General features: G+C 68.8%; 94 protein-coding genes, 1 tRNA gene and 2 pseudogenes (2 of these 97 running past the window's edge). 39 read left to right on the top strand and 58 right to left on the bottom strand.

Annotated elements, in window-relative coordinates:
* The 14 genes from alaS to AB5T46_RS07080 all read right to left on the bottom strand — a co-directional run.
* A protein-coding gene (alaS, locus tag AB5T46_RS07015) for an alanine--tRNA ligase (protein WP_370563175.1) crosses the window boundary here: on the bottom strand, positions 1 to 728 show its 5' end (the start). Its footprint begins 1903 nt before the window's first position; only the first 728 of its 2631 coding nucleotides appear in the window; the start codon lies at positions 726 to 728; the stop codon falls past the left edge of the window.
* Between the two features lie 154 nt (positions 729 to 882).
* Positions 883 to 1380: a regulatory protein RecX gene (locus tag AB5T46_RS07020; RefSeq protein WP_370563176.1), complete on the bottom strand. Its 498-nt coding sequence runs from the start codon at positions 1378 to 1380 to the stop codon at positions 883 to 885.
* A 79-nt stretch (positions 1381 to 1459) separates the two neighbouring features.
* Positions 1460 to 2509 carry a recombinase RecA gene (gene recA / locus AB5T46_RS07025; RefSeq protein ID WP_370563177.1) on the bottom strand — a complete coding sequence of 350 codons (1050 nt, stop codon included), beginning with the start codon at positions 2507 to 2509 and terminating at the stop codon, positions 1460 to 1462.
* 202 nt (positions 2510 to 2711) lie between these two features.
* Positions 2712 to 3362, bottom strand: coding sequence for a transcriptional repressor LexA (gene lexA, locus AB5T46_RS07030; RefSeq protein WP_370563178.1), 651 nt, complete (start codon positions 3360 to 3362; stop codon positions 2712 to 2714).
* 25 nt (positions 3363 to 3387) lie between these two features.
* Positions 3388 to 3885 carry a CinA family protein gene (locus AB5T46_RS07035; RefSeq protein WP_370563179.1) on the bottom strand — a complete coding sequence of 166 codons (498 nt, stop codon included), beginning with the start codon at positions 3883 to 3885 and terminating at the stop codon, positions 3388 to 3390.
* A gap of 121 nt (positions 3886 to 4006) precedes the next feature.
* Positions 4007 to 6646 carry a TonB-dependent receptor gene (locus AB5T46_RS07040; protein ID WP_370563180.1) on the bottom strand — a complete coding sequence of 880 codons (2640 nt, stop codon included), beginning with the start codon at positions 6644 to 6646 and terminating at the stop codon, positions 4007 to 4009.
* A 233-nt stretch (positions 6647 to 6879) separates the two neighbouring features.
* Positions 6880 to 7218, bottom strand: a complete 339-nt coding sequence (locus AB5T46_RS07045; RefSeq protein WP_370563182.1) for a DUF3325 family protein — start codon at positions 7216 to 7218, stop codon at positions 6880 to 6882.
* Positions 7215 to 8717 (bottom strand): PepSY-associated TM helix domain-containing protein, encoded by a 1503-nt coding sequence (locus tag AB5T46_RS07050; RefSeq protein WP_370563184.1) that lies wholly within the window; start codon positions 8715 to 8717, stop codon positions 7215 to 7217. Before AB5T46_RS07050 ends, AB5T46_RS07045 begins: the two co-directional genes overlap by 4 nt.
* Positions 8718 to 8898: 181 nt before the next feature.
* Positions 8899 to 9225, bottom strand: a complete 327-nt coding sequence (locus tag AB5T46_RS07055) for a DUF3649 domain-containing protein (protein ID WP_370563185.1) — start codon at positions 9223 to 9225, stop codon at positions 8899 to 8901.
* A gap of 17 nt (positions 9226 to 9242) precedes the next feature.
* On the bottom strand, positions 9243 to 11450 hold the full coding sequence (locus tag AB5T46_RS07060) for a TonB-dependent siderophore receptor (protein WP_370563186.1): 2208 nt from the start codon (positions 11448 to 11450) through the stop codon (positions 9243 to 9245).
* Between the two features lie 179 nt (positions 11451 to 11629).
* Positions 11630 to 12877 (bottom strand): organoarsenical effux MFS transporter ArsJ, encoded by a 1248-nt coding sequence (arsJ, locus tag AB5T46_RS07065; RefSeq protein ID WP_370563188.1) that lies wholly within the window; start codon positions 12875 to 12877, stop codon positions 11630 to 11632.
* 157 nt (positions 12878 to 13034) lie between these two features.
* The gene (locus tag AB5T46_RS07070; RefSeq protein WP_370563190.1) at positions 13035 to 14078 is read right to left on the bottom strand and encodes an ArsJ-associated glyceraldehyde-3-phosphate dehydrogenase; all 1044 of its coding nucleotides are present in this window, start codon (positions 14076 to 14078) and stop codon (positions 13035 to 13037) included.
* Between the two features lie 218 nt (positions 14079 to 14296).
* Entirely contained in the window at positions 14297 to 14617 is a 321-nt protein-coding gene (locus AB5T46_RS07075; RefSeq protein WP_370563191.1) for an ArsR/SmtB family transcription factor, read from the bottom strand.
* Between the two features lie 175 nt (positions 14618 to 14792).
* The gene (locus AB5T46_RS07080) at positions 14793 to 15425 is read right to left on the bottom strand and encodes a cation transporter (RefSeq protein ID WP_370563192.1); all 633 of its coding nucleotides are present in this window, start codon (positions 15423 to 15425) and stop codon (positions 14793 to 14795) included.
* Between the two features lie 163 nt (positions 15426 to 15588).
* Between AB5T46_RS07080 and mutS the strand changes: the two genes are divergently transcribed.
* The 3 genes from mutS to katG all read left to right on the top strand — a co-directional run bounded on the left by mutS (position 15589) and on the right by katG (position 21598).
* Positions 15589 to 18183, top strand: a complete 2595-nt coding sequence (mutS, locus tag AB5T46_RS07085) for a DNA mismatch repair protein MutS (protein WP_370563194.1) — start codon at positions 15589 to 15591, stop codon at positions 18181 to 18183.
* A 283-nt stretch (positions 18184 to 18466) separates the two neighbouring features.
* Positions 18467 to 19096 (top strand): DUF937 domain-containing protein, encoded by a 630-nt coding sequence (locus AB5T46_RS07090; RefSeq protein ID WP_370563195.1) that lies wholly within the window; start codon positions 18467 to 18469, stop codon positions 19094 to 19096.
* Positions 19097 to 19303: 207 nt separating this feature from the next.
* A complete protein-coding gene (gene katG / locus AB5T46_RS07095) occupies positions 19304 to 21598 on the top strand; it encodes a catalase/peroxidase HPI (RefSeq protein ID WP_370563196.1) in 2295 nt (764 codons plus the stop codon).
* Positions 21599 to 21741: 143 nt separating this feature from the next.
* On the opposite strand, the gene AB5T46_RS07100 is transcribed toward katG, so the two are convergent.
* From AB5T46_RS07100 to ffh, 8 genes are all read right to left on the bottom strand, one after another.
* Positions 21742 to 22140, bottom strand: a complete 399-nt coding sequence (locus AB5T46_RS07100; protein WP_370563197.1) for an RNA-binding S4 domain-containing protein — start codon at positions 22138 to 22140, stop codon at positions 21742 to 21744.
* A 170-nt stretch (positions 22141 to 22310) separates the two neighbouring features.
* Positions 22311 to 22595, bottom strand: coding sequence for a hypothetical protein (locus AB5T46_RS07105; protein ID WP_370563198.1), 285 nt, complete (start codon positions 22593 to 22595; stop codon positions 22311 to 22313).
* 170 nt (positions 22596 to 22765) lie between these two features.
* A complete protein-coding gene (gene rplS / locus AB5T46_RS07110) occupies positions 22766 to 23221 on the bottom strand; it encodes a 50S ribosomal protein L19 (RefSeq protein ID WP_370563200.1) in 456 nt (151 codons plus the stop codon).
* Positions 23222 to 23438: 217 nt separating this feature from the next.
* A complete protein-coding gene (trmD, locus tag AB5T46_RS07115; RefSeq protein ID WP_370563201.1) occupies positions 23439 to 24188 on the bottom strand; it encodes a tRNA (guanosine(37)-N1)-methyltransferase TrmD in 750 nt (249 codons plus the stop codon).
* Positions 24189 to 24308: 120 nt separating this feature from the next.
* A complete protein-coding gene (rimM, locus tag AB5T46_RS07120; protein WP_370563202.1) occupies positions 24309 to 24824 on the bottom strand; it encodes a ribosome maturation factor RimM in 516 nt (171 codons plus the stop codon).
* Between the two features lie 37 nt (positions 24825 to 24861).
* The gene (gene rpsP / locus AB5T46_RS07125; RefSeq protein ID WP_149196152.1) at positions 24862 to 25128 is read right to left on the bottom strand and encodes a 30S ribosomal protein S16; all 267 of its coding nucleotides are present in this window, start codon (positions 25126 to 25128) and stop codon (positions 24862 to 24864) included.
* 215 nt (positions 25129 to 25343) lie between these two features.
* Positions 25344 to 26141, bottom strand: a complete 798-nt coding sequence (locus AB5T46_RS07130) for an aminotransferase class IV family protein (RefSeq protein ID WP_370563203.1) — start codon at positions 26139 to 26141, stop codon at positions 25344 to 25346.
* A gap of 19 nt (positions 26142 to 26160) precedes the next feature.
* Positions 26161 to 27528: a signal recognition particle protein gene (gene ffh, locus AB5T46_RS07135; protein ID WP_370563204.1), complete on the bottom strand. Its 1368-nt coding sequence runs from the start codon at positions 27526 to 27528 to the stop codon at positions 26161 to 26163.
* Between the two features lie 112 nt (positions 27529 to 27640).
* Here ffh and AB5T46_RS07140 point away from each other — a divergent pair, with 112 nt between their 5' ends.
* Positions 27641 to 28429: a cytochrome C assembly family protein gene (locus AB5T46_RS07140; RefSeq protein ID WP_370563206.1), complete on the top strand. Its 789-nt coding sequence runs from the start codon at positions 27641 to 27643 to the stop codon at positions 28427 to 28429.
* 45 nt (positions 28430 to 28474) lie between these two features.
* Here the strand turns inward: AB5T46_RS07140 and AB5T46_RS07145 are convergent, their stop codons facing one another.
* Positions 28475 to 29488 (bottom strand): aldose epimerase family protein, encoded by a 1014-nt coding sequence (locus AB5T46_RS07145; RefSeq protein WP_370563207.1) that lies wholly within the window; start codon positions 29486 to 29488, stop codon positions 28475 to 28477.
* Positions 29489 to 30011: 523 nt separating this feature from the next.
* Between AB5T46_RS07145 and AB5T46_RS07150 the strand changes: the two genes are divergently transcribed.
* On the top strand, positions 30012 to 30689 hold the full coding sequence (locus tag AB5T46_RS07150) for a hypothetical protein (protein ID WP_370563208.1): 678 nt from the start codon (positions 30012 to 30014) through the stop codon (positions 30687 to 30689).
* Positions 30680 to 32242 carry an alpha-N-arabinofuranosidase gene (locus AB5T46_RS07155; protein ID WP_370563209.1) on the top strand — a complete coding sequence of 521 codons (1563 nt, stop codon included), beginning with the start codon at positions 30680 to 30682 and terminating at the stop codon, positions 32240 to 32242. Before AB5T46_RS07150 ends, AB5T46_RS07155 begins: the two co-directional genes overlap by 10 nt.
* 405 nt (positions 32243 to 32647) lie before the next feature.
* On the opposite strand, the gene AB5T46_RS07160 is transcribed toward AB5T46_RS07155, so the two are convergent.
* Positions 32648 to 33370 (bottom strand): substrate-binding domain-containing protein, encoded by a 723-nt coding sequence (locus AB5T46_RS07160; protein WP_370563413.1) that lies wholly within the window; start codon positions 33368 to 33370, stop codon positions 32648 to 32650.
* Between AB5T46_RS07160 and AB5T46_RS07165 the strand changes: the two genes are divergently transcribed.
* Positions 33335 to 33502: a hypothetical protein gene (locus tag AB5T46_RS07165; protein WP_370563428.1), complete on the top strand. Its 168-nt coding sequence runs from the start codon at positions 33335 to 33337 to the stop codon at positions 33500 to 33502. The two genes, AB5T46_RS07160 and AB5T46_RS07165, sit on opposite strands and share 36 nt — an antisense overlap.
* Positions 33503 to 33767: 265 nt before the next feature.
* Positions 33768 to 35219 (top strand): MFS transporter, encoded by a 1452-nt coding sequence (locus AB5T46_RS07170; RefSeq protein ID WP_370563210.1) that lies wholly within the window; start codon positions 33768 to 33770, stop codon positions 35217 to 35219.
* Positions 35220 to 35449: 230 nt separating this feature from the next.
* Here the strand turns inward: AB5T46_RS07170 and AB5T46_RS07175 are convergent, their stop codons facing one another.
* The 9 genes from AB5T46_RS07175 to araD1 all read right to left on the bottom strand — a co-directional run bounded on the left by AB5T46_RS07175 (position 35450) and on the right by araD1 (position 45951).
* A complete protein-coding gene (locus AB5T46_RS07175; protein WP_370563211.1) occupies positions 35450 to 35821 on the bottom strand; it encodes a family 43 glycosylhydrolase in 372 nt (123 codons plus the stop codon).
* Between the two features lie 147 nt (positions 35822 to 35968).
* Complete coding sequence (locus AB5T46_RS07180) at positions 35969 to 38083, bottom strand: glycoside hydrolase family 97 protein (protein WP_370563212.1); 2115 nt, start codon at positions 38081 to 38083, stop codon at positions 35969 to 35971.
* A 35-nt stretch (positions 38084 to 38118) separates the two neighbouring features.
* A complete protein-coding gene (locus tag AB5T46_RS07185) occupies positions 38119 to 38550 on the bottom strand; it encodes a twin-arginine translocation signal domain-containing protein (RefSeq protein ID WP_370563213.1) in 432 nt (143 codons plus the stop codon).
* Entirely contained in the window at positions 38547 to 39575 is a 1029-nt protein-coding gene (gene yjfF / locus AB5T46_RS07190; protein WP_370563214.1) for a galactofuranose ABC transporter, permease protein YjfF, read from the bottom strand. The genes AB5T46_RS07185 and yjfF overlap by 4 nt, the downstream gene beginning before the upstream one ends.
* Positions 39572 to 40633 carry an ABC transporter permease gene (locus AB5T46_RS07195; RefSeq protein WP_370563215.1) on the bottom strand — a complete coding sequence of 354 codons (1062 nt, stop codon included), beginning with the start codon at positions 40631 to 40633 and terminating at the stop codon, positions 39572 to 39574. The genes yjfF and AB5T46_RS07195 overlap by 4 nt, the downstream gene beginning before the upstream one ends.
* Complete coding sequence (locus AB5T46_RS07200; RefSeq protein ID WP_370563216.1) at positions 40633 to 42141, bottom strand: sugar ABC transporter ATP-binding protein; 1509 nt, start codon at positions 42139 to 42141, stop codon at positions 40633 to 40635. The genes AB5T46_RS07195 and AB5T46_RS07200 overlap by 1 nt, the downstream gene beginning before the upstream one ends.
* Before the next feature lie 14 nt (positions 42142 to 42155).
* Positions 42156 to 43133 carry an ABC transporter substrate-binding protein gene (locus AB5T46_RS07205; protein WP_370563217.1) on the bottom strand — a complete coding sequence of 326 codons (978 nt, stop codon included), beginning with the start codon at positions 43131 to 43133 and terminating at the stop codon, positions 42156 to 42158.
* Positions 43134 to 43489: 356 nt separating this feature from the next.
* Positions 43490 to 44926: an aldehyde dehydrogenase family protein gene (locus AB5T46_RS07210; protein ID WP_370563218.1), complete on the bottom strand. Its 1437-nt coding sequence runs from the start codon at positions 44924 to 44926 to the stop codon at positions 43490 to 43492.
* Between the two features lie 17 nt (positions 44927 to 44943).
* Positions 44944 to 45951: an AraD1 family protein gene (gene araD1, locus AB5T46_RS07215; RefSeq protein WP_370563219.1), complete on the bottom strand. Its 1008-nt coding sequence runs from the start codon at positions 45949 to 45951 to the stop codon at positions 44944 to 44946.
* A 154-nt stretch (positions 45952 to 46105) separates the two neighbouring features.
* Between araD1 and AB5T46_RS07220 the strand changes: the two genes are divergently transcribed.
* Positions 46106 to 47113, top strand: a complete 1008-nt coding sequence (locus AB5T46_RS07220; protein WP_370563220.1) for a LysR family transcriptional regulator — start codon at positions 46106 to 46108, stop codon at positions 47111 to 47113.
* 164 nt (positions 47114 to 47277) lie between these two features.
* Here AB5T46_RS07220 and AB5T46_RS07225 read toward each other — a convergent pair whose 3' ends face one another.
* Positions 47278 to 48084 (bottom strand): SDR family NAD(P)-dependent oxidoreductase, encoded by an 807-nt coding sequence (locus AB5T46_RS07225; protein WP_370563221.1) that lies wholly within the window; start codon positions 48082 to 48084, stop codon positions 47278 to 47280.
* A 169-nt stretch (positions 48085 to 48253) separates the two neighbouring features.
* Between AB5T46_RS07225 and AB5T46_RS07230 the strand changes: the two genes are divergently transcribed.
* Both AB5T46_RS07230 and AB5T46_RS07235 read left to right on the top strand, forming a co-directional pair.
* Entirely contained in the window at positions 48254 to 49978 is a 1725-nt protein-coding gene (locus AB5T46_RS07230; protein WP_370563222.1) for an IlvD/Edd family dehydratase, read from the top strand.
* Positions 49979 to 50512: 534 nt separating this feature from the next.
* Complete coding sequence (locus tag AB5T46_RS07235; protein ID WP_370563223.1) at positions 50513 to 51406, top strand: SMP-30/gluconolactonase/LRE family protein; 894 nt, start codon at positions 50513 to 50515, stop codon at positions 51404 to 51406.
* 376 nt (positions 51407 to 51782) lie between these two features.
* Here AB5T46_RS07235 and AB5T46_RS07240 read toward each other — a convergent pair whose 3' ends face one another.
* The 10 genes from AB5T46_RS07240 to murJ form a co-directional block, all read right to left on the bottom strand.
* Positions 51783 to 55292 (bottom strand): autotransporter family protein, encoded by a 3510-nt coding sequence (locus tag AB5T46_RS07240; protein ID WP_370563224.1) that lies wholly within the window; start codon positions 55290 to 55292, stop codon positions 51783 to 51785.
* A 122-nt stretch (positions 55293 to 55414) separates the two neighbouring features.
* Entirely contained in the window at positions 55415 to 56821 is a 1407-nt protein-coding gene (radA, locus tag AB5T46_RS07245; protein ID WP_370563225.1) for a DNA repair protein RadA, read from the bottom strand.
* A gap of 139 nt (positions 56822 to 56960) precedes the next feature.
* Positions 56961 to 57257 carry a hypothetical protein gene (locus tag AB5T46_RS07250; protein WP_370563226.1) on the bottom strand — a complete coding sequence of 99 codons (297 nt, stop codon included), beginning with the start codon at positions 57255 to 57257 and terminating at the stop codon, positions 56961 to 56963.
* Between the two features lie 210 nt (positions 57258 to 57467).
* Positions 57468 to 57749 carry a hypothetical protein gene (locus tag AB5T46_RS07255; protein WP_370563227.1) on the bottom strand — a complete coding sequence of 94 codons (282 nt, stop codon included), beginning with the start codon at positions 57747 to 57749 and terminating at the stop codon, positions 57468 to 57470.
* A 60-nt stretch (positions 57750 to 57809) separates the two neighbouring features.
* Positions 57810 to 57885: transfer RNA gene (locus AB5T46_RS07260), tRNA-Thr, on the bottom strand.
* Positions 57886 to 57963: 78 nt separating this feature from the next.
* Positions 57964 to 58914, bottom strand: a complete 951-nt coding sequence (gene ispH, locus AB5T46_RS07265; protein WP_370563228.1) for a 4-hydroxy-3-methylbut-2-enyl diphosphate reductase — start codon at positions 58912 to 58914, stop codon at positions 57964 to 57966.
* Between the two features lie 108 nt (positions 58915 to 59022).
* Positions 59023 to 59535, bottom strand: a complete 513-nt coding sequence (gene lspA / locus AB5T46_RS07270) for a signal peptidase II (RefSeq protein ID WP_370563229.1) — start codon at positions 59533 to 59535, stop codon at positions 59023 to 59025.
* A 177-nt stretch (positions 59536 to 59712) separates the two neighbouring features.
* On the bottom strand, positions 59713 to 62523 hold the full coding sequence (ileS, locus tag AB5T46_RS07275; protein WP_370563414.1) for an isoleucine--tRNA ligase: 2811 nt from the start codon (positions 62521 to 62523) through the stop codon (positions 59713 to 59715).
* A gap of 268 nt (positions 62524 to 62791) precedes the next feature.
* Entirely contained in the window at positions 62792 to 63805 is a 1014-nt protein-coding gene (locus AB5T46_RS07280) for a bifunctional riboflavin kinase/FAD synthetase (protein WP_370563230.1), read from the bottom strand.
* A gap of 243 nt (positions 63806 to 64048) precedes the next feature.
* Complete coding sequence (gene murJ / locus AB5T46_RS07285; protein WP_370563415.1) at positions 64049 to 65653, bottom strand: murein biosynthesis integral membrane protein MurJ; 1605 nt, start codon at positions 65651 to 65653, stop codon at positions 64049 to 64051.
* Positions 65654 to 65847: 194 nt separating this feature from the next.
* Between murJ and rpsT the strand changes: the two genes are divergently transcribed.
* Positions 65848 to 66117, top strand: a complete 270-nt coding sequence (gene rpsT / locus AB5T46_RS07290; RefSeq protein ID WP_149196183.1) for a 30S ribosomal protein S20 — start codon at positions 65848 to 65850, stop codon at positions 66115 to 66117.
* Between the two features lie 109 nt (positions 66118 to 66226).
* On the opposite strand, the gene cgtA is transcribed toward rpsT, so the two are convergent.
* The 3 genes from cgtA to rplU form a co-directional block, all read right to left on the bottom strand.
* On the bottom strand, positions 66227 to 67267 hold the full coding sequence (cgtA, locus tag AB5T46_RS07295) for an Obg family GTPase CgtA (protein ID WP_370563231.1): 1041 nt from the start codon (positions 67265 to 67267) through the stop codon (positions 66227 to 66229).
* Positions 67268 to 67537: 270 nt separating this feature from the next.
* Complete coding sequence (rpmA, locus tag AB5T46_RS07300; RefSeq protein ID WP_370563232.1) at positions 67538 to 67798, bottom strand: 50S ribosomal protein L27; 261 nt, start codon at positions 67796 to 67798, stop codon at positions 67538 to 67540.
* Positions 67799 to 67810: 12 nt separating this feature from the next.
* Positions 67811 to 68131, bottom strand: coding sequence for a 50S ribosomal protein L21 (gene rplU / locus AB5T46_RS07305; protein WP_370563233.1), 321 nt, complete (start codon positions 68129 to 68131; stop codon positions 67811 to 67813).
* Positions 68132 to 68515: 384 nt separating this feature from the next.
* On the opposite strand from rplU, the gene uvrA reads away from it, so the two are divergent.
* The 3 genes from uvrA to AB5T46_RS07320 all read left to right on the top strand — a co-directional run bounded on the left by uvrA (position 68516) and on the right by AB5T46_RS07320 (position 73087).
* Positions 68516 to 71434 carry an excinuclease ABC subunit UvrA gene (uvrA, locus tag AB5T46_RS07310; RefSeq protein ID WP_370563234.1) on the top strand — a complete coding sequence of 973 codons (2919 nt, stop codon included), beginning with the start codon at positions 68516 to 68518 and terminating at the stop codon, positions 71432 to 71434.
* 123 nt (positions 71435 to 71557) lie between these two features.
* Positions 71558 to 71968: an acyl-CoA thioesterase gene (locus AB5T46_RS07315; RefSeq protein WP_370563235.1), complete on the top strand. Its 411-nt coding sequence runs from the start codon at positions 71558 to 71560 to the stop codon at positions 71966 to 71968.
* 354 nt (positions 71969 to 72322) lie between these two features.
* Positions 72323 to 73087, top strand: a complete 765-nt coding sequence (locus tag AB5T46_RS07320; RefSeq protein ID WP_370563236.1) for an enoyl-CoA hydratase/isomerase family protein — start codon at positions 72323 to 72325, stop codon at positions 73085 to 73087.
* 141 nt (positions 73088 to 73228) lie between these two features.
* Here the strand turns inward: AB5T46_RS07320 and AB5T46_RS07325 are convergent, their stop codons facing one another.
* From AB5T46_RS07325 to AB5T46_RS07335, 3 genes and pseudogenes are all read right to left on the bottom strand, one after another.
* Entirely contained in the window at positions 73229 to 74089 is an 861-nt protein-coding gene (locus AB5T46_RS07325) for a sulfurtransferase (RefSeq protein ID WP_370563237.1), read from the bottom strand.
* A pseudogene (locus AB5T46_RS07330) lies at positions 74086 to 74909 on the bottom strand (NUDIX hydrolase). The gene AB5T46_RS07325 and the pseudogene AB5T46_RS07330 overlap by 4 nt, the downstream one beginning before the upstream one ends.
* 147 nt (positions 74910 to 75056) lie before the next feature.
* Positions 75057 to 75758 carry an FKBP-type peptidyl-prolyl cis-trans isomerase N-terminal domain-containing protein gene (locus AB5T46_RS07335; protein WP_370563238.1) on the bottom strand — a complete coding sequence of 234 codons (702 nt, stop codon included), beginning with the start codon at positions 75756 to 75758 and terminating at the stop codon, positions 75057 to 75059.
* 189 nt (positions 75759 to 75947) lie between these two features.
* Between AB5T46_RS07335 and AB5T46_RS07340 the strand changes: the two genes are divergently transcribed.
* The 3 genes from AB5T46_RS07340 (at position 75948) to nth (ending at position 77805) form a co-directional block, all read left to right on the top strand.
* Positions 75948 to 76730, top strand: coding sequence for an enoyl-CoA hydratase/isomerase family protein (locus AB5T46_RS07340; protein ID WP_370563239.1), 783 nt, complete (start codon positions 75948 to 75950; stop codon positions 76728 to 76730).
* 5 nt (positions 76731 to 76735) lie between these two features.
* Positions 76736 to 77101 carry a hypothetical protein gene (locus AB5T46_RS07345; protein ID WP_370563240.1) on the top strand — a complete coding sequence of 122 codons (366 nt, stop codon included), beginning with the start codon at positions 76736 to 76738 and terminating at the stop codon, positions 77099 to 77101.
* 86 nt (positions 77102 to 77187) lie between these two features.
* Positions 77188 to 77805, top strand: a complete 618-nt coding sequence (nth, locus tag AB5T46_RS07350; protein WP_370563241.1) for an endonuclease III — start codon at positions 77188 to 77190, stop codon at positions 77803 to 77805.
* A 106-nt stretch (positions 77806 to 77911) separates the two neighbouring features.
* On the opposite strand, the gene AB5T46_RS07355 is transcribed toward nth, so the two are convergent.
* The 4 genes from AB5T46_RS07355 to AB5T46_RS07370 form a co-directional block, all read right to left on the bottom strand.
* Positions 77912 to 78274: a hypothetical protein gene (locus AB5T46_RS07355; protein WP_370563242.1), complete on the bottom strand. Its 363-nt coding sequence runs from the start codon at positions 78272 to 78274 to the stop codon at positions 77912 to 77914.
* 862 nt (positions 78275 to 79136) lie between these two features.
* Positions 79137 to 79604, bottom strand: a complete 468-nt coding sequence (locus AB5T46_RS07360; RefSeq protein WP_370563243.1) for a hypothetical protein — start codon at positions 79602 to 79604, stop codon at positions 79137 to 79139.
* Complete coding sequence (locus AB5T46_RS07365; protein ID WP_370563244.1) at positions 79604 to 83572, bottom strand: RHS repeat-associated core domain-containing protein; 3969 nt, start codon at positions 83570 to 83572, stop codon at positions 79604 to 79606. Before AB5T46_RS07365 ends, AB5T46_RS07360 begins: the two co-directional genes overlap by 1 nt.
* Positions 83573 to 83819: 247 nt before the next feature.
* Complete coding sequence (locus tag AB5T46_RS07370) at positions 83820 to 84872, bottom strand: Fic family protein (RefSeq protein WP_370563245.1); 1053 nt, start codon at positions 84870 to 84872, stop codon at positions 83820 to 83822.
* 331 nt (positions 84873 to 85203) lie between these two features.
* On the opposite strand from AB5T46_RS07370, the pseudogene AB5T46_RS07375 reads away from it, so the two are divergent.
* Positions 85204 to 85407: pseudogene (locus AB5T46_RS07375) on the top strand (endonuclease III); the annotation flags it as partial.
* Between the two features lie 59 nt (positions 85408 to 85466).
* On the opposite strand, the gene AB5T46_RS07380 reads toward AB5T46_RS07375, so the two are convergent.
* A complete protein-coding gene (locus tag AB5T46_RS07380; RefSeq protein ID WP_370563246.1) occupies positions 85467 to 86321 on the bottom strand; it encodes a 2OG-Fe(II) oxygenase in 855 nt (284 codons plus the stop codon).
* A 317-nt stretch (positions 86322 to 86638) separates the two neighbouring features.
* Between AB5T46_RS07380 and AB5T46_RS07385 the strand changes: the two genes are divergently transcribed.
* The 17 genes from AB5T46_RS07385 to AB5T46_RS07465 all read left to right on the top strand — a co-directional run bounded on the left by AB5T46_RS07385 (position 86639) and on the right by AB5T46_RS07465 (position 106182).
* Complete coding sequence (locus AB5T46_RS07385; protein WP_370563247.1) at positions 86639 to 88102, top strand: hypothetical protein; 1464 nt, start codon at positions 86639 to 86641, stop codon at positions 88100 to 88102.
* 91 nt (positions 88103 to 88193) lie between these two features.
* Positions 88194 to 90833, top strand: coding sequence for a TonB-dependent receptor domain-containing protein (locus AB5T46_RS07390; RefSeq protein WP_370563248.1), 2640 nt, complete (start codon positions 88194 to 88196; stop codon positions 90831 to 90833).
* A gap of 249 nt (positions 90834 to 91082) precedes the next feature.
* Positions 91083 to 91901, top strand: coding sequence for a type II secretion system protein N (locus AB5T46_RS07395; RefSeq protein WP_370563249.1), 819 nt, complete (start codon positions 91083 to 91085; stop codon positions 91899 to 91901).
* Positions 91892 to 94021: a type II secretion system secretin GspD gene (gspD, locus tag AB5T46_RS07400; protein WP_370563416.1), complete on the top strand. Its 2130-nt coding sequence runs from the start codon at positions 91892 to 91894 to the stop codon at positions 94019 to 94021. The genes AB5T46_RS07395 and gspD overlap by 10 nt, the downstream gene beginning before the upstream one ends.
* Before the next feature lie 50 nt (positions 94022 to 94071).
* Positions 94072 to 95517, top strand: coding sequence for a type II secretion system ATPase GspE (gspE, locus tag AB5T46_RS07405; RefSeq protein WP_370563417.1), 1446 nt, complete (start codon positions 94072 to 94074; stop codon positions 95515 to 95517).
* Entirely contained in the window at positions 95504 to 96706 is a 1203-nt protein-coding gene (gspF, locus tag AB5T46_RS07410) for a type II secretion system inner membrane protein GspF (RefSeq protein WP_370563250.1), read from the top strand. Before gspE ends, gspF begins: the two co-directional genes overlap by 14 nt.
* A gap of 103 nt (positions 96707 to 96809) precedes the next feature.
* The gene (gene gspG / locus AB5T46_RS07415; RefSeq protein WP_370563251.1) at positions 96810 to 97277 is read left to right on the top strand and encodes a type II secretion system major pseudopilin GspG; all 468 of its coding nucleotides are present in this window, start codon (positions 96810 to 96812) and stop codon (positions 97275 to 97277) included.
* Positions 97278 to 97547: 270 nt separating this feature from the next.
* On the top strand, positions 97548 to 98051 hold the full coding sequence (locus AB5T46_RS07420; RefSeq protein WP_370563252.1) for a GspH/FimT family pseudopilin: 504 nt from the start codon (positions 97548 to 97550) through the stop codon (positions 98049 to 98051).
* Positions 98051 to 98677, top strand: coding sequence for a type II secretion system minor pseudopilin GspI (gspI, locus tag AB5T46_RS07425; protein ID WP_370563253.1), 627 nt, complete (start codon positions 98051 to 98053; stop codon positions 98675 to 98677). The genes AB5T46_RS07420 and gspI overlap by 1 nt, the downstream gene beginning before the upstream one ends.
* A gap of 131 nt (positions 98678 to 98808) precedes the next feature.
* Positions 98809 to 99405, top strand: a complete 597-nt coding sequence (gspJ, locus tag AB5T46_RS07430; protein ID WP_370563254.1) for a type II secretion system minor pseudopilin GspJ — start codon at positions 98809 to 98811, stop codon at positions 99403 to 99405.
* Entirely contained in the window at positions 99402 to 100376 is a 975-nt protein-coding gene (gene gspK / locus AB5T46_RS07435) for a type II secretion system minor pseudopilin GspK (RefSeq protein ID WP_370563255.1), read from the top strand. The genes gspJ and gspK overlap by 4 nt, the downstream gene beginning before the upstream one ends.
* Positions 100373 to 101500 carry a type II secretion system protein GspL gene (gene gspL / locus AB5T46_RS07440; RefSeq protein ID WP_370563256.1) on the top strand — a complete coding sequence of 376 codons (1128 nt, stop codon included), beginning with the start codon at positions 100373 to 100375 and terminating at the stop codon, positions 101498 to 101500. The genes gspK and gspL overlap by 4 nt, the downstream gene beginning before the upstream one ends.
* Entirely contained in the window at positions 101497 to 101994 is a 498-nt protein-coding gene (gspM, locus tag AB5T46_RS07445; RefSeq protein WP_370563257.1) for a type II secretion system protein GspM, read from the top strand. The genes gspL and gspM overlap by 4 nt, the downstream gene beginning before the upstream one ends.
* Positions 101991 to 102707 (top strand): type II secretion system protein N, encoded by a 717-nt coding sequence (gene gspN / locus AB5T46_RS07450; RefSeq protein WP_370563258.1) that lies wholly within the window; start codon positions 101991 to 101993, stop codon positions 102705 to 102707. Before gspM ends, gspN begins: the two co-directional genes overlap by 4 nt.
* A 357-nt stretch (positions 102708 to 103064) precedes the next feature.
* Positions 103065 to 104282 carry an OprO/OprP family phosphate-selective porin gene (locus AB5T46_RS07455; RefSeq protein ID WP_370563259.1) on the top strand — a complete coding sequence of 406 codons (1218 nt, stop codon included), beginning with the start codon at positions 103065 to 103067 and terminating at the stop codon, positions 104280 to 104282.
* Positions 104283 to 104510: 228 nt separating this feature from the next.
* Positions 104511 to 105653: a glycosyltransferase family 4 protein gene (locus AB5T46_RS07460; protein WP_370563260.1), complete on the top strand. Its 1143-nt coding sequence runs from the start codon at positions 104511 to 104513 to the stop codon at positions 105651 to 105653.
* Positions 105631 to 106182 carry a phosphatase PAP2 family protein gene (locus tag AB5T46_RS07465; protein WP_370563261.1) on the top strand — a complete coding sequence of 184 codons (552 nt, stop codon included), beginning with the start codon at positions 105631 to 105633 and terminating at the stop codon, positions 106180 to 106182. The genes AB5T46_RS07460 and AB5T46_RS07465 overlap by 23 nt, the downstream gene beginning before the upstream one ends.
* 51 nt (positions 106183 to 106233) lie before the next feature.
* Here the strand turns inward: AB5T46_RS07465 and creD are convergent, their stop codons facing one another.
* The 3 genes from creD to creB all read right to left on the bottom strand — a co-directional run bounded on the left by creD (position 106234) and on the right by creB (position 110039).
* The gene (gene creD / locus AB5T46_RS07470) at positions 106234 to 107595 is read right to left on the bottom strand and encodes a cell envelope integrity protein CreD (RefSeq protein WP_370563262.1); all 1362 of its coding nucleotides are present in this window, start codon (positions 107593 to 107595) and stop codon (positions 106234 to 106236) included.
* 335 nt (positions 107596 to 107930) lie between these two features.
* Positions 107931 to 109355 carry a two-component system sensor histidine kinase CreC gene (gene creC, locus AB5T46_RS07475; RefSeq protein ID WP_370563263.1) on the bottom strand — a complete coding sequence of 475 codons (1425 nt, stop codon included), beginning with the start codon at positions 109353 to 109355 and terminating at the stop codon, positions 107931 to 107933.
* 3 nt (positions 109356 to 109358) lie between these two features.
* Positions 109359 to 110039, bottom strand: a complete 681-nt coding sequence (gene creB / locus AB5T46_RS07480; protein ID WP_370563264.1) for a two-component system response regulator CreB — start codon at positions 110037 to 110039, stop codon at positions 109359 to 109361.
* 766 nt (positions 110040 to 110805) lie between these two features.
* On the opposite strand from creB, the gene AB5T46_RS07485 reads away from it, so the two are divergent.
* The 3 genes from AB5T46_RS07485 to mfd all read left to right on the top strand — a co-directional run.
* Positions 110806 to 111663 (top strand): 23S rRNA (adenine(2030)-N(6))-methyltransferase RlmJ, encoded by an 858-nt coding sequence (locus AB5T46_RS07485; protein ID WP_370563265.1) that lies wholly within the window; start codon positions 110806 to 110808, stop codon positions 111661 to 111663.
* Between the two features lie 362 nt (positions 111664 to 112025).
* Complete coding sequence (locus tag AB5T46_RS07490) at positions 112026 to 112559, top strand: GNAT family N-acetyltransferase (RefSeq protein ID WP_370563266.1); 534 nt, start codon at positions 112026 to 112028, stop codon at positions 112557 to 112559.
* Positions 112560 to 113167: 608 nt separating this feature from the next.
* A protein-coding gene (mfd, locus tag AB5T46_RS07495) for a transcription-repair coupling factor (protein WP_370563418.1) crosses the window boundary here: on the top strand, positions 113168 to 115343 show its 5' portion. It continues 1004 nt past the right edge of the window; 2176 of the gene's 3180 nt are visible here — the first part of the coding sequence; it begins with the start codon at positions 113168 to 113170; its stop codon lies off the right edge, out of view.

Here is a 115343-nt window from a genome sequence, read left to right on the forward strand (position 1 = left end):
GCCGCCAGCCGCTCCAGGCCCATGCCGGTGTCCACGCACGGCGCCGGCAGCGGCAGCAGGCTGCCGTCGGGCTGACGGTCGAACTGCATGAAGACCAGGTTCCAGATCTCGATAAAACGGTCGCCGTCCTCGCCCGGCGAGCCGGGCGGTCCGCCGGGCACGCCGGGGCCGTGGTCATAGAAGATCTCGGAACTCGGACCGCAGGGGCCGGTATCGGCCATCTGCCAGAAATTGTCCGAGGCGTACGGCGCGCCCTTGTTGTCGCCGATCCGGATGATCCGCTCCGGCGGCAGGCCGATGTCCTCGCACCAGATGCGGTAGGCCTCCTCGTCGGTGTGATAGATGGTGACCAGCAGGCGCTCGGCGGGCAGTTTCCAACCTTCTGTCAGCAGCTCCCACGACCAGGCGATGGCTTCCTTCTTGAAATAGTCGCCGAACGACCAGTTGCCCAGCATCTCGAAGAAGGTGTGGTGGCGCGCGGTGTAGCCGACCGAATCGAGGTCGTTATGCTTGCCGCCGGCGCGCAGGCAACGCTGGACGTCGGTCGCGCGCACGTAGCTGCGCTTCTCCGCGCCCAGGAACACGTCCTTGAACTGCACCATGCCGGAGTTGGTGAACAGCAGGGTCGGATCGTTGCCCGGCACCAGCGAGGCCGAGGGGACGACGGCATGGTTCCTGTCGCGGAAAAACTCGAGGAATTCGCGACGGATATCGGAGGTGGTCTTCATCGTGGGCGTGACAATACGTGAAGGGCGCCGGTCCGGCGCCCGACCGCAATGCGGCCACGACGTGGAGCTGACAACCCGATAGGGGAAGGTTAACAGGACGCGGCGCGCCTGGCTGCGCCCGGCCCGCGAGTGGCGGACCGCACCGCCCCTGCGTTCAGTCGTCGGGGGCGAACCCGGTCGCGCGTCGCACGACGCCGATGTCGAAGCCCCGTCGGATCAGGAACTCGGCGGCCTTACGCCGGCGGTCCTGGTCGGCGGCGCGGAGATCGCCGAAACGGCGCTCGAGCAGCGCCTGGGCGCGCTCGCGCCAGTCGTCCTCGCCATCCTCGGCCAGCGCCGCGAAGGCAGCCTCGACCACGGCGTCGTCGAGTCCGTGGGACTCGAGTTCAACCCGGATCCGCTGCGGGCCGTAGCCACCGCAGGCGCGCGAGCGCGCCAGGCTGATCGCAAACCGGGTGTCGTCCTGCCAGCCTTCGGTGGCCATGCGCTCGACCGCTCGGGCCGCCTCGTCCGCCTCGACGCCGCGCGCGGTCAGCTTGCGCTCGAGCTCCCGGCGCGAGTGTTCGCGCCGGACCAAAAGCCCCAGCGCGCGCTGCGCCGGGGTCGGTTCGGGCCGGGACCTGCGCCGGCCGTCGGAGCCTGAATCCTGCATCGTTCTCCCGTCAGTCGGGCCTCGGCGCCCGCTCTACCCGGTGCCTGCGCGGCTGTCCGCAGGCTCCCGGGACGCCGCCTCAGGCCTCGGCGTCTTCCTGCTCGACCTCTTCCTTCTGCTCCCCGGGCTTCACCACGACCGGTATCAGCTGGGCGCGCACCGCCGCCTCCAGCTTGGCGGCGACCTCGGGGTTCTCCTTCAGGTACTGGCGCGCGTTCTCCTTGCCCTGGCCGATGCGCTCCTTGCCGTAGCTGTACCAGGCACCGGCCTTGTCGACCAGCTTGGCTTCCACGCCCATGTCGATCAGCTCGCCCTCGCGGCTGATGCCCTCGCCGTACAGGATCTCGGTGATGACCTGCTTGAACGGCGGCGCCATCTTGTTCTTGACCACCTTGATCTTGGTCTGGTTGCCGATGATCTCCTCGCCCTTCTTGATCGCGCCGATGCGGCGGATGTCCAGGCGCACCGAGGCGTAGAACTTGAGCGCGTTGCCGCCGGTGGTGGTTTCCGGGCTCTGCCCCGGCATCATGATGCCGATCTTGTGGCGCAGCTGGTTGATGAAGAACACCATGCAGTTGCTGCGCTTGATGTTGCCGGTCAGCTTGCGCAGCGCCTGGCTCATCAGGCGGGCCTGCAGGCCGGGCAGCTGGTCGCCCATTTCGCCCTCGATCTCGGCCCTGGGCGTCAGCGCGGCGACCGAATCGATGACCACCATGTCGACCGCGTTGGAGCGCACCAGCATGTCGGCGATCTCCAGCGCCTGCTCGCCGGTATCCGGCTGCGAGACCAGCAGGTCGTCGATGTTGACGCCCAGCTTGGTGGCGTAGCCGGGATCGAGCGCGTGCTCGGCGTCGATGAAGGCGGCGGTGCCGCCGAGCTTCTGGCACTGCGCGATGGTCTGCAGGGTCAGCGTGGTCTTGCCGGACGACTCGGGGCCGTAGATCTCGACCACGCGGCCCTTGGGCAGGCCGCCGATGCCGAGCGCGATGTCGAGCTGCAGCGAGCCGGTGGGGATCGACTCCACCGCCTGCGCGGTGCCGTCGCCCATGCGCATCACCGAGCCCTTGCCGAACTGCTTCTCGATCTGGGTCAGGGCGGCGGACAGCGCGCGCTTCTTGTTCTCGTCCATCGTGGTGATCCTCTGCGGTGATTGATTCTGGTTGGCGGGCAATCTAGCGGTGGCAGGTCGCACGGGCTGCGACGACCTCGCCCTCATGAACGATTATCGGGATCGGCAGCTGCGATTCCAGCCGCGGACGCCGCCCCGCCCTGTCGGAAAACGCCGCGCCAGGATGCCGGAAAACGATGGCGCGGAAACGCGTCACGACGACTCACCGGTTCGGCCGCACCAGGCCGCAGTACAGGCCCTCGATGGCGAAGTCCTGGTCCGGCAGCACCTCGATCGGCGCGTAGTCGGGGTTGCGGGGCAGCAGGCGGATTCTGTCGCGACCGAGCTTGAGCAGCTTGACGGTGATCTCTTCGTCGATGCGGGCGACGACGATCTGCCCGGAACGGGCATCGGGCGTGCGATGCACGCCGATCAGGTCGCCGTCGAAGATGCCCTCGTCGCGCATCGAGTCGCCCTTCACCTTCAACAGGTAATCCGGCGACGGCGAGAACAGCACACGGTCGAGCACCACGTAATCGTCGGACCCGATGTCGGCCCCGATCGGCGCGCCCGCGGCAACCCGGCCCAGCACCGGCAACCGCAGCGCATCGCCGTCTGCCGCACCGGCCGGATCGAATGGAAGCCTCCGCTGCGGGGCTTCCGGGGTCACCCGCAACCGGATCCCCCGAGCGCGGCCCGGCACGCGCTCGATGGCGCCCGCGGCCTCCAGCGCCTCCAGGTGGTACTGCGCCGCGCGCACGCCGGCGAAGCCGAAGGCGCGGGCGATCTCGGCCTGCGACGGCGGCACGCCCTCGGCCTCGATGCGCTCGGCGATCAGCGCCAGGATGTCGCGTTGAGTGTCGGTCAGCTGCATGGTTAGTAGTAATACTACTAATCGATCAGCCGAGCAAGCCCTCCAGTTCGCGCAGCGCCGCCTCCACGGTCCGCCGGCGCACCTGGTCGCGGTCGCCGTCGAAATGGAATATCTCGGCCCTGGGATAGCGCCCGCGGCGCTTCCAGGCGATCCATACGGTGCCGACCGGCTTGTCCACGGTGCCGCCGCCGGGACCGGCGATCCCGGTCACCGCCACTGCGATGCTGGCGCCCGAGTTCGCCAGCGCGCCGGAGACCATCTCGATCGCGGTCTCACGGCTGACCGCGCCGTGTTCGTCCAGGGTCTGCGGGCGCACGCCGAGCAGCGCCTGCTTGGCCTCGTAGCTGTAGGCGACCATGCCGCAATCGAACCATTCCGACGAACCGGCGATGTCGGTCATCACCTTGGCGATCCAGCCGCCGGTGCAGCTCTCGGCGGTGACCAGCGTGTGGTGGCCGGCGCGCAGTTGCTCGCCGAGTGCCTGCGCCTGCGCGCGCAGCGCGTCTTCGGGGGGTCCGTGCATCGTGCGGCTTCGAGTCGGGGGAACGCCTTTGTAGCCGATTTCGGCGTCGGCGTGGCCGCACAAGGAAAAGCCCGCGCATCACGGGGATGCGCGGGCGGCTTGTGGCTCGCGCGATCGCAACCTAGTAGCGCAGCCGGAAGGTCACCCCGTAGGTCGCCGGCGCGCCGAGGAACGCGTTGTAGGTATTGAGCGGATCGCCCGGCTGCGGCGAGCCGACCGCCTGCAGCGGGCCGTCGAAGCCGACCTGCACGTAGTCCTCGTCGAAGATGTTCTGCCCCCACAGCTCGACCATCCAGCGCCGGTCGCGGGCGCCGAAGCCCAGGCGTGCGTTGACCACGGTGAACGCATCCTGATGCTTCTCGGCATCGAGGTCGGAGCCGGTGTTGAACTCGGACATGTACTTGGCGCCGATGTTGAAGCGCGCCAGCAGCCGGTCGCCGACATCCCATTCGTAGGTCGCCGAGCCCGAACCCGACCAGTACGGCGCGAACGGCATGCGCGCGCCCGGCAGCTTGTAGAGCGCGCCGGCCGGCGCCTCGAAGTCCGCCCCGGGGATGTCGTCGCCGAAGCGCGTGTCCGCATACATCAGCCCGCCCTGCAGCGTCAGCCCGCGCACCGCGGCCGGCTGCCACAGGACTTCGGTGTCGATGCCCTGCGACACGACCTCGGGGATCGAGCGCACCACGAAGCTGGTGCCGAGGAAGCTGTTGAGCTGGAAGTCGTCGTAGGTCTGGTGGAACAGCGTGGCGTTGACCAGCAGGTTGCCCCCGGCCCAGGTGGTGCGGACGCCGAGCTCGTAACTGTCGACGAACTCGCCCGGGAACGAAGTGTCGTCGACCGGAACGATCCCGGGACCGCCGCTGGACAGCCCATTGGACGACTGCACGCGGTCGAGATTGAAGCCGCCGCCCTTGTAGCCGCGGGCGGCCGAGAGGTAGGTCATCAGCGTCTCGTTCCAGCGATACGCCGCCTTGAGCGTGCCGGACCATTCCTTCTCCTCGCGTTCCTGCCTGGTCATGCGGCCGTGGTGCAGGGCATTCGCCCATGGCAGACACATGAAGCCCGCCACCTGCGGCGCCACGGCGCCCAGGATCTGCGCCTGCACCTCCGGCGGCAGCGCGGCGATCGGCACGCCGCGCGCGGTCAGCGCCGCCGCGACCCGGCCGGCCGGGTTCGCCAGCACGCTGCCGCAGCCGATGCTGCCGTTGGGATTGCTGTAGACCGAGGTCAGCTCCTTCTTCTCGCGCGTGTAGCGCAGGCCGAGGGTGAGGTCGAGCGCGTCGGTCGCGTGCCAGGTGTTGTTGGTGAAGATCGCCTGGCTCTTCGCGCTCTGCTCGTGGCGGTCGAGCGCGCCGAGCCCGGTGAAATTCGTGCCGAACGGCTGTCCGCTCACCTGCGACATGAAGGTCGCGGGGTTCGCGGTATCCACCACGATGCCCAGCGGCGCCAGCTGCGCCGCCAGCCCGCCCAACACCTGGTTGCCGACCAGGGTGGACAGGTACGGCTCGTAGTGGGCGCCGATGCGATACGAGTCGTTGCGGTCCAGGTCCTCGTCGGAATAGAAGAAGCCGACCATCCAGTCCACGCGGTCGGTGGCGCCGGTCAGGCGGAATTCCTGGCTGAAGGTGTCGAAGCCGCTGAACGACTCGTTCGGATCGGCGTTGCGGTAGATCAGGTCCGCGGTGGTGAAGTCGAAGTCCAGGCCGTTGATCGCCTGCCACTCGCGTTGCGCGGTGATCGAGGTCAGGGTGGCGCCGCCGAACCACGGCGTTTCCCAATCGACCTGGGCCGAGACGCCCTTGTCCTTGATGTCCTGCGAGGTCGAGCGGTTGCTGTAGGCGATCCGTGCGTACGGGTCCGCCGGCATCGCGATCGCATTGCCGCCGCCGAGCGCATCGATGATCGGCGCGGTGCCGCCGGTCACCAGTTGCACGGCGGTGCAGCAGTTCTCCTCGCGGCTGGTGTAGTCGGCCGAGAACTGGATGTCGAGCGTCTCGGTCGGCTCGAACAGCAGTTTGCCGCGCAGGGTGTGGTAGTTCTGGTCGTAGTCCTCGGTGTCGGTGCGCGGACCGGCGCCGGTGCGCACGTCCATCCAGCCGTCGCGCTTGCGCTTGGCCGCGTAGACGCTGAAGGCTGCGTTGTCGCTGAGGGCATCGTTGTAGGATCCCGATACGCCGAGCGCGCCGTAGTTGCCGGCAGTGACCTCGCCCTCGACGCTCTGGGTGTAGCTGGGGCGCCGGGTCACCACGTTGATGACGCCGGCCGAGGTGTTCTTGCCGAACACCGTGCCCTGCGGGCCCTTGAGCACCTCGATGCGCTCGATCTCGCCGAGGTCGCCGAAGCCGACGCTGTTGCGCGGCCGGTAGACGCCGTCGATCACCACGCCCACCGACGACTCCAGGCCGACGTTGTCGCCGACGGTGCCAATGCCGCGGATGCGGGCGGTGGTGATCGCCTCGTTCTGGGTGCTGGTCACGGTCAGGCCGGGCACCAGCACCTGCATGTCCTTGATGTCGCGCACGCCGGTATCGCGCACCAGCTGCTCGTCCATCACCGTGACCGAGATCGGCACATCCTGCAGCGCTTCCTCGCGCTTCTGCGCGGTCACGACCATCGTGGCCAGGGTGGTCGGTTCGTCGTCGCGCGTCTCGCCGGCAGGTGACGCCTCCTGCGCCTGTGCGACCGGGACCTGCGACATCGACACCAGGGCCGCCAGGACCGCGGCGGCGAGGAGCTTGTATTGCGGATGCTGTGAACTCATGGCGTCCCCCTAACCGTAGATGATCGTTGAACCACGAAGGCCTTGACCCGTCGAAGCAACGGCATGCAGGTACCGGGCGAGTGGATCGTCCGGAGGCGGCGGAGACCGGTGTGGGGGACTGGTCGTGCCCGCCGCCATCACCTGCATTGACGGAAACCTAACATAGTTCCGGATGTCCGCGTACGTGCCCGACGGCCCGGAGGAATGCGCCGTCGCGGCGCCGTCGTGCCGCCTCAGATCAGGGCGAAGGCGGGCAGACCGAGCACCCCCAGCAGCAGCGCGGCAGCCGCCAGCCAGCGCGCCGCGCGCGGCCGCCAGGCGTGCGCCGTCACCCAGCCCAGCGCCGTCAGCGAAAGCAACACGGCCCAGAGCACCGGTCCGAACTCGGTCTCCGCCCCATGCATCGCCACCGCCAACGCGGCCGCCAGCAGCAGCCAGCCGGCGACGGCGAACGCGCGGCGACGGCCGCGCGTGCCCTCGCTGCCGAAACCCGACGCATGCTGCCGCGCCTGTCCGTAGCACAGGCCGGCCCAGGCGGCGACCAGCAGGGCGGCGCAGACCGCCGCGGTCATGCCTGGCGCTCCACGCCCCGGCCCGTCCGCCGGGCCAGCCACGCGAACGCCGCCGCCAGTCCCAGTATCGTCAGGTCGACCGTCGCCATAGCGAGATCGCCGCCACCGAGCGTGACCGGCAGCGACGCGGCCGGCGCCGCGAACAGCGACAGCACCGGTACCGCGAACAGCAGCACCGCGGTGGCGGCGAACAGGTCGCGCCAGGGGCGACCGCGCGCCAGGCGCAGCCCGGCCCACAGCGCCGCACCGATCCAGGCGCCGCAGAAGATCCCGATCTCCCAGGCACGGCGGCCCTCCAGCGTCGCCGGCAGCAGGCGATTGGCCCACAGCATCGCGGCGATCGCCAGCGGCATGCCGGCGATCACGCCGGCATTGAGCCAGCGCACCAGGCCGTAGCCGGAGCGCACCCCGGCCTCGGCGACGCGGCGCGCGCGCTTTTCCACCCACACCTGCATGCCACAGGCCAGCATCACGCAGCCGGCCAGGCCGAGCACGAAGTACAGCCAGCGGTACAGCGCGCCGCCGAACTGCACCATGTGCAGGCCGCCGAGGAACATGTAGGTGTGATACGCCCCGCCCGGCTCGGGCCCGTCGCCCAGGTGCCGGCCGGTGACGCCGTCGTAATAGGCGGTGCGGTGGTTCCAGGCGACGTGGCGGCTGTGGTCGAGGCCGACGCTGACCACCTGCGAGGCGTCGTTGGGATGCTCCACGCCGACCAGCCACGGCGCGCCGCCCAGGCGCTCGCGGGCATCCGCGATCATCGCGTCCAGCGGCGCGCGCGCCGGCGGCGGTCGATGCACCTCCTCCCGGTGCGGGTGCGGCGCGAGCTCGTCGAACAGCTTCTCCACATCGCCGCCGTAGGCGGCCTGCAGTCCGGCGAACATGTACGAGGAGACGAAGATCGCCACCCCGGTGTAGGCGATCATCAGGTGGAACGGCAGCGCCACCACGCCGGTGAGGTTATGGCCGTCGAGCCAGGCGCGCTGGCCTCCGCCACGGAAGCGGAACAGGAACAGGTCCTTGAAGATGCGCCGGTGGATGATCACTCCAGACACGATCGCCACCAGCATCAGCATGCCGGCCAAGCCGACTAGGTACATGCCGAGGGTTCCGGCATGCAGGTTGTAGTGCAGGGTGAAGAAGAAATCGCCGCCGGCGGTGTCCTGCAGCGGTGCGCCGTTGGCGGCATCGTAGGCGTGCACGTCGTAAGTGCCGTCGAGGTACCAGGCGCCGGCCTTGATCGCCGGGAAGCGCGGGTGCGGCAGGTACAGGAACCAGGCATGCGCGTCGGGATCGCTCTCCAGCATGCTCGCCGCCACCGCGTCCATCGCCGGCTCGGCGGGTGCCGCGGCCGGGATCCCGGGCCGCATCCAGCGGTCGAGCTCGGCATCGAAGCAGGCGATGGTGCCGCCGACGAAGATCACGAACAGCAGCCAGCCGGTCACCAGACCGGCCCAGGTATGCAGCCACGCCATGCTTTGCGACAGGCTTGCCTTCATACCGCTTTCCTGCGGCAATCGGTAACGGCGCCGGCCCCGGGCCGGCGCAGCACTTCGCTGCGCAAAGCGCTGCTTGCGCCATGCTTCCACGACCCCCGCATCGGTGCTGCGCACCGATGCCGCCCCCTTGACTCAGGGAGGCTATCAGGTGGGCTTTTCGGGCTCCTGTGCATATGGGTCGTCATGGCCGTGCGGTGAAATCCGGGAACAGCAACGCTGGCGCGTACAGGGCGGCGCCGGCGAGCAGCAGGACGCACCAGGCGCGCCAGGTGCTCTTGGCCGCGAATGCGTACAGCGCCGCCGTCGTCCACACCGCGAAGCACAGTAGGCTGGCGGCGGTGACGCGGCCGGGACGGTCGAACGGCAGTGCCAGGGTCAGGAACGCGGTCGCACCCCAGGCCGTCCAGTAGCCGGCGAACAGCGCCGCCAGGATGCGCGACACGGCGGTCCATGCGGGAACGCCATTGCGCTTGCGGCGGGCGGGCTTCGCTGGCATGTCGGCGGGCATGGCGGGCTCGGCGACGCTCACCAGCGGTAGCGCACGGTGAAGTCGACGCGGCGCCCATAGCCGCGGTAGCAACTGAGCTCGGTGCAGCCGATGTCGTATTCGCGGTCGGCCAGGTTGCTGCCGGTCAGCGAGAACGTCCACGCCTGCCACGGGTAGTGGATCGCGGCGTCGAACACCGTGTAGGACGGGGTATCGACGTCGAGCCGCTCGCCGGTGGTCAGCGAAGCGGTGGTGGCGATGGTCGACTCGCCGACATGGCGCACGCCGGCACCGATGTTCAACCCGTCCAGCGCGCCGCCGGAAAAGGTGTAGTCGAGGTAGGTGGCCAGGGAGTACTCCGGGATCCGCGGCAGCGGCGCGCCGGTCGGCTGCGCGGCGTCGCCCCGCAGGGTGTCGGTGTCGAGCAGCGTGGCCGCCAGCACCAGGCGCGTGTCCGGCGCGATCATGGTGTTGGCCTCGGCCTCGAAGCCGCGCGAGCGCACCTCGCCCACCTGGCTGCGCACGGCCGGATTGTCCGGATCGCCGATCACCATGTTCTGCTTGCGCAGGTCGAACACCGCCGCGCTGAGCAGCACGTCGGCGCCGACCGGCTGCCAGCGTGCACCGATCTCGAACTGGCGACCGGTCTCCGGCTCGAAGGCGCGGCCGCTGACCGGGTCGCTGCTGTTGACCGGCTGGAAGCTCTCGCTCCAGCCGATGTACGGCGCGAACCCGCCCTCGCCCATGTAGACCAGGCCGGCGCGGCCGGAGAAGGCTTCGTCGTCGAAGCCGGAGCCGCCGAACGCACTGGCCGAGTCGGTCTTCGCGAAGTCGTAGCGCCCGCCCAGCAACAACACCCAGCGCTCGTCGAAGCGGATGTGATCCTGCAGGTAGAAGCCGAGCTGGCGGGCGGTGACTTCGGTCAGGGACTGGACCGGCGTTGCGGTCGGCCGTCCGTACACCGGGTCGACCACATCGAGATTCGGCACCAGCCCATCGCCGTAGCCGGCATAGCCGCTGTTCTCGTGGTTCTCCACCTTGCGGTAGTCGATGCCGGCCAGCACGGTGTGCCGGACTCGCCCGTCGCCGAGTTTCGCCTGCAACGCGGTATCGACCACCACGCCCTTCGAGGTCTCGTCGACCGCGAGGTTGGCACGGGTCACCTCCCGGGGATTGGCGGCATCGATGCCGAGCAGGTAATGCGAGCGGTACTCGAGATCGGTGCGGTTGTAGCGCGCGTTCTGCCGCAGCGTGAACATGTCGTTGAAACGGTGCTCGAAACTCCAGCCGAAGGTGCGGTACTCGGGATCGAAGCGGTCGAAGTCCGGCTCACCGATGAAGCGCGAGCGCGGAATGTCGACGCTGACGCCCTGCTCCGCCAGCAGGCCGCGCAGATAAGGCGCGATCGTCACCGAATTGCCCTCGCGCGAGCGCACCTTCTGCCAGGTCGCCTGCAGGTCGAGGGTGCTGCGCTCGCCCTGCCAGCGCAGCGACGGCATCAGCAGCCACTTGTCGGTGAAGTTGTAGTCCACCTCGGTCTCGCTCTCGCCGGACAGGGCGACCAGGCGGTAGCGCCAGCCGCTGTCCGTGCCGCCGAGTGCGCCGTTGAGGTCGGTGCGCAGCTCGCGGCGGTCGTGCATGCCCACGGAGGCGGCGATCTCGTTGCCGGCGTCCGGGTCCGGGCGCTTGCTGACCAGATTGATCAGGCCGCCCGGGCTACCGGCGCCGTACATCACCCCAGCCGGACCCTTGAGCACCTCGATGCGCTGGAATGCGTACGGGTCGATGCGCGGAACGGCGAAGGTCGCGCCCTGCTGCGACAGGCCGTCGCGGTACAGGTCGTACACGGTCTGGAAGCCGCGCACGTCGATCCAGTCGTAGCGCTGGTCGTAGCCGTACGGCAGGCTGGTGCCGGCCGAGTAGCGCAGCGCCTCCTCGACCGTCTGCGCACCGCGGCGCTCCATCTGGTCGCGGGTCACCACGCTCACCGACTGCGGCGTCTCGCGCAGCGGCACGTCCATCTTCGTGCCGACGCGGCCGCCCTCAGCGTCGTCGATGCGGGTGGCCTTGACCTCGAGCCGGTCGAGATCGGTGACCTGCAACGCGGCCTCACCCGCAGCCGCGGTCTCCGCCAGCGCAGGACCGGCCACCAGCAGCGCCGGAATGATCACCAGCGTCAGCGGCGCGACGGAAGCAAGGATGTGCCAATGGCGACGGGCGGAAACGGTTGCGACAGGCTCGGGCATGGCGATCCAGACATGGTGGGGAGATCAGGACCTGTCTGGCTGGCGATGCGCGCGGCTGAGGTCAGAGGTGCCATATTGTATCGAGACTAATTCGCATTTGAAAACAGTTCCCATCTTCCCCCGCGGGGCGGAAGCTCATGCGATGTCGGATCGCAGCGCCTACGGGCCGCCGGACCGGTTCATGCGCCCTGCCCCGTCGTGCGCGCAGGCGGCGGCAGCGCCAGCGCGATCAGCGCCGCCGCGGTCACGAACAATGCCGATATCCACAGGCAGGCAACCAGCCCGGCCGCCTGGTACACCCAGCCCGACAGCACCGTGCCGACCAGCCGTCCCATGGCATTGGCCATGTAGTAGAAACCGACGTCGAGCGACACGCCGTCCTCGCGCGCGTAGCTGACGATCAGGTAGCTGTGCAGCGCCGAGTTGACTGCGAACAGCACGCCGAACAGCGCCAGGCCCGCGACCAGCACCGTCTGCGGCGGCCAGCCGGACAGCAGCAGCGCGATCCCGGCCGGCACCACCGCCAGCGCCGCCGCCCAGCCGAACGCGGCGCCACGCCCCGGCAGCTGCCGCGGATCGCGCCCGGTGAAGCGCGGCGCCGACGCCTGCACGATGCCGTAGCCGATCACCCAGGTCGCGAGGAAGGCGCCGACCTGCCAGTGGTCCCAGTCCAGCACGCTGGCCAGGAACACCGGCAGCGCCACCACGAACCAGACGTCGCGCGCGCCGAACAGGAACAGCCGCGCCGCCGACAGCACGTTGATCGCGCGGCTCTTGGAGAACACCTGGCGGAACTTCGGCACCGCCCTGGCCCGGCCCAGGTCGCGCCGCAGCAGCGCCAGGCTGGCGATCCACACCAGCGCCAGCGCGGCCGCCATCGCCAGCACCGAGCCGCGGAAGCCGAGCCAGGTCAGCAGACCGCCGCCGAGGAAGAAGCCGACGCCCTTGAGCGCGTTCTTGGAGCCGGTCAGCGCCGCCACCCAGCGGTACAGGGTGCCCTGCGCGCCGTCGGCGACCAGCAGCTTGACGCTGCTCTTGGCGCTCATCTTGTTGAGGTCCTTGGCGATGCCCGACAGCGCCTGCGTGGCCATCACCAGCGGCACCGTCAGCCATGCGGTCGGCACCGCCAGCACCGCCAGCGCGACGACCTGCAGGGCGAGGCCGATGTTCATCGTGCGGTTCAAGCCGATGCGCGCGCCCAGCCAGCCGCCGACCAGGTTCGTCACCACGCCGAAGATCTCGTAGAACAGGAACAGCAGCGCGATCTGCAGCGGCTCGTAGCCGAGCTGGTGGAAATGCAGCACCACCAGCATGCGCAGCGCGCCGTCGGTCAGGGTGAAGGCCCAGTAGTTGCCGGTGACCAGTGCGTACTGGCGGAGGTTGGGCGGCGGCGTTCCGGGCAGCGATGGCGATTGCGTCTGCATCATTCGAACTCCGGAAATATTTTTGGGCGGATCGCTTGCCGGCGGCTATTGCTCCGCTGATTTGGTCCCGGAGCCCGCACCCCGTAGAGCGGAGCTTGCTCCGCTGCTCTCGGCTCGGGAGCCTGCATAGCCGAGCAAGCTCGGCTCTACGGTCCGGTGATCAGGATTCCGCCGCCGGGCCAGGCACGTCGGCCCGCCCCACCTTGAGCGCCAGCTCGGCGGTGCGATTCACGTAGCCCCATTCGTTGTCGTACCAGGCATACACCTTGACCTGGGTGCCGTCGATCACCCGCGTCGAGAGCGCATCGACGATCGACGAGCGCGGATCGGTGCGGTAGTCGATCGACACCAGCGGGCGCTCCTCGTAGCCGAGGATTCCGGCCAGCGGCGCGGACGCCGCGGCATCGCGGAACAGCGCATTGACCTCCTCCACCGTGGTGGCGCGCGCCACCTCGAATACGCAGTCGGTCAGCGAGGCATTGGTCAGCGGCACCCGCACGGCGATGCCGTCCAGGCGCCCGCGCAGCTCCGGGAAGATCTCGGCGATCGCTGTGGCCGAACCGGTGGAAGTCGGGATCAGGCTGCTGCCGCAGGCGCGCGCGCGGCGCGGATCCTTGTGCGCGGCATCGACGATCGTCTGGGTGTTGGTCAGCGAGTGGATGGTGGTGATGCTGCCGTGGCGGATGCCGAGGCCTTCATGCAAGACCTTGACCACCGGCGCCAGGCAGTTGGTGGTGCACGAGGCGGCGGTGACGATGCGGTGCACGACCGGATCGAACAGGTGGTCGTTGACCCCGACCACGGTGTCGAGCACGCCGGCCTCCTTGACCGGCGCGGTCACCACCACCCGCGCCACGCCCTGGTCGAGGTAGGGCTGCAGCGCGGCCTTTTTCCTGAACCTGCCGGAGGCCTCGATCACCACGTCGCAGCCGGACCAGTCGCCGTCGGCGATCTCGCGGTTGCGGCCGACCGGGATGCGGCGGTCGTCGACGATCAGGGCGTCGCCGTCGTGCCGCACGTCGCGGTGCCAGCGGCCGTGCACCGAGTCGAACGCCAGCAGGTGCGCGAACTGCGCCGCGTCGGCGGCCGGGTCGTTGATGCGCACGAACTCGAGCGCCTGTGCGAGGTCGTCGCGCTCCAGCGCCGCGCGCAGGGTCAGCCGGCCCATGCGGCCGAATCCGTTGATGCCGATCTTGAGGGTCATTCGCGGGAGCTCCGGTCAGGAATGCGGGAATTGCAGAGCTGGTGTTCTTCCCTGTGGGAGTGGCGGCGGCACGCCGCCGCCGGGAAGTCGCGACATCGCGTGAATCGGATGCTCCGCAGGCATCGCGACCTCCCGGCGGCGGCGTGCCGCCGCCACTCCCACAGGGAGTCGTCCCCGCCGCTGGCCAAAAAGGGATTCGCCGCCCGGGCCCGCGATCGTCACCGCCGCTCCTGCCTCGGCGCGCACAACTCCGGGTCGCCGCCGCAACAGTTCTCGGTGAGATAGCCGACCAGGCCCTGCATCGCCGCGAAATCGGCGCGGTAGGTGATGCTGCGGCCGTTCTGCTCGGCCTCGATCAGTCGGGCCTGCGCCAGGGTCCTGAGGTGGAACGACAGCGTGGTCGCGGCGATGCCGACCCCCTCGGCAAGTTCGCCGGGCGTGGCCCCGTCGGGGCCGAGCTCGACCAGACGGCGGAACACGGCCAACCGCGACTTCTGCGCCAGCGCGGACAGGGCATCGAGGGCGGCATCGGTCTTCATATTTCGATGATACTGGAATTATAGATATGAATGAAGTCGCAGGCGCGGCCTCGAACCGGGCTCGGCCGTTCGGCTTTCAAGGTAACGAGAGCAACCCGCCGCGATGCGGCCGCAAGCGGGGAAATACCGTGATCCGGACGCAATGTCGCCGCAGTCGAACTCGGCCTGGAATCAATCAGGTGCCGCCCTGGCCGCGTACGGTGGCCAGTTCGCGCCGGGCGCTAGCCAGCACGCGCAACGCCGAACGCAGGAACAGCAGCAGCAGGGCACCGGCGACCACCAGGTCCGGCCAGCCGCTGCCGAACAGCCACACGCCCGCTGCGGCGGCGAACACCGCCACGCCTTCCCAGACATCGTTGCGCGAGCACTCCCACACCGAGGCCATGTTGACATCGCCGTGCCGGTACGGCGACAGCAGCCACAGGCACGTCGCGTTGGCGGCGAGGTTGAGCAGCGCGGCCACGCCCATGGCCTCGAACAGCGGCACCGCCGGATGCGCCAGGCGCCAGGCGATCTGCACGCCGACCGCGACCGCCGCCGCCAGGATCAGCAGCCCCTTGAACACCGCCACGCGCGCCTTCGCCCGGAGGCTCGCGCCGACCACCGCCAGGCTCAGCCCATAGGTCAGCGCGTCGCCGAGATTGTCCAGCCCGCCCGACAGCAGCGACGACGAGCGCGCCAGGATCGCCGCCGTCACCATCATCAGGAAGGTCGCCGCGTTGATCGCGAGCACTGTGATCAGCACCCGCTTCTGCCGCGCCTCCAGGGCCCGGACCTCGATCGTCTTGCCGCAGCAGGAATCGGCCATCTCACATCGCAGGATACGCGGTGCGCACCTGCGATGCCCTCCACGGCCGGGTGCCGGCAGCGCGGTCGTGCTGGCGCCGCAGATGAAAGCCGCGGCGAGGGCACCCGATTCCCCACCGAGAGCGCCCGCTACAATGTCCGCCGCCCCGAGACGCCCCCTGCAGATGCCCAAGAGCGCCGTACAGACGCCCGAACAGACGCCACTCATGCGCCAGTTCTTCGCCGCCAAGGCGGAGCACCCGGACGTGCTGCTGTTCTTCCGCATGGGCGACTTCTACGAGCTGTTCTACGACGACGCGCGCAAGGCGGCGCGGCTGCTCGACATCACCCTGACCCAGCGCGGCGCCTCGGGCGGGCAGCCGATCCCGATGGCAGGCGTGCCGCACCACGCGGCGGAAGGCTACCTGGCGCGGCTGGTGGCGCTGGGCGAGTCGGTGGCGATCTGCGAGCAGATCGGCGACCCGGCCGCCAGCAAGGGCCTGGTCGAGCGCAAGGTGGTGCGCATCGTCACCCCCGGCACGGTGACCGACGAGGCGTTGCTGGACGAACGCCGCGACACCCTGCTGCTGGCGCTGGCGCGGTCCGGCACGTCGTCCAAAGGCCGGGGCTACGGCCTGGCCTGGGCCGACCTGGCCGGCGGCCGTTTCCTGGTCAACGAGGTCGCCAACGACGACCAGCTCGAGGCCGAACTCTCGCGCCTGGATCCGGCCGAACTGCTGTTGCCCGACGAAGAAGGCTGGCCGTCGTTCCTGGCCGCGCGCAAGGGCGTGCGCCGGCGCGCGCCGTGGCTGTTCGACGCCGACAGCGGCCGCCGCCAGCTGCTGCAGTTCTTCGGGCTGCACGACCTGACCGGTTTCGGCCTGGAGGACCGGCCGCGCGCCATCGCCGCCGCCGGCGCCCTGCTCGGCTACGTCGAGGAGACGCAGAAGCAGCGCCTGCCGCACCTGACCGCGATCGCGGTCGAGACCGGCGACGGCGCGATCGCGATGAACGCCGCCACCCGCCGCCATCTCGAGCTCGACACCCGCGTCGACGGCGAGCACCGCCATACCCTGCTCGGCGTGCTCGACAGCACGGTCACGCCGATGGCCGGACGCCTGCTGCGGCGCTGGCTGCACCGGCCGCTGCGCGACCGCGGTGTGCTCGGCGAGCGCCATCATGCCGTCGCCACGCTGATCGACAACCGCGCCGACGACGACCTGCGTGAACGTTTCCGCGCCCTGGGCGACCTCGAGCGCATCCTCTCGCGCATCGCCCTGCGCTCGGCGCGGCCGCGCGACCTGTCCACCCTGCGCGACGGCCTGGCGATGCTGCCGGAACTGCGTTCATTGCTGGCGCCGCTCGATTCGCCGCGCCTGCAGGTCCTGGCCGAAAGCCTGGGCGAGCACGCCGCCGAAGCGCACTTGCTGGCGACTGCGCTGGTCGAGCATCCGCCGGTGCTGGCCCGCGACGGCGGCGTCTTCGCCGCCGGCCATGACGTCGAACTGGACGAGCTGCGCGCGCTCAGCGGCAACGCCGACCAGTTCCTGGTCGACCTGGAGGCGCGCGAGCGCGCGGCCAGCGGCATCCCGACCCTGAAGCTCGGCTACAACCGCGTCCACGGCTACTACATCGAGATCAGCAAGGCGCAGGCCGGCAGGGCGCCGACGCACTATACCCGCCGCCAGACGCTGACCAATGCCGAACGCTACATCACCGAGGAACTGAAACAGTTCGAGGACAAGGTGCTGTCGGCGCGCGAGCGCGCACTGGCGCGCGAACGGCTGCTGTACGAACAGCTGCTCGACGCCCTCAACGCACGGCTCGACGCGCTGAAGCAGTGTGCCGCGGCGCTGAGCGAACTCGATGTGCTGGTCGCCTTCGCCGAACGCGCGCAGGCGCTGGACTGGTCGCGGCCGCAGCTGACCGCCGAGCCCGGCCTGCGCATCGAGCGCGGACGCCACCCGGTGGTGGAGGCGGTGCGCGACGAGCCGTTCGAACCCAACGACCTGATCCTCGACGACGACCGCCGCATGCTGGTGATCACCGGCCCGAACATGGGTGGCAAGAGCACCTACATGCGGCAGAACGCGCTGATCGTGCTGCTGGCGCACATCGGCAGCTTCGTCCCGGCGGCGCGCGCGGCGATCGGTCCGATCGACCGCATCCTGACGCGGATCGGTGCGGGCGACGACCTCGCCCGCGGCCAGTCGACCTTCATGGTCGAGATGAGCGAGACCAGCTACATCCTGCACCACGCCACCGACCAGTCGCTGGTGCTGATGGACGAGATCGGCCGCGGCACCTCGACCTACGACGGCCTGGCGCTGGCCGAGGCCTGCGCGCGGCACCTGGCGAGCGCGAACCGCAGCTACACCCTGTTCGCCACCCACTACTTCGAACTCACCGCGCTCGCCGCGCCAGGCAGCGGCGTGGCCAACGTGCACCTCGACGCGGTCGAGCACGGGGACTCGCTGGTGTTCATGCATGCGGTCAAGGAAGGACCCGCAGACCGCAGCTTCGGCCTGCAGGTCGCCGCGCTGGCGGGGCTGCCGAAATCGGTCGTCGGCGACGCCCGCGGCCGCCTGGCCGAACTGGAGCAGCGCGGCCACGAAACCCAGGCCGCCGCGATGCGGCCGCAGGCGCTGGACGGCCCGCAACAGATCGGCCTGTTCGCACCGTCGTCCGCGGCGCTGGAAGCGCTGGCCGCGCTGGATCCCGACGAACTGACACCGAAGCAGGCGCTGGAAGCGCTGTACCGCCTGAAATCCCTGACCTGACGCGGCCGACGTTTGCCGTCCACCGTTCTCGTAGAGCGGAGCTTGCTCCGCTGCTCCCGGCTCCGGAGCCCGCGCAGCCGAGCAAGCTCGGCTCTACGACGTCGGCTCCGGAGCCAGCGCAGCCGAGCAAGCTCGGCTCTACGACGTCGGCTTCGGAAACGGATAGCGGAGCAAGCTCCGCTCTACGGGTCTGCGGGGCGGTGGGCCGCGAACGGATGCGCGGAGAGGCGCTACAGTAGCCGTGCGCAACAACGCGCTCCACTGCAGACAAGGACCCGCCGTCATGACCGACTCCCTGACCGACCAACTCCTCAGCCAGCTCGACGGCGCGCCGCTGCAGCAGATCGCGCAGCAACTCGGCGTCGGCCAGGCACAGGCCGCGGGCGCGGTCGGCACCGCCCTGCCGCTGCTGATGGGGGCGCTGGGCCGCAACGCCAGCCAGCCGCAGGGCGCGGAAGCGCTGTTCGGCGCGCTGCAGAAGAACCACGCCGGCGGCGACATCGGCAGCGTGCTCGGCGCGGTGCTCGGCGGCGCCTCCTCGCCGCAGGCCGACGGCGCCGGCATTCTCGGCCATGTCTTCGGCGGCAGGCAGCAGCGCGCCGAGGCCGGGCTCGGCCAGGCCACCGGCCTCGGCGGCGACCGCGCCGGGCAGCTGTTGAAGATCCTCGCGCCGATCGTGCTGGCGTTCCTGGCCAAACAGACGTTCCAGCAGGGCCAGGGCGGCGACGCCAGCCCGGCGCCGGCGACCCCGGAGGGGCTCGGCGCGATCCTGGGCCAGGAGCAACGGCAGGTCGCACGCCAGGGCGGTGCCGCGGACCTGCTCGGAGCGGTGCTGGACCAGGACGGCGACGGCGAACTCGGACTCGGCGACCTGCTCAAGATCGGCGGCGGACTGCTGGGCAGCAAGCGCTGAAGGTCGATGGGATACGGCGTGGGGGGCGGCGATTCGTCGGTCCGTCGCGCGCACGTCATGCCGGCGCGCGCCACGATGACGACCTCTCGCTGTCGGTGCCGGGCGCGGATAGCCTTTGACTATCGATCCGTTCGCATCAATCGACTTCATATTTTCACGCTCCGGCAGTAGCGTTGGCTGACCGTTCATTTCTCCCTGGAGCCCGCCATGAGCACCGTGATCAAAGATCCCCCGAAGCAGATCGATCCGGCGCAGGCGACCATCGCCGGCAAATGCCCCTTCAAGCACACGGCCGGCGGCGGCACGTCGAACCGGGACTGGTGGCCGAACCGGTTGCCGATCGACCTCCTCCACCAGCACTCCTCCAAGTCCGACCCGATGGGCGAGGGCTTCGACTACGCCGAGGCGTTCAAGCGCCTGGACTACGACGCCCTGAAGCAGGACCTCCGCGCACTGATGACCGATTCGCAGGACTGGTGGCCCGCGGACTTCGGCCACTATGGCGGCCTGATGATCCGGATGGCCTGGCACAGCACCGGCACCTACCGCATCGGCGACGGCCGCGGCGGCGGCGGCCGGGGCCAGCAGCGCTTCGCACCGCTCAACAGCTGGCCGGACAACGTCAGCCTGGACAAGGCGCGCCGCCTGCTGTGGCCGATCAAGCAGAAGTACGGCCGCGAGATCTCCTGGGCCGACCTGATGATCCTCGCCGGCAACGTCGCCCTGGAGTCGATGGGCTTCAGGACCCTCGGTTTCGCCGGCGGCCGCCCCGACACCTGGGAGCCGGACCAGGACGTGTATTGGGGCCGCGAGACCACCTGGCTGGGAGGCGACGAGCGTTACGCGCACGGCTCGGAAGGCGTGGAGAAGGCGGGCGGCGTGCTGGTGTCGGAGGACGACGCCGACGGCGACGTGCACACGCGCAAGCTGGAGAACCCGCTGGCCGCCGTGCAGATGGGCCTGATCTACGTCAATCCGGAAGGTCCCGACGGCAATCCCGACCCGCTCGCCGCGGCCGGCGACATCCGCGACACCTTCGGCCGCATGGCGATGAACGACGAGGAGACCGTCGCCCTGATCGCCGGCGGCCACAGCTTCGGCAAGACCCACGGCGCCGGCCCGGCCTCGCACGTGGCGGCCGAGCCGGAAGCGGCGGGTCTCGACGCCCAGGGCTTCGGCTGGCGCAACGGCTTCGGCAGCGGCAAGGGCGCCGATACCATCACCAGCGGCCTGGAGGTCACCTGGACCACCACCCCCACGCAGTGGAGCCACAACTTCTTCGAGAACCTGTTCGGGTTCGAATGGGAGTTGGAGAAGAGTCCCGCCGGCGCGCACCAGTGGGTCGCCAAGGGCGCGGACGCCGTCATTCCCGACGCGCACGACCCGTCGAAGAAACGCCGGCCGACCATGCTGACCACCGACCTGTCGCTGCGCCTCGACCCGGTCTACGAGAAGATCTCCCGGCGCTTCCTGGAGAACCCCGAGCAGTTCGCCGACGCCTTCGCCAAGGCGTGGTTCAAGCTGACCCACCGCGACATGGGGCCGCGCGCCCGCTACCTCGGCCCGGAAGTGCCCGCCGAAGCGTTCCTCTGGCAGGATCCGATCCCCGCTGTCGACCATCCCTTGATCGACGACAACGACATCGCCGCGCTCAAGGCCAAGGTGCTGGCATCAAACCTATCGGTGTCCGAACTGGTGTCGACCGCATGGGCCTCGGCCTCCACCTTCCGCGGCAGCGACAAGCGTGGCGGCGCCAACGGTGCGCGCATCCGCCTGGCCCCGCAGAAGGACTGGGAGGTCAACCAGCCCGCGCAGCTGGCGAACGTGCTGAAGACCCTGGAGGGCATCCAGGCTGAATTCAACGGCGCCGCATCCGGCGGCAAGCGGGTCTCGCTCGCCGACCTGATCGTGCTGGCCGGTTGCGCCGGCGTCGAGCAGGCGGCGAAGGATGCCGGCGTCGATGTCACGGTTCCGTTCTCGCCGGGCCGCATGGACGCCGCGCAGGAACAGACCGACGTGGACGCTTCCGCCGTGCTCGAACCGGTCGCCGACGGCTTCCGCAACTACCTCAAGGGCAGGTACAGCGTGCCGGCCGAAGCGCTGCTGATCGACAAGGCGCAGCTGCTGACGCTGACCGCGCCCGAGCTGACGGTCCTCGTCGGCGGCTTGCGCGTGCTCGGCGCCAACGTCGGCCAGACCCGGCACGGCGTGTTCACCGACAGGCCGGGCGCGCTGAGCAACGACTTCTTCACCTCCCTGCTCGACATGGGCACGCAGTGGAAGCCGGTGTCGGACGAGGCGGACGCGTTCGAAGGGCGCGACCGCAAGACCGGCGAACTCAAGTGGACCGGCACCCGCGTCGATCTCGTCTTCGGCTCGAACTCCCAGCTCCGTGCCCTGGCTGAAGTCTATGCAAGCTCGGACGCGCAGGAGAAGTTCGTCCACGCGTTCGTGGCGGCCTGGAACAAGGTGATGAACCTGGATCGCTTCGACCTGGCGTGATCCCGGGCGGCAGGCGTGAAAGGTCCTGCGCCGGGCAGCCTTGGCCTGGGTCGCAAGCACGTAGAGCCGAGCTTGCTCGGCTGCGCAGGCTCCGGAGCCAAGAGCAGCGGAGCAAGCTCCGCTCTACGGCGCTCTACGGCGCTCTACGAGGCGTCGATATCGCCCAGCGCACGGATCAGCCGGCGCGCACGCTTGTCCGGCTTGCCTTCCGGCGGGTGATAACCCGCGCGCGCCGCACGCAGGTCCGCCAGCCGCGTCTCGCGCGCCTTGCGCGAGTCCTCGGATTCCCGGTACAGGGTCTGCGCCACCTTCGCCGGTCCGCGGCTGGTGGACAGGCGCAGCACCTCGATCTCGAACGTTTCCTCGCCGCGCACGATCCGCAACAGGTCGCCGGCGCGCACGCCGCGCGCGGGCTTGGCCCGCTGTCCGCCGACGTCCACCTTTCCGCTTTCCACCGCCTGTTTCGCCAGGCTGCGGGTCTTGAAGAAACGCGCGGCCCACAACCAGAGATCGAGGCGTACGTTGTCGGGAGCATCGGTCATGGCGTCGTCACGAGATGGATGGATCTGCCGGCGCGCATGGTCCGGAGCGCGAATTCCCGATCACGCCGTCGAACCGGCCGCGTGCGCCGGCGCTGGTTGCAAGCGCGCCGGCCACGCGCGCGAAAGCGGCCGCAGCCATGTGCGCGTCACCGCCGTCCGCTCCTCGTTTTTCACTCCTCGCCCTCGCCGGACCTGCCGCTGAAATCAGGGACCTCGCTGTCCCGCCCGCGTTCCGGATTCCACAACTCCACGTGATCGTTCGGGCGGCAACGTGGATCGATCGGCTGGCCGCTCGAGGACGGCGACCATCGCGCCGCCTCGATCGCCGTGCCGGTGTTGCACGCGGCCAGATCGGCGCTGCGCACCTCGGTGTCACCGGGACGCGCCGGCGTCGCGCATCCGCCCAAGCCCAGGCAGGCGGCGGCGACGGCCAGCAGACAGAAGGACTTCGACATCGTCGTGCTCCTCTTGCGGGTGACCGGTCCATTCTAGGCCTGGCCGGGGATCCGCATGGTCCGGTCGCGTCCCATCGATCCGCCAGCGCCGGACGGCGACGGACGAACCGTTCCCGCAAACGCAAACGGCCACCTCGCGGTGGCCGTGCGTGAAGCCGGTCGTCGCCAGCCTACTCGGCGGCGGGGGCGGCCGTTTCGGCGGCAGCGGCAGCGGCTTCGGCCTTGTCGGCGCTGGCCTTGGCGTTCTTGGCCTTGGCCTGGATCGACAGGTCTTCCCTGATGCGCGCCTTCTTGCCCCGCAGGTCGCGCAGGTAGTACAGCTTGCCGGCGCGCACCGCACCGCGGCGCTTGACCTCGACCGACTCGATCGCGGCACTGTGACTCTGGAACACGCGCTCGACACCGAAGCCGTGCGAGATCTTGCGCACGGTGAACGCGGAGTTCAGGCCGGCGTTCTTCTTGGCGATGACCACGCCTTCGTAGGCCTGCACGCGCTCGCGATTGCCTTCCTTGACCTTGACGTTGACGACGACGGTGTCGCCCGGGCCGAAGTCCGGCAGTGCGCGCTGGACCTGTTCTTTCTCGAAGTCCTGCAGGAGGGTGCTGAGGGATGGCTTGGTGGTCATGGTCTTGGCCTGTTGGTGTCGTTGTCGGCGTGGTGCACGTGGACGCACGCTCATGGCATGGGCGGAACAGCAAGCCGCGTATTGTAACGACAATTTCCCTTGCGTGGCTAGGGCTTAGCCTCGAAGCGAGGAACGAGGGGAGAGGAACGGGAAACGAGTGGGCGAGGCCGGGTTTGGGCTCCCGGGCCGGACAAATCCGGGCTTTCCACCTGCCGCTTCAGCCCCGGCCATCCCGATCCCGCCGGTAGTCCGCCAAAAGCGCGCGGTCGGCCGGGGACAGGTTCTGCTCGTCGAGCAGGTCCGGCCGCCGCTCCCAGGTGCGTCCCAGCGCCTGCTGCCGGCGCCAGCGGGAGATCTCGGCATGGTTGCCGGACAGCAGCACCTCCGGCACGTCGCCCAGCGGATGGCTGACCGGCCGGGTGTAGTGCGGGCAATCCAGCAGCCCGTCGTCCTCGAAGCTGTCCTGCGCCGCCGATTCGGCGTCGTTGAGGGCGCCGGCCTGCAGCCGGGCCACCGCATCCACCACCACCGCCGCCGCCAGTTCGCCGCCGGACAGCACGTAATCGCCGATCGACAGCTCCTCGTCGACCTCGGCCCGGACCAGGCGCTCGTCGACACCTTCGTAGCGGCCGCAGAGCAGCAACATGCGCTCGCGGCCGGCCAGCTCCCGCACCCTGGCCTGGTTCAGGCGCCGCCCCTGCGGGCTCAGGTACACGACCCGCGCCGGCGCCGGATCGGCGGCGCGCGCCGCGGCAATGGCGGCACGCAGCGGATCGATCAGCATCACCATGCCGGGGCCGCCGCCGAACGGACGGTCGTCGACCCGGCGGTAGTTGCCCTCGGCGTAGTCGCGCGGATTCCAGCCGTGGAGCGACAGCAGTCCACGCTCCTGCGCGCGCCCGACCACGCCGAAGCCCGCGCAGGCGGCGACGAATTCCGGGAACAGGCTGACGATATCGATGCGCATGGGCGAGGAACGAGTGGAGAGGAACGAGAAACGAGTGAGAGCGATCAGAACAATCGAGACTACCGAAACGCACAGAGGCCCGCAGACCCTCTCTCGTTTCTCGTTTCTCGTTCCTAGCTCTTAGAATTCCGGGTCCCAGTCGACCACGACCACGCCGGCGTCGAAATCGACCGAGCGCACGTAGTCCGGGGTGACGAACGGAATCATGCGCTCGCGGGCGTCGTCGCGGGCCACCAGCACGTCGTTGGCACCGGTCTCGAACAGGTAGGCGACGCGGCCGAGCGGCGCGCCCTCCACGGTTTCCACGCGCAGGCCTTCCAGGTCGACCCAGTAGTACTCGCCCGGGCCGGGCGGCGGCAGCACCGAACGCGGCACCCACAGTTCGGCGCCGCGCAGGGCATCGGCGGCGTCGCGGTCGTCGACGTCCGGGAAGCGGGCGACGATGCCCTTGGCGGTCTCGCGCCCGTGCGCGCCGGAAAGCTCGCGCTCGCGGCCCTGCGCATCGCGCAGCAGCCAGGGCTGGTAGCGGAAGATCCGTTCGGGCGGATCGGCGAAGGACTCCAGCTTGAGTTCGCCGCGCACGCCGAAGGCCCCGTGGATCCTGCCCAGCAGGATGCGGCGTCCTGGATCGTTCATGACCGGAGGGCCGCGCCCGGGGCGCGGCCGGCACGGATCAGGCCGAAGCCTGGTCCTGCTGCGACTTCGCCGCTTCCCTGTACAGGTTGCGGACCTTGTCGGTCATCTGCGCGCCCTGCCCCACCCAATGATCGACGCGGGCGGTATCGAGCACCACGCGCTGCTCGGCGCCGGCGGCGACGGGGTTGTAATAGCCCACGCGCTCGATGTTGCGACCGTCGCGCGCGCTGCGCGAGTCGGTGACGATGATGTGGTAGAACGGACGCTTCTTGGCGCCGCCACGGGTCAGGCGGATCTTGACCATTTCGGGAGTTTCCTGTGTTGCCCAGTCGCCAGGACGGCGAGGTAAGCCGGGCATTGTAAGCCATTGAACCGCGGCGGGAAACCCCGCCTGCCCCGCCTGCCCCGCCGGCGCCCTGGCTCACAGCGCGCCAGGATGTCGCCCCCGGCGTACCGGCGCCGCTCCGTTCGCATGCCGCGTCTTCACGGCTTTTGCCGTTGCGGCGCGGATCCGCAGGCTCAGATCGGCTGCCAGGGCCGTCCGGACAACGCGTCGGCGAGCATGCGCATGAACGCCGGCTCCACTGCATAGCGTTCGGCATCGATGCCGGCGATCGCCTGCACGCCGCGCGAATTGGCCGCGAAGGCCGCGACGAACCCGTCCAGTTCCCGCAACGCGACCGGCCGTACGACCTGCGGCACGCCGGCGTCCGCAAGCCCCGCCTGCAGCAGGCGCTCGGTGACGCCCCGGAGGGCCGGCGCGTCGGGCCAGACCACGTTGCTGCCGTCGTGGAAGCCGATGTTCCAGACCGAGCCTTCCAGGACGCGACCGTCCCCGTCCACGAACAGCGCATCGTCGTAACCGCCATGCGCCGCGAGCCGGCGGTGGTGGAACAGCGGGAACGTGCCGACGTGCTTGATGTGCGGGGCCGCGCGCCGGTAGCGGAATGATTTCACCCGGAGCGCGGCATCCGGAGGCCGCGACGGCGGCAGGATCGCGATCAGGACGCACAGCTCCGCCGGTGCCGCACCCGACGCGATGTCGTATCCGGGCGCGAACACGGTCGTCCGCAGCGTGCAGTCGGCGGCATCCGCCGCCTGCAGCGCATGCCGGCATCCCGTTCGCACCCGCTCCGGTTCGAGCTCGCAGCCGAACAGTTCCCGCGTCGCGTCGCGCAGCCGCCGCAGGTGCAGGTCGAATCCCTGCACCGCGCCGCCGCGCACCTGCATCGTGCTGAAATGCCCGTAGTTGGACAGCGCCAGCGCGCGCAGCGCTTCGGCCGGTGCCGGGCGTCCGTCGATCCAGGCCGAGGTCATCGCGCCGGCCGTCGGCGTGTCAGCGGAACGGCATGCCGCCGCGGCCGCCCATCATGCCCTGCAGGCCGCGCATCATGCCCTTCATGCCGCCGCGGGCCATCTTGCCCATCATTTTTTCCATCTGCTGGTACTGTTTCATCAGCTTGTTGACGTCGGCGGGCGTGGTGCCCGAGCCCCTGGCGATGCGGGCGCGACGCGAACCGTTGAGCAGGGCCGGGTTGCGGCGTTCCTTCTTCGTCATCGAATCGATGATCGCGACCATGCGCGGTACCTCCTTGCCGATGGCCTGCTGCTTGAGGTGATCCGGCACCTGGCCGATGCCCGGCAGCTTGTCCATCAGGCCGGCGATGCCGCCCATGTCCTGCATCTGGCCCAACTGGTCGCGCATGTCGTTGAGGTCGAACTTCTTGCCCTTGGCGACCTTCTGCGCCAGCTTCGCGGCCTTGTCCTTGTCGACCTGCTGCTCGACCTGTTCGACCAGGCCGAGCACGTCGCCCATGTCGAGGATGCGGCTGGCGACGCGATCGGGATGGAACACGTCGAGACCGTCGATCTTCTCGCCGGTGCCGATGAACTTGATCGGCCGGCCGGTGATGTAGCGCACCGACAGCGCCGCGCCGCCGCGGGCGTCGCCATCGGTCTTGGTCAGCACCACGCCGGTCAGCGGCAGCGCCTCGGCGAACGCCTTGGCGGTGTTGGCCGCATCCTGGCCGGTCATGGCGTCGACCACGAACAGGGTCTCGACCGGATCGACCGCGGCGTGCAGCGCCTTGATCTCGGCCATCATCGCCTCGTCGATGGCGAGACGGCCGGCGGTATCAACGATCAGCACGTCGGCGTAGGACTTGCGTGCGTCGTCGATCGCCGCGCGCACGATCGCCTCCGGCTTCTGTCCGGCGTCGGACGGATGGAACTGCACGCCGGCCTGCGCGGCCAGCGTCTTCAGCTGCTCGATCGCGGCCGGGCGGTAGACGTCGGCGCTGACCACCATCACCTTCTTCTTGCGTCGGTCCTTCAGGTGCTTGGCCAGCTTGCCGACGGTGGTGGTCTTGCCGGCGCCCTGCAGGCCGGCCATCAGGATCACCGCCGGCGCCGGCACGTTGAAGTCGAGCTCGCTGGCGGACGCGCCCATCACCGTGGTCAGCTCGTCACGGACGATCCTGATCAGCGCCTGGCCCGGGGTGAGCGACTTCAGTACCTCCTGGCCGACCGCGCGCACCTTGATCCGCTCGATCAGGGCCTGCACCACCGGCAGCGCCACGTCGGCCTCGAGCAGCGCGATGCGCACCTCGCGGGTCGCCTCGCGGATGTTCTCCTCGCTCAGGCGGCCGCGGCCGCGCAGGCGTTCCATGGTGCCGGACAGGCGCTGGGTCAGGGATTCGAACATGGGGGAAACGCGGGGTGTGGACGGCCGCGAATTATACCGCCCGACCGACGTCCTCCGTAGGCATGCGTAATACCCCCGTGTGTGCGGACACGGCATGTGCGACACTTCCGCGATGACAATCGTTCTCATCGCCGCCCTGCTCTACGTCGCCGCCGCCGCCCTGCTGGTACGGAAGGTCGTGCGCGACGAGCGGCCCGGCACCGCGGTCTGGGCGATCCCCGCATTCGTCGCCGTGCTGGCGCATGCCGGCTTCCACCTGCTGGCGTGGCGCGATGTCGGCGGAGCCGACCTGCACTTCTTCGCCGCGCTGTCGCTGGTCGGCCTGGGCATGGCCGGCCTCACCCTGCTCTACGGCACCCGCGGCCGCATGGCGGCGCTGGGCGTGATCGTCTTCCCGCTTGCCGCGGCATCGCTGGCGGCCTATGCCGGCACCGGCCACCGCAGTGCCGAAGGCCTCGACTGGCGCCTGCAACTGCATGCCTGGCTGGCGCTGCTGGCCTACGCGACGCTCGCCATCGCGGCGCTGCTGGCGCTGCTGCTGTGGGCGCAGGAGCGCGCCTTGCGCCGACGCGAGTTCCATCGCTGGCTGCGCGCGCTGCCGCCGCTGACCGAACTCGAATCGCTGCTGTTCCGCAGCATCGCGGTCGGCTTCGTGCTGCTGACCGCCACCCTGCTCACCGGCGTGCTGTTCGTGCACGATTTCTTCGCCCAGCACCTGATGCACAAGACCGTGCTCAGCGTGCTGTCATGGCTCGCCTTCGGCGCGCTGCTGGTCGGCCGCTGGCGCTACGGCTGGCGCGGCGCCCGCGCGGTCGGCTGGACGCTGGCGGCGATGGCGCTGCTGGTGCTGGCGTTCTTCGGCAGCAAGTTCGTGCTGGAACTCGTGCTCGGCAGGGCGTGAGCCTCCCGCGCCGGGCCCGCGCGGCCGCGCACGTTCCCGCCCCCGTCAGCTGTCCGTCGATAGCCGATAGCGGATCAGGTGCGAGTACACCTGCCCGGGCTCGAGGATGGCGCCGGGAAAGCCCGGCTCGTTCGGCGCGTTCGGATAGCCCTGCGGCTCCAGGCAGATGCCGCGGCCGAGTCCGGGATGCTGGCGGTCCAGGCCCTGCCCTTCGTACAGCTGCAGCGCCGGCATCGGACTGTCGAGGTCGAGCGCCACGCCGCTGTGCGGCGAGGCCAGCCGCGCCCGGCAGCGCTGCCCTTCGGTCATCACCAGGCAGTGGTCGTAGCCGCCGGCATGGGCGAGCTGCGGATGCGCAGCGGCGCCGGCGATCGGGCGCGAGCGGCGGAAGTCGAACGGCGTACCGGCAACCGGTGCGATCTCGCCGGTCGGGATCAACGCGCCGTCGGCGACCGGCAGGTAGCGGTCGGCCGCCACGCTCAGGACTTGCGCGTCCGCCGGCACGGCCGGGTCGCCGGCCAGGTTGAAGTAGGCGTGGCCGGTCAGGTTGACCGGCGTCGGGGCATCGGTGCGCGCCTCGAGCAGCAGTTCCAGCGTGCTGTCGCCGATGCTGTAGGTCGCCTCGACCTCGAGGGTGCCGGGATAGCCCGCCTCGCCGGCCGGCGAACGGTAGCCGAGGCGCAGCCGCCTGCGGTCGTGGTCGAGAATCCGCCACAGGCGCCGACCGAAACCGCAGCTGCCGCCATGCAGGTGATGATCACCTGCGTTCGCGTCGAGCCGGTGCACCCGGCCGTCATGCGCGAAGCGCGCACCGGCGATGCGGTTGGCGAAGCGGCCGGCGATCACGCCCAGGTAGGCGCTGTCCCGCAGGTATGCCTGGAGATCGGGAAGCCTCAGCACCAGGTCGATCCTGCCCTTCGCAGTCGGCAGGCTCAGGCTGTGCAGGATCCCGCCGAACGCCAGCACCTCCGCACGCAGCCCCTCGTCGTCGCCGAGCGTGACCGCATGGACCGGGGTGCCGTCGTCGAGACGGTCGAAGACGCGTTGTCGTGCAGCCATGCACCTTTTCCTCCGGTTGCGAACGTCACGAGTCACCGGCAACGGACGCCGGTCCCGTCGGCCGCTGCAGGTCGCAGGCAGCAGGAAGACGCCATGCTCGCCTGGTTCATGGATAAGGTATCAGGCACTCCATCATCCCCGGCGATATCAAAACCGGCATGCCTGGTCGCGATGATCGGATCGTTCGCAACCGGGTCGGCTGCGGAACCCCGCAACGTGACCGGCATCCGGCTAATCGATACGAATTCAAATATCGATATGCTCGTTTAATTCATTAGTAGGTTATCGGGAACCTCCACTATTCTCGGGCCGAAGCCACACCATCAAGGCGGGTGTGGCGCCATAAATACAAGAAGGCGAAGGGATCCGCGGTCGAGGACCGCATCGGGAATGCCCCTTCCGGCTTCAACGCCTGAGAACAAAACCGGGAGGGGTGAATCACGATGAGAATCGTGCACGACGGCGGGCGCTCACGTCGCCTGATCAGATCCGCGCTGCCCGCCGCCCTGGCGCTGGCGTTGCGTTGGCCCAGACTATCGCGACCACCGCGTTCGCACAGCAGCCCGCCCCGCCGGACGGTCCCAGGACCAGCTGCCCGGACGGCGACGATCCCGACGCCGCCTGCTCCGCCTACCAGCGCGACCCAATCTCGGCGCGGCTGGCCTACAACTGGCGCGACGACTACGCGACCAGCTTCAGCGAGACCGGCGCACAGCCGTCGGCGATCTACGTCGCGCCGGTGGAGAGCCTGGACTTCCAGCTCAACTACGACGTCAACCCGCGCATGACGCTGTCGCTGAAGGCCACCAATCTGCTCGGCAAGGCGACCAAAAATTATTTCGGCGACGAGTGCCTGTACCCGCGCGACGTCGGTTCCCCCGAACGCACGATCTCGCTCTTCTACGCTTCCGCCTGCAACCGCAGGCACCGGGACCCGACCCGGCACCCAGTGCACGACCTACCGATCTCGCCCGAATGTGCCTTTGCTCGTCATCCCGGCGCAAACCGGAGGAGCTTTACAACAGCCGCAGGCTGGTCATCCAGGCCCAGGATGGATGATCAGCCTCCGGCTGCCATAACCCGCTTGACCAGCTCCGCCGTTGAAAATCACTTCAGCCTGCACCGGGACGACGAACGTTACAGAAGCTGCCCAGCACCACACCGCCGCACTCGCAACAAGGAGATTCCCCGATGTCGTTGAAGCACCTGCTCCACGCCCTCCCCTTGGCCGCCGCCCTGGCCGCGTCCCCCGCGGCCGCCCAGTCCGCCGATGCCGCCGAAGTCCGCGCCACCCTCCGCGCCGACGCGCCCGGCGAGATGGTCAGCCGCCACATCTTTGGCCAGTTCGCCGAGCACCTCGGCTCCGGCATCTACGGCGGCATCTGGGTCGGCGAGGACTCGCCGATCCCCAACACCCGCGGCTACCGCAACGACGTGGTCGAAGCGCTGCGCAAGCTCGAGGTGCCGGTGGTGCGCTGGCCCGGCGGCTGCTTCGCCGACGAGTACCACTGGCGCGAAGGCATCGGCCCGCGCGACCAGCGCCCGGTACGCGTCAACACCCACTGGGGCGGCGTCGAGGAACCGAACAGCTTCGGCACCCACGAGTTCATGGACTTCGCCGAACTGATCGGCACCGACGCCTACGTCTCCGGCAACGTCGGCAACGGCACCCCGGAGGAAATGGCGGCCTGGGTCGAGTACATCACCTCCGACACCAAGTCCACGCTGGCCGAGGAACGCCGCGCCAACGGCCGCGAGCAGCCGTGGAAGCTGCCGTTCTTCGGCGTCGGCAACGAGCTGTGGGGCTGCGGCGGCAACATGCGCCCCGAGTACGCCGCCGACCTGCACCGCCGCTACCAGACCTTCGTCAAGGCGCCGCACGACCAGGAACTGGTGAAGGTCGCCGCCGGCGCCAACTCCGACGAGTACAACTGGACCGAAGTGATGATGCGCGAAGCCGGCGACCACATGGACGCGCTGTCGGTGCACTACTACACCGTCGTCGGCGACTGGCCGCCGCGCGGCTCCTCGTTCGAGTTCGAGGAGGACGCGTGGATCGAGACCCTGTCGCGCGCCCTGCACATGGACGAATTGATCACCCGCCACAGCGCGATCATGGACAAGTACGACCCTGAGAAGAAGGTCGCGATGTACGTCGACGAATGGGGCACCTGGTACGCCGGCCTGCCCGGGGTGAATCCCGGCTTCCTGCACCAGCAGAACACCCTGCGCGACGCGCTGGTCACCTCGCTGACGATCGACATCTTCAGCCGGCACGCCGAACGGGTGAAGATGGCCAACATCGCGCAGATGGTCAACGTGCTGCAGGCCATGATCCTCACCGATGAGGACCGGATGCTGCTCACCCCCACCTACCACGCCTTCGACCTGTACCGCCCCTTCCAGGACGCCACCCACCTGCCCCTGGAGATCCAGGCGCCGAACTACGAGCACGCCGACCACTCCGTGCCCGCAGTGCACGGCTCGGCCGTCCGCGGCAAGGACGGCCACGTCTACGTCGCCCTGACCAACCTCGACGCGAACCGCGGCGCGGCCGTTTCGGTCCGGCTGCAGGGCCACGACGCCACCCGCGTCTCCGGCCGCATCCTGACCGCCCCGGCGATCGATTCGCACAACACCTTCGACCAACCCGAAACGGTCAAGCCCGCCGACTTCGACGGCGCACGGGTGGATGGCGGACAACTCACCGTCGACCTGCCGGCCAAGTCCGTGGTGATGCTGCAGCTGCAATGATCGACACGACGCAGCGCGGCGCAATGCCGCGCTGCGTTTCCCGGGCAACCGGCATTCGAACCGGTCAAACCGGCAATGCCGCACCTGATCGGCATTGAGTCCCAGCCATCCGGTTGCCGGACCGATGGACCAACCCAGCCTGTGGTCGGCCGCAGCCCGTCGTTTACCACCGCGTTTCGGCGGCGCCAACAGATATCACCGCAGCCAGCACGACATGCAGGTCGCATCTCAGCCACTCAAGAACGATCCGACTCACCAAGCCCCTGATTCTGCAATCATTTACGAAAGTTGACGGCGCAACCGACTACCCGAATACTCGGCGCTATCAGCCCGACAAAGGGTCTACTAAGCGTTAGGCCTCAACGGGCGCGTTGTCGGAGAGGGGGTAATCGCACCTTTGCCTCGTCACCTTTCGCGTTTAGTAGTCAGCCACCTCCGCGTGCTCCGAGGCCGAACGAAGGCACAGCCGCCTTCTGCGAAATTGCGCGCGCTGATCGACCCCGTCTTTGCGAAATGCGCACTCGCTCCTTGCGCAGCGATTGCTAGCGGCCTGCGAGTTCTGCTCGCAACTCTTGCCTGAAGGCCGACGCGGCCGGACCTAGCGGCCTGTCGGCTCGACGCGCCAAGTAGGTTTGAACCACAGTTTCCCCCCTCGCAAAAGGCCGCGACGGGCAGACGCACGAGTACTCCCGCTTGAAGCTCGCGGTCTATCATCCAGAGTGGCAAGCTTCCCCATCCCATCCCTGCCACTATCAGCGTGTGCTTGGTGAGATTATCTGCAACGCGCCATCTCAACGTTGAAACCACTCCGAAGTCACGGTCCCGGGTTCGTTCGGAACTGTCTTCGACGACAATTTGTACGTGATCAGAGAGCGTTGCCCCATCGAGTTGCTGTTCCTCCAACCTCGCCAGCGGATGACAGGCCGACGCTACCGCAGCGCGTCTTACGGCAAGCAGGGACTCAAGTTCGACCGCGGGATGAACCAGATCAATACCTGAGATCGCCAGGTCGCATCGGCCTTCCAGCAGCGCATCGATCGAAGCGCCGAGCGGAGTCGACAGAATCCGCAAGGCAACCGTGGGATAGCGGTGATGCATTGCGCCAAGCGCACGGCAAAGGGGCGGCAATGGGAATTGCGGATCGAGCGCCAGTACGATTTCCAGTTCGACCCCTTGGCCAAGACCACCTGCCCGCGCCCGCACGATGTCGACCTTGAGCAACAAGCCCTTCACATCGGCAACAATCTCGATGATCCATAGTCCACGCCCCAGCCTTTGCATTGCGTCGTACGCGACAGGTCGCCTCCGCGAGGAGTCGGAACAGCATCCTGGCCAATGATTTTGAAGGGGTCAGTACCGAATGACTGGAATGTTAACGAGAGAGGATTTATGGCGAATCTTACCGTGATCAATCCGTGGACGTGGGGTGACGAACACGGTTTCGTGCAAGCCGTCGAGTCCCGTGGCGTGACACGCATACTGCACTGCGCAGGCCAGGGCAGGCACGCACCCGAAATCGCCAGCAGTGAAACCGCCCGCAAGAAATCGCCGTGACGCGATCCTCGTATTGCTCTCTTTTGCGATGCTGCTCGTGTCGCTCGATCAGTACATCGTTGTGGTCGCGCTGCCTGAGATTGCGCGAGACCTAGGCTATTCCGCACAGACACTCCAATTGGTTGTCAGCGCCTATGCGATCGCATCGAGCGGCTTCTTGCTCTTTGGTGGTAGAGCCTCCGATCTGCTCGGCAGACGGAGGGTGCTGGTTGTCGGCTTGTTTCTCTATTTTGCCGCTTCTCTCGCGGGCGGCCTAGCGACCAACCCCGCGCAACAGCTTGTTGCTCGCGCGCTGCAGGGACTTGGCGGGGCCTTGGTGTTCCCAAGCACGCTTGCCATCATCAACGTTCGATTTGCCGAAGGAGCAGAGCGAAATCGGGCACTCGGCATATGGGCGGGCGCCGGGGCAGCTGGCCTGGTGATCGGGGTACTACTCGGCGGCGCCCTCACAAGCTTCTTCGGTTGGCGTGCGGTTTTCCTGGTCAACGTGCCGCTGGCCGGTGCCGCGCTAGTCGCCACGCCATGGCTCATCGAAACAGATGGGCGCATCGACCGATCTCGCGCATTCGATCTGCCTGGCGCGGTGACAGTGACCGCCGCAATCTCACTGCTTGTCGTCGCCTTGGTTGAAGGTCCGAACTTCGGCTGGCTTTCGCCCTGGACGATGGGTCTGATCTTAGCTGGCGTTGCATCCGGCGTGGCATTCATCGTCATCGAAAGGCGCAGCGTCGACCCGCTGCTGCCATTGGGCATGTTGCGAAACCCATCGCTGCGGCTGAGTCTATTGGCAGCAACCCTGTTCATGGCGAGCTTTGGCGCTCTGCTGTACTTCCTGTCCCTCCTCTTTCAGGACGTGTTCGGTTACGGCGCGTTGGAGACCGGGTTTGCGTTCCTGCTTCCGACCGCTGTGGTCGTGACCGCCTCCGCAATGGCGGGCCGGGTTGTTACCGCGTTGGGCTTGCGATGGACAATGATCGGTGCACTCGCGATTGGGATGGGCGGCGCGCTCGCCATTGGCTTCGCCATCAATCACGAGGCTTCGTATCTCGCCCTCGTTCCCGGCCTTATCGCGGTCAGTATCGGCGATGGAGCAATGTTCACCGCAATGTTCATAGCTGCCGGGATGGGCACTCCCGACCGGCAGCAAGGCGTCGCTTCGGGCATTGTGGCAACGGGCTCGGGCGTTGGCGCTGCTGTCGGCCTCGCGGTACTTGTATTGATCGCCAACGCTGGCACCGTCGGCCTAGCGGGCGAAGAACTACGCGTCGCGACAGCACAAGGCATCGCGCGGTCGGCCTATGCTATCGCCGGTGGGATCGGACTGACCCTCTTGATCGTAATCGGATCTCGAACCGACAAGCCTGATGCGGAAGCGGCAGATTCTCACATCATTTCAAATGGAGACCGCGACCATGCAGCTTAACCACACGATCGTCAATTGCTCGAACCCGAGCAAATTCTCGGGCTTCCTCGTTGAGATTCTCGGTCGACCGGCAGCGACGCGCTTCGGACCATTTCACGTGGTGTCTTTGGACAACGACGTGTCACTCGACTATCTGCAGACGGACAAGTCGATCGAGCAGCAGCATTACGCCTTTCTGAGCACCGAATCTGAATTCGATGCGGTGCTCGGGCGGATCATCGATCACGGTATCACCCATTGGGCTGATCGCAGCGGCCGTCCGAACACGGCATACCGTCCGCATCCCGGTGCAGCGGCTGCACGCAGGTGTGGCGGTCCGGGTTCCACAACGGGTCGCCCTCGATGTCGCGGTAGTTGCGTACGTGGTAGACCAGCAGGTCCTGACGGCCGTCCTCGCTGACGGTGAAGCTGTTGTGGCCGGGGCCGAACACCTCGCGCTTCGCGTCGGTGGCGAACACCGGTTGTGGCGATTTGTGCCAGCTGGCGGGATCGAGCAGGTCGGCATCGGCGTGCAGCAGGCCCATGCAATAGCGCGCATCGGTGGCGCTTCCCGAGTAGCTGAGGAACACGCGGCCGTGGCGCACCGGCGCCGCCGGCCCCAACCTGACGGGCTGGCCCGTCGTGCGCGGCTATGTGCCGCTGTCGGCTATTCGCTGCCGTCATTCGCCCCCCACACCGTCATCCCGGCGAAAGCCGGAAGTGCTTTACAACAGCCGTAGGCTGGTCATCCATTTTTCCGTCGCCACAGATCAAGATGGATCCCGGCTTTCGCCGGGATAACGGTTCCGATTTTTCGTGGGCGTTTTCGTCATCGCTGCTCCCTCCAATTCGTCGCGTTCGTCGGCACCTTCGACATCGGTGTCGGCATCGGCACCGTCTCGGCCCAGCGTCAGCACGAAGCCACCACGTGCGGGGATCTGTACCTTCAACGTGCTGTCATCTTCCAAGCGCACCTGCCGCTGCGAGAACCCCAACGGTCCGTCGCCATCGCCGATCAAGGTGCCGCCTCGCGCGGCGCCGGCGAGTTCGCCCAGGTCGAGCTCGAGCGACCGCGCCTCGGTGTCGGCGTTGACGCCGGCCACGTACCAGCGCCCGCCGCCGCGACGCGCGAACACCGCGAACCGGCCCGGGTAGCCGTCGACGAAGCGGCTGTCCTCCCACACCGACGGCACCGCGCGCAGGAAATCGCGCACGTAGTCCGGCGCCTTGGCCATGCCTTCCGGGATCTCGGCGTAGTGCTGGATGCCGGAGACGAACAGCACCGACTGCGCCAGCTCGAACGCCGCCGTGTTACGCCGCTCGATGTCGCGTGCCGGGTCCGGCACCAGCCGGTCCAGCGCCATCGGGGTGTAGTCCATCGGGTCGAAGACGTTGCGCGCGAACGGCACCGTGGCGACGTGCACCGGCGCCCGGTCGGCGTTGGCCTGATCGAAGGTGGCGAACTCCAGTCCGCGCACCGCCTCCACCGTCATCAGGTGCGGATAGGTCCGCTGCCAGCCGCGCGGCAGCGTGGCGCCGTGGAAGTTGAGCAGGAAGCCGTAAGGCGCGCTCTCCTCCAGGATGTCGAGGTAATAGCCGATCACCGACTGGCCGTCGCCGCCGAAGAAGTCGACCTTGAGCCCGGCCACGCCCAGCGCCCGCATCCGCTCGAACTCGCGGGCCCGGCCTTCGCGGGTCAGCAGGCGGTCGCGCGGGGTCTGGTGGGTGTCGTTCCAGTCGCCGGACGAGTTGTACCAGACCAGGATCCGCACGCCCTTGCCGCCTGCGTATTCGACCAGCTCGCGCATCCGGTCGTCGCCGATCTGCTGGTCCCACATCGAGTCGATCAGCGTGTAGCGCCAGCCCATGTCGGCGGCGTAGTCGATGAAGCGCTTCTGCACCTCGAAGACGGTCATGTCGTCGCCGAGCAGCGGCCAGCTCCAGGACGCCTTGCCGGGCTCGGCCGGCCGCACCGGCGCGCTCGCGGGCGGATCGGCGAGATCGGTCCCCAGCGTGGACTCGGCGATGGTCTTCAGGCTGCCGACCGCGACGATCCGCCACGGCGACTGCCAGGGCAGCGCGAATTCCGGCGCGACCGGCCCGCCCTGGAAATGCTCGTGCGGATCGGGAAGGCCGATGCGGTATTCGCCGGGCGTTTCGCCGTCGCGCAGGCGGGTGCCGGCATGGCCGCGCGACAGCGAGCCTTCGCTGATCAATACCCATGCGTCGCCCTGCCGGAACAGCGCCGGATACACCCAGCCGTCGCCGATCGGCGACGGCGTGCCGACCGCCACGTCCTGCAGGTAGTACTCCTCGTAGGAGGGATTGGTCCGCGACCAGCCGGTCTTCGCCGCGGACATCGGCTGCAGCCAGGCGTGGGTGCCGGCGGCGAAGCGGAACGCGGTGGTCTCCTCGCGCAGCCGCTGCACGGCGTCGCCGCTGCCGGGCAGGCGGTAGCGGAAGGCGACGCCGTCGTCGGAGACCTGGAACACCGTCTCCATCGGCCGGCCGTCAGCGTTGCGCCAGGCGAACACCCGGCGGTGGCCGTGATATTCGTTGAGGCGGCGCTTGCCGGTCGACAGTTCGTAGCGGTCCTCGACCGGCCGGGTCTCGCCCGCTTCCACCAGCTCCAGCCCGCGCGCGAAGTCGCCGTTCTCCAGCCGCAAGCCGAGCGGCGACGGCTGCAGCAAGATGCGTCCGTGCGCACGGATCGCGTAATGCGGCACGCCGTCGGCATCGATCGACAGCTCCGCGCGGACCCGTCCATCGGGACTGGCGACGTCGCCGATCGCCTGCAGCCCGCCCGCCATGGCGGGCAGTCCGGGAAGCAGCAGTGCGGCGAGCAGCAACATCGATGCTGCCAATGACGGTCGCGGCTTCGGCATGACGCGGATCTCCCGGGAAAGGTCGTGGTCCATGGTCAGAACTGCGGCTTGCGTTCCCACGCCGGGCGCGCGCGGCAATAGATCGCGTAGCGCTCGTCGCGGATGCGGTGCAGCGGGACCAGCTGCAGCGGGCCGTCGATCCCGGTCGCCTCGAAGACCTGGCCGCCCTCCCCGCTGCGGCGAACCCAGGACTCGTCGGGCTCGAAGAACACCGACGGCAGCTGCGTGCCGGTCAGGCGGTTGAACGACGGCCGCGGATCCGACACGCGCACGCGGTCCGCGGCGAACGGCTGCGCCCGCCAGCGCGGTCTCGGGCGCGGCGCGGCCACGCCCGGTGCGGTCTCCGCCGCCGCCGCGTTCGCGCCCAACGCGATGCCGGCCGCCGCGGCGGCGCTGCCTTGCAGGAACGTGCGGCGGGATACGGCAGGGCCGGCGCCCGGCCGGTGGTCGTCGTTCGGAGGTGTCATCGGAAGGTTCCACGTTTCATGCGGCTGCGCTCGAACAGCCGCTGCAGCAGGCAGAACACGAACAGCAGCACGCCGATGGCGATGCGCGTCCACCACGAACTCAGCGTGCCCTCGAACACGATCAGGGTCTGGATCAGGCCGAGGATCAGTACGCCGACCAGGGTGCCGGCGACGTAGCCGGTGCCGCCGGCCAGCAGCGTGCCGCCGATCACCACCGCGGCGATCGCATCCAGTTCCAGCCCCAGCGCGTGCAGGCTGTAGCCGGACAGCATGTAGAAGGTGCAGACCACGCCGGCCAGCGCGGCACAGAAGCCGCTCAGCGCATAGACGCGCACCAGCGTGGAGGCGACCGGCAGCCCCATCAGCACGGCCGACTGCGCATTGCCGCCGATCGCGTACACGGTGCGGCCGAAGCGCGAGCAATGCGCCAGCGCGATGCCGGCCGCGACCGTCAGCAGCGCGATCACCGCGCCGGCCGACAGCGCGGTGCCGCCGCCGAGCGGAATGCGCAGATAGGCGATCTGCGTGTACAGCGGGTGGGTGATGCCGATCGAGTCCACGCTGATCAGCGTGCTGGCGCCTCGCGCCAGGAACATGCCGGCCAGCGTGACCACGAACGGCTGCAGCCGGAAGCGTTCGATCAATGCGCCCATGCCGGCGCCGAACGCGGTGCCGAGCGCCAGCGCCAGCGCGATCGCCGCCAACGGATGCCAGCCGCCGTGTTCCACCAGCGACGCCAGCAGCACCGTGGTGAAGGCGATCACCGCGCCGACCGACAGGTCGATGCCGCCGGTCAGGATCACGAAGGTCAGGCCGACCGCGGCGATGCACAGGAAGGCGTTGTCGATCAGCAGGTTGAGGAACACCTGCGGCGACAGGAATCCCGGATACAGCACGCCGCCCGCCCCCGCCATCGCCACGAACAGCGCCACCGTCACCAGCAGCGGCAGGAACTTGGGATCGATGCCGTGCAGCGGCCACGCGCCAAACCCGCTGCCGACGGCGGCGTCGCGCGCGCGGTTCATGCCCCGCCCTCCGCGGCCGCGCGCCGCAGCACCACGCGCCGCACGCCGGCGCGGAACTGCGCCGACTGCAGCAGCAGCACGACGAACACCAGCAGCGCCTTGACCAGCAGGTTGACCTGCGGCGGCACGCCGATCGAGTAGATGGTCGCGGTCAGCGTCTGGATGATCAGCGCGCCGACCACGCTGCCGGCGAGGCTGAAGCGGCCGCCGCTGAGCAGGGTGCCGCCGAGGGTCACGGCCAGGATCGCGTCGAGCTCCAGCAGCTGTCCGGCATTGTTGGCGTCGGCGCTCTTGACGTTGGAACTGACCAGGATGCCGGCCAGGCCCGCGCTCAGCGCGCAGAACACGTACAGGCAGACCGTGATCAGCCGCGCCGGCACGCCCGCGGCCCGCGCGGCCAGCGGATTGCCGCCGATCGCGCGCACGAACAGGCCGAGCGCGGTGCGGTCGAGCGCCAGGTACAGCAGCAGGCCGACGCCGGCGACGATCCACAGCGACACCGGCAGGCCGAGGAAGAAGCCGCTGCCGAAGAAGAAGTACGGCGGGTAGTAGATGGTCAGGATCTGGCCGTCGCCGATCAGCTGCGCGATGCCGCGCCCGGCGACCATCAGGATCAGCGTGGCGACGATCGGCTGCATGCCGGCCTTCACCACCAGCATGCCGTTCCACAGCCCGCACAGGGCCGCCGCGCCCAGCGCCGCAGTGAGCACCAGCGGCAGCGGATAGCGGCTGCCGGCCTGCTCGCCGCCGATCATCCAGGCCGCCACCGTGGCGGAGATGGCGAGCACCGCACCGACCGAGATGTCGAGCCCGCGCACGGCGATCACCAGGGTCATGCCGAGCGACACCAGCGCGAGCGGCGCGGCGCGGTTGAGGATATCGACCAGGCTCCCGTAGAGATGGCCGTCGCGCCACTGCAGGCCGAGGAAGCCGGGGTTGAACAGCGCGTTGCCCAGCAGCAGCAGCGCCAGCGCCGCCAGCGGCCAGAACAGCGGGTGCGCGAGCGCGCGCCGGTGCCAGGCGACGGCTGCGGGCGGATGCACGGACGGGGCCATCATTACTGCCCCGCGATCATGTCGAACACCGCGTCCTGGCCGCTGCCGGCGGGCAGTTCGCCGACCTTGCGGCGGTCGCGCATCACCGCGATGCGATCGGAGACCCGCACCAGCTCCTCCATCTCCGCCGAGATGAACAACACCGCCATCCCCGTGCGCGCCAGGCGCAGGATCTCGGCCATGATTTCCTGCTTGGCGGCGACGTCGATGCCGCGGGTGGGCTCGTCGAGGATCAGCACGCGCGGCTCGGTCGCCAGCCAGCGGGCCAGCACCACCTTCTGCTGGTTGCCACCGGACAGCAGCGTGACCGGCGTCTCGATGTCCGGCGCCTTGATCCCGAGCGCGTCGACGTAGTGCCGCGCCAGTTCCGCCTGCCGGGCGCGCGGCAGGAAACGCCGCAGGCCGAGCCGCGCCTGCAGCGCGAGCACGATGTTCTCGCGCACCGAGAGTTCGGCCACGATGCCCTCGGTCTTGCGCTCCTCCGGGCACAGCGCCACGCCGTGCGCGACCGCGTCGGCGGGCGCGCGCAACGCCACCTCGCGCCCGTCGATGCGGATGCCGCCGCTGTCGGCGCGATCGAGCCCGAACAGCAGCCGCGCCAGCTCGGTGCGGCCGGAGCCGAGCAGCCCGCCGAGACCGAGCACTTCGCCACGGCGCAGGTCGAGATCGGTCGGGGCGACCTGACCGCGCCGTCCGAGCCCGCGGGCCTCGAGCACGGTGACCGTCTCGGTCGAATCGTCCGCCCTGGGCCCCGCATCGCCACCGAGCGCGACCTCGCGTCCGACCATCGCCGCCACCAGCTGCGCATGCGACAGCGCCGCGGCTGCGTATTCGCCGACCAGGCGACCGTTGCGCAGCACGGTGATGCGGTCGCCGATCTCGTAGACCTGGTCGAGGAAATGGCTGACGAACAGGATCGCCAGACCCTGGTCGCGCAGCCGTCGCAGCAGCGCGAACAATTCGCGCACTTCGTCTTCGTCGAGGCTGGAGGTGGGCTCGTCCAGGATCAGCACGCGCGCCGACACGCCCAGCGCGCGTGCGATCGCCACCATCTGTTGCACGGCGACCGGATAGGCGGACAGCGGTCGGCCCGGATCGATGTCCAGGTTCAACCGCCGCAGCAGTTCGCGCGCGCCACGATCGACCGCGCGCCAGTCGATCGCGCGCAGCCGGCGCGTGCGCGGGTAGCGGCCGGCGAAGATGTTCTCGGCGACGGTCAGGTTGGGACAGAGGTTGACCTCCTGGTACACCGTGCTGATCCCGAGCCGCTGCGCGGCCAGCGGGCTGGCCGGCGCGATGGCCTCGCCGTCGAGCATGAAGCTGCCGGCATCGGGCGGGATCACGCCGGTCAGCACCCGGATCAGGGTGGACTTGCCGGCGCCGTTCTGGCCCATCAGCGCATGCACCTCGCCGGCGCGCAGGCGCAGGTCGACACCGTCGAGCGCGGCCACGCCGGCGAAGCGCTTGCCGATGCCGCGGGCCTCGAGGACGGGACGGGCTGCTGCACTCATGCCGGCGCGGGCGGTCAGTACTGCCGGCTCGGGAAGACCTCGGCCGCCTGCTCGCGGGTGAAGACCGACTCCTCCACCACGATGCGCCTCGGCAGCTCGCGTCCTTCCTGCACGGCGCGGATCGCATCGACCAGCTGCGGGCCGAGCAGCGGATTGCATTCCACGGTGACGTTGAGCTTGCCGGCCATCATCGCCTCGAAGGCGCCGCGCACGGCATCGATCGAGATCACCAGGATGTCCTCGCCCGGCCGGAGACCGGATTCCTCGATCGCCTGGATCGCGCCGATCGCCATGTCGTCGTTGTGCGCGAACAGCACGTCGATGTTGTCGCCGCCCTCGGACTTCAGGAACGCCTCCATGACCTCCTTGCCGCGCGCGCGGGTGAAGTCGCCGCTCTGGGTGCGCACGATCCGGTAGTCCTGGTCGTCGCCGAGCACCTCGCGAAAGCCCTTGCCGCGGTCGATCGCCGGCGCCGAGCCGACGGTGCCCTGCAGCTCGACGATGCGCACCGGCCCTTCGCGGTCTTCGCCGCGCCTGAGCGGCGACTCCTCCAGCAGCCAGCGCGCGGCCTTGCGGCCTTCCTCGACGAAATCGGAGCCGATCAGGGTCACATACAGCGATTCGTCCGAGACGTCGACCGAACGGTCGGTGAGGATCACCGGAATGCCGGCGGCCTTGGCCTCGCGCAGCACCGTCTCCCAGCCGGACTCGACCACCGGCGAGAACGCGATCACGTCGACCCGCTGGGCGATGAACGAGCGCAGCGCCTTGATCTGGTTCTCCTGCTTCTGCTGCGCGTCGGAGAAGCGCAGCCGGAACCCGGCCTCCTCGATCGCCGAGCGCACCGAGCGCGTGTTGGCGGTGCGCCATTCGCTCTCGGCGCCGACTTGGCTGAAACCGACGACGGGCGCATCGCCGCCTGCATCGCGCGCGCAGCCCGCCGCGAGCGCCAGCAACGCGACCGCAACGCCCAGAACGAACACTCGCTTCATCATGCCCTCCCTCCCTTGTTTTGCATCGCCTGCCGGGCAGGGTGACGGCTCTCCGGCCGCTTCACCCCCCTGCATCGTCATCCCCGCGCAGGCGCTGTCTATTGATCACAATTCCCGCCCCCAGCCGCGAGGCGGCTCCGCTGCAGCCGAAAATCTTCTTTGGCCACGGATCAACGCGGATAAAGCTTTTCAATCGTTTGATCCGTGCTGATCCGTGTCTAAATAAGGAATCAATCGCCTCAAGCACGTCAAGGCGCTGGCGCTCCCGCCTGCGCGGGGACGACGACTCGGTTGTGGTTCGATCTTCATCGTGTTTTGACTTCGGAATCCAGTATTTCAGTGCCGGAAGCAGGCGCCTACGCCAGCGTATAGGCGGTCTTGACCGTAGTGTAGAACTCGACCGCATAGCGCCCCTGCTCGCGCGGCCCGTAGCTGGAGGCCTTGCGGCCGCCGAACGGCACGTGCGGGTCGACGCCGGCGGTCGGCAGGTTGACCATCACCATGCCGGCCTGGGCGTGGCGCTTGAAGTGCGTGGCGTACTTGAGCGACGTGGTGCAGATGCCGGCGCACAATCCGAACTCGGTGTCGTTGGCCAGCTGCAGTGCGTGATCGTAGTCGTCGGCGCGGATCACCGCCGCCACCGGGCCGAAGATCTCCTCGCGCGCGATGCGGTGCTGCGGCTGCGCCGCGAACAGCGTCGGCGCCAGGTAGTGCCCGCGCGTGCGCAGCTCGAGTTCCTCGCCGCCGTACAGCAGTTCGGCACCCTCGTCGCGGCCGACGCCGATGTAGGACAGGTTGGTCTGCATCTGCTCGGCGCTGGCCACCGGGCCGATGTCGACGCCGGACTCCAGCGCGTCGCCGACCTTCAGCGCGGCCAGCCGCCTGCCGACGCGCGCCACGAACTCGTCGTGGACCGCCGACTCGACGATCAGCCGGCTCGAGGCGGTGCAGCGCTGTCCTGTGGAGAAATAGGCGCCGTTGACGGCGATCTCCACCGCCTTGTCCAGGTCGGCGTCGGCGAGCACCACCAGCGGATTCTTGCCGCCCATCTCCAGCTGGATCTTCAGCCCGCGCGCCGCCGCCTGGCGCAGCAGGCCGTTGCCGGTGGGCACCGAGCCGGTGAAGGTCAGCGCGTCGACGCGGCGGTCGTCGACCAGCGCCTGGCCGACCACGCGGCCGCTGCCGATCACCAGGTTGAAGACGCCGGCGGGCAGGCCCGCGCGGCTGAGGATCTCGGCCAGCGCCCAGGCGCAGCCGGGCACGATCTCGGCCGGCTTGAACACCGCGGCGTTGCCGTAGGCCAACGCCGGCGCGATCTTCCAGGCCGGGATCGCGAGCGGGAAGTTCCAGGGCGCGATGATGCCGACCACGCCGACCGGCTCGCGGGTGATCTCGACGTCGACCCCGGGGCGCGTGGACGCCAGCTTCTCGCCGGGGATGCGCAGCGCCTCGCCGGCGAAGAACTTGAAGATCTGCCCGGCGCGCGCGGCCTCGCCGATGCTCTCGGCCAGGGTCTTGCCCTCTTCCCGCGCGAGCAGGCGGCCAAGCTCCTCCTTGCGCGCGAGGATCTCGCTGCCGACGAAGTCCAGCGCGTCGGCGCGCTGCTGCGGCGAGGTCAGCCCCCACGCCGGCTGCGCGCGCGCCGCCGCCTCGATCGCGGCCTGCGCCTGGGCGGCATCGACCGCGGCGTATTCGCCGACCGGGCTGGCGAGGTCGGAGGGGTTCTCGTCTTGCGCGCTGTCGGCGCCTTCGACCCACTGGCCGTCGATGTAACTGCGGAAGCGTTGCGTCATCGTGGTGGTTTCCTTGCTTACAGCACGTGTACGCCGCCCGGCGCGAAACCGCCGGCGACCCGGCGCAGCGGGTTGACCAGCGGCGCGCCGAGTTCGGGCAGCTCGATCTCGAAGCGGTCGCCGGGTTCGGCGCGGACGCCGTCGGCGAAACTCAGGGTAGCGGTGCCGAAGAAGTGCAGGTGCACGTCGCCCGGCCGCCGGTGCGCGGCGTACTTGAAATGGTGGTATTCGAGATTGGCCAGCGAATGGCACATGTTGGCCTCGCCGGTCAGGAAGGGCTTTTCCCAGATCACCGCGCCGCCGCGGCGCAGCCGGCTGCTGCCGCGCAGGTCGTCGGGCAGCGGCCCGGTGCGCAGCTCCGGGCCCACCGCGCAGGCGCGCAGCTTGGAATGGGCGAGATAGAGATAGTTCTGACGCTCGGTGACATGGTCGGAGAACTCGTTGCCGAGCGCGAAGCCGAGCCGGTGCGGGGTGCCGTCGGGGCCGATCAGATACAGGCCGACCAGTTCCGGCTCCTCGCCGCCGTCGAGCGCGAAGTCCGGCGACGGCAGCGGCGCGCCGGGCGCGACCACGATGCCGCCGTCGCCCTTGTAGAACCATTCCGGCTGCACGCCGGGCTCGCCGTCGCGCGGGATGCCGCCCTCGACGCCCCACTGGAACATCTTCATCGAGTCGGTGAGGCCACCGTCGGCGGCCTGCTGCCGCAGGGTCTGGTGCATCGCGTCGCGGGCCGCGGCGCTGCCGAGGTGGGTCAGCCCGGTGCCGGTGACCAGGCAATGGGCGGGATCGGGATGCACGAGCGGCGGCAGCACGCGGCCTTCCCGCAGCAGCGCGTCGTAGTCGCATGCCTGGTCGCCAAGTGCGTCCGCGGCCAGCGTGTCGAGCGGCGTGCCGGCGGCGATCGCCGCGGCGGCGAGCGCATAGATGGTCGCATAGCCGTCGAGCAGGCGCGCCGTGCGTCCCGCATCGTCGATCGCGCCCACCCGCGGCGCACCGGTCTCGTCTGCAAGCTGGATCAGTCGCATGCGTGCTGCCTGCCTGGTCGTGGGTCCGCCGGCCCTGCCGCCGCAGCGGGCGTCGGGTCGGCGCATGCAGCCTATTCTGCTTGCAGCGAAAGATACACAACAAATAAGAATATGGGCGTAATCTATATCGGTATTGGCATATCTCGAGGTTCCGATGCTGCACGGCACGCCCTGGTTCGTCCGCGCCCGGCTCAAGGCCCGGCAATTGATGCTGCTGATCGCGATCGACGAGGAGGGCAACATCCATCGCGCCGCCGAGACCCTGAACATGTCGCAGCCGGCCGCCTCCAAGCTGCTCAAGGACCTCGAGGACATGATCGGCGTGCAGCTGTTCGAGCGGCTGCCGCGCGGCATGCGCCCGACCTGGTACGGCGAGACCATGATCCGCCACGCGCGCATCGCCCTGTCCAGCCTGGGCCAGGCCGGCGCCGAGATCGAGGCGCTGCGGGAGGGCTACTCCGGCAGCGTCGGCGTCGGCGCGATCGCCGGGCCGGCGATGACCCTGCTGCCGACCGCGCTGGCGCGCCTGGCCGAGACCCATCCGCTGCTGCGCGTCTCGCTGCTGGTCGACGGCAGCGACGTGCTGCTGGAGCGGCTGGCGCACAACCGGCTCGACATCCTGGTCGCGCGGCTGTTCGCGCGCCACGACAAGCGCAACCTGCACTACGAGGCCCTGGCCGAGGAGCAGATCTGCGCGATCGCCCGCCCCGACCATCCGCTGCTCGCGCTGCGCACGCCGAGCCTGGCCGAACTGGCCGACGCCGGCTGGATCCTGCCGCCGGCCGGCAGCGTGCTGCGGCACCGCTTCGAGCTCATGTTCCAGAGCGCCGGCCTGCAGGCGCCGCGGCGGATCATCGAGACCTCGGCGCTGGTGGTGCTGCCGAAGGTGCTGCAGCAGAGCGACTACATGGCGGTGGTGCCGGTCGACGTGGCGCGCTACTACGCCGACCACGACATGGTCGCGATCGTACCGGTGCAGCTGTCGTGCAAGATGGACGCGTTCGGCCTGATCACCCGCACCGACTGGCTGCTGTCGCCGGGCGCGCGGATCGTGCTGCAGGCGCTCAAGGACACCGCCGCGAGCGTCTACGGCGTGCGCTTGTCACCGGCTGGGAGTCAGCCTCCCGACGCCGAATCGAACGCTGCGACGCCAGTGATGTAGCACCCGGGCGGGCGGCCGGCTGACTGTGGGAGCGACGGAAGTCGCGACGCCGCGAATCCGGTCCCTGCCGCGACAACACCGTCTCCGACACATCCCGGTCGCGACTTCCGTCGCTCCCACACCAAGGGGCCTGAAAACCTCGGCTGCGATTCGGCCGACGGGGCTCAACTCCAGCCGGCGTCGACCACGAACTCCTGCGCGGTGCAGGCGCGCGCGTCGTCGGAGGCCAGGAACAGCACCATGCGCGCGATGTCCGCCGGCATCACCTTGTCCGGCAGGCACTGGTTGCGCGCCAGCTCGCGCTCGCCGGCCTCGTCCAGCCACAGGTCGACCTGGCGCTGCGTCATCACCCAGCCGGGCGTGACGATGTTGATGCGGATGCGGTCGGTGCCGAGCTCGTGCGCCAGGCCGCGGGTCAGGCCGTTGACCGACGACTTGGCGGTCGCGTAGACCGGGTAGCCGGCGGTCTTGGTCTGCCAGCCGGTCGAGCCGAGGTTGACGATCGAGCCGCCGCCGAGCCGGCGCATGCCCGGCACCGCGGCCTGGATCGCGAAGAAGGCGGGGCGCTGGTTGATCGCGACCCGCCGGTCCCAGTACTCCGGGGTGACCGCGTCGAGCGCATGGCGATCGTCGCTGCCGACGTTGTTGACCAGCGCATGGAAGTCGCCCAGCTCCGCCGCCGCCTCGCCGATCGCCGCCTGCAGCGCGGCCACGTCGGCCACGTCGCAGCACCGCCACCAGGGGCGCGGCAGGCCTTCGGCCTCGAGCCGTGCGGCCAGCGCCGCGCTGTCCGTTTCGGCGATGTCGACGAAGGCCACCTGCGCCCGCTGCCGGGCGAAGGCCTCGACCACGGCGGCGCCGATGCCGCTGCCGCCCCCGGTCACGAAGACCCGGCGCCCGCGCAGGCTCGGATAGACCGCGTCGCTCGCCGTTGGGGCATCGCCCTGCGGGGCTGGGGGCGGGTTGCTCATGTACCTTCCTCTCTCGGATACGATATCGATAGCAAAAACAATATCGATATCCTTGAAGTTGTTATTTTTGCAATATCAATATGCCCTGTACGATCGCCGCCGTAAAGCGGTACCCGGTCTGCCGCCGCACGGAATGCCGGGGCAATCCACCACTCAGACAGGGTCCCGCATGGGTACTCCCAAGAAACCGGTCCGGCGCAGTCACGCGTGGTTCGGGCGCGAAGGCAAGCAGGGGTTCTACTACCGCAGCTGGCTGAAGAGCGCCGGCCATCCGCACGACATGTTCGACGGCCGCCCGGTCATCGGCATCTGCAACACCTGGTCGGAGCTGACGCCCTGCAACGGCCACTTCCGCGAACTGGCGGAACACGTCAAGCGCGGCGTGTATGAGGCCGGCGGCTTCCCGCTGGAGTTCCCGGTGATGTCGCTGGGCGAGACCCAGACCCGCCCGACCGCGATGCTGTTCCGCAACCTGGCGAGCATGGACGTCGAGGAATCGATCCGCGCCAACCCGATCGACGGCGTGGTGCTGCTGATGGGCTGCGACAAGACCACCCCGTCGCTGCTGATGGGCGCGGCCAGCGTCGACCTGCCGACCATCGGCGTCTCTGGCGGGCCGTCGCTGTCGGGCAACCTGCGCGGCCGTCCGGTCGGCTCCGGCACCGGCGTGATCCAGATGTCGGAGCAGGTGCGCGCCGGCGAACTGACGCAGGAGGAATTCATCGAGGCCGAAGCCTGCATGCAGCGTTCGAAAGGCAGCTGCATGACCATGGGTACCGCCTCCACCATGGCCAGCATGGTCGAGGCGCTCGGCCTGTCGCTGCCGGAGAACGCGGCGATTCCCGCGGTCGACTCGCGCCGCTACCGGCTGGCGCGGCTGAGCGGGCGCCGCATCGTGCAGATGGTGCACGAGGACCTGCGCATGTCGCGGATCCTCGGCCGCGCCGCGTTCGACAACGCGATCCGCGTCAACGCCGCGATCGGCGGTTCGACCAACGCCGTGGTGCACCTGCTGGCGCTGGCCGGGCGCATCGGTATCGACCTCAAGCTCCAGGACTGGGATGCCATCGGCTCGCGCCTGCCCTGCCTGCTCGACCTCAAGCCGTCGGGGAAGTACCTGATGGAGGACTTCTTCTATGCCGGCGGCCTGCCGGCGCTGATGCGCGAGATCGCGCCGCACCTGGATCTCGACGCGCCCACCGTCAACGGGCGCACGCTCGGGGACAACATCGCCGACGCGCCGTGCTGGAACCGCGAGGTGATCCGCCCGCTGGCCGAACCGGTGCGGCCGGAGGCCGGCATCGCGGTGCTGCGCGGCAACCTGGCGCCGGACGGCGCGGTGATCAAGCCGTCCGCGGCCTCGCCGCACCTGCTGCGCCATCGCGGCCCGGCGGTGGTGTTCGAGAACATCGAGGACCTGCACGCGCGCATCGACGACGAGAACCTGGAGGTCGACGAGCACAGCGTGATGGTGCTGAAGAACTGCGGCCCGCGCGGTTATCCGGGCATGGCAGAGGTCGGCAACATGCCGCTGCCGCCAAAGCTGCTGCGCAGGGGCGTCACCGACATGGTGCGCATCTCCGACGCGCGCATGAGCGGCACCGCCTACGGCACCGTGGTGCTGCACGCCTCGCCCGAGGCCGCCGCCGGCGGCGCGCTCGCGCTGGTGCGCAACGGCGACATGATCGAGCTCGACGTGGCGGCGCGGCGCCTGCACCTGGACGTCTCCGACGAGGAACTCGCGCGCCGCCGCGCCGGGTGGACGCCACCGGAAGCGCCGGCACGCGGCTGGCAGAAACTCTACTTCGAGCACGTGCAGCAGGCGCACCTCGGTGCCGATCTCGACTTCCTGGTCGGCGGCAGCGGCGCCGACGTGCCGCGCGATTCGCACTGAGAGCAATCCGGCGAAGTAAATACTCCCCCGCAAAGCCGGGCTCTCGGGAACATCCCTTCTCCCCCTGGGGGTGAAGGCGTGCTGCTTGCGAGCCATTGGCTCGCGCACGCCTGAACGCCCTTGCGCCCTGCGCAAGGGCCGGGGCGAGGTGGCGCGGAGGATGGGCGGCGCGTCATCGCGGACGATAATGGTGGGCCAAGGCCCACCCTATGGGGTTTATAGGGTGGGCCTTGGCCCACCGCAAGGGTACGGCGAAGCGGCAGGGGTCTGAACCATCGCGACTTCGCCGTACCCTCACCCCAACCCCCGCTCCGCGCCCCGGCCTGCGCCAGCGGCGCGGGCGCTCCACCGCACGCGCGCCAGTGGCGCGCAAACCATGCGCTGTCGCCCCGTAGGGAGAGGGGCTTCAAAACCTGCTGCGCCCAATATTCGCCGTCGGGACAAAACCCTCTCCCGCAAGGCCCCATCCCGACGCACTTCACTTGCCACTCGGTATTGCGCATGCTGTGCCGTCTCGAGCTTGATTCCGAAACGATGACCGTACCGTCTCCGCTCTCCCCGCTGCGCTGCGTCTGGCCCGTCGCCGCGGAGCTCGGCGAGGGCGCGTTGTGGTCGGTGCGCGAGCAGGCGCTGTATTTCGTCGACATCCTCGGCCGTGCGCTGCACCGCTATGCACCGGACGGCGACCGCCGCGACAGCTGGCATTTCGACGAGGAGATCTCGGCGCTCGCCGAGCGCGAGGACGCGCCGGGACTGCTGGTGACGCTGCGCCGCGACTTCGCGTTCTTCGACCCCGCCGACGGCCGCCTGCAGCGCCTGCACCGGCCTGAACCCGATCGCGACGGCAACCGCTTCAACGACGGCAAGTGCGACGCGCGTGGGCGCTTCTGGGCCGGCACCACCGACTTCGCCTGCGTCTCGCCGACCGGCGGCCTGTACCGGTTCGATCCCGACGGTAGCTGCAGCCGCCATCTCGACGGCGTGCTCATCGCCAACGGCCCGACCTGGTCGCCGGACCAGCGCACCATGTACTTCAACGAGACCGGCCTCGGCCGGACCTGGGCGTTCGCGTTCGATCCCGAGCGCGGTACCCTCGGCGAGCGCCGGCCGTGGCTGCAGCAGGGCGCGGACGACGGCGCACCGGACGGCATGACCACCGACGTCGCCGGCCGCATCTGGATCGCGCGCTGGGGCGGCGCCTGCGTCAGCTGCCACGCGCCCGACGGCGACGAGCTTGCGCGGATCGACCTGCCGACCAGCCATATCACCAGCTGCGCCTTCGGCGGCGCGAACCTGGACACCCTTTACGTCACCAGCGCGCGGGTCGGGCTCGGCGAGGAACGACTGCAGCACGAACCGCTGGCCGGGGGGTTGTTCGAAGTCCGGCTCGACGCCGCCGGCCTGCCCGCCGCACGCTTCGGCGGTTGAGACATCGGCCAAGCGCCGGGACCCGCCTGCCTGTAGGAGCGCCCCATGGGCGCGAAGCCGCGCCAATCAGCCCTTTCCGCCGCAGTGAAGCACGGGCCGTCGCCACGGGCGGTATCGGTGAATAGCCCGCACCTCGCGCCAACGGGCGAGGTTTTGGTCCATCGGACTTGGCTATTGATTGGTACTGCCCCGTGGCGACGGGCCTTGCCTCGTCGTAACGGAGAAGGCTGCCTGGCGCGGTCTCGCGCCCATGGGGCGCTCCTACAGGCCGGTTACTGTCGTCTGCGCTCGAGCACTTGGGCCAGCCGCTCCACCGCGATCACCTCCGTGCCCCGAACGCGCCCGACTTTGGCCCGCACGCACGGTCCATGGCCGCCTACCAGTCGGCGCGCAGGCCGAGATGCCCCTCGAGCGTCCGCCGCCGCTCCCCGCCGAGGTTGCGGGTAACGTCGCCGACCGCGAACACGCTCAACGTTTCGCTGACGCGCGACACTACGCCGCCGCCGAACTCCAGCGCGCTGCCCTTGCGTTCGCTTTCGATCACGTCGCCGCCGAACACGACCCGGTCGGTTCCGGCGAAGTCGTGCCACAGGTTGGCCTTGAGATAGGGCCGCACCACGCCGACCGCGGTGTCGTAGCTGCCGTGCAGGCGCACGCCGACCCGTGCGGTGACGGCGTCGTCCTCGTCGAATGCGACGGTGGAGAACGCGTCCTCGCGGTCGTCCAGCGACAGGCGTTGCCAGATCAGCTGCGCCTGCGGTTCGAGGATCCAGCGCTCCCCGAGCGCGAACTGCCTGCCGCCTTCGAGCGAGACGCCGATGCCGTCGCCGTCCAGGTCCACGCCCAGCCCGCGGCTCGAGCGGCTGTCGCCGTCCAGGCGGGTCGCCATGACCACTGCGTCGAGATAGCCGCCGTCGGGCGCGATGCGCGACCAGTACAGGCCGAGATGGTCGCCGTCCAGGCGCAGGTCGCCGACCGTCAGGTTGTCCCAGCCGATCGCGAAGCCGCGCACGTCGCCGCGCATCCGCGCCTGGCCGACGAACAGCCCCAGGTGATGACGTGCCGCATCCGCGCGTTCGGAAGCGAACACGTCCACGCCCACCTGGTATCCGGTGAGCGACCCGTCGAAGGTGGGGGCGACCGTGCCCGACCAACGCTGGTCGTGCCGCTGCCCGAACACCCGCAGCCAGGCCGCGGAGAACGCCCCGCCGGGTTGCAGCAGTCCCTGCTCGCCCTGCCGTTCGTGGAAGGTGCCGAGCATGGCCAGGCCGAGTTGTTGCGCCGCGGGCGGCACCACCGCATAGGTCGGCGTCTCCACGCGATATAGCGGCACCACCTCGGCAACGTGCGGCCTGGCGCCGGGCGTGGGCGGCAGCGGTGGTGACGGCGGCGGCGCCGGAGGCGGCGGCGTGCCGGGCGCCGGTGGCGGTGACGGCGGCATCGGGATGGGGGCCGGCTCGGTCGGGGGGACGGGCGGCGGCACCGGCTCACCCGGCGGTGCGGGCGGAACCGGCGGCTCCGGTTCCCCGGGCGGCGGCGCCGGCGCGGGCGGCGGCGGCACCGGCGGCGGCTGCAGCGGCGGCGGTGCCGGAGCCGGTTGCGGCGGCGGCGGTGGATTCGGGTTTTCCGGCGTCGGCGCCGGCGGCGCCACGATGGTCGAACGCAGGTACCAGTTCTCCTCGCTGCCATTGCTGATGCCGCCACGGAACAGGAAGTATTCGTAGGCGCCGACCGCGACCGGATAGTTGAGTGCGAACGCACCGCCGCTGGTGCCGGCGCCGTCGATGGCGTGCACCAGCAGGATGCCGTCCAGCAATGTGTTCGCGCCGCTGCCGCCGAAGTTGACGACCTCCAGCCCGGTGCTGCCGCTCGCGCTTCCGCCGGAAATCACCAGCCGGTCCGATGCCGAACTGTCGTCGCCCAGCACGGTATCGAGCCGCAGCGCGCCGCCGGTTCCGACATAGTCGCCGACCACGGTCAGGCGGTCGGTCGCACCGGAACCGCCGTTGGTCATGTCGATGACTCCGGCATTGACGAGAGTCGCGCCGCCGCCGTCGACGGACGGCGCGATGGCCGCGTTGGCGCCGTTGCCGGCGAACAGGATGCTGGTCGCGTCGATGTCGAAGCGCCCGGTCGTGGTACCGGCATCGCCGAGGATGAAATCCCCGTCGAGCGCGAACCTCGATGCGTTCGTCAGCGACACCCGCTCCCAGCGCACGTAGCGCGCCGAGCCGGCGGACGCGGTCGCATCGAATACCAGGGTGTCGGTGTCCGCTCCCGTGTTCACGTCCGCGCCTTCGCCGCCGTCGATCGCGCGGTCCGGGGCCGCCGTCGCGGTCAGGCCGGTCTCGTCGAGGCCGCGCAGGATCGCGGTGTCGTCGCCGGCGCCGAGCGCGATATCGCCGCCGATCGTGCCGGCATTCTCCCAGGTGAAGCGGTCGCTGCCCTGGCCGGTGCGGACAGCGCCGCCGATCGCGCCGCCGCTGACCGCGACGACGTTGTCGCCGTGCAGCTGCACGTTGGATCTGGTGGGATTGAACAGCACCACCTCGCCACCGATCGAACCGCCGGTGACGATCACGGTGTCATTGCCGTTGTTGAAATTGACGTTGCCGCCGATCGCGCCGCCTGACAGTTCCAGCAGATCGTTGCCCTGCGCGGCGCGCACGTTGCCGTCGACCTGCCCGCCCGACATCCGCATCTCGTTGTTGGCCTGTTCCAGATCCACTTCACCGACCCGTCCATCGGTCATGGTGAAGAAGTCGCCGGCGAAGAACAGGCCGACGATGTGTCCACCGTGCATTTCCGCATGATCGAGCTGGCTGCCCTGGTTGAGCGAACCGATCGTACCGCCGGTCATGACGAAGGTATCGACGCCATTGCCCTGGCTCGCCGCCCCCAGCACGGTGCCGTCGCTGATTTCGAAGCGGTCGTCGCCGGCGCCCTGGCTGACGCCGCCGCCGATCGTGCCGCCGCTCATCTCCACCAGGTCGATCCCGGCGCCACTGAGCAGGTCGCCGTCGATTTCGCCACCCGACACGAGCGCGACGTTGTCGCCCTCGCCCTGGTCCAGACTGCCGCCGAGGCTGCCGCCATGGATTTCGGCGCGATCATCGCCGTCGCCCTGGCTGGCGCTGCCGCCGACTGTGCCGTCCCGCAGCTCGAACAGGTCGACGCCGTTGCCGGTGATCACGTCGCCGCCGATCGAACCGCCGGTGACGATGATGCGGTTGTTGCCGTTGCCGAAATCGACGTTGCCGCCGATCGAGCCGTCGGACAGTTCCAGCAAGTCGTTGTGCTGCGCCGCCACGACATTGCCGTCGACCTGGCCGCCCGACATCCGCATCTCGTTGTTGGCCTGCTCGAGATTGACCTCGCCGATACGGCCGCCGGTCATGGTGAAGAAGTCGCCGGCGAAGAACAGCCCGACGATGCGACCGCCGTGCATTTCCGCATGGTCGAGCTGGCTGCCCTGGCTGAGCGAAGCGATCGTGCCACCGGTCATGGCGAAGGTGTCGACGCCGTTGCCCTGGCTCACCGCTCCCGAGACGGCACCTTCCCCGATGACGAAGGCATCGGCGCCGCCGCCCTGGACGACGCCGCCGGTGATGGTGCCCGACTGCATCTCGACACGGTCCACGCCGAGACCGAACGTCACGCTGCCGTCGAGCGTGCCGCTTCCTCCCTCCGGGAACAGCAGCGTATTGCTGCCGCCGGTATCGACCAGGTCACCGAAGGAGACGTCGCTGCTGCAGGTGTAGGTGTCGTCGCCCGCGGTGGGGATCAGGTCGCATTGGGCGCCGGCACCGTCCGGGGCGAGGACCAGGACGGCCGCAACCGCAAGCACGAAGCCGGACGAAGGCCGGACAAACCGAATGGTAGGCATACGCGCTGCTCCCTCGAGCGCGGTCCCCGCGCCGACGCGCACCGCAGATCCGCCGCTGGCGATCCCCTTGGCTTCGATGATCGGCCGGCGTGTCGTGAAATCGGCGTGAACGCGGGCGATGCCTATACCGCCTCCAGGGCCTCCGCCAGCCGCTCCACCGCGATCACCTCCATGCCCTTGAACGCGCCCGACTTGGGCGCGTTCGCCTTCGGCACGATCGCGCGCTTGAAGCCGTGCGTGGCCGCCTCACGCAGGCGCTCCTCGCCGTTGGGCACCGGGCGGATCTCGCCGGACAGGCCGATCTCGCCGAAGGCGACGGTCTTCTCCGGCAAGGGACGGTCCTGCAGCGACGACAGCACCGCCAGCAACACCGGCAGGTCGGCGGCGGTCTCCTGCACGCGGATGCCGCCGACGACGTTGACGAACACGTCCTGGTCGCCGACCACGATGCCGCCGTGCCGGTGCAGCACCGCCAGCAGCATCGCCAGGCGGTTCTGCTCCAGGCCCACCGCGACCCGGCGCGGGTTGGACAGCGGCGAGGCATCGACCAGCGCCTGCACTTCCACCAGCAGCGGCCGCGTGCCTTCGCGGGTGACCATCACGCAGCTGCCCGGCTGCGGCGTGCTGCCGCCGGAGAGGAAGATCGCCGACGGGTTCGGCACTTCCTTCAACCCCTTGTCGCCCATCGCGAACACGCCGAGCTCGTTGACCGCGCCGAAGCGGTTCTTGAACGCGCGCAGCACGCGGAAGCGGCTGCCGCTCTCGCCCTCGAAATACAGCACCGCATCGACCATGTGCTCGAGCACGCGCGGTCCCGCGATGCCGCCTTCCTTGGTGACGTGGCCGACCAGGAACACCGCGGTGCCGGTCTCCTTGGCGTAGCGCACCAGCCGTGCGGCGCTCTCGCGCACCTGGCTGACCGAGCCGGGCGCCGCGGTCAGCGATTCGGTCCACAGCGTCTGCACCGAGTCGGCGACGATGAGTTTGGGCCGGGTCGCGGCAGCGTGCTCGAGGATGGCCTCGACCCCGGTCTCCGCCAGCGCCTGCAGGCCGTCGAGCGGCAGGTCGAGCCGTGCCGCGCGACCGGCCACCTGCGCCAGCGATTCCTCGCCGGTGACGTACAGCGCCGGCAGGGTCGGCGCCATCCGCGCCACCGCCTGCAAGAGCAGCGTGGACTTGCCGATGCCCGGATCGCCGCCGACCAGCACCACCGCGCCTTCCACCAGGCCGCCGCCGAGCACGCGGTCGAGTTCGCCGATACCGGTGGACACGCGCGCGTCTTCGCTGTGCCGCACGTCCTTGAGCGCGGTCACCTTCGGCGCATCGGCCTTCCCTGCCCAGCCGCTGCGGCGCGATGCCGGTCCCGCCTTCGCCGCCGCGGCCGGCTCGATCACGAACTCGCTCAGCGTATTCCACGCCCCGCACTCGCCGCACTGCCCCTGCCATTTGCCGTGGTCGGCACCGCACTCGGAACAGACGTAGGCGGTCCGCGCCTTGGCGGACGCGGGACGTGCGGCGGATTTGGCCATGCGGGAACCCCTGTTGGACTGCGCACAGGGTACCGGTGCGCGGTCGCGCCGGGCGAGACCGGACATCAAGCGGAAACGCGGGCTTGTCAGCCGCGCCGGCAGCGCAGTGACCGGCGTCCGAAGGACGCGAGCACGTCCGTCACGCGGCCGCCGGATAGCCCGCGATCGCGGTCGTCTTGCCGGACTGGAGGCGCGGCGGCAGCAGCAGCGCGGCAAAATCGGCATCGGAAACGATGCTGTAGCCGCAGGCTTCGATATCCCGGCGCAAGGCGCGCCACTCGGGCCGCGATGCCGACTCGCCGACGTCCTGCGACCAGCCGTGGCAGATCCCGCCGAGTGCGCGCATCTCCTCCAGCGGCAGCGCGCTACCGGCCGGTGCGATCACGTAACCATCCCCGTTGCCGGCCAGGAAGACATCGATACGACTGGGATCCATGAGGTTTTTCGTGCCGAAAATTCCGGGCGCTCAGGATGCCGTCGGTTTCGCAAACATTCGGTGAAATGCAGATGTCCGATCGATGAATGCGTGATCGGGGGCGACTTCTGGCGGTGACGGATTCAGGATCGCCGACGTGGCGTCCGGCGCGCCGTCCGCGCTGCGCGCCAGCCAATCGATTTCGCGTGCGACCCGACCGCGTCGCTAGTCTCAGGCCCCGGTCAGGCCGGCGCCGTCCGTACTCTTGTCGGCGGACTCGCGTTGCCTGAGGATCCGTTCCGCCTGTTCATCGGCGGCGGCGCGATGCTGCAACGATTTGCACATCTCGATCCCGGCCGCCGTCAGCATGGCCTCGCCGCCGAGCTGCTCGACCAGGCCGCTGTCGACCAGGCGGCCGACGATCTCGGTATCGCCCTCGGCCGGTTCGATGCGCTGGTCGATCCGCAGCAGCAGTTCGAGCAGGGCGAGATCCTCGAGCGGAATCGGATTCATGCATCACCTCGCAACGCGCGCGGCCGGTCGCGCCGGCAGCGCGGGCCGTATGGTGGAATATGGTGCCGGAAATAGGATTCGAACCTACGACCTACGCATTACGAATGCGCCGCTCTACCAACTGAGCTATTCCGGCAGGGTGTTGCAAGCCATTCCCGGTGGGAGCGGCCGTGGGCGAAGCGGGCCGCGGAGGCGCATTCTAGCGGGTCGACGCTCACTCGACCAGTTGCACCCGCAGTTCCCGGGGCAGCGCGAAGACCATGTTTTCCGGTTCGCCGTTCAGCTCGCGTACGCCGCCGGCGCCCAGCTCGTGCAGGCGCTGCAGCACGCCCTGCACCAGCACGTCCGGCGCCGAAGCGCCAGCGGTGACGCCCACATGACGACGGCCGGCGATCCAGGCCGGGTCGATCTCGCCGGCGCCGTCGACCAGGTGGGCCTCGACGCCGTCGCGCTCGGCCAGCTCGCGCAGCCGGTTGGAGTTGGAGCTGTTCGGCGAGCCGACCACCAGCACCAGGTCGCATTGGCGCGCCAGTTCGCGCACCGCGTCCTGACGGTTCTGGGTGGCGTAGCAGATGTCGTCGTTCCTGGGGCCCTGGATCGCCGGGAACTTCGCCCGCAGCGCCTCGATGATGGCGCGGGTGTCGTCGACCGACAGCGTGGTCTGGGTGGTGTAGGCCAGGTTGCCGGGCTGTCCCGGCGCCAGCGCGGCGACATCGTCGAGGTCCTCGACCAGGTAGATCGTGCCGTCGCCGGCCTCGGCCTGCCACTGCCCCATCGTGCCCTCGACCTCGGGATGGCCCGCATGGCCGATCAGCACCACGTCGCGGCCGGCGCGGCAGTGCCGTGACACCTCGAGATGCACCTTGGTCACCAGGGGGCAGGTCGCGTCGAACACCTTGAGGCCGCGCCGGGCCGCCTCGCCGCGCACCGCCTGCGAAACGCCGTGGGCGCTGAAGATCACGGTGGCGTCGTCCGGCACCTCGTCGAGTTCCTCGACGAACACCGCGCCGCGGCGGCGCAGGTCCTCGACCACGTAGCGGTTGTGCACCACCTCGTGGCGCACGTAGATCGGCGCGCCCAGCGTTTCCAGGGCGCGCTTGACGATCTCGATGGCGCGATCGACACCGGCGCAGAAACCGCGGGGATTGGCGAGGACGATGTCCATTGGGGGGATTCTACTCCGCCGATGGGCGGTGGGCTGGACGGGAGGTAAGCGAATGGGCCGAGAAACGAGTGGAGAGGAGCGAGAAACGAGAGAAAAGCTGGCGCGCTCCTATTCGTTTCTCGTTTCTCGTTTCTCGTTCCTCGCCCCAAGCAGCCCGAACAGCGCGATCCCGATCGCTCCACCGACGATCGCCGAGTCGGCCAGGTTGAACGCCGGCCAGTAGTGGTCGCGCCAGTGCCACTGGATGAAGTCGACCACGTGGCCGTGCAGCTGGCGATCGATGACGTTGCCGAGCGCGCCGCCGATGACCAGCGCGAACGGCAGCGCGGTCCTCCAGTCGCTGCGTGGCGTGCGCGCCAGCCACCAGGCCAGCAGGCCGCTGATGCCGAACGCCAGCGCGGTGAAGAACCACTTCTGCCAGCCGCCGGCGTCGGCCAGGAAGCTGAACGCGGCGCCCGTGTTGTAGGTGCGGTACCAGTTCCAGAACCCCTCGATCACCGGGATCGCGGTGTACTCCGGCAGGCTGGTGAGCACCCACCATTTGGTGAGCTGGTCGAGCACGATCACCAGCACCGAGACCAGCAGCCACGGAAGCGCGTTGGGTTTGTGCGTCGCCGTCATCGGGCTTCCTCGTAGGAGCGCGTCATACGCGCGATGCCGCGGGCGAGGCGCCGCCCGCTAATTCCGGTGACCAGCGCGCCTGCCGGTCCGAGATCGCGGCATCCACCGGATCCTGCGGAAACCCGCGGCATCGCGCGTATGACGCGCTCCTACGGGCAGCGTGACGACGGACTCGGGTCAGAACCATTGCCGGTCCTCCCCCGGACCCTCGACATTCGACACGCAGCGGCCGCACAGTTCCGGGTGCTCCGCGTCCGCGCCGACGTCGGCGCGACGCTGCCAGCAGCGTACGCACTTCGGCTTCGCCGTGGGCGTGGCGACGACGCCGGCATCGGCCGCGGCGGCATCGTCCTCCACGATCGCCACGTCGCCGCTGATGAACAGGAAACGCAGCTCGTCGGCCAGCGGCGCCAGCCGGGCCCGCCCGGCCGCGTCGCAGCGCAGGGTGATCTCCGCATCCAGCGCGGCACCGATCTCGCCGCTGGCGCGCATCGGCTCCAGCACCTTCGACACCCGCTCGCGCAGTTCGAGCAGGCGGTCGAAATCCTCCGCCGACAAGGGCGCGTCCGCCGGCAATGGCGCCAGGCCCTCGTACCAGGTGGCGAACAGCACGTTGTCCGCACGCGCCCCCTGCGCGGTGGTCGCCGGCAGGTGCCGCCACATCTCGTCGGCGGTGAAGCTCAGGATCGGCGCGATCCAGCGCACGAAGGCCTCGGCGATGCGGTACATCGCGCTCTGCGCGCTGCGGCGCCCGCGCGAATCCTCCGGCATGGTGTACAGCCGGTCCTTGGTCACGTCGAGGTACAGCGAGCCGAGCTCGACGCTGCAGAAGTTCGACAGCGCCTGCACGATCTCCGGGAAGTCATAGCGCTCGTACGCTGCGGCGATCTTCTCCTGCAGCGCGTGCGCGCGGTGCACGATCCAGCGGTCCAGCGCCACCATGTCGTCGAGCGGAAGCAGGTGCGCGGCCGGATCGAAGCCGTTGAGGTTGCCGAGCAGGAAGCGCGCGGTGTTGCGGATGCGGCGGTAGGCGTCGGCGCTGCGCTTGAGGATCTCGTCGGACACCGACATCTCGTTGCGGTAGTCGGCGGCGGCGATCCACAGCCGCAGCACGTCGGCGCCCATCGCGTCCATCACCTTCTGCGGCGCGACTACATTGCCCAGAGACTTCGACATCTTGCGTCCGTCGGCGTCGACCGCGAAGCCATGCGTGAGCACCTGCCGGTACGGCGCCACGCCGTCCATCGCCACGCCGGTCAGCAGCGACGACTGGAACCAGCCGCGGTGCTGGTCGGAACCTTCCAGGTACAGCTCGGCCGGCTTGTGCAGGCCGTCCTCAGGCCGCTGTTCGAGCACGCAGGCGTGGGTGACGCCGGAGTCGAACCAGACGTCAAGGATGTCGTTCACCTTCTCGTAGCGCGGCGCGTCCTCGCCCAGCAGCTCGGCCGGATCGAGCGCGTACCAGGCGTCGACGCCTTCGCGCTCGATGCGCTCGGCGACCCGGCGCATCAGCGCCGCCGAATCCGGATGCGGCGCGTGGCTCTCGCGGTCGATGAACAATGCGATCGGCACGCCCCAGTAGCGCTGGCGCGAGATCGTCCAGTCCGGGCGCCCCTCCACCATGCCGGCGATGCGCGCCCGGCCCCAGTCGGGGAACCACTGCACCTTGTCGATCGCGGCCAGCGCGTCGCGGCGCAGGTGCGCCTGCTCCATCGAGATGAACCACTGTGGCGTGGCGCGGAACGCCACCGGCGTCTTGTGGCGCCAGCAGTGCGGATAGCTGTGCTGCAGCGGCGCATGCGCGAGCAGGGTGCCGTTGCCGCGCAACGCTTCGACGATCAGCGCGTTGGCCTTCCAGATGTGAACGCCGGCGATGACCGTGTCGCCCGCCGGTGGCGTCGACGCCAGATAGACGCCGCGCGCATCGACCGGGTTGAGTTCGGCCGCGGTGTAGCGCTCGTTGATACCGTAGCGCCGGCCGACCACGAAGTCCTCCTGGCCGTGGCCGGGCGCGGTGTGCACCGCACCGGTGCCGTCCTCGTCGGAGACGTGCCCGCCGAGGATCAGCGGGATGTCGCGCGCGGCGTAGAACGGATGGCGCAGCTGCAACCCTTCCATCGCCGAACCCTTGGCGCGGCCGAGCACGGTCACCGCGTCCACGCCGTAGCGCTGCAGCGCACTCGCCGCCAGCGCCTCGGCCAGCACCAGCAGCTGGCGGCGGCCGTCACGCTGCGGACCCTCGACCAGCACGTAGTCGAGTTCGGCGCCGAGCGACACCGCCACCGAGGCCGGCAGCGTCCACGGCGTGGTGGTCCAGATCGGCACCGCCACGACGGTGGCGTCGTCGACGGCGACACCGAACGCCTGCGCCAGCGCGCGCGGATCCTGCTCCGCATAGGCGACGTCGATCGCCGGCGACTGCCGGTCGGCGTACTCGATCTCGGCCTCGGCCAGCGCCGACTGGCAGTCGAAGCACCAGTGCACCGGCTTGAAGCCGCGGGTGACGTGGCCGCGCTCGACGATCCGCGCCAGCGCGCGCAGCATGTCGGCCTCGTAGCGGAAGGTCATGGTGCGATAAGGATTGTCCCAGTCGCCGATCACGCCCAGGCGCTTGAAGTCGCTGCGCTGCAGTTCGATCTGCTCGGCCGCGTACTCGCGGCATCTGGCCCGGAACGCGGCGGCGTCGAGCTTCTCGCCGACCTTGCCGTACTGCTTCTCCACCGCATGCTCGATCGGCAGGCCATGGCAGTCCCAGCCCGGCACGTAGGGCGCGTCGAAGCCGGCCAGCAGCCGCGACTTCACGATCGCGTCCTTGAGCACCTTGTTGACCGCGTGGCCGATGTGGATCACGCCGTTGGCATACGGCGGACCGTCGTGCAGCACCCAGGTCGGGCGCCCCTTCGCATGCGCGCGGATGCGCGCGTACAGGCCTTCCTCTTCCCAGCGCGTCAGCGTCTGCGGCTCGCGCTTGGGCAGGTCACCGCGCATCGGGAACTCGGTCGCCGGCAGGAGGATGGTGGACTTGTAGCGGTTCGGGTCGGAGCTCACGCGCTGGCCTTGTTGCAATGGAGTGAACGAAAGCCCCTCTCCGTTGGCGGAGAAGAAGCCCGCTTGCGAGCCACCGGCTCGCGGGTCGATGAACGCCTCCGCGCCATGCGCGGAGGTCCGGGATTCCCGGTGCGGCCGGGGCCGCGCCGGAAACGGGTCAAGGGTACGGTGAAGGTACGATGGTCCAGGCGTCTGCCGTTCCGCCGCCTCATCCGGCGCTTCGCGCCATCTTCTCCCAGTGGGAGGAGGGAACGTGTTGCAGATCCGCCGGGGTCATGGAGGTGGCCAGCAGCTGCCGCGCTTGCGAGGCGTCCCTGTCCATCTGCGCGACCAGGGCAGGCAGATCGTCGAACTTCTCCTCGTCGCGCAGGCGCGCGACGAACTCGACCTCGATCCGGCGCCCGTACAGGTCGCCGTCGAAATCGAACAGGTGCGCCTCCAGCAGCGGCTCGACGCCGCCCACGGTCGGCCGCGTGCCGAAGCTCGACACCGCCGGCCATGGCCTGCCCGGATCGGTACCGCTGGCGACGCCGTGCACGCGGGTGGCGTAGATGCCGCGCAGCGCCGGCGTCTTGCCGCCGAAGCGCAGGTTGGCGGTCGGGTAGCCGAGCGTGCGACCGAGCTTGCGTCCGCGCACCACATGCCCGGAAATCGCGTACGGGCGGCCGAGCAGGCGGGTGGCGGCGGCGAAGTCGCCCGCGGCCAGTGCCGCGCGGACCCGGGTGCTGGAGACGCGTTCGCCGTCGAGCGCCAGCGGCTCGATCTCGCCGGCGACGAAGCCGAGCGCTTCGCCCGCGCGCCGCAGGGTGCCGAGATCGCCGCCGCGACGATGGCCGAAGCGGAACCCCGGCCCGACCCAGACCTCGCGCGCGCGCAACCGGCCAGCCAGCACCAGGTCGATGAATGCTTCCGCCGACAGCGCCGCCATCCGCGCATCGAAACGCAGCAGGCCGACCGTGTCGGCGCCGAGCGCCTCGAGGGCGAGCACCTTGGCGCGCGGCAGCATCAGCCGCGGCGGCGGTGCCGCCGGCGCGAAGAACTCGCGCGGCAGCGGTTCGAAACTCAGCGCGACCGCGGACACGCCGAGCGCATGCGCGCGCGCGACCGCGTGCCGCACCAGCGCCTGGTGGCCCGAATGCAGGCCGTCGAAGGCACCGATGCAGACCACACTGCCGCCCGGACACACCGGCCCGCCGTCGATGTCGCGAAAAAGCGTGCTCATAGAAGCCCGGGAGTATAAGACCAGACGCAACCCACCGAACCGCCGCCTGGTCCCCGAAGCCAGCGACACCCGACAGCCCACCGTAGGAGCGCGCCATGCGCGCGATGCCGCGGGTGCCGGCCGGATCCGGTGGATGCCGCGATTCCGGACCGGCAGGCGCGCCGGTCACCGGAGTTCGCGGGCGGCGCAATGCCCGCGGCATCGCGCGCATGGCGCGCTCCTACGGGCGAGAGCCATGCACGCTTACGCCCGCAGGTCGCGCGGGCGGATGCCCTGCAGCCACAGCATCGCCGCATAGACCGCGCCGCCGCTGCCGACCACCACCGCCAGCTTCCATGCCCGCTCCGTCCAGTGCCAGCCGGTCCAGCCCGGCCAGGCCCAGAGCAGCGCGCCGACCACCGCCACCATCGCCAGGCTCGCCAGCAGCAACTGCCGCGCGAACCGCAGCCATCCCGGCTGCCGCTGGTACACCCCGGCGCGGCGCAGGAACCACCACAGCTGCAGCGCGTTGGTCCAGCCCGCCAGCGCGATCGCCAGCGCCAGGCAGACGTGCGCGCCCGGCAGTTCGGCCAGGGCCGCCCGCGGCCCGGCATCGCCGGTCAGCGCCCGGGCCGCGGCCCCGGCATCGCTCAGGTACAGCAGCGCGGCCAGCAAGCCCAGCGACAGCACCACGTTCACCGCCACCGCCGCCACCGCGGCCTTCACCGGCGTGCGCGTGTCCTGTCGCGCGTAGAACGCCGGCGCCAGCACCTTCACCAGCAGGAATGCCGGCAGCGCGACCGACAGCGCGACCACGCTCCAGCCGGCCATTTGCGTGTCGCGGGCATCGAACCGGCCATGCTGGAACAGCGTCGCCACCAGCGCCTCGGCGCACAGCATCAAGCCCAGGCAGGCCGGCACCCCGATCAGCAGGCAGAGCCGCAGTCCCCAGTCGAGCGCCCTGGAGAATCCGTCCGGATCGGTCGCGGCATGGCGACCGGACAGGTGCGGCAGGATCACCGTGCCGATGGCGACGCCGAACATGCCCAGCGGGAACTCGAGCAGCCGGTCCGAGAAATACAGCCAGGTCACGCTGCCGCCGATCAGGAACGAGGCCAGCACCGTGTTCAGCAGCAGGTTGAGCTGCGCCACCGACGAGCCGAACAGGGTCGGCACCATCAACCGCATGATCCGGCGCACGCCGGCGTGCGCCGCACCCCAGCGCGGCCGCGGCAGCAGCCCCAGCCGCGCCAGCGACGGCAGTTGGAAGCCCAGTTGCAGGATGCCGGCGGCGAGCACGCCCCAGGCCAACGCCATGATCGGCTGCTGCATCCGCGGCGCCAGCGCCAGCGCCGCGGCGATCATCGCCAGGTTCAGCAGTACCGGCGACAGCGCCGGCACCGCGAACCGCCGGTAGCTGTTGAGGATGCCGCCGGCCAGCGACGCCATCGAGATGAACAGCAGGTACGGGAAGGTGATCCGCAGCATGTCCACGGTCAGCCGACCCTGCTCGCCATCGAGATCGAATCCGGGTGCGAACACCCGGACCACCGCCGGCGCGGCCAGCACCGCCAGCGCGGTCAGCACCAGCAGCACCGCCAGCAGGGTGCCGGCGACGCGGTCGACCAGCGCCTTCACCGCCGCGTGGTCGTGCTTCTCGCGGTACTCGGCCAGCACCGGCACGAACGCCATCGAGAACGAACCTTCCGCCGAGAGCCGGCGCAGGAAGTTCGGGATCCGGAACGCCACCACGAACGCGTCCATGGCCGGCCCGGCACCGAACACCGCGGCGTAGACCTGATCGCGGACCAGGCCGGAAATGCGCGAGACGAAGGTCATCGCGCTGAATACGGCGGTCGAGCGCAGCAGCCCCCCGGAACGGGCGGCGCGGGCGGGCGGCGCGGCGCCCGGATCGGGCGCGCTCACCGCCTCGCTCCGGCGTGTTCTTCCGGGTTGACCCAAGTCACTGAATCCCCCATAATTTCCGGCTCGTTTGTCCAGCCGCCCGTCCGAATCGGCGCTGGCACCCCAGTTTCGTCATCCCCAGTTTCCAGGATTCCGCCGTGGCCAACATCAAGTCCGCCAAGAAGCGCGCCAAGCAGACCGTCGTGCGCAACCAGCGCAACGGCAGCCAGCGCTCGATGCTCCGTACCGCCGTGAAGAAGGTGCTCAAGGCGCTCGACGCCAACGATGCCGCCGCTGCCCAGGAGGCCTTCCAGGCCGCCCAGCCGCTGCTCGACCGCTTCAGCGCGCGCGGCCTGATCCACCGCAACAAGGCCGCCCGCCACAAGAGCCGCCTGACCGCGCGGATCAAGGCGCTGCAGGCCGCCTGAGGCCAGTCCTCCGGTCGTTGCGAAAAACCCGGCTCCGGCCGGGTTTTTTATTGCCCCGGGGAAAAGCAAATCGCTTCGCGATTCCCTGCGCGCGCCAGCGCGCACCGCCTCACTCCGCATCACGCGCCTCGCGCTCCTCTTCGTCCAGGCGGTCGAGGAACGCCTGCACCTGCAGCATCACCTCGCGGGTACCGGCGTGGGCCAGGCCCGAGATCAGGAACCACGGCTGCTCCCAGCCGAGCGCGGCGATGACGCGCCCGGCCTCGGCCTGCGCCTCCTCGTCCGGCAGCAGGTCGGCCTTGTTGAGCAGCAGCCAGCGCGGCTTGTGCAGCAGGCCGGCGTCGAACTTGCCCAGCTCGCGCTCGATCGCGCGCACCTGGTCGACCGCGTCGCCGCCGTCAAGCGGCCGGACCTCCACCAGGTGCAGCAGCAGCCGGGTGCGCTGGATGTGGCGCAGGAACAGCGCGCCGAGGCCGGCGCCCTCGGCCGCACCCTCGATCAGGCCCGGGATGTCCGCGATCACGAAGCTGCGATGCGGCTCGGTGCTGACCACGCCCAGGTTCGGATACAGCGTGGTGAACGGATAGTCCGCGACCTTCGGCGTCGCCGCCGACACGGCGCGGATCAGCGTGCTCTTGCCGGCATTGGGGAACCCCAGCAGGCCGACGTCGGCCAGCAGCTTCAATTCCAGCTTCAGCGTGCGCTCCTCGCCCTCCTCGCCGGGCGTGGCCTTGCGCGGCGAGCGGTTGACCGAGCTCTTGAAGTGCATGTTGCCGAGCCCGCCGCGGCCGCCGCGCGCCACCAGCAGCCGCTGCCCGTGCGTGGCGAGGTCGCCGATGACCTCGTCGGTCGCGACATTCATCACCACGGTGCCGACCGGCACCGTCACGATCAGCGGCTCGCCGGCCTTGCCGTACATCTGCCGGCCCATGCCGTTCTCGCCGCGTTGCGACTGGAAGCGCTTCTGGTGGCGGAAGTCGACCAGGGTGTTGAGATTCTCGTCGGCCTGCAGCCAGACGCTGCCGCCGTCGCCGCCGTCACCGCCGTCCGGGCCGCCCAGCGGGATGAACTTCTCGCGCCGGAATCCGATGCAGCCGTTGCCGCCCTTGCCGGCGATGACGGTGATTTCGGCTTCGTCTACTAACTTCATGGGGGAAGGCCGGGAATGGGGAATCGGGAATCGGGAATGGAAAGCGCGATCACCGCGCCCGCAGTTTACCGGGCAATAGGCACGCGGACGCGGCAACCGATCGGATCATGCAGCCGCGGTCCGCAGTCGACTGGTGGGAAATCGGCAGCTGCACCCGATCAGAACGATCGAGCATGCTTTGCCGATTCCCAATTCCCCATTCCCGATTCCCGGCTCCACCAACGAAAAGCCCCGCCGAAGCGGGGCCCTTCATCTCGCGGTGCGCGCGGATCAGTCCGCAGCGACCACGCTCACCGTGCGGCGCTTCTTGGCACCCTTGGTGGCGAACTCGACGGTGCCGTCGACCAGCGCGAACAGCGTGTGGTCGCGGCCCAGGCCGACGCCCGTACCCGGATGGAACTGGGTGCCGCGCTGGCGCACGATGATGTTGCCGGCCCCGATCGCCTGGCCGCCGTAGATCTTGACGCCGAGGTACTTCGGGTTGGAATCGCGGCCGTTGCGGCTGGAACCTACGCCCTTTTTATGTGCCATGGCTGCGTCTCCTCAGTTCTTCTGCCCACCGGCGATGCCGGTGATCTCGATTTCGGTGTAATGCTGCCGGTGCCCCTGACGCTTCATGTGGTGCTTGCGGCGGCGGAACTTGATGATCCGCACCTTGTCGGCGCGGCCGTGGGACTTGACGGTGGCGGTGACGGTGGCGCCCTGGAGCGCGTCGCCGAGCGTGACGCCCTCACCGTCGCCCAGCATCAGGACCTGATCGAACTTGACCTGATTGCCGGCTTCGGTGTCGAGCTTCTCGACGCGAATCGTCTCGCCTTCCATCACGCGGTACTGCTTACCGCCAGTGACGATGACTGCGTACATGACCAGACTTCCTCTGTAGTTATTGTGGTCGCTGCCCGGGATCGAGCCCGGACAGAAGCGGAATTGTATGGCTTTCAGCAGGTTAGGGTCAACCGCGCCAGGCAGACCCGTCAGCGACGGCCAGGATGAACGCGCCGCCGCGCGTTGCGAAGGGAAACGACGGCAGAAAGCCACCGGTCACCAGCGCGCGCGACCGGGGCTGAGGCCCTACGGAGCCCTGGGGATGCCGTCGCAGCGGCTGAGACGGCCCGGGCCCAGACTGGCCCGTCGCTTGGCAAAATGGGGGTTTGCCCCCATGTCCGCCGCTCGGTAGGCTGTTCGATTGCCGTCCCACCTCCCCCCGCCCGGCCGCCCACGCGCCGGGACAACCCGGATTCCTCCCCGATGGCGATGGACTACATCCGCATCCGCGGTGCCCGTACCCACAATCTGAAGAACATCGATCTCGACCTGCCGCGCGACAAGCTGATCGTGATCACCGGCCTGTCCGGCTCCGGTAAGTCCTCGCTGGCGTTCGACACCATCTACGCCGAGGGCCAGCGCCGCTATGTCGAGTCGCTGTCGGCCTACGCCCGGCAGTTCCTCAGCGTGATGGAGAAGCCGGACATCGACCACATCGAGGGGCTGAGCCCGGCGATCTCGATCGAGCAGAAGTCGACCTCGCACAACCCGCGCTCGACCGTCGGCACCATCACCGAGATCTACGACTACCTGCGCCTGCTGTACGCGCGGGTGGGCATGCCGCGCTGCCCGGACCACCACTACCCGCTCGAGGCGCAGACGGTCAGCCAGATGGTCGACCAGGTGCTGACCCTGGATCCCGAGCAGCGCTGGATGCTGTTGGCGCCGGTGATCCGCGAGCGCAAGGGCGAGCACGCGCAGATCTTCGAGCAATTGCGCGCCCAAGGTTTCGTGCGCGTGCGCGTGGACGGCGCGGTGTACGAGATCGACGCGGTGCCGACGCTGGCATTGCGGCAAAAGCACACGATCGAAGCGGTGATCGACCGCTTCAAGGTCCGCGAGGACATCAAGCAGCGCCTGAGCGAAAGCTTCGAGACCGCGCTCAAGCTCGGCGACGGCATGGTTTCGGTACGCTCGCTCGATCGTCCGGAAGCCGAGCCGCACCTGTTCTCGTCCAAGTACAGCTGCCCGGTCTGCGACTACGCCCTGCCGGAGCTGGAGCCGCGGCTGTTCTCGTTCAACTCACCGGTGGGCGCCTGCCCGAGCTGCGACGGACTCGGCGTGAGCCAATTCTTCGATCCAGCCCGGGTGGTGGTGCACCCGGAGCTCAGCCTGGCCGCGGGCGCGGTGCGCGGCTGGGACCGCCGCAACCACTACTACTTCCAGCTGATCGCGTCGCTGGCCAAGCACTACCGTTTCGACGTCGACACGCCCTGGCACGAGCTGTCGGAGAAGGCGCGCGAGGCGGTGCTGTTCGGCAGCGGCGGCCAGGCCATCAGCTTCACCTACATCACCGAGGGCGGCAGCCGCAGCCAGCGCAAGCACCGGTTCGAGGGCATCATCCCGAACCTGGAACGGCGCTACCGCGAGACCGAATCCTCGGCGGTGCGCGAGGAGCTGTCGAAGTACATCAGCGAGCGCGCCTGCCCCGACTGCGGCGGCGCCCGCCTCAACCGCTCGGCGCGCAACGTGTTGGTCGCCGACCGCCCGCTGCCGGAGATCGTGGTGCTGCCGATCGGTGAGGCGCTGGCGTTCTTCGGCGAGATGACCCTGCCCGGCTGGCGCGGCGAGATCGCGACCAAGATCGTCAAGGAGATCCGCGAACGGCTGAACTTCCTGGTCGACGTCGGCCTCGACTATCTCACCCTAGAGCGCAAGGCCGACACCCTGTCCGGCGGCGAGGCCCAGCGCATTCGCCTGGCCTCGCAGATCGGCGCCGGCCTGGTCGGGGTGATGTACGTGCTCGACGAGCCGTCGATCGGCCTGCACCAGCGCGACAATGCGCGCCTGCTGGACACGCTGGTCCGGCTGCGCGACCTCGGCAACACCGTGATCGTGGTCGAGCACGACGAGGACGCGATCCGCCTGGCCGACCACATCGTCGACATCGGCCCCGGTGCGGGCGTGCACGGCGGCGAGGTGATCGCGCAGGGCGAGTACCGCGACATCCTCGAGGCGCCGCGCTCGCTGACCGGCCAGTACCTGTCCGGCAAGCGCCGGATCGAGGTGCCGACGCGGCGCCACAAAGCCAACGCCAAGATGCAGCTCAAGCTGCGCGGCGCCTCCGGCAACAACCTGCAGGATGTCGACCTGACGATCCCGGCCGGGCTGTTCACCGCGATCACCGGCGTGTCCGGCTCCGGCAAGTCGACGCTGATCAACGACACCCTGTACAAGCTCACCGCCAACGAGATCAACGGCGCCTCGCACAAGCCGTCGCCGTACCGCGACGTCGAGGGTCTGGACCTGTTCGACAAGATCGTCGACATCGACCAGTCGCCGATCGGCCGCACGCCACGTTCCAATCCGGCCACCTATACCGGGCTGTTCACGCCGCTGCGCGAGCTGTTCGCGCAGGTGCCGGAGTCGCGCGCGCGCGGCTATTCGCCGGGCCGCTTCAGCTTCAACGTGCGCGGCGGCCGCTGCGAGGCCTGCCAGGGCGACGGGCTGATCAAGGTCGAGATGCACTTCCTGCCCGACGTGTACGTGCCCTGCGACGTCTGCCACGGCAAGCGCTACAACCGTGAGACCCTGGAGATCCAGTACAAGGGTCACAGCATCCATGACGTGCTGCAGATGACGGTCGAGGACGCGCTGGAGCTGTTCCAGCCGGTGCCATCGATCGCGCGCAAGCTGGAGACGCTGCTGGACGTCGGCCTGGGCTACATCCGCCTCGGCCAGCCGGCGACCACCCTGTCGGGCGGCGAGGCGCAGCGCGTCAAGCTGTCGAAGGAACTGTCGCGGCGCGACACCGGGCGCACCCTGTACATCCTCGACGAGCCGACCACCGGCCTGCACTTCCACGACATCGAGCACCTGCTGGCGGTGCTGCACAAACTACGCGACGACGGCAATACCGTGGTGGTGATCGAGCACAACCTCGACGTGATCAAGACCGCCGACTGGGTGATCGACCTCGGCCCCGAGGGCGGGCACCGCGGCGGACGCATCATCGCCGAGGGTACGCCCGAGGACGTGGCGGGCATGGCGCATTCGTACACCGGACAGTTCCTGGCGAACATGCTCGGCCGCCCGGCGCCCGCGGCGAAGCGCGCGGCACCGGACGCCGGCGCCAAGCCGGCGCGCAAGAAGCGAGCGCCCGCCCGCCGCGCCAGCGCCTGAGACGCTAGGAACGAGAAACGAGGAGTGAGAAACGAGTGAGAGCATTCCACCTCTCGTCTCCCTCCTCTCGTTTCCCTCCTCTCGTTTCTCACTCCTCGTTTCTCACTCTTCGCTCTTCTGCCCATGAACGACAAGCCCGCTCCCGTCCTGTTCCGCATGCCGATCGCGCTGCGCTGGCGCGACCTGGACGCGTTCAACCACGTCAACAACTCGAACTTCCTGACCTACCTGGAAGAGGCTCGCATCCGCTGGTTCGATTCGCTGGACGAGGAATGGGTGACCGAGCGCACCGCACCGCTGCTCGCGGCCGTGCAGATCAACTACCGGCGGCCGATCCCGTATCCGGCGAGCGTGATGGTGGAACTGTCGTGCGAGCGCCTGGGCAGCAGCAGCGTCACCATCGCTCATCGCATCCTCAGCGAGGACGGTGCCACGCTGTACGCCGACGGCCATGTGGTGATGGTCTGGGTGGAACGCGCCAGCGGCCGGCCGACGCCTTTGCCCGACGCGGTGCGGCGCGCTGCGGGGGGATGATCGGAGTCGGAGTCGGAGTCGGAGTCGGAGTCGGAGTCGGAGTCGGAGTCGGAGTCGGAGTCGGAGTCGGAGTCGGAGTCGGAGTCGGAGTCGGAGTCGGAGTCGGAGTCGGAGTCGGAGTCGGAGTCGGAAAAGCGTAGCGCTCTTGCTCGTCATCCCGGCGCAAGCCGCGCCGGACGGACCTATCCGTTGCGGTGAGACAGGGCCCGTCGCCACGGGTAGCGTCAATGACTAGCCGGGATCAGTTGTTGATGCTGCCCGAAAGCAAAATGGACCCGGATTGCGCAGGGACCACGGAAAAAAACGGTTACCCTCACCGTTCCCCGATTCCCGATTCCAACGAATCCCAGCCCCATGCCTCTGATCGAAACCATCCGCCACGACGGCGGCATCGTCGAACTGAAGCTCTCGCGCCCCCCGGTGAACGCCCTGAACCCCGAGCTCTGCGCAGAGTTGCGCGCAACCCTCGGCACGTGCGTGGACGAAGGCGCCGAGGCGCTGGTCCTGTCGGGCGGCCCCAAGGTGTTTTCGGCCGGCCTCGACGTGCCGCACCTGCTGGCGTTGCAGGACGACGCCGGCGCACTGCGCGACGCCTGGACCACATTCTTCGACGCGGCGCGCGCGCTCGCCGGCTGCCCGCTGCCGGTGGCCGCGGCGATCGCCGGCCACGCCCCGGCCGGCGGCTGCGTGCTGGCGCTGTGCTGCGACTACCGGGTGATGGCCGACGGCCCCTTCACCATCGGCCTCAACGAGACCCAGGTCGGCATCGCGATCCCACCCGGCATCCTGCGGCTGATGCAGCGTGTGGTCGGCCGGCACCATGCCGAGCGCCTGCTGGTCGCAGGGGACATGATCCCGGCCGATCGCGCACACGCGATCGGGCTGGTGGACGAACTGACCGGCATCGACGAGGTCGTCACCCGCAGCGTCGCCTGGCTGCACGGCCTGCTGCAGCTGCCGCGCAAGGCGATGCTGGCCACCCGCGCACTGGCACGCGCCGATCTGGTCGAGGCGCTGACGCCGGAAAGCCTGCAGCTCGAGCATTTCCTGCGCGAATGGCACGACCCCGCCACCCAGCAGGCGTTGCGCGAAATGGTGGCGCGGATCGGCAAGGGCTGAACCTGTTTTTTGATTTTCCGCACGTTTGGCAGCCACGCAAGGCATCGGCCGGACGTCCAGGCACACCGGAGCCCCGTAGGAGCGCGCCATGCGCGCGATACCGCGCTCCTACGGGGAGACGGTAGCCTGCGCCGTTCGCGCTCAGGCGTCGCCGATGGCAACCGGGCGCGCCGGATCCTCGATCCAGCCGCTCCACGAACCGGTGTAAAGGCGTGCTCCCGGCAACCCGGCGTGCGTCATCGCCAGCAAGTGGTGGCAGGCGGTAACGCCGGAACCGCACATCGCCGCCGCGTCGGCAGGCCCACTTCCCCGCAGCGCACGTTCGAACTCCGTCCGCAGGCGCGCCGCGGACTTGAAGCGCCCGTCGATCAGGTTGTCGGCATAGGGACGGCTGGTCGCGCCGGGCACATGCCCGGCCACGCGGTCGATCGGTTCGACCTCGCCGCGGAAGCGCTCGCCGGCGCGAGCGTCGAGCAGCAGATTGCCGCGCTCCAGATGCGCCTGCACCTGCGGCGCATCGAGCAGGCGCACGGCGTCGAACGCCGCCGCCGGAAAGTCCACCGCGACCGGCACCGGGACCGATGACTCCCGCGGCAGCCCGAGCGCGCACCAGCGCGCACAGCCACCATCGAGCACCGCCACCCGGCGATGCCCGAGCGTATGCAGCAGGAACCACAACCGTGCGGCGAAGGCACCGTCGCCGGCATCGTAGGCGACCACCTGGTGCCGCGGCGAAATGCCCCAAGCCCCCAGCCGCCGGCACAGTTCCGCGGCATCGGGCCAGGGGTGGCGGCCGGCGCCGCTGCCCGCCGGCGCGGTGCCCGACAGGTCGCGGTCCATGTCCGCATGCACCGCCCCCGGAACGTGCCCGTCGCTGTAATCGCGGGCGCCGGCATCGGGATCGGCCAGGGAGTGCCGGCAGTCGACCACCGCCAGATCGGCCCGCCCGAGCGCGGCGGCCAGTTCCTCCGCCTGCACCAGCGTGGTCCAGTCGGGCGTCATGCGTCGTCTCCTGCGGCTTCTCGCAGCCGCTCGCGCAGGTTCAACAGGATCGAGGCCGTCGCGCCCCAGATCCGGTGCGGCGAGATGGTCTCATCGCTGCGGAACTGCAGCACCTCGCGACGCCGGCCGCCGTAGTCCACTTCCAGCCGCTGCAGGCTTTGCGGCGCCAGCAGGAACGCCAGCGCGACCTCGAACACCTCGGCCACCTCGGCGGGATCCGGGACCGGCACGAACGCCGGATCGATCGCCGCCACCGCCGGCAGCACGCGATAGCCGCTGACGGTCAGCATCGGATCGAGATAGCCCAGCGGCTCGACCTGCGCCGGCGACAGGCCGATCTCCTCGCGCGCCTCGCGCAGGGCTGCGGCCAGCGGATCGCGGTCGTCCGGCTCGATGCGGCCGCCGGGAAAACTGACCTGGCCGGCATGCTGGCGCAGCATCTCGGTCCTGCGCGTCAGCAGCACCCGCGGACCGTCGGCGCGCTGCACCAGGCCGACCAGCACGGCGGCCTCGAAGCGTTTGCCGGCGGCGGGCAGCAGGTCGGCGATCTCGTCGCGGTTCCATCCGTCGCCGGCCGGCGGGGCGTCCAGCGGATGCAACGCCCGCGCCAGGCCGGGAACGGAGACCCCCAGCTTCATGTGCGCTGCGCTTCGCGCGCAGGCAGTTCCGATTCCATCAGCCGCAGCCGCTCGTCGTCGCCCATCTGCGACCAGCGCGCGATCTCGGCGGAAGTGCGGTGACAGCCCAGGCACAGCCCCTCGCCGTCCAGCATGCAGACGCCGGTGCATGGGCTGAGGACGGCACGGAAGGCAGAGGTCATGACCCGAAGAAGATTAGTCGATGGCAGAAAAACGCCACGCCGGCGGGAGCCGGCGTGGCGTTGGACTTGCGGATGGGGCGCTGGATCCCGGCTTTCGCCGGGATGACGTACCGGCAAAGCCGTGCGCTGCGCGCACGGGCCGGTACGTCACTTGATGCTGACGAGCTTGACGTCGAAGACCACCGCCTGGTTCGGGCCGATCGGCGACTGCGGGGTGTTGCCGTAGGCCTGTTCGGCCGGCAGCACCAATTCCCAGCGCGCGCCGGTCGGCATGTTGGTCAGCGCCTCGCGCAGGCCGACCAGCGGGATCTCGCTGAGCTTCACCGTGACCGGGCCGGCCTGCTGGCCTTCCTGCGCGGTGTAGGTGTCGACGAAGGTCGGGCCATTCGGCAGGTTGCCCTTGTAGTGCAGCTCCACTTCGCTGTTCTGGGTCGGCTTGGCGCCGCCGCCGGTCTCGATCACGCGGTACTGCACGCCGCTGGGCAGGGTCTGCACGCCGGACTTGGCGCGGTTCTGCGCCAGGAAGGCGTCGCTCTTGGTCTTGTTCTCGACAGACGCCTTCTCGAATTCGGCCTTGGCCTGGGCCATCCGCCGCTGCTGCATGCCTTCCACGGCGCTGCGCAGCTGCTCGACCGGCACCGCCGGGTCGCGCCGCGCGTAGCCGTCCTGCACCGCCTTGACCACGGTGTTGATGTCGATCTGCTCGCCGCTTTCGACCAGATTGCGGCCGAGGTCGTAGCCGAGCGCATAGCTCAGCCGACCCTGCTCGGACGAGGTGTCCTGGGCCGCGGCGGCGCCGGCGGTCAGGGTCAGTGCCGCAAGGGTGGCGGCAAGCAAACGCAACTTCATGCGGTAGATCTCCAGATGATTGTCGTGATGGTTCGGCTCACGTGAACGGTCGAACCGCCACGAACGAACGCGCTAGGATAGCCGCCGCCGGGCTCAACTTCCAGCGACGGCAACCCGTCCGACTCCGCCGACCGCGGTAAGTTCCAGGCGGCGTTCGCGCCCTTCCCCCTTCACATTCGACAATCGCCGATGACCGACTCCCCGCTGCTGATCGCCGACCACGATGCCGTCCGCGTCGTCACCGTCAACCGCCCGGACAAGCTGAATGCATTGAATGCGGCGACCCTCGATGCCCTGCACGATGCCTTCGAGGCGATCGCCGCCGAGCCGGCGGTCCGGGTCGCGGTGCTGACCGGGGCCGGCCCCAAGGCGTTCGTCGCCGGCGCCGACATCGCCGAGATGTCCGGCCTGAGCGCGGTCGAGGGTCGGGACTTCTCGCAGCGCGGGCAGCGCACCATGCGCCGGATCGAGACCTTGCCCAAGCCGGTGATCGCCATGGTCAACGGTTTCGCCCTGGGCGGCGGCCTGGAGCTGGCCATGGCCTGCCACCTGCGCATCGCCGCCGACAGCGCCCGGCTCGGGCAGCCGGAAGTCAATCTCGGCCTGATCCCGGGCTTCGGCGGCACCCAGCGCCTGCTGCGGCTGGCCGGGCGCGCCGCGGCGCTGGAACTGTGCCTGCTGGGCGCGCCGATCGATGCCGCCCGCGCCCACCAGCTCGGCCTCGTCAATCGCGTGGTCGCGGCGGCGGCGCTCGAGGCAGAGACCATGAAACTGGCGGCGCAACTGGCCACCGCCGCGCCGTTGGCGCTGCGCGGAATCCTCGACTGCATCAACAGCGGCGGCGAGTGCGGGATCGAGGAAGGCCTGGCCTACGAGACCGCCCAGTTCGGCCTGGCGTTCTCGACCGAGGACATGCGCGAAGGCACCGCGGCTTTCCTGGAAAAGCGCCGGCCCTCATTCCGCAATCGCTGAATCGCATGCCCCGCTCCCCCGACGCCAGCACACGCACCGACGAGCGCGCCCGCACGCTGCTGCGGCTGCTCGACGCCGACGACCTGGACGCCGCGATCGAGGCCGGCCTGGCCGATTTCGACGCCGATGCCGCGGCGTCCCTGCCGGCGGCGGACCGCGACCGGCTGCGCGCAGCCCGCGACCGGCTGCTGGCCGCCTGGGCGGCGCGCGAGCGCCACCGCTCCCGCAATGCGCGGCTGGCCCGCCGCGCCGCCGAGCGCGAGGCCCGGCGCACGCCCCCGGCCGCCGGGATCGGCAAGCCGCGACTGCCGGCCGCAGCCGCGGCGGCACTGGCCCGGGCGAAGGCCCGTGCCGGGGGCCCTGGCGCGTGAGCGGCGCCGATGCAGGCGGAGCGGCAAAACCGAAACCGTCGGTCCGCCGTCGCGGCCCGACGCTCAAGCGCGACGAGATCCATGAGATGTTCTCGCGCCTGGCCGAACTCGACCCGAACCCGACCACCGAACTCGAGTACGACACCCCGTTCGAGCTGCTGGTGGCGGTGATCCTCTCGGCGCAGGCCACCGATGTCGGCGTCAACAAGGCGACCCGGCGGCTGTATCCGGTGGCCAACACGCCGCAGAAGATCCTCGCCCTCGGCGAGGACGGCCTGAAGCGCTACATCTCCACCATCGGCCTGTTCAACGCCAAGGCCAGGAACGTGATCGCCACCTGCCGGATCCTGGTCGAGCGCCACGGCGGCGAGGTCCCCCGCGACCGCGCCGCACTGGAAGCGCTGCCCGGGGTCGGCCGCAAGACCGCCAACGTGGTGCTCAACACCGCCTTCGGCGAACCCACCATCGCCGTCGACACCCATATCTTCCGCGTCGCCAACCGCACCGGACTGGCCCCGGGCAAGGACGTGCGCGCGGTGGAGGACGGCCTGCTGAAGCGGGTGCCGCCCGAATTCCTGCAGAACGCCCACCACTGGCTGATCCTGCATGGCCGCTATGTCTGCAAGGCGCGCCGGCCCGAGTGCCCGGTCTGCGTGATCCGCGACTTGTGCCGGTTTCCGAACAAGACCACCGCGGAAAGCTGAGCCGCTAGTTCCTGACCCTGACGACTTCCTCGCGGCGCGATGAGCAAGGCAGCTAAGAAGAAGCCCCGCTGGTGAGAGCGGGGCTTCGATGGTGCGCCATGTTCGATCACACGGTGGGCTTGAGCGCCTTGGCCCGACCAACCCTCCGCAGAACAAAAATGATGGCCTCAAAAGCCAGGTACACGACACCCAGCGTTGCTAGATAAGTCCATCCACTTGCAACACTGGGACCGCAGTAGGTCTCGGTAAGGCACTTAAAAATGCGTGTCGTGATTTGCACGTCGCTCCAGAGGGCTGCCGCTGCTATCAACACTGCGAAGGCGGCCAACGCCTTCCTTAGCGTATGCGATGCACCGCTTCTAAAAACGTTCCTCAACACGTGCCAGGACCGAAGCGGAAGCAAGCCAATAGAAGCAAGACCTATGAAGCCAAGCAGGTAAATAAGTCCGCTAAGAACAGGAGTATTCACGGACCTTTCCTCACTTGGCGCAGCAGGTTGCCGGGCCAGAACGTCCTCGCCTGCACATGTGGGAATGAAGGTTGCCCTTTTAGCGCTGACGAGGCCATAACTGCACACTGGGATGGCGCCGCCGACGGGAGATTCATGGCGTTATTGATGATGCTCTCTTCTTCCTTCTGAGAAGTATCCTTGCAGGTGGATTCCACTGTTTGGCTCTTATGGAACTCCTTGAACTTCCCTATGTTTGCAGCATCGCCCGTCACGACGCCGCCACTACCGCCACCATTCGCGGCACCGTACGATCCTGCAGGATCGTAGAGTGCCGCCCCACCCGAGCCGTCTCCTTGTGCGGTGTAAACCGCGGAATGATCTCTAACCCCACCTGGACCGACTGTTGTCAACAAGCAGGTCTCTAGGCCGAGGGAATCCACCGCTATAATCGCCCCCCCCGACATAGGCATAGTTAGTTCGCCCTGACGTGCGCCATCGTACCCGGCAGCGTTTTCCCTTGACGCGATAGGCACTTGCGAGCGCTGCGACCATGAGGCGGGTTCCGGGCTTCGTAAAATTTCCTAGAAGCACTTTTTTGGCCTATGGCGCGACCGCCGTCAAGCCTATTCCCGCGCCGGCATGAAGCATTTCGCCAGCGGCGCGCCTTGCTCATGGCAGGACCGCAGATCATCAAGCAACACGCTCCACATTCCACCGCCGGCAGCACCCAGGAGTGCGTTCATCGCCGCGAGCGATGCGGGCCTTGTGCTTCGGGAGCGGGTTAATTACCTACGCTCCTTTTTTTACTCCCCGCTCATACACACCTCATTGGTTGCCTTAATGAGATGTCTACTGAATGCGGGGCGACTCAGTTGTCGCATCAAGAATTGAGCTTGTTCCATGCGTGAAAGAAGCTACGGAACTCAATTTCGACCTCTCCGGAATGATCAAAGATGATTCGATGTCTGAATAGGTTCGTAGAGACAACTGAAAACTCATGAACCAGAACGTCCGCATGTCTATTTGTGCTCAGATCGATTTCCTTGAAGATGTAGGAAGAAACCTCAACGTATCTTAACGTCGTTACTCCCTCAAACAACTGATCAATGAAATTTAGCTCAACAGAGGCGGTAACGTTAGAGAACTTATCATCGTATCTCTTCTCTATAACAGCGGAAAGAATCCTCGCATCATGCAGCGTTTTTGTTCCATGGAGTGCATAGGAATTGAGATCAATCGAATAGTCTCTTAAAGGCTGCGGCAGCATGTTTTCCACGCTCTTTATGTAGTCGAAGTACTCAGAAAAATCCCAAGCGACTCCATCAAAGCGAATTCGATCAAGTTTCATTACATTGCCTCACATCCAGGATAATCTGGATTCTGATCGCAGATTCTATTTGGGCTCGGGGTAGTCATTTCCATCAGAGGACCAATAAGCGGCCATCCCTTAAAGATTGACTTCAGACGCGAAGCGTTCTGCACCGCTCTCCTAGCAGTTATGCCGGTTCTGCGCGAATAATCATCCGCTGTGACTTTGCATTGATCCTCCACGCCATCGGGTAGCCCTTGTGGAGCACCATTGTGCCCGTGTTTGTTGATCCATCCATCTGGACCATAAACACCCACTTCGTTTCCCTTGGGGCCATAAACGTGAATTTCATAAGATGAATTTCCACCGTAGTTAAAGGTATCGACTCGTCCTGTGTAGCCGCTACCGAAGTCCACTCTTCTCCCGGCCTTACCAAAAGGATCAATTAGCGATATCGGATTCCCCCCGACATAGGCATAGGTATTCAGTCCACCCGCCAACCCGATCGGATCGCTCTCCAGGTAGCGCCCCAGGAACGGATCGTAGGTCCGGAACCCGTTGTACCAGAGCCCGCTCTCCTCGTCGTAGTACTGGCCCGGGAAACCCAGGTTCAACCCGCCGATGTCGTCCTGCTGCACCGCGCGATCGAAGGCGTAGTTGCTGGCCCGCCACACCAGCGCCTTGCTGCCGTTGGTCACCCGCTCCGGCCGGCCCAGATGATCGGTGTGGATGAAGTGCAGCTGGCCATCGCGCACCAGCGCCACCGGCACCCCGTTCAGCCGCAGGTAGTGCGTCCACACGGTGCTGCCGCTGAAGCCGCTGCGCTCCACCGCCAGCTGGCCGTCGGGCCCATGGACGTAGAAGGCCGCATTGGGCGAACCCTGCGTCTTGTAGACCCGCTGCCCGAGGGCGTTGATTACATATTTGGTCTCCACGCCGTCGCTGGTGGTCACTGACGAGAGCCGGTTGAACGGATCGTACTCGTAGACCTGGATCGCGCTGCCCTGGCGGATCATGTTGCCGTTGGCGTCGTAGGTCAGGCTGCGGTTGCGCTGGCCCGACAGCCGCAACACCTGATTACTGCCGCTGCTCACGGTATGGCTGGTCGCCACGCCTCCGCGTACCTGTTCCAGCCGGTTGCCGTTGGCGTCCCAGGTGTACGACTGGTTGCCGCCGGTGGCCCCGGCCGTCGACTCCCGCAAACGGCCCAGCGCATCGTAGGTGAAGTTCTGGCTCTGGCTGCTGAGCACGCCGTTCGCGATCCGGGTGATCTGGTCCGCAGAATCGTAAGTGTAAGCCAAATGCTGCGCGGTGTAGCTGCCGTTGAACGTCTTGAGGCTGGTCAGTCGGCCATCCAGATCGTAGGTCTGGTTGCGGGTGAGGCCATTTCCGTAGGTCCAGTTCGCGGCCGCGCCCAGGGGTTCGTACTGCAGGTTGGTGGCGACGCTGCGCGTGGTGCCGTTGATCCGCGCGGTCATCGCCTTCAGCCGGCCGTACGTGTAGCCGTAACCGACACTCACCCCGCCCGGATAGCTGATTCCGACCAGCCGGCCCATGTTGTCGTAGCTGTAGGCCTGGCCGAAGTCGATCGAACTGGTGCCGATCCTCTGATCCTGTTTCAGCAGCTGCCCTTCGGGGCTGTAGGTGTAGTCCAACTGGCCGTACCAGTCCAGAACCTGGCACAGCCGGCCCTTGCCGTTGCCGCAACTGTCGTAGGTGAAGCTCTGGGCCTTGTCGCCGGCCAGGACCGTCGTCAGCCTGTCCAGGCCATCGTAGCCATAGAACGTCGCCGTGCCGTCGGCTCTCGTCATATTCGTTTGCCGGCCGTACCGGTCGTAGGTCCAGTTCGTAATACCACTGTCCGGACTATTCCGCCTCCAGAGATTACCAAGGCCATCATACGAATAGTATGTTGTATTACCCAACGGATCCACAACAGCTTCCAGTTGACCCAAGGGATCTAATCGATACCTCGTCATCTTACCCAATGGATCTGTTATTCCAATCACGCGCCCCAACTCATCATAACTGTATGTCGTCCTATGTCCACCGCGCGTGACGGTTTTAAGACGACCATTACCGTCATAGGTATTGGCTACAACCGGGCTATTCTGGTTAGCTCCAGAGACGTGCCGAACACGGCCCAACTCGTCATAGGCAATTTGCCGCCTGCGCTTCTCCATTCTCCCAGACGGACCAACAACAAAATCAGAAATAACGGTTGGATTGCCCATTGAGTCGTAACCAATCGTGCGTTCTTCGGCTGTCCCCCCATCAACCAGAATACCGGTCGATCCTACCGAGATTCCCGTCAACAGGTCTCGATCCGGAGCGTTGTAGGTATAGCTTGTACTGACCCCATCCGGCGTTGTCACTCTGGACAAGCGTCCGTCCCCATCATAATGGTACTGCGTATCCTGAGTACCTCCGTTGAAATATGTCCTCAGATCACTGACACGATTTCTGGCATCGTAGTAGCGATACACCTTATCGCCGTTAGGGCCCGTTACCTGCACGAGGTTCCCCATTCTATTGAACACGTAAGACGTCTCATGCCCGTTGGAATTTTTTACACTCGAAAGGTTTCCCAATCCATCGTGGCTATAAACTACTCTATCACCGGTTTCCGGTCCCGGGCCATCCACAGCAGCAGTTCGAAGCGTGCCATTCGCATTCGTTGCATATGTATAAGTCGTCACGTATGAATGGTTTCTTCCGGCGTAACTTGCGAGATTAGTCTTCGTGATCGAACTAACTCGCCCGTCAGCGTTGTAAGTATAACTAACTCTCAGCCTATCCCCACCTATCCCGCTACCGATCGTTACGTTTCTGACGCGATTGTTCGTCGAGTCCCAGACGTACGTCGTGCGCCTGTTCAAAGGCTCGCCATAGTTCTCCACCTTGGAGGTTAGTTGCCCTTTTTGGTTATATGAGAAAGCCGTCAATACACCCATGGCATCCTGCACCATCGCAGGATAGCCGTTTGCATCGTACTCGGTTAGCACATGAGTCGTCGTTGGACAGTACGTGCTGGGATGGCCGGTTACCTGTATCGGCTTCCCATCCTGATAAACGCGAGTGGTCTTCTTGCCGAGAGGATTCGTCTCAACGACAGTCAATCTTCCGTTCGCCCCACGTGTATAGCTAAACGTGTACTTGTTCTTTCCGTTATGTTCACTGCTGGTAGCATAGCCCGCGCTATTGTATGAAAATCTAGAATATCTGTTGCCGTTGATCGACTTGCCCGTCAGCGCAGATGCATCGCCGCTCATCTCGTAGTGATACGTGATCTTCGTGGCGGGCGTGCCCGGCAATGTCGTCGACGTTAAACGATGGCGTACGCCAACTTCCGTGGAGACAGAATTATAGGTGTAGGTATATTCACTCCCGCCGGGATCCCGCACCTTGACCAGTTGGCCATTGGCATTCCAGGTTAGTTTGACAGGCTCTCCGGAGCTATGAACTATCTCAACAGGTCGGCCTCCTGAGTACTTGTATTTCCATTCCAGCCCATTCTCGTTCCGCACAGAGTCGACATGGCCATTCCACAAATAATCCTCGACTCCGTTGTCTTCGTTGTACAATGTGTACGACCCATCTTCATTCAACTCGATTCTTGCGATAGATTGCGGCCGATCAGCTTCTCTGTATGTATAGTAGTCCGTTCTTGTAAACTTGATCGTTCTGCCATCCGGGCGCCAAGCAAAAATAGCCGGAACGTCTGTCGCGCACGTAACCGGATCAGCAGTACAAAACACTCTTAGGCCGCCGAACGCGAGCCTATAATCAAGATTACTGACCCAATTCAGACCAAATAACCCCTCCGTTCCCTTCCAGTGGTGGTTGTATGTTCGGGTCAGGTGGAGACCGAATTCATGGCCAGTCTCGAAGTCCGTTTCCGGCTCCACTTTGTTGCCGGTAGCCGGAATGATCGGATTACCAGAACAAGTGTCTTTTTCTGAATCCGCATCTAGATTATCAACTGGGGTACTAGGCGTGCGTTGCACGCCCCGCGAACCACCTCCACCGCCATGCCCCCAATAATCGCTGTTGTCCCTCCAACTACCAAGATCCGGTATGTATACATCGAAAATTGGGGGGCGATGTGCTTCCACCCTGTCCAAGTCCGTTGTAGGCAAACTCCCCTGCGCTGAAGACAGGGAGGCCATGGATACAAACCCTATAAACAGCATAGTGCCAATAGCTTTCTTGAGATCGGCCTTAGCGCTAGCTGGCAGCTCACATCCAATTGCTCTAGATATTGAAAATTCCATTTCTTTCTCCGATGGCGGATTCATCAATAATTTTCACGGCCTTCTCTATAGTGAAATCCAGTTCTTTTGAATAAGCTTCTGCATTTAGCTTTTCCCCATCGAAATGAATCATTGCGCCCACGGAAGCCGCCGATCGCATGCGCCCCTCTGCGGCACGCGATGACAGATTCAAAGTCGAGCGCAAAGCGGCCATAGGAAGAACGCCGCTAATCAGCATCCCTCCTAGTAAATGTATGCGCTTTCTCTTTTCTACGGAGCCGCCAACTAACGCTCTGCTAAAAGTATCAAAAAGATCAATTAGCCCTGTCGTACTCAGCTCATTTTCAAGAGCTCGCTCGAACTCAACGGCCAATTCGAGATATTTGCGTAACCCCTGAATTCTGGCCTCAGGCCAGATTTTTTTTGCCAACATTTCCTTACAGGAGTTCATGAACGCTACGCCAGCCATGGCCGGCCAAATGTCAGAGGCTTGGTGTGCGCTGTAAGAGGCCATTAATCGTGACCATCTCCCGTTACCGTCCAAAAAAGGATGGATATGCACGCAATACAGGCCGACGATAACCGACCGTAGTAATGGGTCCAGATTGATGATATCTTCACTGGCGAAACCAGCCTCGAGCGACCTCAATAGTTCAGGCAACACATCATCTGGTGGATATATAATCTCTGCCGACGATGGGACTACAGAGCCAGAAAATACGATCTCATTCCGCAGCTCCATAGCCTTCGGAGTGATTTCTTTCGCAAGCTCCAGAAATCTTGCAAGATGAAATTGGCGCTCGCCAAACATGACGCCGATAAATCGGCGGGCTTGGCCGATGTCGATCGATCCGCTTGAATCGCGCGTAGCCGCCCTAAGCAGCAGCAATCCCGTAACAGGATCACGTTGTATCCGTGTAGGCGGGACGCAATTCCGAGAGCGGCCAAGTAGTTCAATGAATGAAACAGGCGTGAAATAAGAAAGGATTTTTCCGGTAACTCCAGATGGGACCTGGACAACCCGTCCGATCGGCGTATCTATATTCGAACCCATATTCGGCTGAGTTGTCGTACACGGCACACAGTGAGTCGAGTCGTTCGACTGCGACGCGCACGACTGACTCACGGAGTCTGTTTCTGAATCGACATTCCCCATCTCCAACCAACTCCTTGTCCCAACGCCACGTTGCATGGCGCCTCCCCACGTCCTATTGATCGGAACGCTATATCCCTTGACTCGGGCACGTCAAGTGAAACCGAGATATTTTTGCGTCTTCAGTTTCAATGCTTGATCAAGCCGCAATCTGAAATAGTTTCGACACATTAAGACGATATCTTTAACTTTTTGTCTTTCCGATATGGCCACCTAAGCTGATTTGTATTCGCACGATTCACTCTTCATCCGCGCCCTTTCCTCTACAACATCCCTGAAAGGTCGCAATGCCGCCAACGTGGTGCTCAATATCACCTTCGGCGAACTCACCATCGTCGCCGCCACGCATATCTTTCGCGTCTCCAACCGCACCGGAGGACTGACGTGGGGCAAGGACGTGCGCGCGGTGGAGGACGACCTGCTGAAACAGGTTCCGCCCTAGTTCATAGAACGCCCATCACGGCCGATCCTGCACGGCTGCGTTCCGCTCTCTCTCTAATCGTGCTGCCGCTCACGCAGCCACTTGGTCGCCACCCACTTCTCTCCCTGCAGCACCGGCGCGCCGCCGTGCAGGCTGCGGGTGATCGGGTGCGGGCGGTCGTAGCTGAAGAACACCGCATTGCCCTTCACCGCCGCCACTTCGAAGTGCGCGTCCGGGAAGGTGGTGGCGCCGCCGCGAGGCGGGGTGTTGAGGTACATCACCAGCGAGGCGACGCGCTGTCCGCCGCGTTCCAGGGTGCGCGCGGTCCCGGGCTTGTCCGGATCGAAGTAGTCGTAGTGCGGCTTGTACTCGGCGCCGATGCCGTAGCGCAGGACCTGCAGGCCTTCGCCGTTCTCCAGCGGCCACTCGGTCAGCGCGGCGATGCGCGCCTCGATGCGTGCGCACAGCGCGTTCTCGCCGCGGCGGAAGAACATGCCCTGGCTGGTACGGTCGCCGTGCACGTCGTCGCTGCCGGTTTCCAGGTTGAGCGTGGCCGAGCGCGACAGCCGGGTGCGCGCCAGTTCGACCAGCGCATCGCACTCGTCGTCGGCCAGCAGGCCACCGAGCACCACCACCTGCGGGTGCACCAGGTGCGCGAGCACGTGGACGTCGCGGTCGCCGGCGCGTATGGCCGAGGCGCCGTTCCAGCCGACCGGCGCCGGCACCCGGACCGGTACCGGCAGTCCGCTGTCGCGCGCATGCCGCTCGAGATGCCGGCGCATGACCGTCTCGACCGCATCGATCGCGACCTGCTCCCGCCAGCCCTGCTCGACCAGCGGCGCGATCACCGCCTCGGGCGGTTGGCCCGCGCGCACCTGTTCCAGGATCCAGCCATCGAGTTCGGCGGTGATCTGCTGCGTGGTCGACATCGCAAAGCCCTCGTGTGACGGACGTGTAACGGATGCGCTGCGCGGCACGCGCACGCACCGCCTCCGCAGCAGCCTAACGCGTCCGTGTGACAGATCCGAGACCGATTCGCGACATGCGACGGCCGCCACGCAAACACGTGTCCGTCTGCTTAAGAAACCGTTATCGCCGCAAGAAAACGGTCACAAAAGACGCTTATAACTTGCAGCGATTCCACTCCCGGGGACCTGCGGCCGGCACCGCGGCGGCACGCCGTTCCGCGAGGCTCCCGCGCTCCCGCGCTCACCCGAAACCCGTCCATACGATCGGAGATTCCAGAATGGCTGCGAACAATTACCGGACCCTGCTGATGACCTTCGGCACGGTCCTCGCCCTCAGCGCATGCGGCAACGGCGCCGACCGCGTCGCGTCGCCCGGCGAAGGCGCTTTCCCGCCGCCGTCGGGCTCGCCGCCGCCTCCGCCGCCGCCGCCAAGCGAGCCACCGCCGCCGACCGGTGGCCCGGCCGCCGACTGCCCGGACGGCTTCAGCAACATCGGCACCGTCGCCGACGGCACGCTGCGCGCCTGCCGCCTGCCGGAGACCATCGTCGGCAACGTGGTGGTGCCGCAGCGCGAGGGCACCGCGTACGCCATCTCCGGCCGCGTCACCGTCGGCGAGGACCAAGGCGGCGACGCCAGCAACCCGAGCACCGGCGCCCAGGAGGGCGTGCTCACCATCGAAGAGGGTGTGACCCTGTACGGCTCGTCCGGTGCCGACTTCCTCGTGGTCAACCGCGGCTCCGAGATCCACGCCGTAGGCACTGCCCAGGCGCCGGTCGTGTTCACCGCGCGGCAGAGCCTGGAAGGCGAGACCAACGCGGATTCGATCGGCCTGTGGGGCGGCCTGGTGATCCTCGGCCGCGCGCCGATCAACGCCTGCCCCGGCAATACCGTCTCGGGGACGCCGGAGTGCCAGGAGCAGGTGGAAGGCGCCGACGGCTTCTACGGCGGCAACGCACCCACCGACAACAGCGGCGTGCTGCGCTACGTGCGGGTGATGCACTCGGGCTTCGAGATCTCGACCAATAACGAACTCAACGGCATCACCCTGGCCGGCGTCGGCAACAACACCACCATCGAGTACGTCCAGGTGCACAACAGCTCCGACGACGGCATCGAGTGGTTCGGCGGCACGGTCAACGCCAGCCACCTGGTCTTCACCGGCAACGACGACGACAGCCTCGACACCGACACCGGCTGGAACGGCGCGCTGCAGTTCGGCATCGTGATGCAGCGCGAGGGCGGCGGCGACCGCATGAACGAGTGGAGCAGCATCCGCCGCGAGCCGTTCTCGAACCCGAAGGTGGCCAACTTCACCTATATCGGCCGCGCCGGCGGCGGTTCGGCGATCACGCTCAACTCGGGCACCCAGGCCGAGTTCTACAACACCGTCGTGACCCGTCCCGACGGCGGCACCGATGCGTCCCTGCAGTGCCTGCAGATCGACGACGAGAACACCACCGGCACCTTCGAGTCGGTGCATTTCTCCTGCCCGGTGCCGTTTGCCGACCAGCGCGCCGAGGACGCCTTCAACGCCGGCAGCAACAACGTCGCCGAGGGCACCTCGACCCTGACCGACATCTTCGTCAACGGCGCCGAGGAGAACGCGGTACCCGCGTACCAGGGCCTGCAGCTGATCAGCTCGTTCTTCCAGCAGGTGGACTACATCGGCGGCGTGCGCGATGCCAACGACACCTGGTGGCAGGGCTGGACCTGCGGCCTGACGGCCGACACGCCCTGCTGATCCGGGCGCGCTCACGGGGCGGCGGCGACGCCGCCCCGTTTGCCATGACGCCGCCATGCCTCCCTCCGTCCTGCTCAGCCAAGGCTTTCCCATGAAGCGATCCCCGACCCGCAGCGGTTTGTTCCTCGCGATCTCGGCGCTGCTCGTCCCCTGTGGCGCGCTGGCGCAGGCCGCGCCCCAAGACACCGCGCCCGCCGCACAGGCGGCAACGCCCGATGCATCGCCGACCCAGCTGGACGCCGTCCAGGTGCGCGGCGAATACATTCCGGAACCGATGCTCCAGACCTCCGAAGTCGCCTCGTTCATCACCCGCGAGGACTTCGAGCGCACCGGCGACAGCGACGCCGCCGCCGCGCTCACCCGCGTCACCGGCCTGAGCCTGATGCGCGACAAGTACGTGTACGTGCGCGGCCTGGGCGAGCGCTACTCCTCGGCGCTGTTCAACGGCTCGCCGCTGCCGAGTCCGGAACCGCTGCAGCGGGTGGTGCCGCTGGACCTGTTCCCGAGCGAGGTGCTGGAAAGCGTCACGGTGCAGAAGACCTATTCGGTCAAGTATCCCGGCGAGTTCGGCGGCGGCGTGATCGACATGCAGTCGTTGACCGTCCCGGACGAGCCCTTCCTCAACCTCTCGATCGGCACCGGCGGCAACAGCGTCACCACCGGCGAGAAGGGCTTGACCTACTACGGCGGCGACGACGACTTCTGGGGCTACGACGACGGTACCCGCAAGATGCCGCGCGCGCTGCAGGACGCCATCGCCACCGGCCAGCGCGTCGACCTGGGCAACTTCAGCCGCGAGGACATCCGCCGCATCGGCCGCAGCTTCCAGAACGCCAACCTCAACGTGCTGCAGGAGAAGGACAGCATCGATCCCGACTTCGAGTTCGGCGGCAGCGCCGGCTACTCGATGGACCTGGGCGACGACTCGAAGCTCGGCTTCCTGGCCGTGGCCGGATTCGAGAACAAGTGGCGCACCAAGTTCGGCAAGCAGCAGGATGCATTCTTCACCGGCGACGTGGTCGAGTACGACGCCGACTACGACTTCCTTTCCACCCAGAACAACGCCCGCGTCAACGCGCTGGTGGGCGTCGGTTACGAGAACGGCAACCACAAGGTCGCGCTGACCACGATGTACGTGCACGACACCATCAAGGAAGCGCGCAGCCGATCCGGCATCGACAACCTCGCCGGGTTCGAGGCGCGCGACGACTACACCGAATGGTTCGAGCGCGAGCTGATCAACAACCAGGTCACCGGCACTCACACCTTCGGCGAGTACGACGACCTGACGATCGAGTGGCGCGGCGCGATCGCCCGCGCCACCCGCGACGTGCCCTATGAGAAAGGCATCCGCTACGAGCTGATCGACGGCTACTGGGCACACGATGCCAGGCGCGTGCAGAACTACACCCGCTTCAGCAATGTCGAGGACGAGATCGCCAGCGGCGGCGTCGACGTCGCCTGGCGCCTGCCGATCGAGCGCGACGTCACCGTCAGCGGCGGCGCGTCGTACCTGGACAACGACCGCAACGCCGAATCGCGCGAGTTCCGCCTGCAGGCGCTCGACGGCGTGCTGCCGTTCTACAACCGCTACCAGCGGATCGACTACCTGTTCTCCGACTACAACCTCAGCCAGGACCTGCTGCGCATCCAAGAGACCACCGGCGGCCTCGGCGCGGCGGCCTACGACGCCACGCTCAAGGTGAAGGCCGGCTACCTGCAGGCCGAGGGCGAGATCGTCCCGCTGGTGCGCGCCAGCGTCGGCGTGCGCTATGAGGACGCCACCCAGGCGGTACATCCGTACAACATCTTCACCGGCGCCCGCCAGGCCTCGCCGGAGCCGCTGCGCAACGACTACTTCCTGCCGGCGGCCACCCTGACCTGGAACTTCGCCGACAACCAGCAGATCCGCTTCGGCGCCTCCAAGACCATCGCACGGCCGCAGTTCCGCGAACTGGCGCCGCAGCAGTACCAGGACCCGGACAACGACCGCCTGTTCTACGGCAACCCGTACCTGGTCGACAGCGAGTTGCTGAACCTCGACGTGCGCTACGAATGGTTCTTCGGCTCGGGCGAGTACTTCACCGTCGGCGGCTTCTACAAGGACATCGACAATCCGATCGAGTCCAACGTCAACTTCGCCGGCGGCACCACCTTCCAGAGCTTCCTCAACGCGCCGGCCGCGGTCCTGTACGGCGCCGAGATCGAAGTGAAGAAGTATTTCGACCTGCCGATCGACGCCAACTGGTGGGGTGACAACCGCCTGTACTTCGCCTCCAACTACACCTGGTCCAATTCCGAGGTGAAGGTGAAGGAGGGCGACACCGTGCATCCGTATGGCTTTTCGCAGCCGGTCGAAGCGGCGTTGTTCGTCCGCGACGGCAGCCAGTTGCAGGGCCAGTCCGACCACATCGCCAACCTGCAGATCGGCGTAGAAAGCGAGACCACCCGCACCCAGGCCACCCTGATCGCCAACTACGTCGGCGAGCGCATCACCGCGCGCGGCCGTCCCGGGCAGCCGGACTACATCGAGAAGCCGGGCACCACGCTGGACTTCGTGCTGCGCAAGGGCTTCGACCTCGGCGGCCGCGAGATGGCGATCGGCTTCAGCGCCCGCAACATCCTGGATACCGAGTACCAGGAATACCAGGAGCGCGGCGGCAACCGCGCCGACGTCTACCGCTACGAGCCGGGCGTGTCCTACACGCTGAGCCTGTCGGCGTCGTTCTGAGGGCCGGGAATCGGGAATCGTCAGGCATTCGACGCCTTTCCTTCTCCCTCCGGGGTGAAGGGGGGCGTTTGCGAGCCATTGGCTCGCGCACCCCTGAACGCCCTTCCCTCTCCGTCTCTCGTTTCTCACTCCTCGTTCCTCGCTCCCCGTAATACGAAAGAAATATGGCAACCGCAGTCAAACTGTCATAAATCCTTCGCATCCTTTCCGCATCCGTGCAATGAAGCCAGTGCACCTCGCGGAATCGCCGTGCCGAAGTTCCTCTCCAACCTGCGCCTTCCCGTCCGTGGCGACCGCCCCGCGGTCCTGCGTGGTGCGCTGGAGGTCGCGCTGGTGCTGCTGCTGGCGGCGCAGGCGGCGCGCCTGCTGTGGATCGTGCTGACGCCGCTCGGGCCGATCGGCACCGCTTCCGCGGTGCCTGCTCCGCCGGCGGAAACCCCGTTGTCGCTGTCCGGCGACCCGTTCTTCCCCTCCGCGCACAGCGGCCGCGCGCGCGCCAGCGCCCTAGGCTATCGCCTGTTCGGCGTGCGCCGGGGCGGCAACGGCGGTTCGGCGATCCTCGCCGGCAGCGACGGCGCGCAGGGCGCGTTCCGCGTCGGCGACGAAATCGCCGACGGCGTGGTGCTGCAGGCGGTCGGATCCGATCACGTGTTGCTGCGCGCGGGCGGCACCGACCATCGCATCGCGCTGCAGGAGACCGCCACCGCGACCGCGCGCACTCCCTCCGCGCCGCCCGCTTCTGCCCTGCCCGCGGCGCGAGCGAGCGGCAGCGGAGACGCCGGCGCGGCGATCGATCCGCAGCAACTGCTGGCCCAGGCCGGCCTGCGCGCGCGCGCCGAAGGCGGCCGCGTCACCGGCTACACCCTGATCCCACGCGGCGGCGGCGCGCTGCTACGCCAGGCCGGGCTCGAATCCGGCGACGTGCTGTTGGCGGTCAACGGCCAGGCGCTCACGCCCGAGCGCATGACCGAACTGGAACAGGAGCTCGCCCGGCGCGATCGCGCCGAGATCACCGTCCAGCGCGGCGGCGAAACCAAGACCATCACCCTGCGGACGACATCGCCTTGAAACCTCGCTTCGCCCCGTGGCTGATCGCGGCCGGCCTGTGCCTGGCCGCCCCCGCCGCCCTGCCCCAGGACACGCCGGCGCCGGCACCGGCGCTCAACGTACAGAACGCGGACATCCGCGCCTTCATCCAGGACGTGGCGCGCGCCACCGGCACCACCTTCCTGGTCGACCCGCGGGTGCAGGGCACGATCACCCTGTCCAACGACGAGCCGCTGTCGGAACCGGAACTGCTCGGCATCCTGGTCGCCACCCTGCGCGCCAACGGCCTGATCGCGGTGCCCAGCGGCACCGGCGTCTACCGCGTGGTGCCGGACGACACCGCCGCGCAGCAGCCGGGCGCGGCCCGCGGCGACGGGGCCGGCTTCTCGACCGAGGTGTTCCGGCTGCGCCATGTCGACGCGCAGTCGGCGGTGGAAACCGTCAAGCCGCTGATCGGCCGCGGCGGCGTGGCGCTGGCCACGCCCCAGGGCAACAGCCTGCTGGTGGCGGACTACAGCGACAACCTGCGCCGGCTGCGCGGGCTGATCGCCCAGATCGACCAGGACCGCGCCCGGGTCGAGGCGATCAGCCTGCGCAACAGCTCCGCACGCGAGATCGCCGAGGTCGTCAACGGCCTGTACGCCGGCCAGGGTCGCAGTTCGGTGCTGTCGGTGCTGCCGGTGGAAAGCAGCAACGCGGTGCTGCTGCGCGGCGACCCGGCGCTGGTCGACACGGTGCGGCGCGTGGTCGAGGACCTCGACCGCCGCGCCGAGAACAGCGGCGACGTGCGCGTGATCCGGCTGCAGCACGCCAACGCCGAGGAACTGCTGCCGGTGCTGCAGCAGGTGGTCGGGCTGACCGGCGAGGCGGAGGCGCGGCAGGGCGGTGGAGGATCGTCGAGCGCGTCCTCGCCGCTGGCGGCGTCGGCGATGGCGTCGATGTCGAACCTGGCCGCGACGCTGCCGCGCTCCGACGGCGCGACGGAAAACGGCGACGCGCCGCTGGCCGCCTCGGTCGCCATCGCGCCGGGACGCCGCGCCACCATCGCCCGCTACCCGGGCGTCAACGCCATCATCATCAACGCCGATCCGGAAACCCAGCGCATGCTGGTCGACGTGATCACCCAGCTCGACACCCGCCGCGAGCAGGTGCTGGTCGAAGCGCTGGTGGTCGAGATCTCCGACGAGGCCGCCAAGCGCCTCGGCGCGCAGCTGCTGCTGGCCGGCAAGGACGGCACCGTCCCGATCGGGATGAGCAACTTCCCGGGCAGCGCGCCGGGCATCGCCGAACTGGCCGCGGCCGCGTCGCGGGTACGCGACGGCGACACCAGCTCGCCGCTGGTCAGCAACGCCTTGCGCTCGCTGCTGGACTACAACGGCGGCCTGTCCGGCCTGGCCGGCGAGACCGGCAGCCTGGTGTTCGGGCTGATCATCGACGCGGTCAAGAGCGATACCGCCTCCAACCTGCTGTCGACGCCTTCGGTGCTCACGCTCGACAACGAGGAGGCGCGGATCCTGGTCGGCCAGGAAATACCGGTCACCACCGGCGAGGTGCTGGGCGATTCCAACAGCAATCCGTTTCGCACCATCCAGCGCCAGGACGTCGGCATCCAGCTGGTGGTGCGCCCGCAGATCAACGCCGGCGGCGGCATCACCCTCGATCTGCGGCAGGAAGTCTCGGCGATCGCCGGCCCGGTCAGCGAGGACTTCGACGAACTGATCCTCAGCAAGCGCGAGATCGAGACCCGGGTGCTGGCCGACGACGGCGCCATCGTCGTGCTCGGCGGCCTGCTCGACCAGGCCGATCGCAACACCGTCGACAAGGTGCCGGTGCTCGGCGACATCCCCGGCCTCGGCGCGCTGTTCCGGCGCACCGCGCGCTCGCGCAACAAGACCAACCTGATGGTGTTCATCCGCCCGACCATCGTGCGCGATCCGCGCGAGGCGCAGGGCATCACCGCACCGCGCTACGACTACATGCGACGCGAGCAACTGCGCAGCGGCGGCGTGCCCGGCGACGGCCGCGCCCAGCTCGATGCGCTGATCGAGGACTACTTCGGCACCACCCCGCCGGTGGCGCCGCCGGCGCCGTTGCCGCCGGCTGAGCCGCAGCCCGAACCGTCCACCGAACCGCAGCCGTGACCGACTCCGCGCCCGTCCCGCTGGCCTACGCCTTCGCCAAGCGCCACGGCATGGTGCTGCTGGGCGTGGACGGCGATGCGCCGGCGCGCATCGGCCTGCGCGAGGGCGCATCGCCGGAGGCGCTGATCGAGGCGCGCCGCGCGCTCGGCCGCGCACTCGACGTGCAGCGGCTGTCGCGCGCCGAGTTCGACCGCCGGCTGTCGGAGATCTACGCCGGCGCCGGACTGGCCGGCGCGGCCGGTGCGCAGGATCTCGACGACGCCGGCAGCCTCGACGCGCTCGCCGACGACATTCCGGCCGCCGCCGACCTGCTCGAGGCACAGGACGACGCGCCGGTGATCCGCCTGATCAACGGCCTGATCGCCGAGGCCACGCGCAGCGGCGCCTCCGACGTGCACATCGAGCCGTTCGAACGCGCGCTGCGGGTGCGCTTCCGCGTCGACGGGGTGATGCGCGAGGCGCTGAACCTGCCCGCGCGGCTGGCGCCGCTGCTGGTGTCGCGGGTCAAGGTGATGGCGCGGCTGGACATCGCCGAACGCCGTATCCCGCAGGACGGCCGCATCTCGGTGGCGATGGGCGCCAAAGCGCTGGACGTGCGCGTCTCCACCCTGCCCGCGCGCCACGGCGAGCGCGTGGTGATGCGCATCCTCGACAAGGACCACGGCGCGTTCGCACTCGAGGAGCTGGGCATGCCGGCGGGCGTGCTGGACGCCTTCCGTGCGGCGCTGGCGGTGCCCAACGGCATCGTGCTGGTCACCGGGCCCACCGGCTCGGGCAAGACGACGACGCTGTACGCCGGGCTCGAGCGGCTCAACGACGGCAGCCGCAACATCCTCACCGTCGAGGATCCGGTGGAGTACGCGGTCGAGGGCGTCGGCCAGACCCAGGTCAACGGCAAGGTCGGCATGACCTTCGCCGCCGGGCTGCGCGCGATCCTGCGCCAGGACCCCGACGTGGTGATGGTCGGCGAGATCCGCGATCCGGAGACCGCGCAGATCGCGGTGCAGGCCAGCCTCACCGGTCACCTGGTGCTGTCCACCGTGCACACCAACGACGCGCTCGGCGCGATCACCCGCCTGCGCGACATGGGCGTGGAATCGTTCCTGCTCGCCAGCACCGTGCGCCTGCTGCTGGCGCAGCGCCTGATCCGGCGGCTGTGCCCGCACTGCCGGCAGCCGCGCGCGCCGGACGCGCTGAGCGCACGGCTGATGGGCGCGGGCTATGACGGCCCGCTGTTCGCGGCCGGCGGCTGCGGGCACTGCGACCAGACCGGCTTCAACGGCCGCATCGGCGTGTACGAGGCGGTGACGATCGACGACGGCCTGCGCGCGCTGATCGCCGGCGGCGCCGACGAGGACGCGCTGGCGCGCGCGGCCTCGCTGTCGGGCGACTGGCTGGCGGATTCGGCCCGCGCCTGCGTGACCGCGGGCACCACCACCCCGGAGGAGGCGCTGCGCGTCGTGCGCCAGGAGTCGCGGGACCATGGCCACGTTTGACTACGCCGCGCTCGACGCGCGCGGCCGCGACCGTCGCGGCACCGTCGCCGCCGACAGCGAACGCGACGCGCGCGAACGGCTGCTGCGGCGACGACTCGTGCCGGTGAAGCTGGTGCCGGCCGCCACCGCGGCACCGAAACCCACGCTGCTGCGCGGCCGCTTCGGCAACCGCGAGCTCACCCTGGTCACCCGCCAGCTGGCGACCCTGGTCGCGGTGGCGCCGCTGGAGGAGGCGCTGCGCACCATCGGCGCCCAGGCCGAGAAGCCCGCGGTGCGGCGGGTGCTGCTGTCGACGCATGCCACCCTGGTCGAGGGCTTCCGCCTGTCCGAGGCGATGGCGCGCCAGGGCAATGCGTTCCCGCCGCTGTACCGGGCGATGGTCGCCGCCGGCGAAGGCACCGGCGCGCTGCCGGAGATCCTCGAGCGCCTTGCCGACCTGCTCGAGCGCCAGCAGCAGGTGCGCAGTCGCCTGACCACCGCGCTGGTCTATCCGGCGGCGCTGGCGCTCACGGCGCTGGCGGTGGTGGTGGCGCTGATGACCTTCGTGGTGCCGAAGGTGGTCGAGCAGTTCGATTCCATGGGCCGCACGCTGCCGTGGCTGACCCGCGCGGTGATCGGCGTCTCGGAGCTGATGACCGGCTGGGGCCTTGTGTTGCTGGTGCTGCTGGCGCTCGCCGCCGCCGGCTTCGTGCAACTGCTGCGCAGGCCGGACTTCCGGCTGCGTTTCGACGCCATGCTGCTGCGCGCGCCGCTGCTCGGGCGCCTGATCCGCGACGTCCACGCCGCGCGGCTGGCGCGCACGCTGGCGATCATGCTCGCCAGCGGCCTGCCGCTGATGGAAGGCCTGCGCACCACCGCGCGCACGGTGCACAACCGGGTGCTGCGCCGGGCCACCGAGGACATGGCCGACGCGATCCGCGAGGGCGGCAGCCTGTCGGCGGCGATGCGCCGCGCCGCGGTGTTCCCGCCGACGCTGCTGTACATGGCCTCCAGCGGCGAGAGCAGCGGACGCCTGGCGCCGATGCTCGAGCGCGCCGCCGACTACCTCGAACGCGAGTTCAACACCTTCACCGCCGCGGCGATGAGCCTGCTCGAGCCCGCGATCATCGTCGCCATGGGCGGCCTGGTGGCGTTGATCGTGTTGTCGATCCTGTTGCCGATCCTGCAGTTCAACAGTTTGGTGCTTTAAGAGCCGGGAATCGGGAATCGGGAATCGGGAATGGATCATAGCGACACAAGGCCGCGATCAACGGCTTTTCAATAACGGCCACACACAGTCACAGGAATACTTTATGTCCCACCCGCGCCGCTCGAATCGATTCCCCATTCCCCATTCCCCATTCCCAGCTTGCCGTGGCTTCACCCTGGTGGAACTGATGGTCGTGATCGTGATCATCGGCCTGCTGGCGACGGTGGTGATGATCAACGTGATGCCCAGCCAGGACCGCGCCATGGTCGAGAAGGCGCGCGCCGACATCTCGGTGCTGGAGCAGGCAGTCGAGACCTACCGGCTGGAGAACCTGAGCTACCCGCGCACGCAGGACGGGCTGGATGCGCTGCTGCGCCCGCCGCAGGGGCTCGCGCGGCCGGAGCGCTATCGCAGGGGCGGCTACATCCGGCGCCTGCCGCAGGACCCCTGGGGCAACCCGTACCAGTACGCCTATCCGGGCCGCGACGGCACGTTCGACGTGTACTCGTTCGGCGCCGACGGACAGGAAGGCGGCGAAGGCGATGGCGCGGATATTGGGAATTGGAATTAGAGCCGTGATTGGGGATTGGGGATTGGGGATTCGCCAGAGCAAAAGCAACGGCAGCGGCAGGCGCTGAGCTGCAGCGAGCGGGATCGCAATGAGTATCCGACGACATCGTTATCGTGCGTGTGGGAGTCACGGTGATAGCTGCCGGCAGCGATCGCATCGCCGCCGAGATCACGTGTTCCGGAGCGCGCAGTGATGCTGGGGCCGCAAAGCAGTGTCGCCGGGCGATTCACTGTCGCTAGCCGTGGCGACGGCCTCATTGGTGCCCGGGCGATGGGGTCGCGGGGGCGCGGCTTCACCCTGGTCGAACTGATGGTGGTGCTGGCGATCGTCGGCCTGCTCGGCGCCGCGGTGGTGCTGACCGCGCCCGCGCGTGGCAGCGCGCTGGCCGCCGATGCCGATGCGCTCGCCGCGCGCCTGCTGCGTGCGCAGCAGGAAGCGATCCTGGGCACGCGCGCGGTCCGGGTACGCGCCGATACGCGGGGCTACGCCTTCTCGGTCCAGCGCTTCGACGGCTGGCAGCCGCTGGCCGACGCGCCGTTCCGGCCGGCGACATGGTCGGACGGCGTGGCCCCGGAGCTGCCGCGCGGACAGGAGGCGATCGAGTTCCGCTTCGATCCGATCGGCACCGCCGAGCCCGTCGAGATCGTGCTGCTGCAGGACGGCCGCCGCGCGGGAGTGACGGTCGACGCGACCGGCGGCGTGGAGGTCGCGGTGACGCCGGGCGGCAGCGATCGCGTCGCCGCGGAGAACGGGCTGTTTCGGGGTGCGCAGTGATGCTGGGGCTCGATTCGCGGGCGTCGAGAAGCGATTTTTGCGGGCCATTTACCGTCGTCAGCCGTGGCGACGGCCTCATTAGCGTCCGGGCGATAGGGTCGTGGGGGCGCGGCGACGGCATCATTGGTGTCAAGGCGGTAGGTTCGCGGCAGCGCGGCCTCATTGGTGCCGCGATGGTGGGTTCGCGGGAGGCGGAAAGCGGTTCTCGCGGGCGATTCATTGGTGTAAGCCGTGGCGACGGCATCATTGGCATCAAGGCGGTGGACTCGCGGCAGCGCGGCTTCTCGCTGCTGGAGATGCTGGTCGCGCTGGCCGTATTCGGACTGGTGGTGATCGCGCTGCTGAACCTGTCCGGCGAGAACACCCGCACCACGGCGATCGTCGAGGAGCGGGTGCTGGCCGGCGTGGTCGCGGAGAACCGCGCGGTCGAGGCGGCGACCGAACCGCTGCAGGCGCTGGCGCGGATGACCGATGGCAGCGAACGCCTAGGCGATCGCGAGTGGCACTGGACGCGCACGGTCAACGCCACCGACGACGCGGCGATCGTGCGCGTGGAGGTGACGGTGACGGCGGCCGGCAGCGACCGCATCGCCGCCGAGACTACGCTGTTTCGGAGCGTGCAGTAATGGCGGGGCTGGATTCGTGCGGGTTTAAACGCGGCTTTCGCGGGCGATTCATTGGTGTAAGCCGTGGCGACGGCCCCATTGGTGTCGGAATGGCGGGTTCGCAGGGGCGCGGCCCCATTTGTGTCGGAACGATGGGTTCGCGGGGGCGCGGCTTCACGCTGGTCGAGATGCTGGTCGCGCTGGCGGTATTCGCGCTGCTGTCCGCGGCCGGGGTCACGGTACTGGCCTATGCCGCCGACAACCAGGGCGTGCTGCGCGAGCGGATGCAGCGGATCGGCGAGTTCCAGCGCGCCCGCGCGGTGCTGCGCGCCGACCTGTCGCAGGCCGCGCCGCGGCGCACGCGCAACGCCGCCGGCCATCCGGCTGTGCAGGCCTTCACCGGTTCCGCCGATGCCGCGCCCGGCCTGCTGTTCGCGCTGACCCGGCGCGGCTGGAGCAATCCCGAGCAGGCGCCGCGGGCGTCGCTGCAGTACGTCGAATATCGGCTGGTCGACGACCGCCTGGAACGCGGCACGCGTCCGGCGCTCGACGGCGCCGTGCTCGGCACGCCGCAGGTGCTGCTGCGGGGCGTGCGCACGGCACGCGCGCACTACCGCTACCAGGGCGAATGGATGGACGGCTGGCCCGGCGGCGCCGACCGCGTGCCCGAGGCGCTGCAGTTGGACCTGCGGATCGACGGCCTCGGCGACGTGCGGCAATTGTTCCTGATGCCGGGGCAGCCGCTGTGAGCCGCCGGCGCCAGCGCGGCATCGCCCTGCTCACCGTGCTGCTGCTGGTGGCGGTGATGGCGGTGCTGGTGATGGGCGTGCTCGACGACATCCGCTTCGGCCTGCGCCGCGCCGGCAACGCGCAGTCGGTGGCGCAGGCGCAGTGGCACGCGCTGGGCGCCGAGGCGCTGGCGCTGGCGCAGATCGAGCGGCTGGCCGCCCGCGATCCGGGGCGCACCACGTCCGAGGGCGACTGGAACGGCCGCGCGTTCGTGTTCCCGGTGGAATCGGGCGCGATCAGCGCGCGCCTGTCCGATGCCACCGCCTGCTTCAACCTCAACAGCGTGGTCCAGGGCGGCGCCGATACTTTCTTCCAGCACGAGATAGGCGTGGCCCAGTACGTCGCACTGTTGCAGGCGCTCGGCTTCTCCGAGCATCAAGGCGGCGCGCTCGCCGACAGCCTCGTCGACTGGATCGACAGCGACCAGCAACGCGAGGGCCTGGGGCACGAGGACGAGGCCTATGCGCGCGGCCGCGACGGCTATCGCACCGCCGGCACCCTGCTGGCGGAGACCAGCGAGCTGCGCGCGATCCACGGCTACACCGCCGAGGTCTACGCGCGCCTGCGGCCGCACGTGTGCGCCTTGCCAACCGTCGACCTGTCGCCGGTCAACGTCAACACGCTGCGCGAGGAGGACGCCGCAATCCTGCGCATGCTCACCGGAGGCGCGCTCGACGACGCCCGGGCGCGACGGGTGATCGCCGCGCGCCCGGCCGATGGCTGGCGCGAGGTCGGTACGTTCTTGGCCACCCTCGGCGCGGCATTGCCGCCGAGCACCGACGTCAATCAGGTCCAGGTGTACACGCGCTACTTCCGCCTGCACGCCGAGGTCGAGGTCGGCCCGGCGCAGGTGGTGCTGAGCGCCCTGTTCGAACACGACGGCAGCGGCCCGCCGCGGCTGCTCGCCCGCAGATGGAGTGCCGAGGAATGATCACGTACATCGTGCTGCTGCCACAGGATCCGGACACGCCGGCGCTGCGCCTGAGCGTCGGCGAAGACGGGCGCGTGCTGGCGCGCGAACGCCTGCGCGCCGGTGACACCGCAGCCCAACCGGCCGCGGCCGCGCAGGCGCAAACCGTGCTGGTGGTGCCCGGCACGCAGGCGCCGGCGCTGTGGCTGGAACTGCCCGCGCGCAACCCGGTGCAGGCGCTCGCCGCCGCGCGCGCGCTGGTCGCCGAGCGCCTGGCGGGCAGCGGCGAGACGCTGCACATCGCCATCGCGGCGGCCGTCGGCGACGACGCGCCGCGGCCGGTGGTGGCGGTCGAACGCGCGTTGATGACGCACTGGCTGGAACGCGCCGCGGCGCTGGGCATCACCGTGGACGCGCTGGTCCCCGACCATCTCGCGCTGCCGGCGCCGGAAGACGACGGCGTCGTGGTGGTCGCCGACGGCGACGAGCGCATCGTGCGCGGGCCGCGGCTGGCGTTCCGCAGCGAGGCGGCGCTCGCCGCGCTGGTCCTCGAAGGACGGCCGCAGCAGGTCATCGAGACGGTCCCGCAGGCCGAAGCCCTGCTTGCCTCCGGCGCCCGGCAACCGGCGATCGACCTGCTGCAGTACGACTTCGCGCGCACGCCGGCGCAACCCCGCGGCGCGCGTGCCTGGCGCCGCGCCGCGGTACTCGCCGCGGTGCTGGCGCTCTCGCCGCTGCTGCTGTGGGGCGCCGAGGCGCTGCGCTACACGCTGGCCGCACGCGCGCTGGAAGCCCAGGCCGCGGCAAAGGTCGACGCCGCACTGCCAGGCCGCGCACCGACGCAACCGCCACTGGCGGCCGCACGGGCGGCCCTGCGGCAGGCGCAGGCGCGCGACGGCTTCGCCCATGCGGCCTCGGCGCTGTTCGCGGCGGTGCCGCGGATCGAGGGCGCGCGGCTGGAACGGCTGTCCTATGGCGAGGACGGCGCACTGCGCGCGACGCTGTCGCATGCGCAGGCGGACGAACTCGATGTGTTGCGCGACGCACTCGCCGGCGCCGGCCTGGCGCTGCAACCGGCCGGCACCCGCCGCGCCGACGGCCGCCTCCACAGCGAACTCGACATCCTGCCGGAGCCGGCGCCATGACCCGTCCGTTCGATACCACCCGCCTCGCCGACTGGTGGCAGGCGCGCGAGCCGCGGGAACGGCGGATGGTCGCCGTGATGCTGGCGGCGCTGGCCGCGTTCGTGCTGTGGTACGGCGTGATCGCGCCGCTGCGCCAGGCGCGCGACGACGCGCGTGCGCGCCATGCCGATGCCGTTGCCGCAGCCCGGGAAATCGAACGGGCGCTGGCGCGCATCGAGGCCTCCACCGCGCGGCTGCCGCCATCACCGACCGGCGACGCCTTCGCCACCACGATCATCGACAGCGCCGGCGCCGCCGGCGTCGCCATCAGCCGGCAGGATGATGGCGGCGACGGCGTGCTGGTGATCGCCATCGACGCGGTCGACGCGCCGGCACTGTTCGGCTGGATCGACGCCCTGCGGCGCGAGCACGGCATCGCCCCACTCGCCCTGCAGGTCGACAAGCGCGACGGTCGGCTGCGCGCCGAACTGCGCTTCGTACCGCCACCGCCATGAGCGCGCGCGGCCTGATCTGGCTGTTCGCGCTGGCGCTACCGCCGTTGCTGGCCCTGCTGCTGCCGCTGCGGCTGGCGCTGGGCGTGGTGGACCTGGAGCGGGCCGGCCTCGGCGCCGCGGCGGCATCGGGTTCGCTGTGGCGCGGCCGGTTGCACGATGCGCGCCTGCACGGCCGCGCGCTCGGCGATGTCGATGTCCGGCTGTCGCCGTGGCCACTGCTCACCGGCACCCGCGAACTGGTGTTGCGCGGCGCCACGCTGCGGGCCTCGCTGCTGCAGGGCGCGCGGCGCGGCGTCCGCGACGCGAGCGGCACGCTGGTCCTCGACGATCTCGACCTCGCACCCGGCCTGGCGCTGGCACTCGACGCCGACGATGCGAGCCTGGTGTTCGCCGGGGACGCTTGCCGAAGCGCCGCGGGCCGGATCGGCCTCGAACTGCATCCCGCCGGCGGCGGCGAGCCGCTCGCGGTGCTCGACGGCGCCGTGGCCTGCGACGGCCGCGCGGCGACGGTGGCCTGGACGCCGTCCGGCGCCGCATCGGGCCCGTTCGCCGGGCTCCGGGTCGATGCCCGCATCGAACCCGACGGCGCCTGGCGGCTGCGGTCGGTGGTGACCGGCGTCGACGATGCGCGCGAAGCCGCCGCCCTCGAACTCGCCGGCTTCCGACCCGGACCGGCCGGCTGGAGCCGGATCGACGGCGGCACCCTCCCGTAACGGCATGGACTCGCCCCCTCGCCGGGGCATCGAGGCGCCAGATGGTGGTGAAATATCCCCGGCGATCTTCGTAGGAGCGCGCCATGCGCGCGATACCGCGGGCGCTTCGCCGCCGCGGGACTCCGGACACCGACGCGCCTTCCGGCCCGCGCCGGAGCCGTCGATGGTCGACACCGGAAGCGCCCGCGGTATCGCGCGCATGGCGCGCTCCTACGAGGCGGACCCGCTCGGTGACACGTGAATGAAAACTAACCGTCACTGGAAAGTCGCCAATCTGACACATATGACGGTTTCTTGTCACATTAGTGTCAATTGCACGGCCTAGGCTTCGCTCGTCCCCTCTCGCGAAGACCCGCCATGTCCCTCCCGCGCACCCTGCCGCTGGCCTTGCTGGCCGCGCTCGCCGCTCCCGCCGCCCATGCCGAGTTCGAGATCGGCGACTTCGGCGGAACCAGCGTCAGCTTCGAAGGCCTGCTACAGGCCGATTACGATCACTACGACAGCGACGTCGCCGACCTCGACGGCGATCCCGGCGACGGCCGCGACAGCGACCAGGAAATGCGCCGCGCCGAACTGGTGCTCAAGGGCAAGGGCCCGGGCGGCTTCGACTGGGTGGTCGGCTACGACGCCAAGGCCGACAAATGGCTCGACGTCAACGGCCGCCTGCGCTTCGGCGCCGACCGCGCGCAGTTCCTGCAGGTCGGCCAGTACAAGCAGCCCAACAGCCTGGAAGAGCTGAGCTCGACCAAGAACAACGATTTCATCGCCAAGGCGATGACCACCAACACCTTCGGCGTCTCGCGCCGCCTCGGCGCCGCCTACGGCATCGCCGGCGGCGACTGGACCGCGACCGCCAGCTGGTTCGGGCGCGAGCTGACCAGCGGCCTGGCCGAAGGCAACGGCTACGGCGTGCGCGGCACCTGGGCGCCGCTCAACGACGACGGGCGCATCGTGCACCTGGGCTTGTCCTACGTCGATTTCGATACGCCGGACGACAGCGCGCGGCTGCGCACCCGACCCAACGCCGACCTCGCCGGCGTGCGCCTGATCGACACCGGCACGCTGCTCGATGCCGACCGCCAGTCCACCCTCGGCGTCGAGGCGATGTGGGTCAACGGCCCGGTCAAGCTGCAGGGCGAATACATGCGCGCCGGGATCGATCGCATCGGCACCGCAGCGCAGGCGTCCGGCGACTTCAGCGGTAACGGCTGGTACGTCTCCGGACTGTGGAACGTCGCCGGCGAGACCTGGGGCTACAAGGGCGGCGTGCCGACCACGCCGAAGGCGGACGGCGGCAACCGCGGCCTGTGGCAGGTCGGCCTGCGCTACGACCGGGTCGACCTCGACGACGGCCGGCTGTCCGCCCCCGCTCCCGGCGAGGTGCCGGTGGCCGAAGGCGTGCTCGGCGGCGAGATGGACGCCTGGACCGTGGGCGTGAACTGGTACTGGCGCGACCACGTCAAGCTGGCGTTGAACTACGTCGACGTCTCCAGCACCCGCTACAGCAGCGCCGCAGGCGCGTTCGTCGACGACGACCCGAGCATCGTCGAAGCGCGAGTGCAGCTGCACTGGTAACCGCCACCCGATCTTCCGCCGTAGAGCGGAGCTTGCTCCGCTGCTTTCGGTGCCGGCGCCGGCGCCTACGCAGCCGAGCAAGCTCGGCTCTACGCGGTTGGCCACCGGGAAATTCCGGCAGTCCAGCCTGCCAATGCACGTGTCCTCACGCCGCGTCACGCCACGGTCATCGCTCTGCAACACCGGCTACACGACCGGCCTGCAGGCTCTGCGAAACCGGAGACGCGCATGCGCTACGCAATCGTCACCGAAACTTGGCCGCCCGAGGTCAACGGTGTCGCCCTGACCGTGCACGGGCTGGAGCAGGGCTTGTTGGCCCGTGGCCACGCGGTCGACCTGGTGCGGCCACGGCAGCACGACGGTCAGCAGCCGAACGCCCGCGAACTGCTGGTGCACGGTGCCGGGCTGCCGCGCTATCCGGGGCTGAAGTTCGGCCTGCCGGCCACGCGCCGGCTGCTGCGCCGCTGGCGGGCCAACATGCCGGACGCGATCTACGTCGCCACCGAAGGCCCGCTGGGCTGGTCGGCGGTGCGCGCCGCGCGCCGGCTGTCGATCCCGGTCGCCACCGGGTTCCACACCCGCTTCGACGCCTACATGCGCGACTACGGCCTGGCCTGGCTCGAATCCACCGCGATGCGCTGGATGCGGCATTTCCACAACCGCGCCGACGCGACCCTGGTGCCGACGACGGAACTGGCCGGATTCCTGCGCGGCACCGGATTCCTGCGTGTGCTGCGGCTGGCGCGGGCGGTCGACACCGGCAGGTTCGACCCGGCCAGACGCGATCCTGCCCTGCGTGCGCAATGGGGCCTCGGCGATAGCGACATCGCCGCGATCCATGTCGGCCGCATCGCCGCCGAGAAGAACCTCGCGCTGGCGGTGCGGGCCTTCCGGGCGCTGCAGGCGCAGCGGCCGCAGGCACGGTTCGTCTGGGTCGGCGACGGCCCGATGCGCGAATCGCTGGCCCGCGACAATCCCGACTTCGTGTTCTGCGGCGTACAGCGTGGCGAGGCGCTCGCCCGCCATTTCGCCAGCGGCGACCTGTTCCTGTTCCCCAGCCGCTCGGAGACCTTCGGCAACGTGACGCTGGAAGCGATGGCCAGCGGCGTGCCCGCCGTCGCCTTCGACTATGGCGCGGCCCGCGAACACCTGCGCGACGGCGAGCACGGCGCCGCGGTCGGCGACGACGCCACGTTCGTCGAGGCCGCGGTGCGCATCGCCACCGACGACGCCATGCGCCGGTCGATGGCTACCGCCGCACGGCGCGCGACCCTGCGGTTCAGCCCCGCGCAGGTCGCCGAGGACTTCGACACCTTGCTGTCCGGACTGGCCGACTCGGGAGATCGCCATGCAACCGCACCTGCTGCGTAACCGGCTTGCCGCAAGCGACTGCGGTTGGTGCCTGCGCGCCAACCGCATCGGCGCCCGCCACTGGATTCGCGGGTATTTCTCGGTCGTCAGCCGCCTCGGCGACGGCGTGTTCTGGTACCTGCTGATGGCGGCGCTGGTACTGACCGACGGCGTCCGCGGCCTGACCGCATCGGCGCACATGGCCGCCACCGGCGTGGTGGCGCTGCTGATGTACAAGGGCCTCAAGCGCTGGACCCGGCGGCCGCGGCCGTTCGCCTCGGACGTGCGCATCCGCGCCTGGGTGGCGCCGCTGGACGAGTTCAGTTTCCCGTCCGGACATACGCTGCATGCGGTGTCCTTCACCCTGGTCGCCGTCGCGTACTACCCGGCGCTGGCCTGGCTGCTGGCGCCGTTCGCGATCAGCGTCGCCGTATCGCGCGTGGTCCTGGGCCTGCACTATCCCAGCGACGTGCTGGCGGCCACCGGCATCGGAGCGGCGCTGGCGGGGCTGTCGCTGTGGGCCGGCGCGGGCGTTTTCGTCGTCACGTGACGTTTGGCGCCCGGATCCCGGCCTGCGCCGGGATCCGTCACCACGAGCCGTTTACCGGCGCTGCATCGCTCCCGTCGCGGCCACCTCGTACCAGTCCACCTTCCGTGTGATGACCATGATCGCCGCCAGGACCGCGAACAGCAGCCCGGCGCCGAGCACCAGCGCGTTGTCCTCCGAGATCAGCAGGCCGTACAACGCCGCGTACAGCGTCGCCAGCATCACCGCGAAACCGGCACCACGCATTCGGCTGCGCAGCACGTACGCCAGGTAGTAGCCGAGCAGGCCGATGCAGGCAGTGCCCGCCGCCAGGTAGGCCAGGCCGAAGGCGATGTGCTCGGACAGGCTCACCAGCAGCAGGAAGAAGATCGCCAGCGCCAGCCCCACCAGCCCGTACTGGATCGGGTGGATGCGCAGCTGCTTGATCAGCTCGAACATGAAGAAGCCGACGAAGGTCAGCAGGACGAACAGCAGCCCGTACTTGCTGGCGCGATCGGCCTGGCTGTAGGGATTGACCGGATCGACCAGCGAGACGCCGATCGCGTCGAGCCCGGCCTCGCCGCCCGATGCGGGCGACTGCGACGATTCCGGTCGCGGCAACGTCGCCCCGGCCAGGTACTGCGCCTGGGCGTTGCTGGCCAACGACGACACCGACCATTCGGCGCGGAATCCGCTGTCGTCCGGCGTGGGCACCCGCGGCGGGAAGGCGCCGTTGAACTGCGGGTGCGGCCATGACGACTCCAGCACCACGCGGTTGCGCGTTCCCAGCGGCGCCAGCGCCAGCGACTCGGTCCCGCCGAGCGCGAAGTCCAGGCGCGTTTCCAGTGCAAGCCGCTGCCCGGCACGTGGCGCCGCCAGGCGCGCGTGCACGCCGGAACCGCCGCGGCTGCCAAGGCCCTCCTGCAGCGGCACTTCCACACCGTCCACGCGCAGGCGCGGCGCGCCCGCCAGGCCGCGCACGTCGCCGATTCCCACACCCAGCCACGGCCGCCCGATCCGGCGCGGATGCTGCGGATCGGCGTCGGCGGGAATCCGCGCCGCGAACGTCGCCGACATCTGCGCGGCCAGTTCGTAGACCCGCACCTCGTGCAGGCCGACCCGACGGGTGGACGGCTCGATCCGCCCGTCGACATCGAGCACCTCGGGGAAGAACGTCCAGCGGCCGTCGCGCTCGCGCAGCACCTTGCGGGTCACGCCCTGGGCGTCCTTCTCCTCCACTTCGACGGTCTCGACGTACGGCACCACCAGCACCGGGCCGGCGATGCCCTGCGCGCCGGCGTAGCTGCGCGCCACCCGTTCCACCGCCTGCGCGCGGTACACCTGGCGGTCGTGGATCACGCCGCGGATCATCATCAGCGGCACCAGGATCGCCAGCGTCATCGCCAGCATCATCAGGATCTTCAATGCGAGTTTCATGCGCGTCTCCGCTCGGGAACCGCGGACAGCATCCGATGGCCGCGGGAAGACACGAGGGAGCCAAGATGAAGCGAAGGTGAAGTCGGCGTCCGCCCCTTTCGTAGGAGCGCGCCATGCGCGCGATGCCGCGCCAGGCAGTCTTCTCCGTTGCGGTGAGACAAGCCCCGTCGCCACGGGCGGTGTCAATCAATAGCCAAGCCCATCACGATGGACCAACACCTCATCTTCCTTGGCTTGAGGTACGGGCTATTCACTGACACCGCCCGTGGCGACGGGGTTTGCTTCGTCGTAGCGGAAAGGACTGCCTGGCGCGGCATCGCGCGCATGGCGCGCTCCTACGGCAGCGGCAGAGTCACCGATGCCACGGCGCCGCCGCCGGCGCGGTCGTCCAGGCGCGCGCTGCCGCCGTGCAACTGCGCCACCTCGGCGACGAAGGCCAGGCCGATGCCGCTGCTGCGGCTGCCACCGTCCGGGCGCGGCAGCGAATAGAAGCGTTCGAACACGCGGTCGCGCGCATAGTCCGGCACGCCGGGGCCGCGATCGGCGATGTCGATGCGCACGCTCCGCTCCACGCGTCGCAGCGACGCCTCGATCGCACTGCCGGACGGCGCGAAATCGATGGCGTTGTCGAGCAGGTTGACCAGCAGCTGCCGCAGCAGGAACGGATCGCCGGAGACGCTGCCGCCCTCGCCCACATCGCGTTGCAGCCGCAACCCCTTGCGCAATGCCCGCGTCTCCACCTGCGCCCAGGCGTCGCCCAGCAGCGCGACGAGGTCGACCGGCTCCGGCCGCTCGATCGCCTGCCGGTGCTCCACCGCCACCAGCGCCAGCAGCTTGTCGATCATCTGCGCCATGCGTTCGCTCTGTTCGCGCACGCTGGCGGCGAAGCGGGCGCGCTCGGCCTCCGGCAAGGGCCCTTCCAACAGCTCGGCGGCGCCACGCACCGCCGCCAGCGGGCTCTTGAGCTCGTGGGTGAGTCCGTGCACGTAGCGCTCGAGATGGCGCCTGCCCTCGAGACGCTCGCGCATGGTCTCCAGCGCGCGGCCGAGGATCGCGAACTCGCCGGCCGATGCCGGCAGCTGCGCGCGCTCGCCCGCGGTGACCGCCTCGGCATAGCGGCGCAATCCGCCGAGCTGGCGCGAGAGCCACCATGCTGCCAGCAGGCCGATCAACAGCGCCGCGCCCATCAGCACCAGTCCCCAGCGCATCACCGTCGCCTCGCTGCGGGCGATGAACGGCGCGATCGCCCGGTTGGGCTTGGCCACCGTGAGCACGCCGGCGATGCGCGTGCCATCCATCACCGGCGCCGCCACGTGCATCACCGAACTGCTGTCGTCGTCCGGATCCTCGCGCGTCGAGCGCGCGCCGTACTGTCCGCGCAGGGTCAGGTACACGTCGTTCCAGCGCGAATAGTCGCGCCCGACGTCGCGGCCCTCGGAATCGAACGCGACGACGCCGTCGGCGTCGGTGACGTAGATGCGATACGCCGCCTCGCGCTTGCGAAATCCCCAGATCTCCGCGCCGATGTCGCGCTCGCGCAGCGCCCGCACCCGCTGCGCGAAGCGGCCGTCGGCGATGCGGCCGGCGATCAGGTCGTCGGCCGCCAGCTCCGCCAGCACATTGGCGGTGTCGACCAGGGTGTCCTCCATCGCCTGCCGCACGCCGGGCTTGACCTCGCGCACGAACACCTGCGCCAGCAGCAATGCCGCCAGCGCGACGATGGCGAAGTAGCCCAGCAGGATGCGCAGGCCGATCCGCATCGCCTAGGACCTATCAATCTCGACCGAGTAGCCGAGCCCGCGATGGGTCCGCAGCGGGTCGGCACCCGGATCCACTTCGCGCAGCTTGGCGCGCAGGGTCTTGACGTGGGTGTCGACGGTGCGTTCGCCGCTGTCGTCGGCATCGTTCCAGACGCGATCGAGCAGCTGCGCGCGGCTGAGGATGGCGCCGGGTCGGCGCAGCAGTTCCGCCAGCAGCGCATATTCGTAGCGGGTCAGCGCCAGCGTGCGGCCATCGAAGCGCACCCGCCTGGCCTCGCGATCCACCTCGAAACGGCCCGCCGACTGCGGCTGCACGTCCGCCGCGGCATGCCGGCGCAGCCGCGCCCGCACCCGCGCCACCAGTTCGCGCGGCGAGAACGGCTTGGTCAGGTAGTCGTCGCCGCCGATCTCCAGGCCCAGCACGCGATCGATCTCGTCGCCGCGGGCGGTCAGGAACAGTACCGGTACCGCGCTGAAGCCGCGCAACTCACGGCAGACGTCGAAGCCGCTCGTGTCGGGCAGGCCGACGTCGAGCACCACCAGATCAATGCCTCCGGCCCGCATCCGCCGCAACGCATCGCCGCCGAGCAAGCGATGCTCCAATTCGAAGCCTTCCGCGCGCAGCGCGTAGGCGACGGTGTCGGCGATGGCGGGCTCGTCCTCGACGAGCAGGATGTGGGGCATGGCAGGAATCGGGAATCGGGAATCGAGAATCGGGAATCAGAGAAAAGAGTAGCCGCTTTACCGTCATCCGGCTTTCAACGGCCGAATGGCTGGTCGAGCCGCGCCAGACAGAAGGCTTGGATTCACCGGCTTCGGAGCCAGCGGCGCCCGGGCCGGGGCATGCTCCCCGGCTCGGTCCGCCATCCATGGCGGACTCGCCGCCGCAGGCCCGTGCGGCTTCGCCGCCCGGTCCGGCCCGGCGCAGCGCGCCGGGCGTTCGCACAGGCCGCGCGGCAGTGCCGCGCAAGCGGCCCGTGCTCACCCATGGCCGGCTCTCCGCATACCCCGGCCCGGACGCCGCACCGGTGATTCGCTTTCGGATGCCCGGAGGGCCCTCCTACCGAAGTCGACGAGGGATGCAGCGGGAGACGCGCCGTGGGGATTGCGGAGAGCTGCACAGGGATGTGCAGCGGCCCTGAGTCCGGCCATGGATGGCCGGACCGAAGGGCGGAGCAATCCCCGCGGTGCGGCTCACGCCTCGACGAGGCAGACCGAAGGCAGGCATTTCGGTCAGGAGCAGCGTGACATAGCTATTCATTGGCGCTACCCCGTGGCGACGGGGCTACTTCGTCGCGGCGGAAAGATCTGCCTGGCGCGGGCGGAGCAATTCCCGCGGCGCGGCTCACGCCCCGCGCACCAGCCATTCGGCTGTTGAAAGCCACCGAGATGACGACCTTGACCGTTCGTTATTCCTGCTCGCAGCCCGACGCCCGGCTACCATCCCCCAATGAACTACCGCCACGCCTTCCACGCCGGCAATCATGCCGACGTGCTCAAGCACGTCACGCTGCTCGCGCTGTGCGATGCGCTGGCCGCCAAGCCGGCACCCTGTTTCGCGCTCGATACCCACGCCGGGCGTGGCCTGTATCGGCTGGACGATGCCCAGGCGCAACGCACCGGCGAGGCGGCCGGGGGCGTGGCGCGCCTGCAGGCAACCGACGTCCGCGATCCGGCGCTCGCCCGTTATCTCGACGCGGTGCGCGCCTGCCGCGACGCACACGGTGCGGCGGCCTACCCCGGCTCGCCCTGGATGCTCGCCCATGCGCTGCGCGCGCAGGACCGCATCGCCTGCTGCGAGCTGCAGGCGGAAGAGGCCGATGCGCTCCGGTCCGCGTTCCGCGAGGAGCCGCGCGTCGCGGTGCACGCCCGCGACGGCTACGCCGCGCTGGGCGCGTTGCTGCCGCCGCGGGTCGGCAAGACCCGCTTCGCGCGCGGACTGGTGCTGATCGATCCGCCGTACGAGCAGCAACTCGACGAGTTCAAGCCGGCACTGGCCGCCCTGCGCGAGGGCCTCCGGCGCTGGCCGCAGGCGACGTACGCGCTGTGGTACCCGGTCAGGCAACGCCGCGCACTGCAGCCGTTCTATCGCGCCGCCACGGCGCTGCCGGCGAAATCGGCGCTGCTGTGCGAATTGCTGATGCGCGCGGACGACTCGCCGCTGCGCATGAACGGCAGCGGCCTGCTGCTGCTCAATCCACCCTGGCGACTGGATGCGGCATTGACCCCAGCGCTGCGGGAAATGCGCGCGCTGCTGGGCGAGCCCGGCGCGGATTCCCGGCTGGAATGGCTGCGCACGCCGCCTTGACCATGGCCAGGTCCGCCCTGCGGAAGCCATGGCCCTGTGGGAATGGGATTTGCGAACGGGGATTGTGGGAGTGGCGGCGGCATGCCGTCGCCGGGGAGTCGCGACGCCGCACACTCCAAGAGCCCCAAAAACCACCATTTCCCGCGCCCGACGCGACTTCCCGGCGGCGGCATGCCGCCGCCACTCCCACAAGGCAGCGTTGCCGCCCATCGCAGCCCTTGTCTCCGGGACATCGGCACGGCGCCAAGCCCCGAAGCCAGGCCGCTGCCGACGCCACGGCGCCGTCTCATCATGTCCACGTCGCGTGCACATGTTCATGTTGTAGAGGACAGCTTCACTTTCCCCGTGGCAGCATCGGAAACATGGCCGTTCGCAACCGCCTTCCCCCGTGGCACGATCAGATCCGGCTCGCCAATGGTCGCGAGCTCCTGATCCGGCCGATCAGGCCCGACGACGCCGTGCCCCTGCGCGCGGGTTTCAGCCTGCTCAAGCCGGATGAGGTCCGGCAGCGCTTCCTCTACTCGGTCAAGGAGCTGACGCCGGAAATGGCGGAACGGCTGACGCACCCCGACCCGAAGACCGAGTTCGCGCTGGTGGCGGCCGAGCCGCTGCCGCCGGGCGAGGCCATGGTCGGCGGCGTGGCCCGGGTATCGATCGTGCCGGATACGCGTAACGCGGAATTCGCCATCCTGGTGAGTCACTACATCGCCGGCATGGGCGTCGGCCGGCAGTTGATGCTGCGGCTGGTGCGCTGGTCCAAGGGCAAGAAGCTCGATTGCCTGTACGGCGACGTGCTGGAACAGAACCAGCCGATGCTGTCACTGTCGAAATCACTCGGCTTCCGGCGCGAGTCCACCGACACCCCCGGCCTGGTCCGCGTCGTCCTGGATTTGTAGGAGCGCCACGCGCCCGATACCCGGGCCGTTCGGATCACCCGTCTCGCCGCAAGGCCTGCCTGTCCTTAGATTTGCCGAAGGGCCGGCTCTCGCCTCCATCCTGACGCGGCCGCGTGCCGCCCGCGAAACCCGCACCCGGCACCCGCCGGCCCTGCGGACAGGACGCGCCCGGCATGCGCGGGTTTACAATGCGCGGCTCGATGACCTCCCGCACCCTTCCCGCACCTCCGCTGCCCCGTCGCGGCCAGCAGCGCGCCTGGTGGCGCGCGCCGGCGTCTCCCTCGGCGCTGGCCTGGTCCATCCTGCGCGCCGCCCGCGCGCACGAACGCCCGCTGCTGGTGGTCGCCCGCGACAACCAGCACGCGCACCAGATCGAGGCCGACCTGCGCACCCTCGGCGGCGGCGCCGCGGACCTGCCGGTATTGCCGTTCCCGGACTGGGAAACCCTGCCCTACGACCAGTTCAGCCCGCATCCGGACATCGTCTCGCAGCGCCTGGCCGCACTGTACAGACTGCCGGCGCTGGAGCGCGGCATCGTGGTGGTGCCGGTGCAGACACTGATGCAGCGCGTCGCGCCGCGAAGCTACGTGATCGGCCAGACCTTCGACATGCGCGTCGGCCAGCGGCTGGACCTGGACGCGGAGAAGCGGCGCCTGGACTCGGCCGGCTACCGACACGTGCCGCAGGTGCTCGACCCCGGCGACTTCGCGGTGCGCGGCGGCCTGCTCGATGTCTACCCGATGGGCGCCGACGCGCCCTACCGGATCGAGCTGTTCGACCAGGACATCGAATCGATCCGCAGCTTCGAGCCGGAGTCGCAGCGCTCGCTCGACAAGGTCGAGGCGATCCGCATGCTGCCCGGGCGCGAGCTGCCGCTGGACGAGGCCGCGCGCGAGCGCGCGATGGACGCGCTCGGCGAGCGCTTCGACATCGACCAGCGCCGCAGCTCGCTGTTCCAGGACCTCAAGTCGGGGCTGGCGCCGGCCGGCGTCGAGTACTACCTGCCGCTGTTCTTCGAGGCGCCGCGCGAACGCCTGCTGGACACGAATCAGGACCAGGCGAGCACCGCCGTCCTGTTCGACTACCTGGCCGAGGGCACGATCCCGGTGATCGAGTCGGGATCGCTGGAAGCGGCCGGACACTTCTGGTCGCAGATCGGCGAGCGCTACGAACAGCGGCGCCACGACATCGAACGCCCGCTGCTGCCGCCGGCGGAGCTCTGGCTGTCGCCGGACGCGCTGCGCGAGCGGCTCAACCGCGGAGATCGGATCGAGGTCGCCGGCCCCGACCATGCCCAGCACGCACAGGCGCTCGTACTCGGCGACCAGCCCGCGCCCGACCTGCCGCTCACCGCCCGCGACGCCGAACCCGCCGCCGCGCTGAAGTCGTTCCTCGCCAGCTATCCCGGCCGCGTGCTGATCGCCGCCGACAGCGCCGGCCGTCGCGAGGCCCTGCTGGAGCTGCTGCAGCCGGCCAGCCTGGCGCCAACGGTGCTGGCGGATTTCGCGGCATTCCTTCCGATCGTGCATGGAGACGGACGGCAGCAGGACGACCGTTCCCACCCGCAGTCCGCGAACCGTCATCCCGGCGAAAGCGCCGGTAGCTCTGCACGCTTCGCCATCGCCGTCGCGCCGCTGGAGAACGGCTTCGCGCTCGACACGCCGCAGGTCACCATCCTCACCGAGCGCCAACTGTTTCCCGAGCGCGCCACCCAGCCGCGGCGCGCGCGGCGCGCCGGGCGCGAGCCGGAGGCGATCGTCCGCGACCTGGGCGAGCTGGCCGAGGGCGCGCCGATCGTGCACGAGGACCACGGCGTCGGCCGTTATCGCGGGCTCGTGGTGCTGGAAGCCGGCGGCACACCCGGCGAATACCTGGAGATCGAATACGCCAAGGGCGACCGCCTGTACGTGCCGGTCGCGCAGCTGCACCTGATCAACCGCTACTCCGGCGCCTCGCCGGAGACCGCGCCGCTGCACTCGCTCGGCGGCGAGGCCTGGACCAAGGCCAAGCGCAAGGCCGCCGAAAAGGTCCGCGACGTCGCCGCCGAACTGCTGGAGATCCACGCCAAGCGCCAGGCCCGCGCCGGCCTGGCGCTGGACGTCGACCGCACGATGTACGAGCCGTTCGCCGCAGCGTTCCCGTTCGAGGAAACCCCGGACCAGCACGCCGCGATCGAGGCGGTGATCCGCGACATCGGCTCCAGCCAGCCGATGGACCGCGTGGTCTGCGGCGACGTCGGCTTCGGCAAGACCGAGGTCGCGGTACGCGCCGCCTTCGTCGCCGCCGCCGCCGGCAAGCAGGTGGCGGTGCTGGTGCCGACCACGCTGCTGGCCGAGCAGCACTACCGCACCATGGCCGACCGCTTCGCCGACTGGCCGATCCGCATCGAGGTGCTGTCGCGCTTCAAGACCGCCAAGGAGATCAAGGCCGAGATCGGCAAGATCGCCGACGGCACGCTCGACGTCATCGTCGGCACCCATCGGCTGCTGCAGAAGGACGTGAACTTCAAGGACCTGGGCCTGGTGATCGTCGACGAGGAGCAGCGCTTCGGCGTGCGCCAGAAGGAGGCGCTGAAGGCGCTGCGCGCCAACGTGCACCTGCTCACGCTCACCGCCACCCCGATCCCGCGCACGCTCAACATGGCCATGGCCGGCATGCGCGACCTGTCGATCATCGCCACCCCGCCGGCGCACCGGCTGGCGGTGCAGACCTTCGTCAATACCTGGGACGGCGCGCTGCTGCGCGAGGCGTTCCAGCGCGAACTCACGCGCGGCGGCCAGGTGT

The sequence above is a fragment of the Luteimonas salinilitoris genome (assembly GCF_041300785.1).
In the GTDB taxonomy this organism is placed as follows: domain Bacteria; phylum Pseudomonadota; class Gammaproteobacteria; order Xanthomonadales; family Xanthomonadaceae; genus Luteimonas; species Luteimonas salinilitoris.

Excerpts from the sequence above, each read along its gene's own strand:
- AB5T46_RS07180 (WP_370563212.1), bottom strand. The coding sequence starts at position 38,083 with ATGCCGAAGCCGCGACCGTCATTGGCAGCATCGATGTTGCTGCTCGCC.
- AB5T46_RS07370 (WP_370563245.1), bottom strand. The coding sequence starts at position 84,872 with ATGGGTTCGAATATAGATACGCCGATCGGACGGGTTGTCCAGGTCCCA.
- nth (WP_370563241.1), top strand. The coding sequence starts at position 77,188 with ATGTTCTCGCGCCTGGCCGAACTCGACCCGAACCCGACCACCGAACTC.
- ispH (WP_370563228.1), bottom strand. The coding sequence starts at position 58,914 with ATGGACATCGTCCTCGCCAATCCCCGCGGTTTCTGCGCCGGTGTCGAT.
- uvrA (WP_370563234.1), top strand. The coding sequence starts at position 68,516 with ATGGCGATGGACTACATCCGCATCCGCGGTGCCCGTACCCACAATCTG.
- rplS (WP_370563200.1), bottom strand. The coding sequence starts at position 23,221 with ATGACCACCAAGCCATCCCTCAGCACCCTCCTGCAGGACTTCGAGAAA.
- AB5T46_RS07420 (WP_370563252.1), top strand. The coding sequence starts at position 97,548 with ATGGGGTCGCGGGGGCGCGGCTTCACCCTGGTCGAACTGATGGTGGTG.
- ileS (WP_370563414.1), bottom strand. The coding sequence starts at position 62,523 with ATGCGCGGTGACCTGCCCAAGCGCGAGCCGCAGACGCTGACGCGCTGG.
- AB5T46_RS07035 (WP_370563179.1), bottom strand. The coding sequence starts at position 3,885 with ATGCACGGACCCCCCGAAGACGCGCTGCGCGCGCAGGCGCAGGCACTC.
- AB5T46_RS07210 (WP_370563218.1), bottom strand. The coding sequence starts at position 44,926 with ATGACGCAACGCTTCCGCAGTTACATCGACGGCCAGTGGGTCGAAGGC.
- AB5T46_RS07235 (WP_370563223.1), top strand. The coding sequence starts at position 50,513 with ATGACCGTACCGTCTCCGCTCTCCCCGCTGCGCTGCGTCTGGCCCGTC.
- AB5T46_RS07205 (WP_370563217.1), bottom strand. The coding sequence starts at position 43,133 with ATGAAGCGAGTGTTCGTTCTGGGCGTTGCGGTCGCGTTGCTGGCGCTC.
- trmD (WP_370563201.1), bottom strand. The coding sequence starts at position 24,188 with ATGCGCATCGATATCGTCAGCCTGTTCCCGGAATTCGTCGCCGCCTGC.
- gspN (WP_370563258.1), top strand. The coding sequence starts at position 101,991 with ATGAGCGCGCGCGGCCTGATCTGGCTGTTCGCGCTGGCGCTACCGCCG.
- AB5T46_RS07455 (WP_370563259.1), top strand. The coding sequence starts at position 103,065 with ATGTCCCTCCCGCGCACCCTGCCGCTGGCCTTGCTGGCCGCGCTCGCC.
- AB5T46_RS07385 (WP_370563247.1), top strand. The coding sequence starts at position 86,639 with ATGGCTGCGAACAATTACCGGACCCTGCTGATGACCTTCGGCACGGTC.
- AB5T46_RS07200 (WP_370563216.1), bottom strand. The coding sequence starts at position 42,141 with ATGAGTGCAGCAGCCCGTCCCGTCCTCGAGGCCCGCGGCATCGGCAAG.
- AB5T46_RS07105 (WP_370563198.1), bottom strand. The coding sequence starts at position 22,595 with ATGTCGAAGTCCTTCTGTCTGCTGGCCGTCGCCGCCGCCTGCCTGGGC.
- AB5T46_RS07315 (WP_370563235.1), top strand. The coding sequence starts at position 71,558 with ATGAACGACAAGCCCGCTCCCGTCCTGTTCCGCATGCCGATCGCGCTG.
- AB5T46_RS07360 (WP_370563243.1), bottom strand. The coding sequence starts at position 79,604 with ATGAAACTTGATCGAATTCGCTTTGATGGAGTCGCTTGGGATTTTTCT.
- rpsP (WP_149196152.1), bottom strand. The coding sequence starts at position 25,128 with ATGGTCAAGATCCGCCTGACCCGTGGCGGCGCCAAGAAGCGTCCGTTC.
- AB5T46_RS07195 (WP_370563215.1), bottom strand. The coding sequence starts at position 40,633 with ATGATGGCCCCGTCCGTGCATCCGCCCGCAGCCGTCGCCTGGCACCGG.
- gspI (WP_370563253.1), top strand. The coding sequence starts at position 98,051 with ATGCTGGGGCTCGATTCGCGGGCGTCGAGAAGCGATTTTTGCGGGCCA.
- AB5T46_RS07165 (WP_370563428.1), top strand. The coding sequence starts at position 33,335 with ATGCATTGCGCCAAGCGCACGGCAAAGGGGCGGCAATGGGAATTGCGG.
- AB5T46_RS07250 (WP_370563226.1), bottom strand. The coding sequence starts at position 57,257 with ATGGATCCCAGTCGTATCGATGTCTTCCTGGCCGGCAACGGGGATGGT.
- AB5T46_RS07225 (WP_370563221.1), bottom strand. The coding sequence starts at position 48,084 with ATGAGCAACCCGCCCCCAGCCCCGCAGGGCGATGCCCCAACGGCGAGC.
- AB5T46_RS07070 (WP_370563190.1), bottom strand. The coding sequence starts at position 14,078 with ATGACCCTCAAGATCGGCATCAACGGATTCGGCCGCATGGGCCGGCTG.
- AB5T46_RS07145 (WP_370563207.1), bottom strand. The coding sequence starts at position 29,488 with ATGGCTGCACGACAACGCGTCTTCGACCGTCTCGACGACGGCACCCCG.
- AB5T46_RS07130 (WP_370563203.1), bottom strand. The coding sequence starts at position 26,141 with ATGACCTCGGCCTGGATCGACGGACGCCCGGCACCGGCCGAAGCGCTG.
- AB5T46_RS07490 (WP_370563266.1), top strand. The coding sequence starts at position 112,026 with ATGGCCGTTCGCAACCGCCTTCCCCCGTGGCACGATCAGATCCGGCTC.
- creD (WP_370563262.1), bottom strand. The coding sequence starts at position 107,595 with ATGAAACTCGCATTGAAGATCCTGATGATGCTGGCGATGACGCTGGCG.
- AB5T46_RS07090 (WP_370563195.1), top strand. The coding sequence starts at position 18,467 with ATGACCGACTCCCTGACCGACCAACTCCTCAGCCAGCTCGACGGCGCG.
- AB5T46_RS07340 (WP_370563239.1), top strand. The coding sequence starts at position 75,948 with ATGACCGACTCCCCGCTGCTGATCGCCGACCACGATGCCGTCCGCGTC.
- araD1 (WP_370563219.1), bottom strand. The coding sequence starts at position 45,951 with ATGCGACTGATCCAGCTTGCAGACGAGACCGGTGCGCCGCGGGTGGGC.
- mutS (WP_370563194.1), top strand. The coding sequence starts at position 15,589 with ATGCCCAAGAGCGCCGTACAGACGCCCGAACAGACGCCACTCATGCGC.
- AB5T46_RS07325 (WP_370563237.1), bottom strand. The coding sequence starts at position 74,089 with ATGACGCCCGACTGGACCACGCTGGTGCAGGCGGAGGAACTGGCCGCC.
- AB5T46_RS07045 (WP_370563182.1), bottom strand. The coding sequence starts at position 7,218 with ATGACCGCGGCGGTCTGCGCCGCCCTGCTGGTCGCCGCCTGGGCCGGC.
- ffh (WP_370563204.1), bottom strand. The coding sequence starts at position 27,528 with ATGTTCGAATCCCTGACCCAGCGCCTGTCCGGCACCATGGAACGCCTG.
- AB5T46_RS07230 (WP_370563222.1), top strand. The coding sequence starts at position 48,254 with ATGGGTACTCCCAAGAAACCGGTCCGGCGCAGTCACGCGTGGTTCGGG.
- gspM (WP_370563257.1), top strand. The coding sequence starts at position 101,497 with ATGACCCGTCCGTTCGATACCACCCGCCTCGCCGACTGGTGGCAGGCG.
- AB5T46_RS07465 (WP_370563261.1), top strand. The coding sequence starts at position 105,631 with ATGCAACCGCACCTGCTGCGTAACCGGCTTGCCGCAAGCGACTGCGGT.
- AB5T46_RS07100 (WP_370563197.1), bottom strand. The coding sequence starts at position 22,140 with ATGACCGATGCTCCCGACAACGTACGCCTCGATCTCTGGTTGTGGGCC.
- AB5T46_RS07140 (WP_370563206.1), top strand. The coding sequence starts at position 27,641 with ATGACAATCGTTCTCATCGCCGCCCTGCTCTACGTCGCCGCCGCCGCC.
- creC (WP_370563263.1), bottom strand. The coding sequence starts at position 109,355 with ATGCGGATCGGCCTGCGCATCCTGCTGGGCTACTTCGCCATCGTCGCG.
- AB5T46_RS07060 (WP_370563186.1), bottom strand. The coding sequence starts at position 11,450 with ATGCCCGAGCCTGTCGCAACCGTTTCCGCCCGTCGCCATTGGCACATC.
- AB5T46_RS07050 (WP_370563184.1), bottom strand. The coding sequence starts at position 8,717 with ATGAAGGCAAGCCTGTCGCAAAGCATGGCGTGGCTGCATACCTGGGCC.
- radA (WP_370563225.1), bottom strand. The coding sequence starts at position 56,821 with ATGGCCAAATCCGCCGCACGTCCCGCGTCCGCCAAGGCGCGGACCGCC.
- arsJ (WP_370563188.1), bottom strand. The coding sequence starts at position 12,877 with ATGATGCAGACGCAATCGCCATCGCTGCCCGGAACGCCGCCGCCCAAC.
- rpmA (WP_370563232.1), bottom strand. The coding sequence starts at position 67,798 with ATGGCACATAAAAAGGGCGTAGGTTCCAGCCGCAACGGCCGCGATTCC.
- AB5T46_RS07390 (WP_370563248.1), top strand. The coding sequence starts at position 88,194 with ATGAAGCGATCCCCGACCCGCAGCGGTTTGTTCCTCGCGATCTCGGCG.
- gspJ (WP_370563254.1), top strand. The coding sequence starts at position 98,809 with ATGGGTTCGCGGGGGCGCGGCTTCACGCTGGTCGAGATGCTGGTCGCG.
- AB5T46_RS07485 (WP_370563265.1), top strand. The coding sequence starts at position 110,806 with ATGAACTACCGCCACGCCTTCCACGCCGGCAATCATGCCGACGTGCTC.
- AB5T46_RS07320 (WP_370563236.1), top strand. The coding sequence starts at position 72,323 with ATGCCTCTGATCGAAACCATCCGCCACGACGGCGGCATCGTCGAACTG.
- gspG (WP_370563251.1), top strand. The coding sequence starts at position 96,810 with ATGTCCCACCCGCGCCGCTCGAATCGATTCCCCATTCCCCATTCCCCA.
- rimM (WP_370563202.1), bottom strand. The coding sequence starts at position 24,824 with ATGAACGATCCAGGACGCCGCATCCTGCTGGGCAGGATCCACGGGGCC.
- AB5T46_RS07155 (WP_370563209.1), top strand. The coding sequence starts at position 30,680 with ATGTCGTTGAAGCACCTGCTCCACGCCCTCCCCTTGGCCGCCGCCCTG.
- katG (WP_370563196.1), top strand. The coding sequence starts at position 19,304 with ATGAGCACCGTGATCAAAGATCCCCCGAAGCAGATCGATCCGGCGCAG.
- creB (WP_370563264.1), bottom strand. The coding sequence starts at position 110,039 with ATGCCCCACATCCTGCTCGTCGAGGACGAGCCCGCCATCGCCGACACC.
- lspA (WP_370563229.1), bottom strand. The coding sequence starts at position 59,535 with ATGACGGCGACGCACAAACCCAACGCGCTTCCGTGGCTGCTGGTCTCG.
- AB5T46_RS07280 (WP_370563230.1), bottom strand. The coding sequence starts at position 63,805 with ATGAGCACGCTTTTTCGCGACATCGACGGCGGGCCGGTGTGTCCGGGC.
- AB5T46_RS07080 (WP_370563192.1), bottom strand. The coding sequence starts at position 15,425 with ATGGCCGATTCCTGCTGCGGCAAGACGATCGAGGTCCGGGCCCTGGAG.
- AB5T46_RS07020 (WP_370563176.1), bottom strand. The coding sequence starts at position 1,380 with ATGCAGGATTCAGGCTCCGACGGCCGGCGCAGGTCCCGGCCCGAACCG.
- recA (WP_370563177.1), bottom strand. The coding sequence starts at position 2,509 with ATGGACGAGAACAAGAAGCGCGCGCTGTCCGCCGCCCTGACCCAGATC.
- gspL (WP_370563256.1), top strand. The coding sequence starts at position 100,373 with ATGATCACGTACATCGTGCTGCTGCCACAGGATCCGGACACGCCGGCG.
- gspE (WP_370563417.1), top strand. The coding sequence starts at position 94,072 with ATGGTGCTGCTGGGCGTGGACGGCGATGCGCCGGCGCGCATCGGCCTG.
- AB5T46_RS07460 (WP_370563260.1), top strand. The coding sequence starts at position 104,511 with ATGCGCTACGCAATCGTCACCGAAACTTGGCCGCCCGAGGTCAACGGT.
- gspF (WP_370563250.1), top strand. The coding sequence starts at position 95,504 with ATGGCCACGTTTGACTACGCCGCGCTCGACGCGCGCGGCCGCGACCGT.
- AB5T46_RS07380 (WP_370563246.1), bottom strand. The coding sequence starts at position 86,321 with ATGTCGACCACGCAGCAGATCACCGCCGAACTCGATGGCTGGATCCTG.
- yjfF (WP_370563214.1), bottom strand. The coding sequence starts at position 39,575 with ATGAACCGCGCGCGCGACGCCGCCGTCGGCAGCGGGTTTGGCGCGTGG.
- AB5T46_RS07220 (WP_370563220.1), top strand. The coding sequence starts at position 46,106 with ATGCTGCACGGCACGCCCTGGTTCGTCCGCGCCCGGCTCAAGGCCCGG.
- AB5T46_RS07075 (WP_370563191.1), bottom strand. The coding sequence starts at position 14,617 with ATGAAGACCGATGCCGCCCTCGATGCCCTGTCCGCGCTGGCGCAGAAG.
- lexA (WP_370563178.1), bottom strand. The coding sequence starts at position 3,362 with ATGCAGCTGACCGACACTCAACGCGACATCCTGGCGCTGATCGCCGAG.
- cgtA (WP_370563231.1), bottom strand. The coding sequence starts at position 67,267 with ATGAAGTTAGTAGACGAAGCCGAAATCACCGTCATCGCCGGCAAGGGC.
- AB5T46_RS07255 (WP_370563227.1), bottom strand. The coding sequence starts at position 57,749 with ATGAATCCGATTCCGCTCGAGGATCTCGCCCTGCTCGAACTGCTGCTG.
- AB5T46_RS07335 (WP_370563238.1), bottom strand. The coding sequence starts at position 75,758 with ATGAAGTTGCGTTTGCTTGCCGCCACCCTTGCGGCACTGACCCTGACC.
- AB5T46_RS07040 (WP_370563180.1), bottom strand. The coding sequence starts at position 6,646 with ATGAGTTCACAGCATCCGCAATACAAGCTCCTCGCCGCCGCGGTCCTG.
- AB5T46_RS07345 (WP_370563240.1), top strand. The coding sequence starts at position 76,736 with ATGCCCCGCTCCCCCGACGCCAGCACACGCACCGACGAGCGCGCCCGC.
- AB5T46_RS07240 (WP_370563224.1), bottom strand. The coding sequence starts at position 55,292 with ATGCCTACCATTCGGTTTGTCCGGCCTTCGTCCGGCTTCGTGCTTGCG.
- AB5T46_RS07055 (WP_370563185.1), bottom strand. The coding sequence starts at position 9,225 with ATGCCCGCCGACATGCCAGCGAAGCCCGCCCGCCGCAAGCGCAATGGC.
- AB5T46_RS07185 (WP_370563213.1), bottom strand. The coding sequence starts at position 38,550 with ATGACACCTCCGAACGACGACCACCGGCCGGGCGCCGGCCCTGCCGTA.
- rplU (WP_370563233.1), bottom strand. The coding sequence starts at position 68,131 with ATGTACGCAGTCATCGTCACTGGCGGTAAGCAGTACCGCGTGATGGAA.